Source organism: Paenibacillus pectinilyticus, from assembly GCF_001700435.1.
GTDB classification, from domain to species: domain Bacteria; phylum Bacillota; class Bacilli; order Paenibacillales; family NBRC-103111; genus Paenibacillus_E; species Paenibacillus_E pectinilyticus.
Genome location: NZ_LYPC01000027.1, coordinates 674,433 through 789,775, shown reverse-complemented (window position 1 = coordinate 789,775; position 115,343 = coordinate 674,433). Strand labels below are relative to the sequence as shown.

At 45.2% G+C, this 115,343-nt stretch carries 83 protein-coding genes and 1 pseudogene (1 of these 84 only partly in view); 14 read left to right on the top strand and 70 right to left on the bottom strand.

The features are described 5' to 3' along the window. From A8709_RS25120 to A8709_RS25020, 21 genes are all read right to left on the bottom strand, one after another. On the bottom strand, positions 1 to 516 hold the start of the coding sequence (locus A8709_RS25120; RefSeq protein WP_065857352.1) for an exosporium glycoprotein BclB-related protein. 1,923 nt of this gene lie to the left of the window's left edge; only the first 516 of its 2,439 coding nucleotides appear in the window; the start codon lies at positions 514 to 516; its stop codon lies beyond the left edge, outside the window. Between the two features lie 423 nt (positions 517 to 939). Further along, a complete protein-coding gene (locus tag A8709_RS25115) occupies positions 940 to 3,165 on the bottom strand; it encodes an alpha-galactosidase (protein WP_065856296.1) in 2,226 nt (741 codons plus the stop codon). A gap of 28 nt (positions 3,166 to 3,193) precedes the next feature. Beyond that, on the bottom strand, positions 3,194 to 4,477 hold the full coding sequence (gene hisD / locus A8709_RS25110) for a histidinol dehydrogenase (RefSeq protein ID WP_065856295.1): 1,284 nt from the start codon (positions 4,475 to 4,477) through the stop codon (positions 3,194 to 3,196). Between the two features lie 42 nt (positions 4,478 to 4,519). Next, positions 4,520 to 5,428: an aldo/keto reductase gene (locus A8709_RS25105; RefSeq protein WP_065856293.1), complete on the bottom strand. Its 909-nt coding sequence runs from the start codon at positions 5,426 to 5,428 to the stop codon at positions 4,520 to 4,522. 85 nt (positions 5,429 to 5,513) lie between these two features. After that, complete coding sequence (locus A8709_RS25100) at positions 5,514 to 6,305, bottom strand: phytanoyl-CoA dioxygenase family protein (protein ID WP_065856291.1); 792 nt, start codon at positions 6,303 to 6,305, stop codon at positions 5,514 to 5,516. 43 nt (positions 6,306 to 6,348) lie between these two features. Next, positions 6,349 to 7,383 (bottom strand): Gfo/Idh/MocA family protein, encoded by a 1,035-nt coding sequence (locus tag A8709_RS25095; protein WP_065856289.1) that lies wholly within the window; start codon positions 7,381 to 7,383, stop codon positions 6,349 to 6,351. A 38-nt stretch (positions 7,384 to 7,421) separates the two neighbouring features. Next, positions 7,422 to 8,252 carry a carbohydrate ABC transporter permease gene (locus A8709_RS25090; RefSeq protein ID WP_065856286.1) on the bottom strand — a complete coding sequence of 277 codons (831 nt, stop codon included), beginning with the start codon at positions 8,250 to 8,252 and terminating at the stop codon, positions 7,422 to 7,424. Positions 8,253 to 8,269: 17 nt separating this feature from the next. Next, positions 8,270 to 9,157, bottom strand: a complete 888-nt coding sequence (locus tag A8709_RS25085; protein WP_065856285.1) for a carbohydrate ABC transporter permease — start codon at positions 9,155 to 9,157, stop codon at positions 8,270 to 8,272. An 80-nt stretch (positions 9,158 to 9,237) separates the two neighbouring features. Beyond that, complete coding sequence (locus A8709_RS25080; RefSeq protein WP_065856283.1) at positions 9,238 to 10,674, bottom strand: extracellular solute-binding protein; 1,437 nt, start codon at positions 10,672 to 10,674, stop codon at positions 9,238 to 9,240. Positions 10,675 to 10,890: 216 nt separating this feature from the next. Then, positions 10,891 to 13,134, bottom strand: coding sequence for a helix-turn-helix domain-containing protein (locus A8709_RS25075; protein WP_065856281.1), 2,244 nt, complete (start codon positions 13,132 to 13,134; stop codon positions 10,891 to 10,893). Positions 13,135 to 13,289: 155 nt separating this feature from the next. Further along, positions 13,290 to 14,078 (bottom strand): SDR family NAD(P)-dependent oxidoreductase, encoded by a 789-nt coding sequence (locus A8709_RS25070; protein WP_208607741.1) that lies wholly within the window; start codon positions 14,076 to 14,078, stop codon positions 13,290 to 13,292. 37 nt (positions 14,079 to 14,115) lie between these two features. Continuing rightward, entirely contained in the window at positions 14,116 to 14,907 is a 792-nt protein-coding gene (locus tag A8709_RS25065; protein ID WP_065856279.1) for an SDR family oxidoreductase, read from the bottom strand. Positions 14,908 to 14,919: 12 nt separating this feature from the next. Further along, positions 14,920 to 15,747 carry an HpcH/HpaI aldolase family protein gene (locus tag A8709_RS25060; protein ID WP_084225403.1) on the bottom strand — a complete coding sequence of 276 codons (828 nt, stop codon included), beginning with the start codon at positions 15,745 to 15,747 and terminating at the stop codon, positions 14,920 to 14,922. Positions 15,748 to 15,837: 90 nt separating this feature from the next. Further along, a complete protein-coding gene (locus tag A8709_RS25055) occupies positions 15,838 to 16,779 on the bottom strand; it encodes a Gfo/Idh/MocA family oxidoreductase (RefSeq protein WP_065856277.1) in 942 nt (313 codons plus the stop codon). A gap of 14 nt (positions 16,780 to 16,793) precedes the next feature. After that, entirely contained in the window at positions 16,794 to 17,585 is a 792-nt protein-coding gene (locus A8709_RS25050) for an IclR family transcriptional regulator (protein WP_065856276.1), read from the bottom strand. Between the two features lie 21 nt (positions 17,586 to 17,606). After that, positions 17,607 to 18,365: an SDR family NAD(P)-dependent oxidoreductase gene (locus A8709_RS25045; RefSeq protein WP_065856274.1), complete on the bottom strand. Its 759-nt coding sequence runs from the start codon at positions 18,363 to 18,365 to the stop codon at positions 17,607 to 17,609. Between the two features lie 12 nt (positions 18,366 to 18,377). Beyond that, positions 18,378 to 19,697 carry an aspartate aminotransferase family protein gene (locus A8709_RS25040; RefSeq protein WP_065856272.1) on the bottom strand — a complete coding sequence of 440 codons (1,320 nt, stop codon included), beginning with the start codon at positions 19,695 to 19,697 and terminating at the stop codon, positions 18,378 to 18,380. 61 nt (positions 19,698 to 19,758) lie between these two features. After that, positions 19,759 to 21,273 carry a M81 family metallopeptidase gene (locus tag A8709_RS25035; RefSeq protein ID WP_244163310.1) on the bottom strand — a complete coding sequence of 505 codons (1,515 nt, stop codon included), beginning with the start codon at positions 21,271 to 21,273 and terminating at the stop codon, positions 19,759 to 19,761. Next, positions 21,257 to 21,652 carry a RidA family protein gene (locus A8709_RS25030; RefSeq protein ID WP_065856268.1) on the bottom strand — a complete coding sequence of 132 codons (396 nt, stop codon included), beginning with the start codon at positions 21,650 to 21,652 and terminating at the stop codon, positions 21,257 to 21,259. Before A8709_RS25030 ends, A8709_RS25035 begins: the two co-directional genes overlap by 17 nt. A 48-nt stretch (positions 21,653 to 21,700) precedes the next feature. Continuing rightward, on the bottom strand, positions 21,701 to 22,810 hold the full coding sequence (locus tag A8709_RS25025) for an alanine racemase (RefSeq protein ID WP_167357163.1): 1,110 nt from the start codon (positions 22,808 to 22,810) through the stop codon (positions 21,701 to 21,703). 129 nt (positions 22,811 to 22,939) lie between these two features. Next, on the bottom strand, positions 22,940 to 24,094 hold the full coding sequence (locus tag A8709_RS25020; protein ID WP_065856264.1) for an N-acetylglucosamine-6-phosphate deacetylase: 1,155 nt from the start codon (positions 24,092 to 24,094) through the stop codon (positions 22,940 to 22,942). 257 nt (positions 24,095 to 24,351) lie between these two features. On the opposite strand from A8709_RS25020, the gene A8709_RS25015 reads away from it, so the two are divergent. Then, positions 24,352 to 24,564 carry a hypothetical protein gene (locus A8709_RS25015; protein ID WP_141692646.1) on the top strand — a complete coding sequence of 71 codons (213 nt, stop codon included), beginning with the start codon at positions 24,352 to 24,354 and terminating at the stop codon, positions 24,562 to 24,564. Further along, the gene (locus A8709_RS25010) at positions 24,539 to 27,430 is read left to right on the top strand and encodes a carbohydrate binding domain-containing protein (RefSeq protein ID WP_065856260.1); all 2,892 of its coding nucleotides are present in this window, start codon (positions 24,539 to 24,541) and stop codon (positions 27,428 to 27,430) included. Before A8709_RS25015 ends, A8709_RS25010 begins: the two co-directional genes overlap by 26 nt. A 63-nt stretch (positions 27,431 to 27,493) precedes the next feature. On the opposite strand, the gene A8709_RS25005 is transcribed toward A8709_RS25010, so the two are convergent. Next, a complete protein-coding gene (locus tag A8709_RS25005; protein ID WP_065856257.1) occupies positions 27,494 to 28,198 on the bottom strand; it encodes a GDSL-type esterase/lipase family protein in 705 nt (234 codons plus the stop codon). Between the two features lie 46 nt (positions 28,199 to 28,244). After that, positions 28,245 to 28,934, bottom strand: coding sequence for a glycoside hydrolase family 88 protein (locus A8709_RS25000; protein ID WP_084225401.1), 690 nt, complete (start codon positions 28,932 to 28,934; stop codon positions 28,245 to 28,247). A 78-nt stretch (positions 28,935 to 29,012) separates the two neighbouring features. Between A8709_RS25000 and A8709_RS24995 the strand changes: the two genes are divergently transcribed. Continuing rightward, positions 29,013 to 29,678: an AraC family transcriptional regulator gene (locus tag A8709_RS24995; protein WP_065856254.1), complete on the top strand. Its 666-nt coding sequence runs from the start codon at positions 29,013 to 29,015 to the stop codon at positions 29,676 to 29,678. Positions 29,679 to 29,757: 79 nt separating this feature from the next. Here A8709_RS24995 and hutG read toward each other — a convergent pair whose 3' ends face one another. The 5 genes from hutG to A8709_RS24970 form a co-directional block, all read right to left on the bottom strand. Further along, positions 29,758 to 30,720 (bottom strand): formimidoylglutamase, encoded by a 963-nt coding sequence (hutG, locus tag A8709_RS24990; protein ID WP_065856252.1) that lies wholly within the window; start codon positions 30,718 to 30,720, stop codon positions 29,758 to 29,760. Continuing rightward, entirely contained in the window at positions 30,717 to 32,024 is a 1,308-nt protein-coding gene (hutI, locus tag A8709_RS24985) for an imidazolonepropionase (protein ID WP_065856249.1), read from the bottom strand. The genes hutG and hutI overlap by 4 nt, the downstream gene beginning before the upstream one ends. A 15-nt stretch (positions 32,025 to 32,039) precedes the next feature. Continuing rightward, the gene (gene hutU / locus A8709_RS24980) at positions 32,040 to 33,716 is read right to left on the bottom strand and encodes a urocanate hydratase (RefSeq protein ID WP_141692645.1); all 1,677 of its coding nucleotides are present in this window, start codon (positions 33,714 to 33,716) and stop codon (positions 32,040 to 32,042) included. Between the two features lie 34 nt (positions 33,717 to 33,750). Continuing rightward, the gene (gene hutH, locus A8709_RS24975) at positions 33,751 to 35,316 is read right to left on the bottom strand and encodes a histidine ammonia-lyase (RefSeq protein WP_065857346.1); all 1,566 of its coding nucleotides are present in this window, start codon (positions 35,314 to 35,316) and stop codon (positions 33,751 to 33,753) included. A 248-nt stretch (positions 35,317 to 35,564) separates the two neighbouring features. Then, the gene (locus A8709_RS24970; RefSeq protein ID WP_065856245.1) at positions 35,565 to 36,728 is read right to left on the bottom strand and encodes a DUF4317 domain-containing protein; all 1,164 of its coding nucleotides are present in this window, start codon (positions 36,726 to 36,728) and stop codon (positions 35,565 to 35,567) included. Positions 36,729 to 36,983: 255 nt separating this feature from the next. Between A8709_RS24970 and A8709_RS24965 the strand changes: the two genes are divergently transcribed. After that, the gene (locus tag A8709_RS24965) at positions 36,984 to 38,636 is read left to right on the top strand and encodes an ATP-binding protein (protein ID WP_244163308.1); all 1,653 of its coding nucleotides are present in this window, start codon (positions 36,984 to 36,986) and stop codon (positions 38,634 to 38,636) included. 140 nt (positions 38,637 to 38,776) lie between these two features. Here A8709_RS24965 and A8709_RS24960 read toward each other — a convergent pair whose 3' ends face one another. From A8709_RS24960 to A8709_RS24915, 10 genes are all read right to left on the bottom strand, one after another. Then, positions 38,777 to 43,708 carry a sugar-binding protein gene (locus tag A8709_RS24960; RefSeq protein WP_065856241.1) on the bottom strand — a complete coding sequence of 1,644 codons (4,932 nt, stop codon included), beginning with the start codon at positions 43,706 to 43,708 and terminating at the stop codon, positions 38,777 to 38,779. A gap of 145 nt (positions 43,709 to 43,853) precedes the next feature. Further along, on the bottom strand, positions 43,854 to 45,392 hold the full coding sequence (locus tag A8709_RS24955) for an extracellular solute-binding protein (RefSeq protein ID WP_065856239.1): 1,539 nt from the start codon (positions 45,390 to 45,392) through the stop codon (positions 43,854 to 43,856). 75 nt (positions 45,393 to 45,467) lie between these two features. Then, positions 45,468 to 46,349 carry a carbohydrate ABC transporter permease gene (locus A8709_RS24950; RefSeq protein ID WP_141692643.1) on the bottom strand — a complete coding sequence of 294 codons (882 nt, stop codon included), beginning with the start codon at positions 46,347 to 46,349 and terminating at the stop codon, positions 45,468 to 45,470. An 11-nt stretch (positions 46,350 to 46,360) separates the two neighbouring features. After that, positions 46,361 to 47,326, bottom strand: a complete 966-nt coding sequence (locus A8709_RS24945; protein WP_065856235.1) for an ABC transporter permease — start codon at positions 47,324 to 47,326, stop codon at positions 46,361 to 46,363. A gap of 91 nt (positions 47,327 to 47,417) precedes the next feature. Then, positions 47,418 to 49,208 (bottom strand): sensor histidine kinase, encoded by a 1,791-nt coding sequence (locus A8709_RS24940; protein ID WP_141692642.1) that lies wholly within the window; start codon positions 49,206 to 49,208, stop codon positions 47,418 to 47,420. 49 nt (positions 49,209 to 49,257) lie between these two features. Next, complete coding sequence (locus A8709_RS24935) at positions 49,258 to 50,874, bottom strand: response regulator (RefSeq protein WP_065856231.1); 1,617 nt, start codon at positions 50,872 to 50,874, stop codon at positions 49,258 to 49,260. A 303-nt stretch (positions 50,875 to 51,177) separates the two neighbouring features. Next, positions 51,178 to 53,064 carry an FtsX-like permease family protein gene (locus tag A8709_RS24930; protein WP_065856229.1) on the bottom strand — a complete coding sequence of 629 codons (1,887 nt, stop codon included), beginning with the start codon at positions 53,062 to 53,064 and terminating at the stop codon, positions 51,178 to 51,180. A 64-nt stretch (positions 53,065 to 53,128) separates the two neighbouring features. After that, the gene (locus A8709_RS24925; RefSeq protein ID WP_065856226.1) at positions 53,129 to 53,902 is read right to left on the bottom strand and encodes an ABC transporter ATP-binding protein; all 774 of its coding nucleotides are present in this window, start codon (positions 53,900 to 53,902) and stop codon (positions 53,129 to 53,131) included. Between the two features lie 135 nt (positions 53,903 to 54,037). After that, positions 54,038 to 55,033 (bottom strand): sensor histidine kinase, encoded by a 996-nt coding sequence (locus tag A8709_RS24920; RefSeq protein ID WP_065856225.1) that lies wholly within the window; start codon positions 55,031 to 55,033, stop codon positions 54,038 to 54,040. Continuing rightward, entirely contained in the window at positions 55,030 to 55,731 is a 702-nt protein-coding gene (locus A8709_RS24915) for a response regulator transcription factor (RefSeq protein ID WP_065856223.1), read from the bottom strand. The genes A8709_RS24920 and A8709_RS24915 overlap by 4 nt, the downstream gene beginning before the upstream one ends. Positions 55,732 to 56,042: 311 nt before the next feature. Between A8709_RS24915 and A8709_RS24910 the strand changes: the two genes are divergently transcribed. Next, a complete protein-coding gene (locus A8709_RS24910) occupies positions 56,043 to 57,545 on the top strand; it encodes an alpha/beta hydrolase family protein (RefSeq protein WP_065856220.1) in 1,503 nt (500 codons plus the stop codon). Positions 57,546 to 57,757: 212 nt separating this feature from the next. Here A8709_RS24910 and A8709_RS24905 read toward each other — a convergent pair whose 3' ends face one another. The 7 genes from A8709_RS24905 to A8709_RS24875 form a co-directional block, all read right to left on the bottom strand. After that, positions 57,758 to 64,369 carry an immunoglobulin-like domain-containing protein gene (locus A8709_RS24905; protein WP_065856218.1) on the bottom strand — a complete coding sequence of 2,204 codons (6,612 nt, stop codon included), beginning with the start codon at positions 64,367 to 64,369 and terminating at the stop codon, positions 57,758 to 57,760. A 211-nt stretch (positions 64,370 to 64,580) separates the two neighbouring features. After that, a complete protein-coding gene (locus tag A8709_RS24900) occupies positions 64,581 to 67,715 on the bottom strand; it encodes a heparinase II/III domain-containing protein (protein WP_065856216.1) in 3,135 nt (1,044 codons plus the stop codon). 43 nt (positions 67,716 to 67,758) lie between these two features. Beyond that, positions 67,759 to 71,166, bottom strand: a complete 3,408-nt coding sequence (locus tag A8709_RS24895) for a COG1470 family protein (RefSeq protein WP_065856214.1) — start codon at positions 71,164 to 71,166, stop codon at positions 67,759 to 67,761. Between the two features lie 83 nt (positions 71,167 to 71,249). After that, entirely contained in the window at positions 71,250 to 72,872 is a 1,623-nt protein-coding gene (locus A8709_RS24890) for an ABC transporter substrate-binding protein (protein ID WP_065856213.1), read from the bottom strand. Between the two features lie 52 nt (positions 72,873 to 72,924). After that, positions 72,925 to 73,806, bottom strand: coding sequence for a carbohydrate ABC transporter permease (locus A8709_RS24885; protein ID WP_065856211.1), 882 nt, complete (start codon positions 73,804 to 73,806; stop codon positions 72,925 to 72,927). Between the two features lie 17 nt (positions 73,807 to 73,823). Beyond that, complete coding sequence (locus tag A8709_RS24880; RefSeq protein WP_065856209.1) at positions 73,824 to 74,807, bottom strand: ABC transporter permease; 984 nt, start codon at positions 74,805 to 74,807, stop codon at positions 73,824 to 73,826. A gap of 237 nt (positions 74,808 to 75,044) precedes the next feature. After that, the gene (locus A8709_RS24875) at positions 75,045 to 77,375 is read right to left on the bottom strand and encodes a helix-turn-helix domain-containing protein (protein WP_065856207.1); all 2,331 of its coding nucleotides are present in this window, start codon (positions 77,373 to 77,375) and stop codon (positions 75,045 to 75,047) included. A 247-nt stretch (positions 77,376 to 77,622) separates the two neighbouring features. Between A8709_RS24875 and A8709_RS24870 the strand changes: the two genes are divergently transcribed. Together A8709_RS24870 and A8709_RS24865 are read left to right on the top strand one after the other, a co-directional pair. Continuing rightward, a complete protein-coding gene (locus A8709_RS24870) occupies positions 77,623 to 78,009 on the top strand; it encodes a MerR family transcriptional regulator (RefSeq protein WP_065856205.1) in 387 nt (128 codons plus the stop codon). Positions 78,010 to 78,080: 71 nt separating this feature from the next. Continuing rightward, positions 78,081 to 78,926: an oxidoreductase gene (locus A8709_RS24865; RefSeq protein WP_065857344.1), complete on the top strand. Its 846-nt coding sequence runs from the start codon at positions 78,081 to 78,083 to the stop codon at positions 78,924 to 78,926. An 80-nt stretch (positions 78,927 to 79,006) separates the two neighbouring features. Here the strand turns inward: A8709_RS24865 and A8709_RS24860 are convergent, their stop codons facing one another. The 11 genes and pseudogenes from A8709_RS24860 to A8709_RS24810 all read right to left on the bottom strand — a co-directional run bounded on the left by A8709_RS24860 (position 79,007) and on the right by A8709_RS24810 (position 90,071). Next, positions 79,007 to 79,870: an SDR family oxidoreductase gene (locus A8709_RS24860; protein WP_065856204.1), complete on the bottom strand. Its 864-nt coding sequence runs from the start codon at positions 79,868 to 79,870 to the stop codon at positions 79,007 to 79,009. 11 nt (positions 79,871 to 79,881) lie between these two features. After that, complete coding sequence (locus tag A8709_RS24855; RefSeq protein WP_065856202.1) at positions 79,882 to 80,934, bottom strand: LLM class flavin-dependent oxidoreductase; 1,053 nt, start codon at positions 80,932 to 80,934, stop codon at positions 79,882 to 79,884. After that, positions 80,934 to 81,308 carry a DoxX family protein gene (locus tag A8709_RS24850; RefSeq protein WP_065856199.1) on the bottom strand — a complete coding sequence of 125 codons (375 nt, stop codon included), beginning with the start codon at positions 81,306 to 81,308 and terminating at the stop codon, positions 80,934 to 80,936. The genes A8709_RS24855 and A8709_RS24850 overlap by 1 nt, the downstream gene beginning before the upstream one ends. Positions 81,309 to 81,323: 15 nt before the next feature. Then, entirely contained in the window at positions 81,324 to 81,971 is a 648-nt protein-coding gene (locus tag A8709_RS24845) for an NAD(P)-dependent oxidoreductase (RefSeq protein WP_065857342.1), read from the bottom strand. Between the two features lie 96 nt (positions 81,972 to 82,067). Continuing rightward, positions 82,068 to 82,508 carry an RrF2 family transcriptional regulator gene (locus A8709_RS24840; protein ID WP_065856197.1) on the bottom strand — a complete coding sequence of 147 codons (441 nt, stop codon included), beginning with the start codon at positions 82,506 to 82,508 and terminating at the stop codon, positions 82,068 to 82,070. A gap of 160 nt (positions 82,509 to 82,668) precedes the next feature. Beyond that, positions 82,669 to 84,245, bottom strand: a pseudogene (locus A8709_RS24835) (glycoside hydrolase family 43 protein). A 16-nt stretch (positions 84,246 to 84,261) separates the two neighbouring features. After that, complete coding sequence (locus tag A8709_RS24830; RefSeq protein WP_065856195.1) at positions 84,262 to 85,416, bottom strand: glycoside hydrolase family protein; 1,155 nt, start codon at positions 85,414 to 85,416, stop codon at positions 84,262 to 84,264. A gap of 113 nt (positions 85,417 to 85,529) precedes the next feature. Next, positions 85,530 to 86,549 carry a dienelactone hydrolase family protein gene (locus tag A8709_RS24825; RefSeq protein ID WP_065856193.1) on the bottom strand — a complete coding sequence of 340 codons (1,020 nt, stop codon included), beginning with the start codon at positions 86,547 to 86,549 and terminating at the stop codon, positions 85,530 to 85,532. A 94-nt stretch (positions 86,550 to 86,643) separates the two neighbouring features. Then, positions 86,644 to 88,185, bottom strand: coding sequence for an extracellular solute-binding protein (locus tag A8709_RS24820; protein WP_065856192.1), 1,542 nt, complete (start codon positions 88,183 to 88,185; stop codon positions 86,644 to 86,646). A 68-nt stretch (positions 88,186 to 88,253) separates the two neighbouring features. After that, positions 88,254 to 89,093 carry a carbohydrate ABC transporter permease gene (locus tag A8709_RS24815; RefSeq protein ID WP_065857340.1) on the bottom strand — a complete coding sequence of 280 codons (840 nt, stop codon included), beginning with the start codon at positions 89,091 to 89,093 and terminating at the stop codon, positions 88,254 to 88,256. 66 nt (positions 89,094 to 89,159) lie between these two features. After that, the gene (locus tag A8709_RS24810; RefSeq protein WP_065856190.1) at positions 89,160 to 90,071 is read right to left on the bottom strand and encodes an ABC transporter permease; all 912 of its coding nucleotides are present in this window, start codon (positions 90,069 to 90,071) and stop codon (positions 89,160 to 89,162) included. Between the two features lie 225 nt (positions 90,072 to 90,296). On the opposite strand from A8709_RS24810, the gene A8709_RS24805 reads away from it, so the two are divergent. Continuing rightward, positions 90,297 to 92,534 (top strand): AraC family transcriptional regulator, encoded by a 2,238-nt coding sequence (locus A8709_RS24805; protein ID WP_065856188.1) that lies wholly within the window; start codon positions 90,297 to 90,299, stop codon positions 92,532 to 92,534. Between the two features lie 91 nt (positions 92,535 to 92,625). Here the strand turns inward: A8709_RS24805 and A8709_RS24800 are convergent, their stop codons facing one another. From A8709_RS24800 to A8709_RS24775, 6 genes are all read right to left on the bottom strand, one after another. Beyond that, on the bottom strand, positions 92,626 to 93,456 hold the full coding sequence (locus tag A8709_RS24800) for a carbohydrate ABC transporter permease (RefSeq protein ID WP_065856186.1): 831 nt from the start codon (positions 93,454 to 93,456) through the stop codon (positions 92,626 to 92,628). Position 93,457: 1 nt separating this feature from the next. Continuing rightward, positions 93,458 to 94,360 (bottom strand): carbohydrate ABC transporter permease, encoded by a 903-nt coding sequence (locus tag A8709_RS24795; RefSeq protein WP_065856184.1) that lies wholly within the window; start codon positions 94,358 to 94,360, stop codon positions 93,458 to 93,460. A gap of 90 nt (positions 94,361 to 94,450) precedes the next feature. Continuing rightward, entirely contained in the window at positions 94,451 to 95,794 is a 1,344-nt protein-coding gene (locus A8709_RS24790; protein WP_065856181.1) for an ABC transporter substrate-binding protein, read from the bottom strand. Between the two features lie 261 nt (positions 95,795 to 96,055). Further along, positions 96,056 to 97,660 carry a response regulator gene (locus A8709_RS24785; protein WP_244163306.1) on the bottom strand — a complete coding sequence of 535 codons (1,605 nt, stop codon included), beginning with the start codon at positions 97,658 to 97,660 and terminating at the stop codon, positions 96,056 to 96,058. Then, a complete protein-coding gene (locus A8709_RS24780) occupies positions 97,632 to 99,425 on the bottom strand; it encodes a cache domain-containing sensor histidine kinase (protein WP_065856178.1) in 1,794 nt (597 codons plus the stop codon). Before A8709_RS24780 ends, A8709_RS24785 begins: the two co-directional genes overlap by 29 nt. 154 nt (positions 99,426 to 99,579) lie before the next feature. Then, positions 99,580 to 101,457 carry a beta-L-arabinofuranosidase domain-containing protein gene (locus A8709_RS24775; RefSeq protein ID WP_065857338.1) on the bottom strand — a complete coding sequence of 626 codons (1,878 nt, stop codon included), beginning with the start codon at positions 101,455 to 101,457 and terminating at the stop codon, positions 99,580 to 99,582. Positions 101,458 to 101,648: 191 nt separating this feature from the next. On the opposite strand from A8709_RS24775, the gene A8709_RS24770 reads away from it, so the two are divergent. Then, entirely contained in the window at positions 101,649 to 102,491 is an 843-nt protein-coding gene (locus tag A8709_RS24770; RefSeq protein ID WP_244163304.1) for a helix-turn-helix domain-containing protein, read from the top strand. Between the two features lie 107 nt (positions 102,492 to 102,598). Here A8709_RS24770 and A8709_RS24765 read toward each other — a convergent pair whose 3' ends face one another. Then, positions 102,599 to 103,198, bottom strand: a complete 600-nt coding sequence (locus tag A8709_RS24765) for an S-layer homology domain-containing protein (RefSeq protein WP_208607740.1) — start codon at positions 103,196 to 103,198, stop codon at positions 102,599 to 102,601. A 380-nt stretch (positions 103,199 to 103,578) separates the two neighbouring features. Here A8709_RS24765 and A8709_RS24760 point away from each other — a divergent pair, with 380 nt between their 5' ends. Beyond that, positions 103,579 to 104,613 carry a right-handed parallel beta-helix repeat-containing protein gene (locus tag A8709_RS24760; RefSeq protein WP_065856172.1) on the top strand — a complete coding sequence of 345 codons (1,035 nt, stop codon included), beginning with the start codon at positions 103,579 to 103,581 and terminating at the stop codon, positions 104,611 to 104,613. A gap of 183 nt (positions 104,614 to 104,796) precedes the next feature. Here A8709_RS24760 and A8709_RS24755 read toward each other — a convergent pair whose 3' ends face one another. Further along, the gene (locus A8709_RS24755) at positions 104,797 to 105,594 is read right to left on the bottom strand and encodes an arsenite methyltransferase (RefSeq protein WP_065856170.1); all 798 of its coding nucleotides are present in this window, start codon (positions 105,592 to 105,594) and stop codon (positions 104,797 to 104,799) included. A gap of 75 nt (positions 105,595 to 105,669) precedes the next feature. Next, the gene (locus A8709_RS24750; protein WP_279615900.1) at positions 105,670 to 106,011 is read right to left on the bottom strand and encodes an ArsR/SmtB family transcription factor; all 342 of its coding nucleotides are present in this window, start codon (positions 106,009 to 106,011) and stop codon (positions 105,670 to 105,672) included. 357 nt (positions 106,012 to 106,368) lie between these two features. On the opposite strand from A8709_RS24750, the gene A8709_RS24745 reads away from it, so the two are divergent. From A8709_RS24745 to arsC, 3 genes are read left to right on the top strand one after another with little or no spacing between them, the layout of a single operon-like run. After that, positions 106,369 to 106,692 (top strand): ArsR/SmtB family transcription factor, encoded by a 324-nt coding sequence (locus A8709_RS24745; protein ID WP_141692641.1) that lies wholly within the window; start codon positions 106,369 to 106,371, stop codon positions 106,690 to 106,692. 8 nt (positions 106,693 to 106,700) lie between these two features. Beyond that, positions 106,701 to 108,116: an arsenic transporter gene (locus A8709_RS24740; RefSeq protein WP_065856168.1), complete on the top strand. Its 1,416-nt coding sequence runs from the start codon at positions 106,701 to 106,703 to the stop codon at positions 108,114 to 108,116. 37 nt (positions 108,117 to 108,153) lie between these two features. Then, entirely contained in the window at positions 108,154 to 108,582 is a 429-nt protein-coding gene (arsC, locus tag A8709_RS24735) for an arsenate reductase (thioredoxin) (protein WP_425262348.1), read from the top strand. Positions 108,583 to 108,879: 297 nt separating this feature from the next. On the opposite strand, the gene A8709_RS24730 is transcribed toward arsC, so the two are convergent. From A8709_RS24730 to A8709_RS24710, 5 genes are all read right to left on the bottom strand, one after another. Beyond that, entirely contained in the window at positions 108,880 to 109,395 is a 516-nt protein-coding gene (locus A8709_RS24730; RefSeq protein ID WP_065856166.1) for a DinB family protein, read from the bottom strand. A 134-nt stretch (positions 109,396 to 109,529) separates the two neighbouring features. Continuing rightward, positions 109,530 to 110,345 carry an SDR family oxidoreductase gene (locus tag A8709_RS24725; RefSeq protein ID WP_065856165.1) on the bottom strand — a complete coding sequence of 272 codons (816 nt, stop codon included), beginning with the start codon at positions 110,343 to 110,345 and terminating at the stop codon, positions 109,530 to 109,532. Positions 110,346 to 110,413: 68 nt separating this feature from the next. Continuing rightward, the gene (locus A8709_RS24720; RefSeq protein WP_065856163.1) at positions 110,414 to 110,935 is read right to left on the bottom strand and encodes a 3-isopropylmalate dehydratase small subunit; all 522 of its coding nucleotides are present in this window, start codon (positions 110,933 to 110,935) and stop codon (positions 110,414 to 110,416) included. 50 nt (positions 110,936 to 110,985) lie between these two features. Beyond that, the gene (locus A8709_RS24715; RefSeq protein WP_065856161.1) at positions 110,986 to 112,254 is read right to left on the bottom strand and encodes an aconitase family protein; all 1,269 of its coding nucleotides are present in this window, start codon (positions 112,252 to 112,254) and stop codon (positions 110,986 to 110,988) included. 27 nt (positions 112,255 to 112,281) lie between these two features. After that, positions 112,282 to 113,517, bottom strand: a complete 1,236-nt coding sequence (locus A8709_RS24710; protein WP_065856159.1) for a LeuA family protein — start codon at positions 113,515 to 113,517, stop codon at positions 112,282 to 112,284. Between the two features lie 274 nt (positions 113,518 to 113,791). Here A8709_RS24710 and A8709_RS35260 point away from each other — a divergent pair, with 274 nt between their 5' ends. Further along, positions 113,792 to 114,916, top strand: coding sequence for a helix-turn-helix transcriptional regulator (locus A8709_RS35260; protein ID WP_065856157.1), 1,125 nt, complete (start codon positions 113,792 to 113,794; stop codon positions 114,914 to 114,916). Positions 114,917 to 115,343: the final 427 nt, after the last annotated feature.

Below are 115,343 nucleotides of genomic sequence, written 5' to 3'. Positions count from 1 at the left end.
ACCTGTCACTCCAGTCGCACCTGTTGCACCTGTTGCACCTGTCACTCCAGTCGCACCTGTCACTCCTGTTACTCCAGTCGCACCTGTCACTCCAGTCGCACCTGTTGCACCTGTTGCACCTGTCACTCCAGTCGCACCTGTCACTCCTGTTACTCCAGTCGCACCTGTCACTCCAGTCGCACCTGTTGCACCTGTTGCACCTGTCACTCCAGTCGCACCTGTCACTCCTGTTACTCCAGTCGCACCTGTCACTCCAGTCGCACCTGTTGCACCTGTTGCACCTGTCACTCCAGTCGCACCTGTTGCACCTGTTGCACCTGTCACTCCAGTCGCACCTGTCACTCCAGTCGCACCTGTTACTCCTGTTGCCCCTGTCGCTCCTGTTGCCCCTGTCGCTCCTGTTGCCCCTGTTGCTCCTGTTGCTCCTGTTGCTCCTGTTGCTCCTGTTGCTCCTGTTGCTCCTGTTGCTCCACCACTACCGCCAAATTCCAGCTCTAGTTCAGCGCCGTTGTTCATTTTAACCTTGAATTCTTTTACAAAAACCCAGTTAATACTGTCGAGCCACTCATTCATCATTTCTTCTCTTTCAGCTTCATTTTGATCTTCATCAAACGATAACTTTTCCTTCTGACCATTGAAGTACTCGATCTTGAGCTTCTCGATATCTTCGATATCAAGTTGATCCAGCAATTTTTCGACTTTAGATCGTTTTGACAATGTCGTTTCCTCCTTGAAAATAGTATTTTGTGATCTATATAATATAAGCAGAAAGTCTCGCTGAAGCTTGTACAGTTACCCTAGTAGAAACGTATATTTTTAGTAGATTGCTAGACTAAACTGACTATTAGATGAACATATGGCGCTAAAACCACGCAAAAAAATCTGCGAAGCTATTGAAATAGCAAAAAAGCCGTCAATTTCTTGACGACTTTACTCAATCTACTCCACTTTATATGATTCAATGGCTGTTAGACGAAACATTAAGCTTTGGTAATCTCCTTTGAGAGCTGGCAGCACATAACCAACTCGCTGGAGATAATCACCGCCATAACTGTCACCCGGTCCGGCTAATGGTTCCCCAGCTATTAATCGATAATCGATTTGTTCATTTAATCCTTTAAGACGCAGCCTCTTTATTGGACCCGCAATAGCGGCCTGAACCTGAAAGTAGAAAACTACGGCTTCTTGACGATCCTCCGTTACAAACATCCATGCCGCTTCTTCTGCCTCAAAAGGGTTTAACAATCGATAGAAATCACCAAATTGCACGATGCGCCTGATTTGTTTATAGCAGGCAACTTGTTCGCCAATAGCAAATTTCTCCTCTTCCGACAGCTTCGTTAAATCGAGCTGATAGCCAAATGAACCTGACATGGCCACATAGCCGCGGGTTTGCAGTGGAGTCGTCCGACCAATTTGATGGTTGGGCACAACGGATACATTCGCCCCCATTGTTACGGGGGGATAGACTAGGCTTGTGCCGTACTGAATTTGAAGCCGGCTAATGGCGTCCGAATTATCGCTTGCCCAGGTTTGCGGCATGTAATAAAGCATGCCTGGATCGAATCGTCCGCCGCCACCCGCACAACTTTCGAATAAAATATGAGGAAACTTGGAAGTGATGCGTTCGAGTGTCTGATACAAACCGAGCATGTACCGATGCGCGGTCTCTCTCTGTCGATCCTTCGGCAGCAGCTGCGAGCCAATCTCTGTGAAATTACGATTGAGATCCCACTTCACATAAGCGATCGGTGCGCTTTCAAGTACCTTACATACGGCATCTACAACGTATTCGACTACGTCGCTACGAGACATATCAAGCACCAGTTGACTCCGGCTTTCTGTACGCCGCCGCTCCGGTACATGCAAGCACCAGTCAGGGTGTTTGCGGTATAGGTCACTATCCGGTGATACCATCTCTGGTTCGAACCAAAGTCCAAACAGCATGCCTTGCCTCGCAATGCGATCAGCAAGATCTTGCAAACCATCCGGTAATTTGCTCTGATCAACAACCCAATCACCCAGTGAAGAATGATCATCGTTGCGTTTGCCGAACCAGCCATCATCTAAAACGAATAGCTCCATGCCAAGCTTTGAGCCTTCTTGGGCGATCTGCTCCAACTTCGCAGCATCGAAATCGAAATAGGTAGCCTCCCAGTTGTTAATCAGAATTGGCCGCTCTAGGTGGCGATAAGTGCCACGGCATAGTCTGTCACGGTAGAGGCGATGATAGATACGAGACATGCCACCCAGCCCCTGATCAGAAAAAACAAGCACCGCCTCTGGCGATTGGAACATCTCTCCTGGCATAAGCAGCCAGCTAAAATCAAAAGGATTAATCCCCATCTGTACCCGTGTAGTAAAGAACTGATCCACTTCCGCGTGGGCTAGAAAGCTGCCACTGTATACAAGATTAAACCCGTATACCTCTCCTTGATCCTCTCCCGCTCCCTTGGACAAAAGGGCAACAAACGGGTTCTGCTGATGCCCACTCACGCCGCGCCTGCTCTCTACCGTATGTCCGCCTGGCGTGAGTGACCTCCGGTAAATGGCCCTTTCACGAAGATGCGCGCCAGATAAATGCAGAAAGTCGAATTCCGCATGTGGCAAATCAACGCTCATCGTCAGCACCCGCTGGAGTCTTAGCGGCTCATTGCCATTATGAACAAAACGAACCGAGCGCGTGATCGCATCATAGGTTGGAAATACACTGTAAGTAAGGAACACGGACAATCCAATCAGTGCATCGTAAAGCTCAATCTCCAGCGTCTGTGCTTCCTCATCCGATTCCACATAGGTCGCCGGCAAGCCCGCTAAAGTAGGCTTGCCACTTGTAATTCGATGTGAACGATACGTCAAATCGGTTACCGAAGTACCATTCTCAAGCAGCACTTCAAACATTGGCGGTCGGAAATCACCCGCGCCGTAAGCCGGAAATTCCTGTGGAAGCGTATCTGGTGAATACGCCGGCTCAGCCGGGTCGGGTCGAGGGGAGACCGTGCTTCTGGCGCGAAGAGCCAAATTTCGGTGAAGGTGGTCTGAACGCACACTTTTGCCCCAGTATAGGTGAGCAAGCAATCCCCATTTCGTAACTTGAAAAGCATAACTGGTCTGTGCGGTTTGGAGATGGAACAACTGATGGGTTTCATCGTACAGAATTGGCATACTGACACCTCATAATGATTTATCCACCCTAACCTATTTGGCCAAAACGACGTACACGCAGATCGGCTTGCTCTTTATGGCCCATGAAATTCTCTATTTCACAAAGCCGTGAAACATAGGCTCCGACCAACGAACTTGCCTCCTGTGTACAGCGCTGATATGTGCAAGTTTTCAAAAATTTACCCACCCAGAGACCGCCCGTATACCTAGCAGCACCTTTGGTCGGAAGTGTATGGTTCGTGCCGATGGCTTTATCCCCATAAGCGACATTGGTTTCGGGACCGAGAAATAACGCACCGTAGTTGGTCATATTTTCCAAGAAGTAATTCGGATCTTCCGTCAGTACCTCTACATGCTCGTAAGCAAGTTTATCCGCCTCGATAATCGCTTCATCTATACTATCTACAACCAGAACGGTGCCGTAATCCCGCCATGCCACACCCGCGATATCGGCAGTCGGCAGCACTTGAAGCTGCTTCTCAATTTCTAGCAATGTTTCTCTGGCCAACTTCTCCGATGTTGTGATCAAAGCTGCAGGTGACGTAGGTCCATGTTCCGCCTGACCCAGCAAATCAACAGCCACCATCTCCGCATCAGCCGTGTGGTCGGCAATCACCAACACTTCGGTCGGACCGGCGATCAGGTCGATCCCTACTTTTCCGAACAGCTGACGTTTAGCTTCAGCAACGTAGGCATTCCCTGGCCCGACGAGCATATCGACGGAAGCGATCGTTTCCGTCCCGAGCGCCATAGCGGCCATAGCCTGAATACCCCCGAGCAGATAAATTTCATCTGCACCCGCGAAGGCCATCGCACAAATCGTTGCGGCAGGTATCTCCCCTTTGATCGGCGGCGTGCAAGCGATCACTCTTGGAACACCGGCAACCTTGGCCGTTAAGATACTCATATGTGCGGAGGCAACCATGGGATAACGACCGCCGGGGATATAACAGCCAACACTGCTGACAGGAATATGCTTATGTCCAAGAATGACGCCTGGCAAAGTCTCGACCTCCAGGTCCTGGATGGTCTCCAACTGTTTTTCCGCAAAATTGCGAATTTGCCGCTGCGCGAAACGAATGTCCTCTTTTACAGCATCAGGCACGCGAGCTATAATTTCTTGAATCTCTTCCTGGCTTAATAGGAAGCTCGCAGGTGACCATTGGTCAAATTTTTCGGATATACGGCGAACCGCTGCATCCTTATTCGTGGCGATTTCTCGGATCACTTCCTTGACCGTATGGTATACCGATTCCTCATTAGACACATTTGCTGCTAACTGAGCATTCCCTTGTTTTAGATAGGTAATCATGCGTAGCTCCTCATCTAATCATAGTTTTTTTCAACATAACCCTCATTTAACTTCCCACATAGAAGGAGTTATCACTTGGTCAGGCACTTTTGAAAACGCTTTCCCTAGCAAATCTAAGGTCTTTTCACTTATGGCGGGCGTTTGCAGTAACGCTATATTCGCTTCGACCTGTTCCGGTGTTTCAGCCCCAAACACAATGCTGGCGATCCCTGGCATGTGGTGGATATAGGAAAATGCCAATTCAGGCACCGACATGCCTTCTTGCTCGGCGTATGTGTGCAGCAGGGTCAGCCATGGCGCTGCTTGTTCCAACCGTTCACTCAATTGAGACGGTGAAAGAAAGAACAGTCCTTGCAGATATATGCTTCTTGCAAATAACAGCTTTTTTGCCGCCTGCAGTTGATGGAATGTCCCATTTGCAAACATCCGACGATCCATCACATTAATTGGTAGCTGGACGATTTCATAGAAGTCATTCTGCAGCTCCTGCCAATTGTCTGCGAAATCACGTGCTTCGAATGAGAGAAGTGACGCTCCCACTTTGCCGATATGGCCTCGTTTCACTTGCTTCTGCAGTAATTCGGTAATTTTACCCCCGAATTGGCCGAGTACATTCGGGCGATGCAGCAGCATTGCCGGGACACAATCGGTCTGCAAGCGTTCCATCGAATTGCTGATTGTAGCTTCAATCTGAGTTTCCAAATCTGTGAGTGTCGTCGTGGTATCCACGTGCAAAATAAGCTTCGAAATGATCGTAGCTGAGCGGGACTGCTGTCTGAAATAATTGCCAAGCACCTGTTCCGAGTTTCCATAAGCACTTGCCGTGTCTAGACAGGTAATGCCCCCATCTATAGCCGCATTTAGAATACGTCCTGCCATTTCTTCATTCGGCTGCCCTTGTTGATTCGCAATCCCATAGGACATACCCAGCTGCACAGTCCCCAGCGTCAAAGGTGAGATCCTGGATGTCCACAGTTGGTTCTCGGTTACAATAAGTCCTCATCTCGCTTTCTTTATGGCGTCATAACACGAAAGCTTATTCCCTCTTGCGAATACGTTTGGCATAGGCAGGACGGCCAAAAGACGCCGTAGGCACCTCGCCTTGCGGATGATATTGATATTCGTCTTTTCCACGCATCATATAGAGCTGATAGTTTGGGTACACATTCGGATCCCACTTCACCATCGTTTTGGAGTAGCGGATGACAAAGCCAATTCGCCAGCGATCGGAACTGTTCACTCCCGAACCATGGATGAGTGAATCGACATGCATGGATATTCCACCTGCAGGAATCACCATAGATACCGCATCTTTTTCGCTGAACGTTCCCTGCTCCAGCTCAAACGATAGAATAGCATCATCCCCAGCAATCTTATGTTGAATAATGCCCGCTTTATGTGTACCAGGTATCACCTTCATAGCTCCATTAGCTTCATCCACATCGGTAAAAGCCAGCCACACGGTGACCGTATTATTCAGCGCAGTCGACCAATAATACGAATCTTGATGCCAGGGAACCGTTTTGTCCGAATGCGGCGATTTGGTAATAAATTCACTAGCCGCCAAATAAAAATCTTCACCCAATACACCTTCGACATAGGTAAGGATTTGCGGGTGCGCGCAAATGTCATACAGCCAACGGCTCGTTTTATGCCATCCCATGATGTCTGAAGGGTTCTCATCATCCTGCAATAACGAGACAATTTGCGCATAGCCTTCTTGTAACTGCTTCATTTCTTCTCCGACAAAAATCACAGGAAGACCCAGTAGATAGCCTTGATCCTCGTAAAATTGCTGCTGCTCTGCGGTTAGTTTGTTCAGCTCCATCACGCAAACTCCTTTATTCATCGTTTTGAACACATTCGAATGACTAGGCGATTCCTGGCGAAGGCTCGCGCACCTTTTCGGATGTCCCACCATTGGCATACGACTGATTCAACGCTTCTGCCACATAAAGCGGGTAAATGCCGTCTTCCAAGCTGCACATAGGCTCGGCCCCGGAATGGAGAATATCGACAAGATGATTAATCGCATTCTCCATGTTACTGGATTTACCGAGAACACCTCTCTCACTATGTTCGAGCACGAGGCTTTTCATGCTAGCTTGCAGTGGATGCGGTTCGGTCATATAGGAACGGATCTCATCCCCACCCTGCACCATTTCGATCACGCCACCATCAAAATACAACACGATTTCAAACAGATTATAATTTCGGTCGTCGAATGCCTCTGCGTATCCTGAAATGCTGCCGTTTGCTGCTGTAAACAAGAAGGAATACGTCCAATCCTCCACGAGATCTAGATTCGTGGGAACACGTTCAACCACTTTGACTTGCTCGATAGACCCCGCCATATAACGAACCATATCAAACAGATGTGATCCCGTATTGTAAATACCACGGCTGTAACGCAAGTGAATCTTCTTCAGCTTCCCGTACGTCTCGTTTCTAACCGCCGACCGAACCTGCATCGCGCCTTCGCTCCATCTCCTGGACAAGTTGACGACGACCGTTCGCTCGGGATACTGCTGAAGCAGGGATACGATACGCTCCGCTTCACCAATGCTGGTCGCGACGGGCTTTTCCAGAAAGATGAGCCGTGCGCTAGACTGTTCCAGCACAGATCGAAGCAACTCATAACGGACAGTTGGCGGTGTACAAATACTAATCATATCCAACTCATGGTTCCTTAGCATGGAGGGCAAGGCCCCATCCGGATAATACTTTGTCTCCGGTGCGATCATCGCCAGAAGATCCGCCTGCTCCTGTCGCCTGCCGACACCTGCCGCCAACTCCACCTGCGGATGCAATTGGTACGCCATAACATGGCTGCTAGCTCTTCCTTTAAAGGGAATATCGAAGGTTAAGCCGATCTTGCCAAGTCCTATTACAGCAGCACGATACATCGAGAGGCCCCTCTTTCTTCATCAAGTTCAGATGCAGATCAACCCTTCAAAGCGCCTCCGGTAATGCCTTCCGTAAAATATTTCTGGAAATATAGAAAGATGAGCAGCACGGGAAGTGTGGCGAACATCGCCCCAGCCATGGCAACGCCATAGTTCGTTTCCAGTTCCGATATTTTTTGGGCAACTTTGATACCAACCGGCAACGTGAACATCTTTTCACCGTTCAGCACGATCACTTGCCAGACATAGTCATTCCAGGTATTGACGAAGGTGAAGATGGCTAACACGCCAATCCCAGGTTTAGCCAGCGGCAGCATAATGCGCCTGAAGGTTTGCCACTCACTGCAGCCATCCATTTTCGCTGCTTCAATCAATTCACTTGGAAGCGATGACATGAACTGCTTCAATAAGAAAACCCCGAACGGCCAGCCTACAACTGGGAGCAGTACGCCCCATTTTGTATTAATGAGACCTAAATCATTTAGAAGCTGAAACAGCGGGATGAACAGCACGGTATGTGGGATTGTCATGGCGGCAACCATCACGGTGAACAGCCATTTGGAACCATTGAATGGAATTTTCGCTAATGCATAGGCGGACAACGAGCTAACCGCGATGACGAGGACGGTGGCAACCAAGGAGATAAACATGCTGTTATAGAACCAAGTGAATATCGGATTACTCGTTACCAAAGACGTATAATTATGAAATGTCGGGTGAACCGGTACCCATTCTGGCGGGATTTGCAACGCAACCTTGAGGTTCTTTAGCGATCCGCTAACCATCCAATAGAAGGGCCAGAGAAAGAACAAGGTTAATATCCACAGGAAGAGATGTCCTCCCCAGAGCGGTGACTTTTTATTCGGCATCCTCGTTCCCCCCTCCCTTAATATTCAATATCCGATTTGAGAAATTTGAACTGAACATAAGCGATCAGACTGATGATGACACATAAGACTAGCCCCATCGCATTTGCGACGCCAAAGTTCATATTCACGAACGCCTGCTGATAAATGAGCATCATGATCGTCGTTGTCCGGTAAGCCGGCCCGCCACCTGTCATGATGAGAATAATGGCAAACACTTGAAAGGCACCGATTGTGCCCGTCACAACGACATAGAGTAACGTTGGCTTTAACATGGGAAGCGTGATCCGATAGAACATTTTTCCAGGTTTTGCTCCGTCCAGTGAGGCAGATTCGTAGAAATCCTTCGGGATCCCTCCAAGCGCCGCTGAAAATACAACAACTGCTGAACCAACGGAAATGGTTAAGACAATTAAGGATAAGGCAAGTGTGGCCGAATTCACCCCCAGCCAATTGACCGATTGGAGACCCAATTTCTCAAGGACGTAATTACCCAACCCAAATTGGCCGTTATAAATGTATTGCCAAACTAAGGTCAAAGAGACTATCGACGTCACACCTGGAATATAGAAGGCAGCTTTGAAAAACGATTGCATCTTCTTGGGATACGTATGAATGGTAACCGCAATCATTAAGGCAATAACAGTGATGGATGGCACCAAATATAAGACAAACTCCAATGTGTTGCGAATCGACTTCCAGAACAATGCGTCCGAAAAAATGGTGCGATAATTGTCCAATCCCGACCAATAGTAATGGGTATAATCAAACCCATAAAAGCTGCTCTTGATTGCTTTGAGAATGGGGTACACAACAAAAAGCAGGAAAAACAACAGCATAGGAAGGACGAAAAGCCAGCCACTGATTTCTCTGCGCATACGGATGCTGCTGATCTTACCCTGTTTCATTGGTTTCTCCCTTCCTTCTACCACTAGGTCTATATGAAATTGCGGCAGGAGACTACGGCCATCCTGCCGCCTAGTGACGACTACTTATTGTATTTGGTTATAGTGTCATTAAACTTTTTCGAAATGGTATCAATCGTTTGTTTTGGCGTGGACATACCGATAAACAATTTCTGAATTTCTGGGAACATGGCCGCTCTCATTTCCGGATAGCCCTTAATACCCCAGCCTGGATCAATAACTGGCCATTCCTTTGTTTTCGTCGCGAGTTTAGCTAAGAACTGTAATTCAGGGTCACTTTCCGTCCATGCAGGTGCTTTGCCAAGCGGATCGAACGATTTCATCGCCGTTTGGAAAATGACATTATCTTTCATCGTCCAGTAAAGGAATTTCTTCGCCCATTCTTCTTTAACCGCATCCGAGTTCTTGAATACAACACCGAACCCGACTTCCGATTTTAACGCCGCTTGACCAGGTGTCGTCGATGGGAAGTTGACATACATGTACTCATTCGGTCCACTCACACTTCCGTCTTTCAAGCCGTTCTTAATGATATCGGAGTGAGCCGCAGAGGCAACAACCATGCCATTCTTGCGCTGTTTCCAATAATCAAGCGCGTTCGTAGATGTCAACGTTTCAGGATGCGGTGTGACTAAGCCTTCATCGACGAGCGATTTGAAGAAGGCTAACGCTTTTTCCGTTTCCGGGCTGTCGCCTGCCGTATATTTCGTGTAATCGGCGTTGAACAGTTTGGCCCCATAGCCCGAAATGATATTGTTATAAATTTGATCCCCTTGTTCGTTCAATGCGAAAAGCGTCAGTCCATATACGCCTTTATCTTTATTAGCCACAGCCTTCAAAGCTGCTTTGAATTGGTCTGGCGTCCATGTGCGGAATTCATCTTGCGGCAGCAGGTTTTCAGCTCCAGCCTCTTTCCACAAGGACTTGTTGAGAATCAAGCCGAGCTGCGTTGAATAATAGGGCAGCGTCACAACCGTGCCGCCTACCGATACCATTTTCATCATATCCGCACTCTTCTTAACTTGAGCTAAATCGGCTGGCGGAATGATATCCTCGAGGGAAGCCAGTGCCCCCATTTGCCCATAAGCCAATGTGCGTCCTGGGTAATCCAGAAACACGTTAGGTGCCGACTTGGAAGCGATAGCTGTTGTCACCTTTTCATTAATGCCATCGAACGGAATGAGTTCAAGGTTTACTTTGACATTCGGATGGAGTTTGTTCCATTCAGGCAGCAAATCTTCTTTAAACCAGTCACCGGCCTTTTGACCTGGTTTGTACGTGCCGTTCGGAGCCGCCCATACCGTCAGTTCGATTTTAGGATCTTCTTTCGAAGCTTGTGTAGCAGTAGCCGTGCTTGTACTGGTGGTCGGAGCAGCGCTAGTCGTCGGCTTGCTGGAAGCGCTGGAACCATCATTGGAACTGCATCCTAGTGTAGTCCCCACCAAAAGCGATACGCTTGCTGCAACAAACAGTGATTTAAACTTCATGTTATGAATCATACGCGTCTTCCTCCCTTTTCTTTTTATCAACTGCATCCTCGCTAAACCACTTGCATCCCCTTGTGTTAAGAAATTGTAAGTATGGCCTACCCACAAATTAGCATGCGACAACGACGTCTGAGTAGGTGAAATTAGTTAGAAAGACGTGGAATTCGTTAGTCTTACACACGAATATAAAGAAAATGACCTATATCTATAAAAAACCAAGTTCTATTTTCAGCCAATCTGGCCTAAAAGTTGCTTGCGATACTGCGAAGGAGACAACCCTGTATTCTCCTTGAACCAAATACTGAAATAATGCGGATCTGTAAAGCCGACCTGGATCGCTACTGTTTTGATTTTGTTGCCTGGCTCCATTAACATGCGTTTGGCGTGCTCCATGCGCACTTGGCCCACATAGTCTGTAAAACCGACGCCAACTTCTTTCTTGAACAATTGGCTGAAATAATTCGCATTCAATCCGATCTGCTCGACGACAGAGTCGATGCCAAGTCCGACATCACTGTATTGCTCATGAATGATCTGCAAAGATTTGATAATATTCCTGCTTTGCTTCTTCTCTTGCTGCTCATTCATGCCTAAATGCTCTCTGAGCAGCGCGATAAACTGCCGTCCATTCTTCTCTAAAGGCTGAGATAGCAGCTTCTCTTGTACATCGCCGAACCAATTTTTGTTCAGTACCGCCGACTGACCTGATTTAATCAACAGCTTATACAGGTGATTGTAGAGCGCTGCCATTAAGGCATAGAGGACATGTGGAACGAGATGACTGGCTCTAGCATAAACAATCAGCTCTTCCATGACGGCCGCACAGTTGTCGATATCACGTTCCTCCATATAATAGAGGAGCTTATTTTCAAACGCTTCTGGATATTGCGATTTCCATGAATCACCAACGAAGTAGATGCTGGTCTGCTCATCCATTTGTTCCCCTACCAAGTAATTCAGCAATGTCTTGGCCTCTTCGAAGGAAGTCTTGATTAAGTTAAAATGTTCATATTCGTTTCCGACAAAAGCATAAATCTGTACATCAAGCCGCTCTTTCAGCACAGCAATCAGCAACTTAATTTTATCTAAAGCCTTTTCATATGCGCCATTGAAAATCAAACAATACTGCTCATCGGATAAGGAAATGCTGATCATTTCTTGCCCGTCTTCTAATTCATGAATAATTGATTCCAGCCGATCTAAGTCCTCTTTCTCATACCGGTCATGCAAATGCAGAAGCACGACCCGAAAAGAGGCGGAATTAAGGTGAAACCCCAGTCTTTCTTCGAATCGCTGCGCTTCAGGTTCCGTCATACTTCCTTCCAGCATGGAGCGGACCAGCTTCTCCCGCATGAGCGGCTCACCTTCACGGACTTTATCGATCATATGATTGAATGCCCGCCCAAGATCCCCAAGCTCATCCTTATATAAAGGTTGAAATTTCAAAGTCAGATTGCCCTGCTCGACATTTCGAAGCATTCGAATCATTTTCCGCAGCGGCATGGAAATACTCCTTGAGATAAAAACCGATACAATCACCATCAGCGCGAGGGATCCCCCGAGAAACGCCACCCATAAATTGTTAATATTCTTAAGATCCTTGAGCAGCAAGCTCTGAGGAATCGTATGAACAAACGTCCAATTGGTCAAAACGTGCTTCGAATACGCCACGACATAGTTGTCAGGCTCTTGCGTATAATGCCCTTTGGTTCCAGTTAGCTGAGAAATATCAATAGGAGGAATGCTTTCTCTGCCCCCTGCGGAAAAGATAAAGCCATTTGAATCGACGATACTGTTCGTGCCTTCGTCTAGATTGGATGAAGCCAAGTAATTATCGAGAATCGTTGGAGAGATCGAAATGATGAGATAACCGAGGATTTGTAAATTATTTTTATCATAAATCGTTTTGAACATCACAATGGACGTTTGCTTATCACGCCACCGAATGAACGACCAGAGCGAGTTGCTGCTCTTATTGTTCGCCATTTTGTCATACCAGCCTTGGTTGATGAACTCATCACTGACCAAATAACTGGGGGTAAAATTCATTCCAACACCACTGTCATAGACATTTTTGTACTTATCCACCAGATAAATCGCTTCAATGCCATAAAATCGGTCGGATAACTGTCTTAATTGATCATAAATATAATTGTAAGCCTGAATGCGAGGGAGGCCGTTCAAACTCTCCGCATTGCCGCTTAAGGGGTCTTGAATATTGTCATTGTAAACCAGCAATTGTGACGACTTCTCAATACTTTGGAAGTAACTGTCCATGCTGCCTGTAAAATACTCAATTTTTTGCAGCATCGCATTGCCTTCCCGGTCTGTCATGAATCGTTTGATATACGTCGAAGACAATAACGCAAAGATGCTAAGCGCGATGAGAGTGACAAGAGAGAACGATAACCATAGCTTCTTCACCAATTTTAAATCGTGAAATATCCGGAAACCAGTTGAAGACCTTCCCATACGGTTTACACCACCCCATCTATATGTATCTTCTATTATACAAAATAAATGATAGGCTATAACATTCATTTTGCTAAAATTATGCACGCAGACAGGGTTCTTAGCTGGTATGCCAAAAACGGCACCCAACGTCGATGCCGTTTGTATTAGTGCTCTTACTTCGCTGTATATCCGCCGTCCACCGGAATGTTAGTGCCTGTTACATAGAGAGAGGCATCCGAAGCGAGAAACACGATCGGCCCCCAAATGTCGTTGGACTTGGCCATTCGTCCCAGCATCGTTCTCTCGTTGTAACGTTCCACGAATTCAGGCATGTTCTTCTCCGTTTGAAAGCCACCTGGAGATAGGCAATTGCACCTGACCTGGCGCGATCCATAGTAACTTGCGATAAACCGGGTGAAATTGATCATGCCGCCCTTGTGAAAGAAATAATCCGGGATAAAGCCGTTTAACGGTAATCCCTGATACAATGTGTGATCCGGTCCTACCATTCCTTGAATGGAGCCGATATTCACAATCGAGCCGGACTCACGCTCAGCCATCCAATCGCCAATCACCCGTGTAATTTCAAACAAGCCTGTTGCGTTAACAGCCATACTGCGGGCGAACCTTTCAAGCGGATCGTTGTAATGCGACATCGTACGGGCAACAGCATTGTTGATAAGCACATCGCATTTGCCTTCTCGATCTTCCAGCTTGTTACGAATAGCAGCGATTGAGTCTAGATCTTCCTGATCGAACTGGATCGCATGCACCGTGTGCCCCTCTTTCTCGAAGCTTTCCTCAATGTCGGCAAGGCGATCTTTATCACGCGACGTTACGTAAACATTCCCTCCTGCTTGCGCGCAGGCAATCGCAATTTGCGTCCCGTACAGCCCCGCTCCACCCGTAATTAACACCGTCTTACCAGTCAGCGAAAAGCTATTCATCACATTCGTATTCACATGGATTTCCTCCTGTCAGTTCGCTTGATTATGAACGTTACCAAGCCGTCCATCCTCCGTCTACCATGAGATTCGTACCCGTCATATAGCTGGAGGCGCTAGATGCAAGCAAGACGACCGCCCCTATCATCTCTTCGGGTTTCCCTACGCGGCCCAGCATGGTTTTGGCGTTTAGATTGGCAAGGAACGATTCATTTTGACCCGTAATCATGTTCGGAAAAGGCCCCGGCGAAACGCTGTTGCACCGAATCCCATACTTCGCTAAATGAGCTGCGCAGTATCGGGTCAGCTGGACGACGCCAGCCTTACCCGCGCCATAATTCGGCGGATTGTTTGCGCCACTTTCGCCATAAATCGAAGGATCCGGAGATACGACTCCGTACATCGATGCAAAATTGATAATCGATCCGCCGCCGCTTTCTCGCATGTACGGAATGGCTTCTCGTGTGCAGCGGAACGTCGTGCCTGACGCGCCATCCACACCTTTCTGCCAGACTTCGTCCGTCATGAATTCAAGCTCCGCCCCTTTGCCGTAGCCCGCTCCATAATTGGCACAATTGACCAAGACGTCGAGGCGGCCGCTGGCTTCATGATGATGCTGAAACATATTCTTGATAGAATCAGTATTGGCAACATCACACACGACGTTTCGCAATCGGCCTTCTTCAATCGCAGCATCCAATATCGGATTCGCGCGAAAGGTCAGATCCGCCAGTGTAACATCAGCACCAAAGGCTAATAGCGCCTCCGTCAAGACGGAGCCCAGATAGCCAGAGCCTCCCGTTATAATGACGCTTTTATTCTGTAAAGAGAACATCTCCGTGTACATATGTCGGCCTCCTTAGCTTTTGGTCGAACCGTAGACGGACTCGGTTCCCGCTCCGGAGCTTCGGTTTAGGCTCGACGCAATTCCGCTTAAATATTGCCCAAAGCCGACGACATCGGCTCCTACGCTAACAAAGTTATAGCCCATCGCCGTCAAATCAGCTAGATTGCTCGTACTGCCTACGGTCCCAGCATATTTCCCATGCTTCTGTGCCAGACGGGCCACACTTTGGCGCGTTTCCACAAGAAGCGGATGATCCCATTTGCCTGGAGCCCCGATTCCTTGGCTGAAATCCCCAGGACCGAAGAAAATCATATCCAGTCCAGGTAAAGCAATGATTTCCTCCAAATCAGCAAGCGGCTCAGGATCTTCGATCTGCAAGACATTGAAGCGCTGCTCATTCGCTTGCGCCATGTAAGCGTCCAGCTCCAAATTACAGAAGGCGCCATCGGCATTACCGCCATCAAGCGGACGACGACCGATCGGGTAAAACTTCGTTTGATGAATAATCTGCTTGGCATCCGCCAGGCTCATCACGTGAGGAATCATAATGCCGGTTGCATCCATCTCAAGCGGGCGAATCATATCACTGTAGCTCCCTCTAGCCACACGCACAAGTACATCCACATCATACGCTTTCGCTGCCCATATTTGCCGTTCTATGACCGCAAAATCATTCGGAACATGCTCCATGTCCGTCCATAGGCAGTCCACGCCAGAAATTCTGGCGGCCATTTCTGTAATGCGCGGATCGGCAAGATTCAACTTCAGTGCAATCGCTGTTTCCCCAGCGCGGAGCTTGCGCAAAACGCGACTAGGTCGCATATTAAAATTCGTAGACATCCATTCGTCCTCCTTAATGTGGTATGCAGGAAGTAGCTAGGTAATCTCGGTCAGCTGTCTATGATGTGTCTTACGATGTGAACCGCCACGTTAGTTTGCAGCGATATCCTCCAGCAATACGACTCTTCCGCCTTCTTCTCGGCTTCGAATGCCAGCAATCACCATGCGCATCAATTCTTCTGTTTCCTGAAAAGGGAAAGGACGCTCCCCCGTGCGAAGGTAGGAGTTAAATGCTTCAAGCTGTGCCTTGAAGGAATAGAAGGTATCTTGCGCTGTAACCGCAGCGCTAGCACTCGTGCCACACAGCTGCAGCATGCCATGCGATCCATACATATCATCGATCGCAATAACAGCGACATCGCCATGTGTCCGATGTTTGAATAGAACAATGTTTCGCTCTTTGGTGCCTGTGTTTTGCGCAGAGATAAAGCCTGGTCCGAGAATGGGGTAAATGGACTCCAGGGCATGAATGCCATACCTCTCCCAGCTTTTGCAAGTCGTGATACTTGTAAAGCGAAGCTGTCCTAACGAATGAATCGACGTGCGGTAGGGCATGAATTCTTTGCAATACCGCATGCAGCTGGAAGACATGATGCGAGCGCCATCTCGCACCCAACGCTGAAATTGCTTCAGATCTGGCTCATTGTCGACTAGTGGTTTATCGACAAAGATAGGCAGTCCCGCCTCGACAAAAGGCCGGCAGCGTTCCACATGCTCATGGCCTTTGTCTGTTGTGATCATCACGGCGTCTACATGCCCAATCACATCCTCCGGTTTGCTCACGATCGTTGGAATTTGTGAAGCCTTCGCCACATGACTGGCGTCAGCCGGGTTATCCGTCCAAATATGTGTGACGGACGCTCCAGGAATGTGCAGATTTTCAACCGGTTCTTTCGCTAAATAGCTTGGAATGGCAGGATACGGGCACTCGGCCATCGTTTCCTTGTCATAATTGTTGAACATGGCGCTCCAGGAGTAAGGATGCCCGTTCCCGTCCACCATACCTAGCACAGCTATGCGTAATGGTTGCATATCAATTCTCCTTTTTAATCCACACAGGGATATCCCAGTTTGCGAGAAATGCGATTTGCAGCTGCTTTCATACTTGCTGCCATTTCAGGAATGACCTCATCTGCAAATCGATGCATAGCCACTGACATACTAATGGCCCCTTCCACGTTCCCATACATGTTGTATATTGGAGCAGCCAAGCAGCGTGCGCCTTCTACAATCTCTTGATCATCTATTGCATAACCTTGCTCACGAACCCGCTTCAGCTCCACTAGAAACTGCGCATTTGTCACGATTGTATTTTTGGTCATTGCAGCAAGTCCGTGAAGAGCGATAAGTTCTTCCACCTTCACCTCGGGTAAAAAAGCGGTCATCGCTTTTCCCATAGCTGTCGCATGAAAAGGGGATCGAGAACCCACCGTATCCGTCATTCGAAGCGGTTGCGTGCTTTCCAGTATTTCGACGTACAGCACTTCTCCATCGATGAGAACACCCAAATTAATCGTGTCGCCATAGATCTCTGACAACTTTTTCATTTCATGAAGAGCTGCTGATCTTAGCGTATTGCGTTCCAGCATGCCTCGCGTCAGCATCAATTGTTTATAGCCAAGACAGTATTTACCGTTCTCATCGTCTCTGCTGATAAAGCCTCGGTTTTCCAACGTTAGCACGATTCGATAGGTCGATGATTTGGGCTGATCCAGCAAATCTGTTAGCTCCAATAAATTAAGCGACCCATGTTCGGCCAACAGTACTAGTAAATCCAACGCTTTGTCGATCGATTGAATGGTATAGCGTTCCTGTTTCTCTCCTGTTTCCTTGCTCATGATTGTATGTGATCTCCTTTGTTAAGATAACTTGATAAGTTGCCCGCCATCGACGACGAGACAGTGGCCCGTCATATAGCGAGAATCGCTTGTCGCCATAAATAGAGCAGCATCTGCAATTTCCTCCGGTACACCGGCTCGGCCCATTGGAATCGTTTGTAAATACGGCTCAAATGCTGTTGGATTATCAATTAGAGGCTTCGTCAGCCTTGTTTCGATAAATCCTGGACACAGAGCGTTGACGCGTATCCCCAGTGGCGCTAGCTCCAGCGCCATCGACATCGTAAGCAGATTGATGCCGCCTTTGGTTGCATTATAGTGGGCTTGATCCCTTTCGGCAGCTAAACCGTTCACACTGGACATATTGATGATAGAGCCGCCTTTTCCCTGCGCAACCAGCACTCCAGCCACCGCTTGCCCGACCAGAAAGGTTCCTTTCAAATTAATCGCCATGTGTCGGTCCCACTCCGATTCCTCGATGTCGAGGAAAGAAGCCGGGCTGCAAATACCAGCATTATTGACCAATACATCTATCGTGCCCCACTGACTCAGCACGGTGTCGACCATTCGATTGACGTCCGATTTCAGCTGCACATCGCCGTCAATCCAGATGACCTCGCCATTATGGGCCGCTATTTCCTCAGCAGCCACTTGCAGCGCTGCTTGATCCCGACCCATAATGGCGACTTTGGCGCCTTCTGCGGCGAACCGGACTGCTGTTGCTTTGCCAATTCCCGTTGAGCCGCCAGTTATGAGAGCAATCGAATCCTTCATCCTCATCGGATTTCCCCCTTATAGGTTAGCTAACGCCCGATCGACCGCCGCCAATGTCTCTTCAATCTCGCGCTCTTCATGAACGGCGGATAAGTACCACAGTCCATTGGAGCGAACGAGTACGCCTTCCTCCAGCATTTTCCCAGCAAATTCGGCATACTTCGCTGCATCCCGCTTCATAAAGGAAGCGAAATCTTCCACCTGCGTCTCCAGCGTAAACATCATATGAAAAACAGGTCCAATATGGTTGAGAATACCGGGGATACTGTGTTTGACTAGCAGGCTGCGAATCCCTTCAACCAGCTGGGCTGCGTTATTTTCCATTTTCGCATAAACCGCTCCCTCATTCTTGGACAGTTCTGCAATGGTAGCCAAAGCAGCTGATGTCGCAACGCCGTTCCCATTCAGTGTGCCAAGGTGGCTAACCGTTCCGTTCTCAATTAGCGCCATAATGGCTTGAGAACCAGCAACTGCGCTTACGGCGATACCTCCGCCTAATGCTTTACCAATCGTCACCAGATCAGGCTTTAATCCAAATTTACCATGTGCTCCGCTCAAACCAAGCCGAAAACCGGTGATGACTTCATCTAGAATCATGACAATGCCTAATTCTTCCGTCAGTTCGCGCATCTGTTCGAGATAGCCTGGTTTGGGGAGTACACAGCCGGAGTTGCACATCACTGGCTCTGAAATCACAGCTGCGATGTCATGACCATGTTCGCGTAAGGCCGCATCCAGCACAGCGGAGTCGTTCCACGGAAGCAAGATGATGTCTTCAAGGGCCAGTTCACTCTGACCGCTTGTGCCTGGTACTATGTGTTGTTCCTGTGCGTCGCCAGCCCCGCCGCTGCTAGATTGACGCATATCCGAGCTTGGAAAAGCGGTGAAGATCGTGTCTGACCACCCGTGATAGTGACCATGAAAGCGCACAATCTTGCGCTTGCCTGTATAGGCGCGTGCTAATCGAAGCGCCAGCATGACAGCTTCCGTGCCAGAGCCGCTTAGAGCCACCTTATCCGCACACGGTAAAACCTCTGTTAACTGCCGAGCTAGTTCGATTTCCCCTTCATGTTGAAGGCCATAGGTGATACCTCGCTTCATCGCTTCAAAGACGCTCACCAATGTAGCTTCGTGTGCGTGGCCCAAGATTAAGGGACCGTAGCCCAGCAAATAATCAATATAAGCATTGCCGTCGACATCCCAGATGCGTGGACCCGATCCAGCTGACGCGAACAGAGGCGTTGGCTTCATAGCACTTCTTAAAGAGCTCGCCACCCCGCCGGCCAAATAGTTTTGGGATTCGGTATATTTTTGCCTCGACTTCTCAACATTCTTCATGGGTACATCCTCCCTAATTCATACGTCTTCGGAGAGTCGTTTCGTCAAGAAAATCTGGGTGTCATGGGTACAATCCGAATCTCGGTTGTGCCACCTCATCCAACGGATACAGGGGCCGAAGTACATGGTTATATTGAAAATGCACAAGATTAGCGTTGCAGCAGCCCGGTGAGTCCACATTGATTACATGCTTCGCGAACGACCCGAAGGCCGTCTGCCAGGCGAGCGCTGATTTGGCAACGATGATTTGGAAGTCCCCCGGCCATAAGCCGACGGAGCGCACATGACCAACATCCCACGGAGCTACCCGTTTCTCAGTCAAAATAATAGTCAGCTGTCCGCATTCAAGGACGGCTGTCTTGCCCATCTCGGCTTGTTGGCCGGTCATATAAGGACCGACGTGTCGGTAATGACCGTCAAACAGCAGCCGAACCCTTCCTTGTAGGGCTACAGGCTTGCCATGCAAGGTATCGCTTTTGCCGCCGACATCCCCTTCGAATGTACCGCCTACGCCAATCCGCCATGCGGCTTCCACCGCTGCCGGATCGCGGATCACGATTAACGCTTTTTGTGGCAAAGCAATCAGTTCAGCCAGGATATGCGTCGCATCTGCGGGGGCACCTCCCCCAACATTATCGGAGCCTTCCGATAGGATAACGGGACCTTCCGGCTGCGCCAAAGCCTCCGCCACCGCTTCGCGTGGCGTGACGTACGACACATTGAACGACGCCCTGTGGTCGATGGCCATTTGAGCAAGCTCCAAGGCGCATCGTTCGGCTAGCTCCCCATCGCCGTCCGTCGTCACAACAAACGACATTCCCGCATCCGGCACATCACTGTACGGAAATCCGCCAGCCACGGTTACGTTCAACACACGAGGCAATAGCTCCATACGGAATGCCCGCTCCATCAAAATCTTCATACTTCCTTCGTCTGTCATCATCCCCTGCGGAACAACAAGCATCCCGGTATGTGCGAGTGCTCGAACGGGGCGAATCTCTCCACGGATTTGTCGGACAAGCAAACCGAAGGCCTCTACAGCCCGCTCGTACATATCGATGTGCGGATACGTATCGTAGCCAACAAGCAGATTCGCTTGCCGAACCATTTCTTGGCTAATGTTGCCATGCAGATCCAACGTCATCGCGATGGGAAAATGATTCCCCAGTCTAGCACGAAGCTGTCGCAGACATTCACCTTCAAAGTCGTCATACTGTTCGGACACCATCGCGCCGTGCATGATCAAGACTAGACCGTCGGTTGTATCGTCTATTGAAGCGACAAGCGCTTCGATCAAGGAATCACCCGTTGCCGCCTCCACCATGCCGCTAGGTGTCGCAGCAGCGTATAAGCCTGGAGCTAACTCGATGCCTTCCTCCGCAGCAGCAGCAATTACACCACCCATAGAAGTGCGTGTTCCTGCATAGCGTGCCGTAAATGAATCCATCCCGACCGCCCATTGATCTCGAAAGTGCGAGATGTCGGTACATCCAGGAGCAAACGTATTCGTCTCATGCAAGATACCAGCCACCGAAATTCGAAGTTGATGGCTGCCCATATTAGTTGCTTTCCCCACGGATGGAACCCGCATAAGCAATCGCATCGATTTCAACTAAATAACTTCCAATCGAACAGCCGATCGAAGTTCTTGTAGGGAATGGCCGCTTCATGATGGATTCATATACTTTATTGTAACCAGGAAAATCCTCTTGTCTGGAGATAAAGGCGTTGATTTTGACAACATGATCGAGGGAGAGATCCGCCGCAGCGAGGATGGTCTCAATATTGCGCAAGCATTGCATCGTTTGTTCTTCTATGGTTTCTCCGATGACTTCACGCGTGGCAGGATCCACACCCACTTGGCCCGAAACATAGACGAAATCGCCCGCACGGAGCGCTTGGGAAAAAGGGAGCGGAAATTCAGGTGCTAGATGAGTATGAATGTGCTGTGACATACGTATCGATCTCCTTTATATGTACATGTTGATATTCATTAGAATCTACTACGTTACTTTGCCTCTTGCATCCACTGTAAGCATACGCTCTAGCTGACCATTCCGCATACCATACAACCGATCATGCAGATTGGTTACGGCGCAGCAATGATTAGGGATAATGGCAACTTGATCACCGACTTGAAGATGAACCCCATCTGGGACGGACAGAATGCCATGCTCCTCGCTTAGCCGCTCGACATAAATGTCAGGGAGCTCTGGTATAATTCCGAAGCCTTTACGATGAGCGCTGCTGTCGTTCGATAACGTCTTCGAGCCTGCATCGATGATCGCTGTTCCTGGCCGAGGTGTGCTCACGACTGTGGCATAGATGCGCATCGCACATTCGTCTTCCCCGATTAGGCCCGTATAGAGCTGGGAGCCGTCTCCGAAAACGTACGCTCCTGGTCGCATCTCCGTTACGCCAATGCCCGCAAGCGCCCCGATAAATTTCGAAGTCGGCGTCGAGCCTACACTAATGTCCGGCACTTCCACGCCCAAGCGCCGAAGTACACGCTGCGATTCCAAGAGAGCCTCCGCCTCAGCAAGCGCTACCTCCAAGCAATCGTCGGCACGACGCTTGCTATAGGCTTGCCCTGCATGAGTCATCAAGGCGGCAAGCCGAATGCCTGGCAGTTTCGCAATCGCTAGCGCGAGCTCCGCCGTCTCTATTCCTGGCTCTTTCCCGCAGCGGTTCAAGCCGCTGTTCACATCCACATAGAGCGGCACGCGCAGCTTCATATGCTCACCGAGATCCGATAAGCCTTTGGCCACTTCATAGCTGTCCACGCTCACAGACACTTGGATGCGCTCGAGCAGCCTTCCAAGCCGCTCCAGCTTTAATCGCCCGACGATCGGGTACGCGATCAAAATATCATCCATGCCACCGTCTGCCATAACCTCGGCTTCGCCAAGCTTTGCAACGGTAATGCCGGAAGCCCCGTGTCGCAGCTGCTCTTGGGCAATCCAAATGCTCTTATGCGTTTTGGTATGGGGCCTTAATCGGACGCCTGCTTGGGCAGCTAAGGCAGCTGTCCGCTCCAAATTGGCATCCAATAGATCCAGATCAATGATAATCGCTGGTGTATCAAGGGTTTCCTTCCATGCATCCAATCCCACAGCTTCACCGCCCCTAAGTCTCATTGAGTAAAACAATGGTTTCATTTTTAATTTATATCAGTTACAACGCGTAAATAGTTCCATTATTTCTCATTTATTTATAAACATATGTAAGATCAGGCTCTCTTCTTAGAAGCTCACGATTTGCCCCTGCAAAATCACTCCCTGAATGTTTATTTCCTCGTCGATAATAAGGAGGTTTGCCAGCTTCCCTTGCGCTATGCTCCCCATTCGATCCTCCATATGAATGACCTTCGCTGGATTCAGTGAAGCCATACGGAACGCATCCACAAGCCCTACCTCAGCATGTCTCATCATATTGTGAACAGCCCTGTCCATGGTCAATCGACTACCGGCCAAATGGCCGAGATGGTTCCAATTCAAGTCCGAACCCTGTCCGTTGTTCACGCCAGCCTCAGGCATTGCATCGGTAATAATGATCACACGGTCTGTCCCTTTGGTTTTGTGAATCAGCTTCAACATCAAGGGACGAACATGAACACCTTCGGAATCAGGAATGACTTCGGCATAAATATCGTCATGAACGAGAACGGCTTCATCAACACCCACCTCGCGAGTCCCGCCATACCTAGACGGCGATGGTGTTGTGCCCGATGCGTTCGTGCAATGGCAGCCAATTCGCAGTCCTTGTGGAACGAATCGAAAGATCTCCTCCGCAGTCGCCTCCGAATGACCGACAGACAATGAAATCTGATATTTCGCTGCCGCATTCACAAAAGCTTCCTGACCTTCCAGCTCTGGCGCCAGCGTCCATACCCTGATACGATCACCAGCCACGCGCAATATTTCCTCGTATTCGGTCGGATCAACCGGACGGATGGGTGAAGTAATGGCGCCGTATTTTTTATTAATATACGGACCTTCCATGTGGATACCAACAATGGCCTCGACGAATGGCTTGCCTGAATCCATTTCCTCCACAATCGTCTTGAGTCCGTCTCGGACCTGCTCTCGACTCTCATTGTAGGTAAACGTCGGGAGAATGGCTGTCGTCCCGTGTTTCAAATGAGCAAGCGCGAACGTGTGCGGATGCTCCCAGGACCACACGCCACCGCCGCCATGACAGTGAATATCGACGAAACCTGGGGCGATGTAAGCGCCCTTCGCATCCACTACCGTACTGCCAGATGGAATCTGGACCTCTCCCGCTTCCCCGACATGGGTGATGAAGCCGTTCTCAATGACAACGACCCCGCCAGGGATTAATCTGTTTGCTGTAATGATCGTGCCGTTGTGAACAACCAAACTAAGATTCGCTTGCATCCATTCACCATCTCCCGTAGAGTGAAACTATGGTTTCATTTTTAGCATAGCACGTCATTAACGACTCTTAAAGCTAAATTTATTTCACGCCACTTTCCTTTCCGCATGGGTATAAACTAGGCCTTTGCGGTACCTGCATCGGACTCCCCATAAATAATCTTGTATCACCTCAGGTTAACAAAGTCTATAAAATACAAGGAAATTACACTAGAACCCAATGAATTCGACCTTTTTCTGTGGCTCTTTTTCCACCTATTATGAGATTACAAAGTAGTGAGGAGGTGTATGAAGGTACGCTAAAACGAACGCGCTCCTTAGATCCGACATCAACCGGCGCAAGAGCAGCTGATCGTAAAGATCTTAATTGGATCTCTACGATGCACTCTTTTTTGCGGCCGAACTACGGACAGCGTAATCGCTGCGAATCGATGGAGGGAACCAAGGATGAATGGAATCATTATGCTTCGTAAACCAGCAGCACTACTGCGCATCTTAGCAGCCCTCTCCTTATTCATCGGGCTATTGCCCATCCTAGCTGCGCCAAAAGCGGAGGCTGCAACGGTTAGCGTAGCTAACGCTGGCTTCGAAACGTTGTCGGGTTCACTCCCGGCGAACTGGACATTACCTTATTCCAGTGGCTATGAAAGCAGTTCAACGACTCAAAAACACGGCGGGACCCGCAGTGTTAAAATCAATGACACCAGCGCTTCGCAACCCGGAGGCATCAGTTCACAGCCGATTTCCGTCATCCCGGGGCGTACCTATACCGCCAAAATTTGGGCTTTTATCCAGAGTGGCGGGCCTGTCAGCCTGTATATTGAAATGAGGAATGACCAAGGGCTTCGCATTGTAGCGAATCAAGCTGATTCTTCGACAACGACTGGTGTTTGGCAGCAATTAAGCACAAGCTTTACAGCCCCATTCGGTGCTTCCAACCTGACCCTATTGGCATACAGCCCGCAGGGGAATATAGGGATCTCGTATTTCGACGACGCCTCCTTAACGGTGAACGATACGAATTTTACTGATTCCGGCGGTGTCATCGCTGCGAACGGCAGCTTCGAAAACGTTGACAGTGGCGGTTTTCCGCTGCAATGGTCGAAACCTTACGCCAACGGATTTGAGAGCGGCAGTACGACCCGTGCTTTCGAAGGCACACACAGCGTAAAGATCAATGATACAAGTACAACGCTGAACGGCGGCGTGCAATCCCAGCAGTTCCCCGTACTGAGCGGGAAATCCTACACCGCCAAAGTGAAATATTACGTTGAGAGCGGCGGCCCGTTCGATCTGTACATTCAGTACTATGACAGTAAAGGCACCCTCGTTACTTCCAAGAAAACTTCCACGACGACTACTGGCTCCTGGCAGACTTTAACCTTCACCGACATCGCGCCATTCGCTGGCTATAATCCTGTTGTTCGCTCGGCCAATATCCTGTTATACAGCAACCTTGGCAATACCGGCGTCGCTTATTTTGACTCCGCGGTCGTCTCGACGACTTCGACTTCCTTATCCAATGCCAGCTTTGAAAACCTTGACTTGGAAGGCTTTCCGTATCAATGGGCCTCATCCGTTGGAACCGGAGTGACAGCAAGCTCAAGCTCATTCAGAGCGACCGACAGGACTACGAGTCTGAAAATCGTCGACACCAATGCCGCGTCTGGGGGTGGTGTTCGTTCTGCTCGCCTGACTGGCATTACGGTAGGCAAAACGTATGAAGCCTCCGCCAGCTATTATTTGGAGAGCGGTAACGCTGACTTGTACTTGGAATTCTGGGATGCTTCCGATACTCGAATTGGCGCGACCAGTCAAAATGTAACGACCACTGGCTCCTGGCAAAAGGTTAGTGTAACTGGTACCGCACCTGCAGGCACTACGTATGCAACTGTCATGCCTTATAGCAATTATGCCAATACTGGCACTTCATATTGGGATGATATCGACTTTGCGCCTACTGTGATCAGTGTCGCCTCTGCCAAGCAGTTGTTCATTGATGACTATGACATCGCCTCCATGAGCAATGTAACGAGGACATTGAATCAAGCAACGAAAACTGCGTCCCCCGTCGTTCCATTAGATAAAGCCTGGGAAGGGGTCGGTACCTCCAACCAAGCCGTCTATATTTATGGCTCGACCATTTATGACGATGAAGCCAGTATGTATAAAATGTGGTACACCTGCCTGGACGGCTCAGGCCCATCTTTCACCTGCTATGCCACTTCCACGGATGGTACGAACTGGACCAAGCCGAATCTCGGCATTTATACGTATGGGGGCAACAAGAACAACAATATTATTGGCGAGTACGGGCTAGCCAATATCGTGAAAGATCCGAATGACCCTGACCCCAGCAAGCGGTACAAAATGATGTATTATGCCGGCAATGTCGGCGGCGAATATTACTATAGTGTTGCCTTCTCCAGTGACGGTACCCATTTTGGCACATCCCAAAATCTCATTCTCGGCTGGGATGTCGTAACGGTCGCCTATGACAAAGCGAATAGTCGATTTATTGCATCCGTTAAATACGGTGAGTATGCATCGAAAGATATCACGTACGACATCTTCCACCGTATTCATCGCATGTCGACCAGCACCGACTTCATCCACTGGACAACGCCGATCGATATGGAGTCGCTAGCTGACGAAACGGATACTCAAGCCGCTGGTGCTCTCGTGACGGACAGCTACGGTGTGGGGCTTTACCCGTATGAAGGTGCTTACATCGGCTTCGATTGGGTATTCCCGATCAATGATCACACCGGCTGGGATGGCGGGCCGATCTTCCCTGAGCTCGTATTCTCTCGCGATTTGACTGAAGATTGGCAGCGTCCGAGCCGTACACCGATCATCCCACTGGGTGCCAGCGGTACTTGGGACGATGGCATGATCTTCACTGCCAGCTATCCCATTCAGGTGGGCAATGAGATCTGGATGTACTACGGCGGCTTCACCGAAGGCCATGAGAATGTGACGAAGACGTCGCGGATCGGGCTTGCCAAATGGCGCCTCGACGGGTTCATGTCCTTGAATACCGGTGCTACCGAGGGCACGGTTGTTACCAAACCAATGACATTCACGGGCAATGAGTTGCATTTGAACCTCAACGCATCCGGCACTGGCAATTATGTGCAGGTGGAGCTGCTCGATGCGAGCGGTGCCGTCATTCCTGGCTTTTCCAAAACGGACTCTGCCACACTAAATACAGACAGCGTCGATCAAACGGTCACATGGGGCGGCAGCAGCAGCTTGTCCAGTCTGGCTGGGCAGACGATATCCGTGAAGTACTATATGAAAAACGCCAAGCTGTACGCCATGCAGTTCAAGAATTAGTTTTTCAACTGGGATGCGAAAAACCTCCGAAGCATGATGGCTTCGGAGGTCTACTCTTTCGTGCTAGATGTGAATCCCAGTATGTTCCAACGTTTCACGCAAAGCATTGGCCATAATGTCGTAGCCAAGCACATGCGGGTGAAGGCCATCGTCTGCGAGCTCATCGCGAAGCTGGATACCGTCTACTGTGATCATTCGCGAATGATAATCGACATAAATAGCACCATAATCATTAGCTATTTGTTGTAGACTCTCGTTCACACTGATTATGCTTGTATTGCGTAGATAATTATGTCCAGATTGCGGTAAATTCGTAGGAAGTATGGAACAGATGATGGGTATAATATCGTTTTCTTTCGCTTTTTTAACCATTTCCTGAATATCAGATACGAGTGCTGAAATGATCTGTTCCCCTGTTTTCCGATGCTCGATTGTCGCGCCATCAAATGCCCAAAAATTGTTTACGCCAATTTTTATCACCACATGCTTCGGCTTTAATTGGCTAACATCCCCATCAAATCTTCGCAATACATGGCTGCTTACGTCTCCGCCAATCCCACGATTCACAATAAAACGTTCGCCGCGGCCAAAATAAGCATTCAATTCCCACATATGCGTAATCGAGTCGCCAATAAATACAAAATCCACCGGTACTTCGTGCGCAATCAACACCTCGTTGCCAAAATCAAATTCTCCTCTTCGGCTATCCGCTGCAGCCGCTGTTCCAAAATATCCTGGTTTCACTAAGTTCACACGATTTGTTGTCATTTTCTATTCCCTTCCTTGTCTGATTTTGAGTGAAATATAAACCCCTTCACCATGGCTTTGTCTCATTATTCTTAAGCTTCAACAACGCTTCAGCATAATAATAATCTCCGAAAATGAGCGGCGCATCTACATAAATATCTGCAGCGAAATATCCGGTCGCATGTAACAGCAGCCCTTCTTCATCCTCGTTCCAAGCACCGTAGTTTTCGTACAAGGAACGAAGGATGCTTTCGGCCGATTGCTTATACGCTTTCCCATCCTCTTCGGATAACAATGATGCCAGTTCAAGAAGCCCTGAAGCGGCGATCGCTGCCGCGGAGGAATCTCTAGGCATGCCTTCCGCTTCAGCAGGCAGTCTAAAATCCCAATAGGGTACAAAGTCTGCTGGCAAATGATCCAGAAAAAAATGTGCCACCTTCTTTGCAGCGATAAGGTACTTCTCCTTACCCGTGTATGTAAAGCTTAGCGCAAATCCATACAATGCCCATGCCGCTCCTCTTGACCATGCCGAATCCGCGGCATACCCTTGACCAGCAAGCGCTTCGATTCGCTCCCCTGTTTCCGGATCGAAGCAGACGATATGGTGAACGGATCCATCCGCAAGTACAAACTCCCGAAGGACAGTATCCGCATGAATTTCAGCAATAAGCCGATAGCGTGGGTCAGCTATTTCCCTCGAAGCCCAGTATAGGAGTGGCAGATTCATCATACAGTCGATAATACCTACGCTTTTCATGGCAGCGGTACAGAAATTATTAATGGGATCGAACGGCCCATCGGGCCTGGCACCTTTACCCTCTTACTTCCGCATCAAGTGCATCAAATCAAAATACCGCGAGGACAAGAACTGCATTTATATGTTGGAGCTATTGGGCCGCAAGCTATTTATGGATCCGATGACTCATCTGCTTTTAGCGAAATACTGCTTCGTGCTGGTACTGAAGGCGAGCCTTCCTACCAGTTGGAGGATGAACTTACTAATCAACTACTTCCAATATTTCAGAGAATGCATCAGGAAATCCTTAGCAATCAACCGTTCTGTCAGCAGATGTTCATAACGAAATTTACCGAAGCCTTGATCTTATTGGAACGGGGCTGCTTTGCCAAGAATGACAACGAAACACATAGAAACCCTAAACATAAAAAAGGGAAAATGTGGGAGATCATTCTCTATGTCTATCAACACTTCCGCGATGACATGAAATTGGAATCGTTAGCAGAGCGCTTTTATGTAAGCGTTCCTCATATCAGCACTTCATTTAAACCGATTATTGGAGATAATTTCCATGATTTTTTAGAGAAAATTAGAATATCGCATGCTTGCAGCTTGCTGATCTCCAGCCATGCATCCGTGATCACCGTCGGCTTTGAAGTCGGATTTACATCCTATTCCACATTTTCGCGCGTGTTTAAAGAGCGGCTTAACATGTCTCCGTCAGCTTATAGGAAGCTGAATCAAGGTTCGAACTTTAAGTATTAAAATACCATTTCATAAAAAGAAGCAGACAACAGATGTAGTCATCCGCTGTCTGCTTCTTTATACGTCGATTCAGGAAAAATTATCGTGCAGCAACCCCTGCCAAGAAGCTGAGCATCAACTGTACGGCTAGCCGTGAGGTCACGTTACGCACATCGATGGTCGGATCGATGCAGACGAAGTCCAGCCCCTGCACGGTTGACAGGGAACCCAGACGATAAAGGGCATCCAGCGCATCCCACGGATTCATCCCGCCCGTACCAATCGCCGGACATCCCGGTGCAAAGGCCTGATCGATAACGTCAACGTCAAAACTCACGTAAAGCGCTTCGGTTCCATCCCCTGCATGCAGAAGCGCCTGATCGAGTACTGCATCCATTCCCAGCCGCCGTACATCACGTGAAGTATATACCTGTACGCCTTTACTCTTCACGTAGTCATGATAGGGCTTAGCATTCATGAAGCCTCGAATCCCGATTTGAACGATGTTATGTCCATCGACCACACCTGATTCGAGAATACCGCGGAACGGTGTACCGTTCGTAACGCCGCCATCTTCAAAATTACGCACATCATGGTGAGCGTCAAAATGAAGAATGCCAACTTTTTGCCCAGGGTACCGATCGACGAAGGCTTTAAGCGATGGGCAGCTCGTCGAATGATCACCGCCAAAAATAATCGGAATCATTCCCGGCTGCTCTTTGTACAGCGCTCTTAGACTCTCCTCGATGCGGCGGTGGCATTCCGCAATATCGGTCACGTGCATGTGGATATCGCCAAGGTCGCGAACAGCTAAATCTTGCAGGTCAACACCATACTCCATGGAGTAGGTAGTAAACGACTTGAATGCCGCACGTATCGCGGCTGGTGTCGCCGATGCACCCGAAAGCGAGATCGAAGATTTGGATAACGGGATGCCAATGATGCCTGCAAGCAATCGTTCTTGACCATCCCACTGGCGAATCCAGTGGGCAACCTTGGTTTCCAGGTGATCTCTGAATACCGCTTGATCAGGTGCTTTCAGAAAAGGAATCTCGTGGCTCATAGCTCAGCCCCTTCCTTACTAGCTTCCGTATACACGATAGCACGGTTCCACACGATCACATGCCCATTTTTGATGACACCGAACGTGTGGTTAGTTCCGAAATGATATGGCAAATATGCGATATTTGGCGCATCGAATATCGTTAAATCCGCCAGCTTCCCTACCTCAATGGAGCCGATGTCTTCACCGCGTCCGAGTGCGTTCGCTGCGTTAATCGTGCATGCAGTCAGAATCTCCTCAGGTGTCATCTTCAAGTTCAGTGACGCTAACATCATGATGAGCTGGATCGATTCAGTCGGACAGGAACCTGGGTTATAGTCGGTTGAAAGGGCCACTGGCAGTTCGAATCTGTCGATCATGTCGCGTGCCCGGGCATGCTTAGCCAGACCCAAATTGAACGAAGTACCTGGCAAGAGCACAGGAATCACACCATGTTTGGCCATTGCAGCCAAGCCTTTATCGGTCGCAGCCAGCAAATGTTCGGCGGAGATCGCACCAACTTCACCCGCTAACTCGGCTCCGCCCAACGGCTCAATTTCATCCGCATGTATTTTCGGGATCAGACCGCCGTGTTTACCTGCAAGTAGGATACGGCGAGACTGCTCAACGGAAAATATACCCTGCTCACAAAACACGTCGCAAAACACCGCTAGCTTTTCTTCAGCCACCTTAGGAAGCATCTCATTGACGATGTGGTCTACAAACGCCTCCGTATGTCCTTTAAACTCCGGCGGCACAGCATGCGCCCCCATAAACGTTGAGACGATATCAACCGGGTGAGTATCGTTCAAGCGTTTCGCCACACGCAATTGTTTCAATTCATCCTCCACTGTGAGACCGTAACCGCTTTTCGCCTCAACCGTCGTGACACCATTCAAAAGCATTTCATTCAAGCTTCGAAGCGCCTTTACATACAGGTCCTGCTCACATGCAGCCCGTGTACACCTTACCGTGCTAAGAATGCCGCCGCCCTGCGCCAAAATTTCTAAATACGGGACACCGGATCGCTTCAGCGCCAACTCATGTTCACGGGAACCGCCATGTACGAGATGGGTGTGCGGATCGACCAGGCCTGGGGTGACCATTCGTCCGCCAACGTCGATGGTTTCTGAAATTTCCACGGCTGCAAGACCGTCTAGAATTTCTTGAGCTGGGCCAAACAAGACGATTCTTCCCGCTAGGATAGCAATCGCTGCATCCGTGATCTCACAGAGTTCCTTCATTTGTTGCCCGCAGCGCGGTGCATTTCCCTGAGGGGTAACCAATCGGCCAATCCCCGTAACGAGCAAATCAATCCGTTCCATCTATACACGCCTCCTTCACGATTCCTGCTCACGCATCGGGATGCGAATACCGTGCTTCTCCGCTGTTTCAATCGCGTCGTCGTAGCCTGCATCTACATGACGGATAACGCCCATACCAGGATCTGAGGTCAGTACACAGCGAAGGCGCTCTGCTGCTTCATCCGTCCCGTCCGCTACCACAACCATCCCTGCGTGCAGCGAGTAGCCCATGCCTACGCCACCGCCATGATGGACAGAAACCCAAGATGCGCCTGCTGAAGTATTGATCAACGCATTCAAAATGGCCCAGTCGCCAACAGCGTCGGAACCGTCTTTCATCGCTTCCGTTTCACGGTTAGGCGACGCCACAGAACCACAATCCAAATGATCGCGACCGATAACAATCGGTGCTTTCAACTCACCGTTTCGCACCATTTCGTTCAGTGCGAGGCCGAATTTTTCGCGCTCCCCATAGCCGAGCCAGCAAATACGAGCTGGCAGACCTTGGAACGCGACACGCTCACTTGCCATTTCAATCCAGCGGCGTAGACGATCATTTTCCGGGAAGAACTGAAGAACGAGTTGGTCTGTTTTGCGAATGTCCTCCGGATCACCGGAGAGAGCTGCCCAGCGGAACGGTCCCTTGCCTTCGCAGAAAAGTGGTCGGATATAGGCTGGGACGAAGCCCGGGAAATTGAATGCGTTTGTTACGCCTTCATCGAATGCGACTTGGCGAATATTGTTGCCATAATCGAATACGACGGAACCCATTTGCTGCAAGTCGAGCATCGCTTGCACATGCGCCGCTATGCTGCTTTTGGAAAGCTTCACGTATTGTTCAGGATCCTTCTCACGCATTGCGGCTGCTGTGTCCAACGTAAAGCCAACCGGGATATAGCCGATCAGCGGGTCATGAGCCGACGTTTGGTCCGTAACGAAATGTGGCTTAATGCCTCGTCGCACAAATTCTGGATAAATTTCAGCTGCGTTACCCAGCAGGCCAATGGCTAGCGGTCTTTTCTCTTCCATAGCTTTCCCCGCAAGCAGCAGTGCCTCATCTAGCGTTTCCGCTAACACATCACAGTAACGCGTGTGGATCCTGCGCTCAATCCGACTACGGTCAACTTCGACTGCGATGACAACCCCCTCATTCATCGTGACCGCTAATGGCTGAGCGCCACCCATGCCGCCAAGTCCTGCGGTCAACGTCAAAGTACCTTGAAGTGAACCGTCATCTGTATGTTGGCGGGCTGCTTCAGCAAATGTTTCGTAGGTACCTTGCAGAATACCCTGTGTTCCAATGTAAATCCAGCTTCCTGCGGTCATTTGGCCGTACATCATCAGCCCCTTCTGCTCCAGCTCGCGGAAATGCTCCCAATTCGCCCATTTAGGCACGAGAACAGAGTTAGACAGCAACACGCGCGGTGCGCGTTCATGGGTTCTGAAAACGCCAACCGGCTTGCCAGATTGAATCAGCAGCGTTTCATCCTTTTCCAGTCGCTGCAATTCGCGGATGATGGCCTCGTAGGAAGGCCAGTTGCGAGCCGCTTTCCCAATGCCGCCGTAGACGACAAGATCTTCTGGCCGTTCCGCGACGTCAGGATCCAGGTTATTCATCAGCATGCGCATCGCCGCTTCCTGTACCCAGCCTTTGCAGGACAGTTCAGTACCGCGAGGGGCGCGGATCACTCTTTTGGGATGATTAGCATTCATCATAGGTGGCCTCCTACATAGTTACTCTCTATGGTTAAAATAACGTTCCTGTTACATCCTCAACCGCTTGCAGCCACTTGCCTTCCAGTAAAGCTTTCGCCACGTTTTCGATATCATGGGTAGTTGAACGATCCTTCACTACTGGCGGGACGAGAGCTCGCAGCTTGCTGTACAGTACCCGAGTTGCTGGAGCCAGACCCTCTACCCCAATAAATTCAGCAGCTTCAGCCGCACAAATCAATTCGATAGCTAGCACCTTCGACACATTGTCGATGACCTGCGCTGCATGACGTGCAGCTGTTGTTCCCATGGACACATGATCCTCTTGATTCGCAGATGACGGTATCGAGTCCACGCTGGATGGATGTGCCAGCACTTTATTTTCCGAAACGAGTGATGCACTGACATACTGTGTGATCATCAGGCCAGAGCCTACACCAGGGTTATGGCTCAAAAACGCGGGCAATCCTCCAGAAAGCGCCGGATTGACGAGGCGCTCTGTGCGGCGCTCCGAAATATTCGCGAGCTCACTCATGCCAATTTTCAGAAAATCCATCGCAAATGCGATCGGCTGCCCATGGAAGTTACCACCGGAAATAACGAGACCCTTATCGACGAATAGCAATGGATTGTCGGTCGCTGCGTTGATCTCAATGGCAATCTTATCTTGCGCATAGGCAAGAACTTGGCGCGTCGCGCCATGTACTTGCGGCAGGCAGCGCAGCGAGTAAGCGTCCTGAACGCGATGCTCGCCTTGGCGCGTTGTCAGCTTGCTGCCTTGCAGCAAGCTGCGCAAGTTCTTAGCCACCCCGATTTGCTCGGGATAAGGGCGTACTTGATGCACCTCTTCAGCAAAAGCATCCGGAATGCCTCGCAAGCATTCAACCGTCAGTGATGCGATCACATCGGCGATTTTCGCGAGACGTTGTGAGTGGACAAGTGCCAAAGTACCGATGGACGTCATGATCTGTGTGCCATTAATCAGGGCAAGCCCCTCTTTCGCCTGTAATGTGATCGGCTTGAGACCGGCTCTTGCAAGTGCTTTCCCCCCTGGCAGGCGCTCGCCTTGGTACAATGCCTCGCCCTCGCCCATTAGGACGAGCGCCAAATGTGACAGCGGCGCCAGGTCTCCGCTCGCGCCTAGAGAGCCCTGCTCCGGCACAACCGGGTGAACGCCACAGTTGATGCAATCGATCAATAACTGCAGCGTTTCCGGCCGGATGCCGGAATGTCCTTTTGCCAGTGCATTTGCACGCAGCAGCATCAGAGCACGAACCGTCGGTTCCGGCAGCGGTCTGCCTACAGCGCAGGCATGGCTGCGGATCAGGTTCACTTGCAGCTGCGCAGCATCTTGCGGTGAAATATGCACATCACTGAATTTTCCGAAGCCTGTTGTGACGCCGTAGACCACTTGGCCTGTAGTGACAAGTTCTTCTACCATATTGCGACACGCGATCACACGCCTGAGTGCCTGTTCATCTAGTTCGACTGACACATTATCATAAGCAACTGCCGCGACTAACGCTGGTATTAATTGCTCCCCATCTAATACAACCGGCGGAGTCGCTTCTAGGCTATTATCCTGTTGTTTGTATACCATCGCCATGTCTACTCAGACTCCTTTCTCGCTTTACCAAAAGAAAGGGACCGTACGGAAGTTATTACCTTCCATACGGTCCCTTTTTTAAAAAAGAGGGTTCTATGCGATTGTCCGGTATCCTGCTCCAGCCGATCCTTCATCGCCATCACTCACTTTATAGTTATGTTGTTTTTTGCCTAATCTCATTGTCACACGCGGCCTCTCAAGCTGTCAAGATGGCTTATTGCCTAGTACTAAAATTCTCTACGCTACAACGTCTCCGTATTAATATTAAATCCTTCAATCACGACGTCTTCATCAACTTCAATTAAAATACATCGTTTCCCTTGATGATTCACCTGTCTCACATACTTCAAATCTTGCGGGCTGACTGTAATCGTGGCAACCTTCGTTTCAATCTTAATCGATTTCGACGTGAACTTTGGCATGACGCTACTTGCTTTCATTTCAAAGTTTTTGTCATCGACGACGTTCTGGAACGCTCGTTCCACCCTTTCTGTCGTCACATTTTCCACACCACTAGCCGACAGCATCCGTTCAACATCTTTATAATCCAGCTTTGGCGGCTCTTCCGCTTCGTTCGTCTCAATGACTCGATGAATTTCCTCATACACATGAGCAATCATTGCGGTATCGAGTTGATCTCCCGCTACTTCTTTCACGATTTCCTCAAAAATGCTTCTCTCTTCTAATGCCGTCACGGTCTTCTCAGCATTTAAGACTCCCTCGATGAAATGCCAATTCGGTTCATGCGCTCTCCCCGAGCAATACAGAATGCGATTCACGTCCGAATAGTTGTCCGTCACACTAGGGTATAAAAAACCTTGTTCCGGCGTATTCAATTTGATAATTGGGTCTACGAAAACATTATATTTATATTCCCTCTCGACATAGTCAAACATGAGCGTTTTCTTTTGTTGTTCTGTGGAATTCACGCTGCAAAGAATAAATAGATTCGCGAACATTTCGTTCTTTTCGCTCTCCATGGCATCTTCGTTCCTACTCTTCGTCGGCTTGGAATATTGCCCGCGGACGAAAGTAATCACCGTATCCTGTTCGTAGTTGGTATCCACCAACATTTTCTCCACTAACAAAAGCATTAGATCTTGCCATTCTTCCGCATTTCCGGTCACCAGCCCTTGATGGAGAAGCACCTGCGAAGGCTGCTCCGCTTCATCCTGAAACTTTAACTCGTACATCTTCTGATCTAATTCGCCGGTCAGCAGTTTTTTGAAATTAAGCATATATAGTTCCTGCTTCTCCCTATCCACGAAGGCGAACGGTTGGCGCTCATAATGGTAAATCTCGTTGGTTTCCTTCATAATATACACGTTTAAAATATCGTGAAGTTTAAGCATTTCGTTATCCAATTTAAAATGCTTGCGAATATGTGCGATTTCTTTCTTTATCATGGTCCTTCAGACGCTCCTATGAAGTGAATTAGACGTACAAAGTAAAACCCTTCATGAGAAGGGCTTTCACCGTTATGAACACTTCCTGTATGTTAATCCATATTTAGAGATTTCTCAACAATTTCGAGAAAAAAATATGAGGATGTTTCCTAATTAATTATAAAACCGAAGCACACCAAGCCGCGGCACTCCTTTTTCTCTTAAGAAATATATGGAATTCATAGGCACTCTTGTTTATGATAGATAGGTATAGGAATGATAAAAATAGATACGGGTGAAAATATAGTGATTATATTTGACTACATTGTTAATCTTTCCATTTATTCACTCTTGGTTAGTACGCCCTTAGTTATTCGTTCTTATATTAACCATCAGCCGCTTAAAAAGCTGCACCTTTGGGTAGCCGTTTATGCTGGTTTTGTTTCCGTTATCCTCGTCATGTTGTCGGTCAAACAACAAGGATTTTCTTACGACATACGGTATGCCCCTATCATTCTAGTTTTTACCTATCTTGGACCGGTGGCAGGATTAATTACTGGTGCGATCTCCTTACTCTACAGGCTCTATTCAAACGGACATTGGCCAGCGGCAATAGCTGGTTGGGCACTCATCATGACTGTTTTCTCTATCTTGCATGTATATCTCTCTCTTTTTCCACCACTTAAGAGAAGTGCGACCTTATTTGGAGCCTATATTATTCTCTATATATGTACCGTATTTTCTTTTCATATTTTACAAGATCAGCCCATCTTTCACATTCAGTATTTATTATTTGTGATGTTGGGAGTACTCCTAGGTGGCTTACTGATTGAATCCAATGAGAAACTTCGGAGAATCATCACGGAAAAAAAAGTCATAGAGAAGACACTCGAAGCAAGTGAATCCAAATATAGGCTCATTGCTGAAAATACATCTGACCTCATTATGGTTATGGATAAAGATCATTCGATTAGTTATTTTTCGCCTTCCCATGAATTCATTTTGGGGTATCAGAGCTTAAAATTTGAAGGCACTACATTATGTGAGTTCGTACATCCAGACGATTTGGCAATGTTTAAGGATACCATACAGAGGATGCTTGACAATATGGAAGCCCACTCCATGGAATTCCGTTTGAAGCATAAAGAAGGCCATTGGATCGAATTTGAGTCCCGTTGTCGGCCTGTTAAAGGTGATAGTGGTCTTATCGAGCATATTGTTATTATCAGTCGAGATATCTCCGAACGCAAAAAAGCCGAAGAATTCCTTTTGCAATCTGAGAAGCTATCCATTGTTGGGGAGATGGCGGCAGGTGTGGCTCATGAAATTCGCAATCCCCTCACAACCATCAAAGGATTTCTTCAGATTCAAAAAAAGGAGAAGCATCCGATTAAGTATAGTGATCTGCTCCTAAGCGAGCTCGAACGTATTGAAACCATTACGAGTGAGCTTCTTTCTTTGGGAAAACCCCAAGCTGTTCAACTTACCCGTACGGATGTAAAAGAACTGATTGCGTATACGGTCGAGTTCCTATCTCCTCAAGTCCTTTTACGAAATATTGAATTTAAGGTCAGTTATGAAGAATCCGCTTTCCCTATCACATGCGAAAAAAACCAATTAAAGCAGGTGTTTCTTAATATTTTAAAGAACGCTATAGAGTCCATGCCTAATGGTGGTATGATTCAGATTAGTTTGCGAAAAGAAGCTGAAGATGAGTGTGTGATACTTGTTGAAGATCAGGGGTGTGGGATACCAGAGGATCACATTCATCGTTTAGGACAACCTTTTTATAGCTTGAAAGAAAAGGGAACTGGACTTGGTCTTATGATCAGCCACAAAATTATTAAACAACATCATGGCCGTATTTCGTATCGAAGTAAGGTAAATGAAGGAACCTTGATTGAGGTTAGAATTCCGCTGATAAAATGATGAGATTACTTATATGCAAAAATTCAATTAGAAAACGGAGCCTGCAAGATGCAGGCTCCGTTTTTGTTATTCCTCATTCTGATTCCGCCATTTGCAGAAGCTCACTCGCCGTGGCAAGTTGATAAAGTGCAGTTAACCCCTTAGGGTAATACTAGTTTCAACTCTCCAAAAGATAAGGTGCTCGACCAGTTATTCGATGTACCTGCCCAGACCGTCTGGCTTAGTCGACCGTTCCCATCGTCCTCATCATTATTCGCGATGTCAAAGCCGATCATCATCCCCGCGGATGGTGTAAGGCCAAGTGAACTCCAAGAAATGGCCATCTCCACGCTGTATCCATTCGGCACAGCTGCCCATGCATGCTGGACACCATTCGTGAGACTTCGTGCCTCAAACAAAGAAGTGTCGTTCCAACCTTTGATAAACTGCCGGTCAAAACTGTCATAAGTCGCGCCTTGGTTATGATTGCCGTCGATATAAATCTCGACGGAATCATCGGAATAAGGCTCTGGTGAGTTGTTGTACAAATCGCTATCAAGAATCGTAACGCCGACATACAAATACGTTTCATCCCATAATACCCCAAATTGTGCCGAGTTGTTACTTGTTCCGACCACGTTTTTGTTCGCTTGATTCGTGATGGACCAAGCCGTTTCGCCCAGTGATCCATCTACGACAATGCCGGCATTCGTTTTGGTAACAGGGATCAGCGTGTAGGACGCATCCATCGTGACGTTGACTGTGTTGCTCGCTGCGGACATATTATTTTCCGCGTCTTTCGCTTTTACAGTAAAGGTATAGCTCGTTCCCGGCGTTAAACCCATAACCGTATAGGTCGTCGAAGTGACTGTTGCAACGAGATTGCTACCGTTGTATATCGCATACCCGGTAACGCCCACATTGTCCGAAGAAGCCGTCCAAGACAAATCCGCGGTCCGATCCGTGTGTGAAGGCGATATCACATTCATTGGAAGTGTCGGCGGCTGCGTATCCCCAGTCGTGACAGAGGAAAGTTGCAGGCTTCCGAAAGATGCTGTATTCGTCCAGTTGTCGTTCGTTCCAGCCCACATCATTTGACTATCCCGACCCGTACCGGTATCGGTGTCATTATTCGCCACGTCAAAACCAATCGTCATACCAGCCGATGGTGTAAGGCTAAGCGTGCTCCATGGAATCGCCAGTTCCACACTGTATCCGCCTGGAATCGGCGCCCATCCATGCAGCACTCCGCTCGGCATCACTCTCTGCAGCCATAGTGTGCTGTCGTTCCAACCCTTGATATACTGCTGATCATAGCTGTCATACGTCGTACCCTTATTGTTGTTGCTATCGATATAGATTTCGATGGAGTCATCATAATAAGGTTCCACAGCAGTATTGTAGAGATGACCGTCGATGACCTTGACCCCTACATACAAATACGTATTGTCCCAGAGCGTGCTGAATTCCGCCGTATTGTTCGGTGTCCCTATAATCGGTTTCTTTATTGACTTGAACGAGGACCATACTTGTTCGTCCAGAACACCGTTGACGCTAATAGCAGCGATCGTTTTCTTCGCTTGAAACAGATACGGATCTGTCGTTACACTAAGCGAAGCGCTTGCTGCCGATACATTGCCTGCTGCATCCTTTGCCTTAACACTAAACGTGTAATTCGTATTCGCTGTTAAGTTCGTTGCGGAATACGTGTTAGACGTTACGGTTCCGATCAGAGTTGAACCTTGATACACGTCATATTGGGTGATACCAACGTTGTCCGTGGATGCATCCCAAGACACATCCGCCGTGGTCTCGCTTTTGGATACTAAGCGCAAATTACTTGGAGCCGTTGGTGACGCGAAGTCACGATCACGTATGACTTTCACATTGTCAAACTCAACACTCGTTTTGAAGGCATATAGACCAATTTTTCCCGAAGTAAGACTTGTATCTGTCACAGATAATTCCATAAACCCATTCACATATAAATCGAGTGTGCTATTGTTTAAAACCGCTGTGAACGCGTACACTTCATTCGTCGTCATGGTATAATTTTTCGCAGTCAGGATCGTGACGACTCCGTTCACGGATTTACCAATCTGTAGTTTGCCAGCTTTAATTCGGAAATAGTAGAAATTGTTTGGATCGGTATAGCGGGCTGTAATACCAGCAGCCAAGTCGATATCATTTTGGGTAAGTTTGATGTTCGTTTCCACGCTGTAATTAGAATATGCGCTGCTATCGACCGTACTGAATGCATTTGTCGCCAGCCAGGAAGCTTGCTTATACACCTTCGATCCGCCTGATGTAACGACAGACCATGTACCGTTTGCAGGCGTCCAACCATCCGCTACCCCATCCTGAAAATCGTCACTGAAGGCAAGCGTTCCTGGGCCTGTCGCCGTTGTTGCAGCAAGCGTATTGCTAGCTACTGATGTGCTGCCTGCACCATCTATAGAACGAACGGTAACCGAGTATGTTTGGCTGGGCAGTAGTCCCGTAAGTGTATACGCTGTGCCAGAGGTAGTTGCCACCTGTTTGGATCCCACGTAGAGGTTATAGCCAACTACACCAGAGAGATTAGATGGCGGACTCCAACTTAGGCTTAGGCTCGTGAGCGTCGCCGATGTCGTAATCAGATTCGTCGGCGGTGCCGGAGGAGGCGCTGTTGTAACACTCAGGGCGTTGCTCGAAGTCGAGAGATTGCCCGCTCCATCTTTGGCTTTTACAGTAAATGAATAAGTGGTGCTAGGCGTTAAGCCGTTGACCGTATAGGTTGTACTTGAAAGTGTTGTCGTGGCACCCACATATGTGCCTCCATTGTAAATGTTGTACCCCGCTACCCCCGTGTTATCAGTTGAAGCTGTCCAGGACAAGTTCACGCTCGTGGATGTATGTGAGGGAGATGTCAAATTCGAAGGCGCTGTCGGAGCTTCCGTATCCGTTCCTTCGCTCATCAAGGTATCACCGTAAAATACACCGGTTCCGTTCGTTCCGATATAAACACGTCCCCATGTCTGACGATCGCCTTCCATCGAGTTGGCTTCAGCACCAATCGCCGGATCTGCTACGTCAATCTTGACCCTGGTCGTACCGAAATCATCAGAGCGGAAAATACCTACGCTATTATCCACCTTGCCATATACGAAGACAGTGGGATCCGTGGAGCCTAGCTTATTTTTACCAAAAGCAAACAAAGTCGCCTGCTGTACATTCGATACCTGCGTCCAAGAATCACCGGAGTTACTGGAACGCCAGAGGCCGCTCCCATCCAAGCTGACCCACACTTCCCCTGCCTTACCCGGCGCAGCCTTGACGCTGAAATACGCGGGAATTTTCGTTGGTATGGTTGGCATTGTTGACGCAAGCGACCAAGATGCGCCTCCATCCGTGCTGCGGAAGAACTTCCATGTCCCCCGTTCTAACAAATAAAAGGTATTATTATTGACACGGTCAGAAGTTAATGGTTGGTACCAAACCCAGAAATCGTGAACAGTTCCGGATGGTGCGCCTGTGCTAGGATTCCACGTGAGTCCCCGATTCGTTGAATAGATCGGACTTCCGCTCTGTGGGACCCAGACCATCGTCTCGCTTCCGGCGGATACGGCGATGCGACCCGCCACGCCTGGTGGATTGGGGAACGCCGTCCAGTTCGCCCCGTTGTTGGTACTGTAGCCACCGCCGCCTGTACCCGCATAACGAGTGGAACCTACCCGGGCAATGAAATTCGGATTACTCTCTTGAAAGTCGATGGACACCGTATCGCCCAGAGATGGACTGCCGAATTTACCGCTTGGAAATGACGTAAGCGATGTATGGCGCATGCCATCAACATCCGCGTGCCCGCTCAACAGCGGTGCACCGATCGGCGTACTGCGCAAAGCAAACGTCACCACTTCCTCGTGGCCTTCTTCGTGCGTATACCAATGGGACGGACTAACGGTTATATCATCTGTCCGCCATGTGCCGTAAAAATCAGTTAACCATACCCGATTTGGAAAATGGGGATCAATTGTCAGTGTCGAGGTATTGGCTGAAAACCAATTACTCGTCCACCAGGGAACATCTGGATGTTTGACAAAGTTGACCTGTGTCCAGTTTAAGCCACCGTTCGTCGACCGATAGATCGGCGCCGGTGTGACTGAACCGTCTTCAATCGCCGTCATCACGATGTTCGGGTTTGTAGGATCTACCGTAATTCCATTGTATCTTCCCGATGACGGAGGCGTAATGTCCGTCCATACGCCGCCAGCAAACTTCGAGACGCCAGATTCATATGTGACATATAAAGTGCCACTATCGGCAAGAACTGCCCGACGAGGTGTTAGCGGGCTTCCACTCATCAGCGTCCATGTCGTCCCGCCATTTACACTTTGATAAATGCCAGTGCCTTTGACCCCTACATAAATCGTTTGTGTGGAAACGCCTGGAGATCCTGTACTTTTATCAAATAAAACGAAATTAAGTCCAGTCGGATTGGCTCCGAGGGTAGGAAAATTCGTCACCTGCTCCCATGACCCCGTGCTGGCACCGGAGGTGCTCCTCCACAATCCGTCATAGCGCGTGCCCATGTAAATGGTCTGACTATTGTTCGGGTCTACGGCAAGCCGTTCGCCTAGATCACGTCCGGACCCATTGCCATAATGCCGAGGGGTAAATCCGGTTGACGTCCAAGAGAGTCCCCGGTCTGTTGATTTCAGAATATCCGAGGGCGCTCCTACATAGTCGTATTTGCCTACCGCAATGTAAACCACATTCGGATTCGAAGGATCAAGTGCGATACTATCGACGCCGTACTCATTGTATTTTTCTCTGGGAATCATATTCAATAAAGGGATCCACTTCTGATTCACTTCGTCCCAGCACAAGGCTCCGCCAACGTCGGTACGAATATAGACAAGATTCGGCTCAGTCGGATGAATCGCGATCCCGGTTACAAATCCGCCACCGCCGATACGCACATTTTGCCAATTGTACGGTTCTTGCTGAGCTGCCTTGACGGAAGTTGCAGACCATAGCCACATACTACTTAAAAAGAAGAGCATCATGAAACCGTAAAATTTCCACCTTTTCGAAAATGCCAAAGATATCATCCCAATTCCCTCCCATAATGGATATTACCAACTTACTCGACTTACAGCATGCATTCCCCCTTTCCATACTTATCCTTATCTAAAATGGCACAGCAGAAGCGGCAATCTGCGTCGCATGAGCGTTATGACAGACTGCCGCACTGTGTTATTTACGAGTGGTCACGTACCAAGCATTAATTTCGTCGTAGCTCGTTTGTCCACCGGCTTTTTTGTATTTATCCGTAAAGGCATCGAAGCCTGTAAGCTGTTCGCCGCCAACAATGATCTTGACCGCATAGTCGTTGACCATTTGGTTAAGCTGTGCATTTTCCTTGGAGTAATTCGGGAAGTAAGGTGCTAATCCCAGCGGGTTCTGCTTGAACACTTCTGGCTTTTGTAATTTGTTCAGAAACTCCCAGCCCTTGTAGAGTCGATCATCTTTGCGTACGCGAGCCTGCCAGTAGATCGGATATTTGGCTTCGTCGATACCGGTCAAATAGTTGCTGGCCGTTCCTCGCTCGTCATTGAAGATAGGCAAAATCGGGTAATAATTTCCGTCTTTCACGGTATGGTGCGTGCCCTCTACGCCGATCGCCATGTTTTTGAACGTAGCTGGGTCCAACTTGGCGTCCATCCACTTGATCGCATCTTCCGGATGTTTAGACGCTTTCGGTATGAATGTCAACCGATCGAATCCCGATGATTGTGCCAGACCTGCCTGGCCGTTCTTGCCAATCAATGCCGGAATGTAGGCATAGGTGGCATTCGGGAAGTTTTTCTTCAGTGCATCATCAATCGTTGGGATGTCAGCCCAATGCAACACGATCGCACCCGCTTTGCCGTTTGTAAACTTCTCTTTCACCGTTGCATCCTTGTTAATCGCAAACTCTTGATCCAGCAAGCCTTGCTTATAAAGATCAGTCATATAAGTCAAATATTCCTTAAGCGCAGGATTCATCGCACGGGGGACCAGCTTACCGTTCACATCGTTCCAATCGTTGACCATGCCGAAGGCACCTACAAGGTTGTCAACCAATGGATTGTCACCCTTGATAGACATCGGAATATTTTTAGCTCCGTTACCACCAGGATCCTTCTCTTTAAACGCCTTGAGGACAACCGTCAGCTCGTCAAGTGTCGTTGGTACTTTCAGCCCCAACTTATCCAACCAATCCTTTCGGATCATCAGGCTCGTGCCAACGGATTCAAGGGTTCGCGTCGGAATCGCATAGATTTTCCCGTCGACTTTGGCCATTTCCAGTGTCTCTTTGGACAACGAGGCTTTGATGTTTTTACCGTACTTTTCAATGAGCGGAGTGAGATCGACCAACGCACCTTTTTTGGCATAATCGGCATAGATCGCTTTGGAACTGCTGTCCCCAGCTGTCGAGACAATATCATAAGGTTCCGAAGAAGCAATGAGCAGATTGAGTTTGTCCTCCGGTTTATCGACCGGGAGGGCTTCGTAATTGACTTTGTACCCGGTCTTCTCTTCCAGCATTGCGGCGATTGGATCTTTAGCGAAGTTAGGAGCCAAACGCATAAGCGCTTTCAGTTCAGGCTTTGGTCCAGCTGTCGCTGGCTGTGTGGATGGGGCTGGCGTTGGGGAGCTGCTAGTCTCTCCTCCGCTACTTGTACCACAAGCGGTAAGCAGCATCAGACTGACTGCGACAGGGAGTGCAGCCCATTTCATTGTTTTCTTCATTTTTTTAAACCCTCCTATATATGATGTGAAATATATCATTAAGCAGCGGTGGATTCCGCCGGCGTTAATGCAGCATTAGCCTTTGACGGAACCAATCAATACACCCTTAATAAAATATTTCTGAAGGAACGGATAGACGAGAAGGATAGGCACGGTAGAGGCCACTACGGTAGCGGCGCGAATACTTTCTGGTGACATATTCATCAGATCGTCTGCCGACTTGTTGAGCGCGTTCGCCGTATCGTTCTCCATTACGATATCGCGCAGATGCAGTTGAAGCGTTTTCAATAAGGGATCACTAATGTACAGCATCGGACTGAAGTAATCGTTCCAAAAGCCTACAGCATAGAACAAGGCGATCGCAGCGAGTACAGGCATACTAAGCGGTAAAATGATACGGAACAAAATCACATACGTTTTGGCTCCATCCATTCGCGCCGATTCTTCAAGTGCTTCGGGAAGTCCTTCATAATAGCTCTTGATGACCAGCATGTTGAACACACTAATCATGGCAGGTAAAATGAGCGACCATAAATTGTTTAACAAATGCAGATCGCGAATTAGCAGGTAATTCGGAATAAGTCCTCCGTTAAATAGCATCGTGAAAACGAACAAGACCATAATTCCCGAGATACCGGGCAAATGCCTCTTAGATAGCGGATAGGCTGTAATGGCGGTCACCACTATGCTCAATAGGGTCCCAACGACGGTCACGATGACCGAAATAGCGAATGCCCGGCCAAATGCATAAGAGGTTGCGACTTTTAGGAGCGTATCCAGCTGAAAGCCTACCGGCAGCAGATTCACACGTCCCGATACAAGCGCCCAGTCCGAGCTGACGGATTTGGAGAATACGTGGATCATCGGCAATAACGTAATTAGGCCTAACACGATCATGAAGCCGTAGACGAAACTATCTAATACCCAGTCGCTGAATGTTCTTTTACGAATTTGCATGTCAGGCCTCCCTACCATATTCCGCGGTTCAGCGTTTTTTTGCTGAGCCAGTTGCCGGAGATGATGAGAATAAAGCCAACGACCGAATTGAAAAGGCCGACTGCTGTGCTGAAGCTGTAATCCATCTTTCCGAGACCTATTCGGTAAACAAACGTACCGATCACATCACCGGATGCGTAGACAGTAGGGTTATACATGGTCAGGATCTGCTCTGTGCCTGCATCCAGCACCATACCAAGGCGGAGAATGAGCATCAGGATAATCGTTGGCACTATGCCGGGAAGCGAGATATGCCACATCTGCTGCAAGCGATTCGCACCGTCGATGGAAGCCGCCTCATACTGCTCCTGCTCGACACTCGCTAAGGCAGCGATGAAGATGATCGCGTTCCAGCCGATCTCCTTCCAGCCTGCCGTGAACACGACGACGCTTCTAAATACGTGGTTGTCCATAAAAAAACGTATGGATTCGCCGCCGAACCAATGGATGACTGTATTAACAAGTCCGTCAGAAGGGGACAAGATCGTCATGAACAAGCCAGAGATTATGACCCAGGATAAGAAGTGAGGCATGTAGATAATCGTCTGGATGGTTCGTTTGAACGCTGGGAACCGAATTTCGTTTAGCAGCAGCGCGATCAGGATCGGTATCGGAAACAGCAACACAATTTTGTAAATACTGATGAGCAATGTATTCGTGAACACTTGCATAAATTCTGCCGATTGCATGAGCTTTCGGAACTGCTCCAATCCGACCCATTGGCTGCCTCTGATCCCCTCAAAAATGTTGAAGTCTTGAAAAGCGATTAAGACTCCGTACATCGGTGTGTATTTGAACAACAGCAATAGGATCAGCCCGGGCACCAAAAGTACATACGTATCGAGGTTCCGCCATACCCTTCGCCATCTGCCTTCTCGCTTGCGAGAAAGCCTGGTCTGCTCTGCCTTCCCATTCAAATGTGTGATGATTTCGCTCATATTGTGGTTGCACCTCCTGCACTTATGCCTTAATTGTACCTACAGGAGAATGCGTCATGTAGAGGGTAATCCGACACTTTCTAGTCCTATCCTACTTACTTTGTTCCTCTTGCATCGCCTTGAGACGAACGCTCACCTCAGTGCCTTCCCCTAGACGTGAACGGACTGTCAGTCCATAATCGGAACCAGCCATAAGCTTGATTCTCTCGTTCACATTGTATAGACCATACGAGCTGCCGCTTCCTTCCGTTTGCAGCAAAGAGCGCGAAGACGACAATAGACTGGAAGCAAGTTGCTCGTCCATGCCAATCCCATTATCTTGGATGGTAATTTCGAGCACGTCTCCACACCGCTTCGCGTGAATGTGAATGATTCCGATTTTCCCTTTATTTTTGCGTATGCCGTGGAGCAGCGCATTCTCAACGATGGGTTGCAGCGTCAGCTTCGGAATGACACAACGACTCGCCTCCGAATCCGCTTTAATGACGAACTCAAATGTGGAAGGGAAGCGGTTCTGTTGAATTTCTAAATAGACTCTCGCGAGCTCAAGCTCATCCACTACGAAGACATGATCCTTCCCTTTATTCAGGCTAAGCCGAAAATAATCAGACAGACTCTCAATCAGGTGGCTAATATCATCGGCTTCGCGAGAAATCGCCAACCAATTAATGGTATCCAGCGTATTATAGAGGAAATGCGGATTGATCTGCGCTTGCAGCGCACGTAGTTCAGCCTCTCGCTCCAGCATTTTCGAACGGTAGGCCTCCTCCATCAAATCCTTCACGCGATGCACCAAATGATCGACAACTCGCTCAAGTAACCGAAAGTCGCCTCCCGGCTCCTCCAGCCCTTCAACACCTTCCGTGCGGATCGTCTTGACGACCGATTTGATTCGACGGTTCATCCCATTAATAACAAACGCCAATAACATGAACACAAGGATCAAAAACATGATCGTCATGCCAACGACCGTCGCGATGCCAGACCACTGACTTAATGTGGTTGTGCGATGGGTCAGGTCAGTCTTGGGCACCTCCAGCACGAGACGCCAATCCGCAGCTCGGATGGGTGCACGCACTTCAAACACGTCTACACCGTTTTCAGACCGTTTGATGATTCCTTCATCAGATTCACTCGCAAGGGTAGTCTTGGTGCCGATGACCGATTGCTCCGCGCTGTAAATGATAGTCCCACTGCGATCCACGATATATACACGACTTTGTGCTGGAAAATTAAGCTCGGAAATTATGTCAGAGAGCATCTTCTCAGGAACGTCAAGCATAAGCACACCCAGACTCTGAGCAAAATTTCGCGGATGTCTCAGCAATCGCGCACAGGAAAGAATCCGTGCTGATCCCGAGTCCAGATAGTTTTCTTCGTAGATGCCCGTCCACACGATACTGCCGCTAGCGTTCATGACCTCATTGGTCCATGGGCGATCTTTTAAGCTATCTAGCGGAAAAAGATTCAATAAATCGAATCCGTATAAATTCCCCGGATCGGTAAAAACTCGCGCCCTGACAATGTCTGGTGCCGATTGCACCGATTCTAGCAAATTGCGCAGCTCCTTTGACTGCGCGATGCGCTCGATAATTGGAGAAGCGGGATCCAAATTTTCATACAGTTTATTGTTCATAAAGATAGAATTGGAGGAATTCACTACATAGTTGAGCCGCGAGCTTAAATTAATACCTGCCTGTTTCAACGTCTGCTGCATGGTCTGGGTCACCTCCTCCTGCAAAATCCGGGAGGATTGTTCATAATACACGAACAACATCACACATACGGGCAGGAAAATCATCAGACCGTAGGCAAGCATCCACCTTCTGGCCGCTACAACGCCTTCCCACAAATTAGAGGGACGAATCCTTCTTTTTTGCAAAACCCCACTCACTGGATCAACCCCTTTTGAATGCTAAACACTTTATCTCCTATTGTTGATCCCGATAAGCGCTTGGCGTAAGCCCGGTCATCTTCTTGAACAGCTTGCTGAAATAGCTTGGATCCGTATAGCCGACCAGCTCGCACACTTCGTAGAATTTGATGCGAGGATCTGCCAGCAATTCCTTTGCTTTCGCAATACGGACTTTCATCAAATATTCGTAAATCGTCTCGCCAGTCTCCTGCTTGAACAATAAACTGACGTAAGTCTGACTGAGGTAAACGTAAGCAGCGATCTCAGCGATGGCCAAATTCTTGGCGTAATTCTCGGAAATAAACTTCTGAATCTGTTCAATCACATTACTCGATCGTCCGCTCCGCTTCTCCTGAATCCAGCAGCATATGCGATATAGGTAATCGCTTACAAAGGTTTTTAACTCATCCATCGTTTCCAGTTTCAGGAGTCGATCTAGCGCCAACGCTTCCTCCTCTTCTTTCTCGTGGGTAAGCAAATTAAGGTCAAGCAGCAACCTGCCGGCGAGAGCGATCATTTGCAGTCCAACCTGCCTGCCATATTTAAAGCCATCCTTGCGAAATTGCGCCAGTGGCTCGAGAATGCTTTCCATTTCCAACTCCAATGGTTGCTTTTCCCCCGATTTCAGCACGGATATCAGTCGCTCAATCTGACTGCTATCGAACCGAATCGGACTGGCAGCGCCAACTTCTAAACTGTCCATCGTGATCACTTGATTCTTGCCCATGTACCACTTTTGGTCCGCCGCATCGCGTGCATGCCGGAAAGATGCTGGAAGCATCCGAATCGAATCGGCACGTTCGCCTACTCCAATCGTAACGCTAATATTCAGCCAGCGCTTCAGATTGTCGCGAATTTCCTCTGCCAGCAAGAGCAGCGTTGCTTCCGGGTCTTTCATCGGATCATCAAGCACTAACAGTCCAACGAACTCAGCCGCTCTGTTCTCAAAAGCATACCCATGCAGGTACTGATCAATCAGTTCTTGAACCACGTTCAAGAGTGAGTACGACAACAACTGCTTGTCCCTCTCCGAACGATTACCTAGAACTTCCCTTGCATCGTCAATGGTTATAACGAGTACGAGATATGGTGTTTCAAGCGGCAGTTCCAGATTGAGAAACGAAGCTCTTTCCCGCAGCACCTCTGGCTTTGCCTCCCCATCTTGGATCAACGCCATCAAAAATTTCTCCCTAAGCAGTGGCATACTCTGGGTCAATTTGACCTCCATGTCTTTCAGGCGCTGCCGCTCCTTCTCTTCCGCACGCAAGTCTCGTACGACACCTTCAATCACCTTTTGGAGCTCCGTTCGTTTGACTGGTTTGAAAATATAATCGGCAGCATGAACCTGCAAGGCCGAACGCAACAGGTTGGCTTCATTGTGGCCACTGATAAATACGATTTTCGTCTCAGGAAGCCGCTCTCGAATCTCCCTCGACATTCGTATACCGTCCATGACCGGCATCATCACATCCGTCAGCACGATATCTGGTTTCACTCGCTCGATCAATTCTAATCCCGTATCTCCATCATCTGCAGTTCCGGCAAGAAAAATCCCATAGTTACTCCACTCCACGAATTTGCTGAGCCCTCCCCGGACTGCAGGCTCATCATCGACGATGACCAATTTATACATAATGCAAGTCTCCTTGTTAGAAATTGAAGGAATATATCGAATAGACATACAGAAATAACCTTCTATCGTTGCACATACCTTCTTCTATTATAAGAGTTTTTGGGAAAATGCTGCAGGGGGGATCCTACTATTTCTGGTCTGATATGACTGTTGTGATATTTCAAAAATTAGAAAACGGAGCCTGCAAATCTGCATCTGCGGCGCTCCGTTTAAGTTGTTTCAGAATGGATTAGAATGTAAAGAAATCCACGATAGAAATGGCTAAACTAATTATTCATTGCTTCTTATCAGCAATAGGAGCCATCAGTTAAAGCCCGCTGATTGTTTCAAATGCTTTATATAACGGTAACGGATCAGTAAAAAGTACAGGAATTGCGCGGCAAGGAAAACGACGCAGACCGTAATGGCCGAATGTATCACCGGCGAGTGAAGCAGGTTATGCAGCGCGTAAAGAGCTACCGAGCTGTGAATGAGCGCGACCGCAAGCGGTACGAAAAACAACAGCGCCATCTGTAGATTCGCCACCTTCTCCAGCTCCTTGTCCGTCAACCCGATCTTCGTTATGGAACGGTACTTCATCTTGTCATCGTTCAGGTCGGTAAACAGCCGGAAATATAGAAAGCTTCCCGATGCAATAAAAAATACGCAACTGACGAACAATCCTACGAAAAGCATCAGATTATAGGTCCGCTTCATCTGTTCCTCCAGATAGGCAGCAGATACGAACCAAAAACCGGAGGTTTGTGCATTTCCGAGCTCATGAGCGATGGCCTCCCCCGTGTCCGCCGTTGAATCGGCGCTGTCCGTATCGTACGCGGTTAACAGCTGATCTTTTCTCGGATTGCCAAACGAATCAAGTATCCGATCCGGAACGATCAACAGCGGTTCATCGACAATGGGAGGCGTGACGGCTTTTCCGATGGTTTGTTTCATGCTGAGTGTAAGCGATGTTCCCTTTACTGACCACTCCTGTTCCGGAAACGGCCGGTTTTTCATGGTCCAAATGGCCGCAGCTTCATTTCCTTGCAGCGACAGGATCGGGTAATCCAAGGCATTGGCAAGTTGGGTATATTCGGACAAGCGGATAAAGTTCAATGATTGTCCATCTATCGAATCGAAATTCGCAATATGGATGGACCATGTATCATAACGAATTCCACGTTCTTTGAGCACTTGCTCGATTATTCTCGTTTGAGAAGCTGCTTGCTTAGCCTCGCCGGTGGTTTGAATGTAAGTATAGGCGAACGGGTACGCATCCGAGATTTGTTTGTGGATGGTTTCCAGAAATCCCATCAAGCCGCCCATGGCGCAGATGGCAACTGTCGAAACGATCGTCACGAGAAAGAACATGCGGGCGTTGTCCTTCATGCGGTAAGCCATGTCAGAAAAAACGAGCACATTCGTTTTGTGCAAAAAGACAGAGCGGTTGCTTCTTAAAGTGCGCATCACAAACACGCTCAACTGTGTGTACAACAAGTAAATACCGATGATGACGATGACCGTGACCGGCAAAAGAGCGAAAACGACCGTGACGCCTTTGGCCATGAACGATATGATGTATCCGGTAAGAAGAAGGCAGAACGCTGTAATTGAAAGAAAAACGGATGATTTAGGTTCCGGCTTCGGTTTGGCACCGCCTTTCAGCAGATCGATCGGCTTGCTGGCCCGTACGAATGCGGCAGTGAACGCGGAGATGAAGAGAAACAACAGCACGAATGCGGTCAGTGTGAGCAAAATTGCTTTGCTTGGCATGTAGTATGGCAGCGGGCTCATCTGCATCACATCCGCTCCGATCATCATGAATAGCCTGGCGAACAGCATACCGGCGGCAAGACCTGCCACAATGGAAGCGAAACCGATCAGCATGTTTTCGATAAAGACGATTCCTCGCAGTTGATTGTAGGTCATGCCGTGCATGATGAGGACGCCGAATTCCCGTTTGCGGGATTTCAAGAAGGCACTGACGGAGTAGAATACGAAAAAGATGGAGAACACATAGACGATATATTCCGCAACCCTCATTGCCTGAACCGCCGACCAATTAAATCCGGAATTTCGAATGGCAGGGTGAAAAATAAAAACAGCGTACATGAAAAAGATCATCACCGAAAACGTGCTGCTCAGAAAAAAAGCAGCATACGTCCGTTTGTTCCTGCTAACATTGCGGAAGGCAAATTGTCGCAACGTCATTTATTGGCCCTCCCGACCTATTACCGTAATGGTCATCATGGACGGGATAATGCGGGAACTCCCCTTAATTGACACGATGCGGTGAAAGCTCATGTGCATTCCCTCCCATTAGTGAAAGCATATTAATAATCTGTTGGAAGAAGGCCTGCCGGTTGTCCCCCCGGTAAAATTCATTGTAGAGCCGACCATCCTTGATGAATACGACCCGGTGACAGTAGCTAGCCGCGAGAGCGTCATGGGTAACCAGCAGTATGGTCGTATGATCGGTATGGTTGATGGCCTCCATCGTTTCCATGACATCACGTGAGGATTTGGAATCGAGATTCCCCGTCGGCTCATCGGCCAACAGCAGCGAAGGGGAATGAATGATAGCCCTTGCAATGGCGGCTCTCTGCCGTTGCCCTCCCGACACTTCATAGGTTCGTTTATTCAGAATTTGGGTGATCCCCAATTTTTCGGCCACCCTATGAAGCTTGGCGTCCATCTCCTTCACGCTTTTCCCATCCAGCGTAAGAGGGAGAATGATATTTTCTCCGATGGTCAGCGTATCAAGCAAATTAAAATCCTGAAAGACAAAGCCCAGCTTCCGTCTGCGGAACAGGGCCAGATCGTGTTTGGATAATAAATGGGGGTTTTCTCCATTAATCAACACTTCCCCGGAGGTAGGCGTGTCGATTGTGGATACTACGTTTAGCAGGGTTGTTTTGCCGCTGCCTGAAGGACCCATAATGCCGACAAACTCGCCTTTCTCGACAACCAGGTTCATGTCGCTCATCGCCTTATACGCGATGCTGCCATCATACACTTTTCCCAGATTGCGCACGATTAACATATCCATATCAAGCACTCTTCCTTTCATACGGTTGGAATTTCGAATTTCCAAGGCTCTCGCATAATCATAACCGATCCTGGGTTCGCTATCCCATCGATTATCCTTAAACAAATCTTACAATGCTGTAAGAAAAAAGCATGTTCATGGAGCTTGAACATGCACGATCCCCATCCATATACGAACTGTCGTTCCTTTTCCCTGCTCGGATTCCAGCTCGACGTGATGATCAAGCCGCGAAGCGATCTCCCGAACCAGGTAGAGGCCCATGCCGGTGGATTCGCCGAAACGTCTTCCGTTTTCCCCTGTAAAATAAGCGTCGAAAACTCGCTTGATATCCTGTTTCGGGATTCCAACGCCGTTATCCCGAATCTCAAGAGCGACTCGCTGTCCTTGCACCTCAGAGGTAATCATGACCCGGCTGCTTGCGCCGGCCGAATACCGTACCGCATTGGAAATTAATTGGCCTAGGGCGAATGCAAGCCACTTGTCATCGGACATAACCATCAATCGGTCATCTAGGTGGATTTCCGGGAAGACCTTGTTGCGGATAAATAAATTTTTGTGTTCCGCCGCCACTTTCCCGACCAACTGACGAAGATGCACCGGCTCCGCCACGAAATCCTGTTCGAACGCATCCAATCGTGAGGTATACAGCACCGTGTCGAGCCCCTTCTTCAGCTTGTCTATTTCCTCTCGCATGCTGTCAAAGAAGGGGTCGGTTTCTTGCTGAACCGCAAGGTGCATAACAGATAGCGGTGTTTTCATCTGGTGCACCCACTGATTAATAAAAGTGATATGATCGTTTAGTTTCTTTCGGTATCGCCCCATATCGTTCTGATGAAGTCGATACTTCCCCTGCAGCAGATGCCCAAGTGCATCCGCAAGCGGTGCGTTCCCGATAAATTCGGCCGATTCGTCAATTGAAGGAAGAGGACGAGTCAGTCTCTGATAAAATCGATAATGGCGGATATAACGGTACATTAAATAAAAAGCGAACAAGGCCGTATTTAACATGCAGATGTACACAAGGTCGAAGGTATTTCGGAAACCGGATAAGCGGCACATATAAACAGTCAGCAGAAGCTGTGCGACATACATGAACATTAACGGAACATGCTCTCTCCAAAACAGCCTCATGGCTCCTCCCTCCAGAAAGGCCGCAGTTTATACCCGGCACCCCGTACGGTTTCCAACGCTCCTTCAATGCCGAGCTCGGCTAATTTTTTACGGATGCGCGTGATATTGACATTAAGCGTATTGTCATCAACTACCTGTTGACCGTCCCACATCTTGTCTAGAAGCCAATCGCGGCTGACTACCTTCGCGCTGCTTTCCATCAGCGTTTCCATTAGCAAGGATTCTTTATGACTGAGATCTACGGTTTTGCCGGATAAGGTCAGCTCAAACCTTTCGGGATACAACACGAGTCCTTTGCATTCCACGATCCGTTCCCTCTTGCCCAGGGCGTATGAGCCGTAAGCGCGACGAAGCTGGCTCTTGATCTTGGCCATTACCACATCATAATCGAAAGGCTTGGCGATATAATCGTCCGCCCCGTTCTCCAGTGCCATGACCTGCTCCATCTTGCCGTCGCGGGCGGAGATAAACAGAATCGGGCAGGTGGAGACCGTTCGGATTTGTCTGCACCAGTAATAGCCGTCATAACGGGGCAGATTGACGTCCAACAGCACGAGATCCGGACGAATGCCCTGGAAAACCTCCATAACTCGGTCGAACTCTTGTACCGCTTCAGCTTGATATCCGTATTTTTCCATATATGATTGAAGCAAATGCGCTAGCTTAAGATCGTCTTCTACAATCAGGATACTAAACATAGGACTTGACTCCTTTTCTGATTTCCATTGCAATCTATTATAACCTTAAGAGATACTCTTTCAAGCCAAAATAAACGGCTACGCCGTCCTTCAAGGACGGGAGCGTTTATCTAGAAATATAAGAAAATTTAGTACGTGAAACTTATAAAGTCTTATATTTTGAAAAGAATCCGTCTTACGAGTCCTCCAATACCGCAAGATCGAATTACAAAGTTGTAAGGTAGATGTAAGGCAAATCGATAGCTTAGGCCAGCCTGGCAGGATAAGATTGGAACAAACGAACATAGTATTTTTTTAAAAGGAGAATCGAGATGAGGCTGTTTGAACTGTTGCTTTTTTTGTCAAATATCGGGTTGTTTGCATTAACAGTCCTATTAAAAAAAGGACGGCGTAGAATTCCAGTATTTGTTGCAAGCGGGATCGCCACACTTTTATTGGTCATTCATTGGACGGTGGAAGGATACAGAGTTCAGCTATTGCTTCCATATGGCATAACGATCATTTTTTTAGCCATTTCAGGTTATAACTTTTTAAAAAAAACCGACCCTAAAAAAATCCCGCGATTCATATTGGCTTCAGCTTATACCGCTATAGCGATAATGCTGGTCGTAACAGCGTGTCTCATGTATGCTTTTCCAGTATTTAAACTACCTCAACCAACAGGCGAATTTAAGGTGGGAACGCAAGCTTTTCATTTCGTGGATACAAATAGAGAAGAGATTTTCGACGAGACCAGAGATGGTAAGAGAGAATTGATGGTTCAGGTCTGGTATCCGGCTCAAGCTAGCACCGGTAAATACGCTCCCTTTATTCCCGATACCCAGATTTTACGTTATATGGCCGCGAACTATGGCCTTCCCGGGTTTACTTTACAACACCTGAAGTACGTATCTAGTCATGCTTATCCGGGGGCCGAAATCTCTTCGGCACAAACCTCATACCCGCTGATCCTTGCGAATCCCGGCTTCGGCTCTTCCAGGTTCCTCCACACATCGCAAGCCGAAAATCTCGCAAGTCACGGATATATCGTGGCCGTGATTGACCACACCTACAATACATTTGCAACCAAGTTTCCAGACGGTCGAATCACGACAATCCAAACCAATGACTTATTCTCACCCGACCATGATTACCGGACAGAAAGTGGAAATCGCGACAAGTTGGGAAAAGTGTTAACCGACGATGTGGCGTATATACTGGACCAATTCGAACTCATCCAATCGGGGCAGATGCCAAGTCAGCTAAAAGGGAGAATTGATCTCGGTCATGTCGGGGTGTTTGGTCATTCCATCGGCGGAGCGACGGCCTATGACGCTTCTTACGATCCGCGAATCGCTGTTGGAATAGACCTGGACGGAGGGCTTTATCGTCTGCGTGACAGAGATGGTTTGCGAAAGCCGTTTTTGTTTATGAACTCGGAAAGTGAATTCAAAAGATTAAAGATGGTGATGGATAACCACGTCTACACGGAGGCAGAGCTTAAACGGATGGGCAACACGAGAGAATGGATGGATCAAGTAACGGAAGACAAAAAGGTAGAACTTGAACGAATGCGCCAATCGGTCGATTCTGGGGGACAATTCCTCTATATCGGAAATTCGGAGCATTTGAATTTCACCGACGTACAGTTCATTTCTCCGATTTTCAAAATGCTAGGCATCACAGGAAAGATCGCACCCGAAAGAGCGAACTCCGTTATCAATGCCTATATGCTGGATTTCTTCGATAGGTATCTGAAAAATCAAGGCGGAATCTTAATGAAAGGACCGGATAGCCGCTATCCGGAGGTGAAGTTCGGAACCTCGCTATTATAAATTACGGAATTGTAAACTACGAAACAGGATACTGATTTTATATTCCAGAATTTGTTAAAAAATAACTCACAAGCGGCGAAAATGATAGTTTTTGCAGCATTCGTTAGAAAAAATATTTATATTTCCGACTTTTACGCTGTTTTCTGACAAATAAAAAGCCCCCTTAAGAATAAGGGGACCTCTCACTTCAATCAGTTCGCAACTTGTGTAACCTACTCAAATAATCTAAAAATAACAACGGCAGCTTGTGCTCTTGTCGTTAAAGAACTAGGTGCGAAATTGCCATTGTCCATTCCTTCAATGATGCCGGCTTGCTGCATACTAGCAACTGCTTCCAAAGCATAGCTGCTAATGGATGCATGATCCGCAAAAGTGATCGCAGTGCTCTTCGTCGATGAATGAGCATTCATGGCCTGCATCGTCCTATAAACCATGACGGCCATATCCTGACGACTAATTTTGTCATTAACACCAAATAAAGTAGCTGTTTGACCATTTACGATTCCTAGTTTCTGCGCGCTAGCAATTGAGCTGTAATACCAGGAATTGGGTTGGACATCTGCCAGAGTTGTAGCCGCAGTAGGATCGTTCAGATCGAAGGCATTAACCAACATCATAATAAACTCCGCCCTGGTCACTTGACTCTCCGGATTAAACTGGGAATTCCCAATACCCTGTACAATGCCTCTTGCAGATAATGCTTCAATTGCGTCGCTCGCCCAGTTTACACTTGCAAGATCATGGAAATTCACTTCTTTATAAGCTGCCAGATATCTACTGAAATGCTTGGCTTTAAATGCCACCATCCCTGTTGCAGGATCATATTTACCGTCCTTGATGACCTCAAGCTTGCCATCGTCTGTCAAATAATAAATGACAACTTTGTTCGGATTCTCACCTGGCGCTAGGTTATATGGTAATTCCACTTTAACCTCATTGCCGTTAAAATCCGTTACTTTCTTGCCATTCACCATTAAGCTAAAATCATAAATCGCTGCAGAGGAACCAATCTGTTGCCGCGTCTCCGCAGATAAGGAGGAGGTATCAACCTGTGCAACTTGAAGCTGAATGTGCGTAGCTTCTTCTTTGCCGAGAAGCTTCGAAGACAACGAAACTTGAGCGAATCCGGTATCGATCTTAAGCATATCAACTTGTTTCTTTCCAGCAGCAAGGAAGTCTTGCACAGGGATATCAACCTTTATTTCCTTCGCATCTCCAGTCGCTTTCGTGGAAATGATAATTGTGCTATCAGATGCGTTTTGGATGGCTTTGGCTACATCTTCAGCAGCGATTACGGCTGAAGCCGTCCCATGATCATCCAGTTTAACCTCAACTGTTACCTTATTTCGGTCAACCTGTGAAGATGGTTGCTTCGTAGGAGGAACTGTACTACCTCCATTCGACGGTGGAGTTTCAGATGTTTCCGTTGTAATCGTCACAGTCGAACTTGCCGTAAATCCTCCGTCATCTGTGGTAGCCGTAATCGTAGCTGTTCCAACCGCAATACCAGTAACCTTACCTGTTTGATCCACCGATGCTACCGCAGTGTTATTGGAAGACCAGCTTACATCCTTATTCGTCGCATTCGAAGGCGTCACGATCGCCGAGAATTGGTGACTCGCACCAATGTTAAAACTGCTAGAGCTGCTATCCAGCGCAATACCCGTTACTGAAATTGGAATCGAAGGTTCATCGATCGTCTTACTTTTCAGAACAACCATGTCACCAGCTCCAACTTGAATCACGGTATTTCCATCTACAACCGGATAAACCGTTTCCGACTTCAAGTCCATCAAGTCTGAATCAGCTGGAACAGAAACACTCGCATCCGTAGCTCCGTTGTTTAGTGCAATATAAGCCCAATTATTATCCGCTGTTTGCAAGCGATATACATCAACTTGAACAGTGCTGACGGGCACTTGCTCCGTAACAAGTCCTTGTACTCCTTTGCCTTTCGGATAGAGAACTGTTAAGTAATTCTGATTTGGCTGATTCGTAATCCGAATGTAATTCAGCTTATTATCGCCGTCTATTTTCGGAACCATGTTAGTTGAACGTCCCCACTCCTGGGTGATGTTTGGATTTGTCGGCTGAAGCACCGTTGTTTCCAAGTCCATATTGTAATGGCCTGTGGAGGTAACTTTATTTCCTTGAATATCAGATAATTGCGAAGCAGCTACTGGCAAATTCCAAATGGTACTGGAGCTGGAACCCTTAATTTGATCCCAAATGACAAAAGCCTCCATACCGTCTTTCACATAGGCAATCTTCCGCGTCTGTGAACCCGTTGAACTGGCATTCGGATCAGCAACGCGCAATGATGTCGTATCTACGTGTGTATTCGTCGAAAAGCTATGATTATCACTGATCGCTGGCGTGTTCAAGTAAGACGTGTTATCCGTTTTCTTAAATTGAACAGTGGCATGGGATGATGAACCTGTATACCAAGCTTTGGTTCCGGCAAAATAACTTTCAACTCCGGAATCCAGTACTAATGGCGTTCCGCCCGCATACAGGACAAAGGATCCCTGATCAAAATGTCCGTGCCCAAGTGCTTTTGTATTCGCCATGATCGACATGAACGTCTCGTTGGGATTACCGAAACGGTTGCGGAACATGACAAGTCCGACTCCCTGATATTTATCTGTCGATTTTAATTCCAACGGTGTATAAGCCGGCGTGTAATGAAGTGGTTTGAAGAAGCTTTCAAGCAGAATTGTTTCAAGGCCATTTGCTGGCAATCTGCTTCCCGCCTTCACCCAAGTCTGATACATATTGGACGCAAGAGCTTCATTGGTACGACCAACTTCATCATAATAAACGCCTAGTAAGGAGAACTCATTACCGCTCGTCATAATATCGTCACCGAAAATGGGTGAGTTGATCATGTTATCTGTATACACATAAGGAGGCGTCTGAACCTCCAGATTATATTGAAACATTTTGACCAACTTCGGATTGGCGAACCAATCTTCCCCTGTTTCGTTTCGAAGCGATTTCGCATAGGCTGCCAGACGCTGGAGCACGGCAAAATGGTAACGAACGGATTCCGGCCATTCCCCTTCTGCACCGATCTGATAAGTCAATTGAGCTTTGAGAAGCTTATTCGCATTCGCGATCAGCTGTTTGCTAGCTGGAAGCTCTGGAAAGACCATAGCAAGCATGCTGGCTCCCGCCACTGCATCTGACTCCCAGTTGCTAGCTCCAAGCTGAACAGCGTAATCCTCCAACTCATTCCGATCACGTCTGTCGTTCAAGAAGAGATTGAAATAGGTAAGCTTATCGATCAGATCACGATGTTCTTCTTCCGTATATATACCAGCATCCTTGATAAACGTATACGCAGAAGCAATGACTGACGCAACCCTTCCACCCTGTACCTTGCCGTAGGCATCAATACCATCAGGTCTTGCATTGGTAAGCTGCCAATATTCCGCTCCTTGAAGAAAATCATTCAGATTGTAAAATATTCGTTCTTTTGCTTTTTTGGCATAAGTAATATCACCAGTAACCGCATATACAAGTGCGTCTGCTTGAATGCTCAAATTCGAATTCGGCCCCATGGTCGATTTCTTGTTGTTGACTAGTTCAATAGAGCCGATTGCGACACCAGCTTGGTTTTTATAGGTAATAATCGCTTTGACACCGTTAATTAACTTCCCATCGATTTTAGCCGCAAACGTAAGCGTGTGATTCAAGCCTGGCGTTACAGGGATATTTTGCTGCGATGTCCACATCCCTTGATCATTGGCCGTTGGATTTTCGATATAGATGGAACGAGTTCCATCATTCGTGAAGTTGGTTCTATTTTCCCACCTCATAATTGGGCTTCCTTTGACAGCGCTTGGCTGCCAATAATCTGGACTAGTCGTTCCTGCATCAAATCCAGGGTTTAAAATGTCCAAATCAGCCGAGTCTGGCGGGGAAATCTTGACACTATCGATCCATGCGTGGCCTAGTCCAGCTACTTCATTGTCAGCTGAATCTAAGGTGAACTGCAGCGTTGCTGTTGCTGTTCCCGCGGGTGGATTGAAATTAAGTGTTGCAGAGTTACTCCACAGCTTATATTGCGAGTTCATCACATTGTAGTCCACTTGATCATTCAGGAAAAGTCGATAGTTTTCTAGATCTGCAAGTGTTTGTTGATCGGATATTTGTTTCGCTTCTTCATATTTTGCTTTCAGTGCAGGATCTTGATTGATCTTGTCTCGCAGCTCTTGCAAACCTGCTTCCGAGAAATAGAGGTTCGAATTTGGCTCGACTTCCGTTCTCAGTACTTGCGCAGCTCGCATGACGGTCATTGCATTATAAACACGAACAAGTGCAGCACCTATCGCTTCGGTATTACCATTTTGTTTTGCTTGAAAAGCCGCTGTCACAGTTGAGTTCACGCCATCTACGACACTTTGCGGATACTGCCATGCGCCAGAGCCGATAACAGCTTGTTGAACAAGAGCATTAGCATCTGCGATGATTCGGTCGTATTTTTGCTGTAGCTTCGCATCCACGATTTGGTTCAAAGAGAGCTCCAAATATGGACGTTTAGCCGGGTCGGCGGTGTTGTTTGAATATATTTCAGAAGCGTATGTCGTCCCCGGTGTATTATCAAAGCTAAGGGTTAGCTTCTTGTCACCCAGCATTTCAACTTTCACTGAGCTCGTCAAGTCAACAGTTCCAGCACCAACCGCATCTTTCGTTCCTAGAATAAAGGTATTAACGATTGGCCCGAGAACCGGATCGCCGGATGTTGGATATACAAGCGTGTCTTCTTGCCAAGAATCGTTGCTTTCGACATGTACTTGCGTGTTATTCCGATCCGTTTTGAAGTTCGATACATGTAAATCTGCTTTCATCACGTTGGCTGTAATGGCAGACAAATCGAACTTCATGTAAGCAGTGCGGCCTTCACTATAAATAAGCGTGTTTCCATTATGCGGCTTCGTTTTCTCCGTTACCCAGACGAAGGCATCATCTGTTGGAGCTAACTGAATCGTATTATAGGTGCCTGCCAAAATATGATTGCTCGCATACCACGAAATCAATTCCTTAAGACCATATTTCTCTGAAAATGGTTGGGAGGCCTTGGAATAGTGATCGATAGCGAACTGAATGTCTTCATCCGGTCTTGGTTTATTAAATTCTCTATTACGTACAAAAGGTACTTTGTAAGTGCCGTTCAATACAGCTTCTGCATGATCGATTTGTTCCTGAACGGCATCTTTGGAAGCTTGCGTGTACATGTCTGGATCAATTTGCAACATTCCCTTTGCTTCCCATACGAGCTTAGTCAAGTCTTGACGGTACGTAGAGTAAGCCAGCTTATTTTCTTTTACGTCAATGACAGTATTGGAAATAACCGCAGTGCTAATGAAGGTCTTTCCTGCCGTCCTTAGACGATCCATCCCGAGCTCGAGATCACCAGCTGGATCATTTACCACAGTTTGGGCATACGTAATCACGGTTGCAAATTCATCTTTAGCTGCCTGTGTAACTTGCCCAGCAGCTGTTCCGACGCTGAATTGATCCTTCAACTTCCCTGCTTCTACAATCATATTCTGTAGGGCTTGCACCTTAGTTGCGGTACGTATGGTCAATTTCGGTACGAGAAAATTAACATAGGTAACTTCAGTAACCGTTCCGGAATGAATATTAACTTCCATTTTCACTTTAGCGTCCGTTTGATCAGCAAGTGGTCGTTGCACAACTCCCGCATCCGAAACGATTGCCGGTTGATCAGACTTCCAGGACAATGTTGAAAATCCATATGTACCAATTGGTTGCAGGTCTACATTGCCGTAAACCGTCATGTTATTATACTTCGCTATGAGAAGCTCTTTGTCTTTCGCAACCCGCTCAGCATCAGTCGGAGTTGGCATGCGAAGAACTGTGACGTTCATCGTAGCCGTATCCGTTATACCACCATATGTGAGGGTCGCAGTTAAGGTAATAGGAACGTCCGATTGTGTGTATTCGGGGCGCGTAACTACCCCCGCATTTGAAAGAACCGTCGGTTGACTTGAAGACCACGTGATCGCGGTATTGGTCGCCCCTTCCAATGGTAAAACCAGATTGGCCGACACGGACTTGTTGTTGAACTGTTCAAGGAGCTTAGCCTTATCATTGGCGATGCGATCAGCTGCAGTCAAAGCCTTGAGTGTTGAAATTTCGAGTACTGGTCTGTAACCATTTGATGATTTAATATTCTCCTTAGAAGCAATATCGGCTGAAGTCAATGCAATGCTGTCGACTCCACTAGCGTCCGTTCGTTTAAAAACAAGTGAGAGTTTCTTATCTCCCAGCATTTCTTGAATAACAGTATCTGTCAAATTAATAGAAACTAACGTTCCAGCTGCACCGCTAGCCGCACAGGGATAGGTTGTACAAGCCGTACTAATCAAGGATTCACCTGCTTGAGTCAGATCGGGGACGCCACCCACTTTAGGGTACCATTTGTCCCAAGTAATTGTGCTCTCTGACCAACTATCATAAACACTTCGATAAACCGTAAAATTTGTTGCATTTGTGTTGTCTTTATAAAGCTTTAATGTTGCACTTTGAATCGGATCGGTGATATCGGATAAATCGAATTTCATTAAACTGGATCTACTGCTCCCTATAACTAGTGACGTAGCAGTTCCATAGTTGGTAGTGGTACTCCCTGAGTGAATCGTAGCATCGTCCGTCGGGTTCTTCTTCACCACAACAACGCTCATCTCAGAATCATCTGCCGCCAGTGCAGGTGAAACCGTTCCAAAAAACAAACTAAAAAACATACAGAATGCCAACATACTTGAAATTCTTGTCTTCCAAAATTTCACTAACATTAGGAGTACCTCCAAAATAATCTGTTATTGTTTATCATGTAATCGGTTGCAGGTATAGCGAACAATCCCCCCTAACTACGCTCGCAATGATTTTGTGTGACTGCTTAACGAAAGATTAGCATACATAGGCATGAACTTATTTAAGGTATTCCTGCTGTTTTTTAAGACCGTTATTAATTGAAGAAACTATGAAATAAACACACCTATGTTTTTAAAAAGATACAAGCTCACGCTGCACATCAATTTCTAATTTTATATCTCCTATTGAGATGAGAAGCTTATCTTCATCTACTTTCATTACATGCAAACTCTTCTGTCCTTTCACTTTGGGATGTAAAATCGTTAGGAAGCCTTCTCGGGCATCAGAAGTGGCTCGAACATAATCCATTAAACATACCTGTTCTTGCTCAGTTTCAAAAAATGTGGTGGATCGCCCCTTTTCTAACTCAATTCGCTTCACGTTACTGACGAAGAATGTCTCCAAATCTACATCATATATCCCTTCGGAATAAACACGATTGTCTTCCAAATAAGAATGCTTTGCCGCCACTGGTAAATTAAACAACAACTCACCTTCAAAATCCTGAACGGTATCACGAATGATATAGAGATCATATTCCTTTACATAGAGAACCTTTCTAGTGTGTATGCCTTTACCTTCAGGATTCGAAATTTGTATAGTAATCGTATCTAGATGACTGCCAAGGCTACTGCTCACAACCTTACTTGTTCTTGGAACATCAACCCACCCACGCTCCAAACTATACGTCCCTGCAGACAGATTAATCGTTCCGTTACCGGACTTCTCCTGTATAGTCTTCTGGGTAGCAAACTGCATGCAAGCATGCGAATACGAACTGATATGCCAACTGGTGCTGCTGTCGAAATACCCTTCAATACCAGAGTCCATTACTAACGGAATACTGTTTTTATATAAAATAAACGAGCCTTGATCCAGATGTCCGTGAGCAATTGGCTCAGGACTGGACATAATCGCAAAATAACTTTGATTGGTGCTTCCAAAATTTTTCCTAAACACATAAATTCCCGCATTCTTATAATGCAGGGTTGAATCTAAGGAAATAGATCCGGTGGCCTTGTACGAATCACCTTTACCGAGAATATTATCGAGGGCAATGCCTTCCCCCCAGAACTTCTTGAACGGTTTACCCGCCATGTGCCATGTATGATACATGCGATCCGCTAATGCTTTATCCACCTTTTCGACATCACCTAAATAAGTTCCGTAGCTCCCGAATTCGGCTCCCCCGCTTAAGGCATGATCTCCGAACGGTGGTGTTCCGATGCGTCCATCAAAAAACGAGTACCCCGGTGTCTGCACATCGATACTGAAATCAAACATGCGGGCGAGCAGTGTCGTCTCGAACCAGTTTTCTCCGATGGCATGATCCAGCACTCTCGCAAAGCCAGCAAAGCGCTCCAATGCCGCATGATGGTAACGGATTGACTCCGGCCAGGAAGAATCCGGATTAACATTTAGCTCCAATTGAGCTTTCAACACCATATAGGCATTATAGAACCATGCTTTTCGATTCGGGAAATCGTCTAGCACAATCATCATATAGGCGGTACCTGCACACATATCCGTTTGCCAATTGCCGCTGCCATGTTGGGCATCTAGCGGAGAAAGCTCAGTACGATCCCTTAAATCCAGCATATAAGGCAGCAAATATTCAATCATCGAATAAAAGCGCTCCTTCTCCTCGCGGGTAAACACATCCGCTTCTTTAATGAAGGAATATGTTACTGCCACGCTGCATAGGACTCTTCCACCTTGAACGGCACCGTAAGAATCACTGCCATCAGGACGTGAATTACAAGCTAACCAATGCTCAGCCCCCTGACAGAAATCATTTAACGTATACAAGATTTCATTCTTTGCTTTGAAAGCGTACGTCACGTCTTGTGTAAATGCATACTGAATAGCATCGCACTGCATCGTTAATAGGAAGCAGGAGTTGGGCAACGATGATTTTCGATTAAAATCATAATCAAACACGTCGATTACATGATCCATCTCGTCTTTAAACGTAATAACCGTTTTTAACCCCTGTTTCAGCTTCCCATCAATCTTAGCTGCGAATGTCAACGTGTACGCTAGCCCGCCAGTTATTGGAATATCCTTGTCGTACGACCATCCCCCCTCATCCTGAGGTGTAGGATTACAAATATATATGGAATGCTTGGCCGTATCCGCTTTATAGGAGAATTGCGTTTGCGAAGATGGATTAGCTGTAATTACTTCCCCTTTGGCTCCACCACCGCAGAATGGATATTGGCCCTCCCATTTGAGTATCGGGGTTCCACGATGTATATCGTTCTGCCAGTGAAACGGCATATCATCGCCTTCATCGAATCCGCCATTTTCAATCGTTAAGCTGCCGCCTTGCGCGGAAAGGATGTTCACATTGTCGATCCAGACATGGCCTAGCCCCTCCTGTTCATTCTCTTGAGCAGGAAGAATGAAGGATAGCGCCGCTTTCACCGCTCCCTCCGGCGCCCGGAAATTAACAATTTTATCTGTAGAGCTCCATACATAAAAGTGCTTATTTATTTCCTCATAATCGGTTTCTTCCTTCATGAATAAATTAAGTGCTTTTTCAATGTAATCCAAACTGTATGTGTTTGCGATGTTAACGATTTGCTCATATTCTTTTTGAATCAGTGCATCGGATTGGGCTAACTCTTTTACTTTCTGCAACCCCTCAGGCGTCAGGTAAAGGGTGGAAGCCATATCAACATCCGTTCGTAGTACTCGCGAGAAACGAACATCTCTATTCATATTGATAACATGTACAACGGCCTTAGCTAAGTGCTCAACTGAGCTAGAGTTTTCCTCTTTGACTGCGTTCAATACCTGGATTGCACCTTGTAATTGAGCTACTGAAACGGTATCGAATTGCCCAATTGCTGTCCCAGTCTTCGAAGCGGCTAACAATTCCTCAGCTTTGCTAATAGCTAAATTAGCCAAGTTCTGCAGCGTTGCAAGATCTTTGTTCAACATATCTTGCTCATTAAACCAGGTTAGAGCAGGCTCCAAGCCATATTCATGATAAACGTTCCCATCCATATTGTAGGTAGGTGCCATCGTATAACGTTTTGTTGCGAATAAAACAGCTTCTTCCTCTCTAGGTTTGTAGAACTCACGATTTCTGATAAAAGGAATGTGGTATTCCCCATGTAAAGCTAGAACTGCATCTTTTACCATTGTGGTTAACGCCAGTTTAGCCCCCTCCGTAAAATATTCACCCTTTGTTTTCAATAGGGTTTGAGCGTTATCGACAAGCGATTGTAAGCGAGCCTTATGTTCTGTTTTTTCTCCCATTGTCCATCATCTCCTGCCTTAACATGATAAGTATAATCCTCAGCTATCTGCCTGAAGCGAGTTCCTCACAAATGATTCGACCTTCTTTGGATTCCACGATACGGACGGATAAATCTTCAGCCTCAATATGGTCAACTGTGACTACCTGTGTTCTACCGTCCTTCAGCTGCACTTCCACTGTACTGTCATTAATAGCCTTCACAGATATAACCATCGCTTGTGACTCAAATGGCTCAACAACCGTAATAAACCGGCCAATCTGCCCTTCTGTCCGGACTGCATACGTGATTCGACGTTGCGCTTCGTCGCCAGGAAACGCATCAGCGCCAATGAGCCCTACAAAACGCTTAGCTCCCGTCCCAGTCAAATCCAAACTTATAGTTCCATCTCTGTCATGATCAATTGGACTGGTCGGAATCGCATTCGCATATTCATTGCCAACAATCGTTACCCGTCCGCCTTCGTAATCTTTACCAATACCGAAGCCGAGATCGATATTCTCATACATCAAGGCTAACTCAGATAACAGTTTTGTACTCCCGTCTGCTAGGACTAGATAAGCATCTCCCCAGAAAAGTCCTTGTTTGGTTCGCTGGGGATACTTCTGCTCGTTATAGATAGGGTGGTTCTTTACTTTTAGCTTTATCGTTTTTGCTCCTTGCAAATCGATATCGCATTTCCCCTCACCCAGCAACCATGCCCCAAACTCACCATGTGCTTGAACTTCACCATCAACCTCTACCTGGTAGGAGAATGGAATTGTAATACCATGATGCTCCGCTGCCCGACCAGTAATTTGAACTGACTGAGGTGGCCATGCCGTATGTACATCCATTTTCAATACACCAGGGATATTATGTGCCGTGCGATTTCCACGCATATCTTCCCCTTCGCCAAACACTGTCTCGAAGTTGGCGACACTTGAGCCAGAGACATCATACCAATGGCAATCGGTAATAAACTGAGCATCCGACAATGGATTATCCGTCCATTGACTCGTATGCTTGGTATATCTTACCTCCTGCCCTTGGATCCCTTTAAACCCTTTAATTTGGAATAAGCTGTCGTACTGATGCTCCATTTCTCCTTTCACATAATCAAACAAAACCAAATAGTCATCCGTAACGGCCATCACTCTTCGCTGTAAGATCGGTTCCGTGAAATCCGATAAAGCGCCATAAGGCGGTGCATCCTTCACTTCTGGCAGCCAGCTTGCGTTCAATTGGCATCGATCTGCTAAAGTTTCATTGTCGCTATAAATCATGCCGCCATACGGTGGATAGGACCAACGTGACACGGTTTCGATTGCTGTAGCCTGAATCGCTTGGCCGCCGTAAAACATCAAGCGTTTGGAGTCGCTTGGCACCTGCATTTTCCCATCGACAACCACCATGTTTTTGGTCATCGAATTTTGCACATAAAACTTATACATAAAATGCCCATAACTCCACCAGACATGCTCAGGATTAAAGAAACTGCGTCCGTGGCGCATAATGGACAGTACTTCCGTACGGTCAAAATGCCCGTGTGCATAACCATGTGAACCATAACGTAGGACCGCTTGGATTTGATCTTTTTGCTCGCGGTTCGCCGTCTGACTTCTTAACATGGCGATTCCTACGTTATCTGAAAATGCGTTTTTCTTCGTATAGGTGGAAACGTACTCCGGTAGATCAGCATGGCCGAATATAGGGTCAGCTTGTTCAAACCGATGGATAACCGCGATGTATTCCGGATCCTGATAATAGTGATAAGCCAAATCAAATGTAGAGCCGAAATGGACACCACCCAGCTTTTTCTCATCGGAGTCGCTGATGCCGAACAACACACCACGATCATTCAGAAATGGAATGACAGCATCAAACAAATCTTTGATACAGACATAGCTTTTACGATTACCGCCCCACTTCTTGTTGTACATGGCGAATCTAACTTCCGCTTCTTGGCCATCGAATGTACTGTTAACTTCATCATTAAATGGAATCCTGAAATGCGTGTGCAGCAAGTTGTATCCGAACGGAAGTAATGCATGTGCAGTATGAATGTACATAGATGAAACCCACGTGTTGTACCCAACGGAGCATTCATGCCACCATCCATCGTTAAACAAACCGTATTTCAATTGATCAATCGAGCCTCCAGCACCGTACATAAAGCGAAGCGCTCTATCCATATCTTGAATTGCTAATGCGCAATACAAGGCACCTGTAATTTCAGACAGGAGCCAATTGGAGATATGACCTCTTTGAAGATGATGATCCAGGATGTCCATGTAGATTCGGAACGATTTTTCAATGCCTCGATGATCTTCGACGGTTAGCACACCCGCATCATGGATGATGTCGTAAGGAATCGCAAGATGCTGGAAGAAATGACCCTCCTGCACATAGCTTTGGCTGCAGCCCTTCTTCTTTTTAGGATATCCGTTATCTTCATTAATAAAATAACGCAAGAATTTCGCTACTTTCTCTGCATACTTCAATTCCTTGGTCAATGCGTAGGCATATGCGGCCGACATGATCCCATATTCCTCACTTGTGTTATAACAGTAATCTCTCTCATCAACCGGCAGCGGCGGAGTCACCTCCCACCGATCTGCTACTGCAATGATATCGTCATACCCTGCTTTAAATGTGGCATGGGTATCTATCTTCGTCTTGACCGCTCTCCACTGTTCTTCATTATGATAAATGTAGGGATGTTGCAAACTACGCATCGTTTTAAAGGCTACTTGTACGGCACTTGTACTATCTCCTCCTGCGATAAAACGGAGTACCGTCGTCTCATGTCCCCCAGCCACCATGCGCTCATGTATGTTAACTGTTGCTGTAACTTCCTGTTTCGCATTAGGCTCTAATGTGAATCGTGAAGGTGTGATGACCGGTAGCAGAGACTCCCAACCTTCAAACATCTGTTTGACGATCACACTTTGCTTAACCTCTGTGCAATTATGAATCGTCATTGTATAGACAACTGCATCACCAATCTCACCGGATTTACCCCGTATATCACTTTCCAGATAGATCTTCTGCTCTCTTCGAAGTTCCGCCCGAATGAGTTCAGTTTCTCCGCGCAGCTCGAAACTCTTGAGAAAGCGCCATATATTCCCTTTACTTGCTTCAATATCAAAATCAGACAACTTCAAGCTGACTCTATGCTCTCCTGCACCAGCCAACCAGACTGACGCTGAAACAGATCGATCGTCTAGAAACCTAGCAATAACGGTTACTTGTGTTTCTTCATCTGCTGTATAAATAACAAGCTCCAAGCCATGCCAGCCCATGACATCCAGCGCCGCATCATTCCCTCTTTCGAAACCGATCGGATACCAACCAACCGCTCCATCTGGGATTGGGAATTCCAAATTCAATCCTTGCTCCAGCTGATACCCATAATTTCCTTTGGTGCCCGCATGATGCCACTCTTCTAATAAATCTATTCGATTTGCCATTTAATTCACTCCTTTCTACTTCTAAAAGCATGATAAAGAAAGCGACAATTGAGCACAATCCTACTCAACTGTCGCCCTTATTATTATTTGCCGCCTTTATCCAAATAAGCTTGGATTTGCTTTTGCAGCTCAGCGCGGACTTTGTCCATACCAAGTGCTTTTAATTCGCCGCTCAACTTGGCAGTTTGAGCTTCCCAGTCTTTGATCTGACCAGCTTTCAACAATTGAATAAATGGATCAGTTTTGGAAGTGATGCTTGCAACCTCCGCTTTTACATTCGTGTTGTCAAAGGTAAACATCGCAAGCGGGGCTGAATAATACGTGTCCGTTTTCGCCGAGTACTCAAAATATTTGCGTGAAGTATCATCCAAATCTTGACTGAGTCGGATCATGTTTGGATTCCAAGTCATTTCAAATCCATTAAAAATATAGTTTTTGGACTCATCGAGTAATTTGATCTGATTGCTGCCAACCGCTTCCCAATGCTTCCCAGGGATGCCGTATTCAAATAAATCATGGTTTTCTTGACTGCTGAACAACCAATCGAAATATTTCATTGTTCTATCAATATTTTTGGAAGTCGCTGGAATTGCAATCGAATTGTTCGATCTGTAACTCGTGCTGATCGCATGCGGTTTCATGTCGCGAATATCTTTTCTAAGTACGAAAAACTCCAGATCTGCTGTGGAAATCGCGTCCTTCAGCTTCTTTCTGTCTGCAGCAAAAGAACTAATTGTGCCATAATACGATGCCGCTTTTCCCGACATGAAATATGCTTTACTATCCTTTTGGCTAATTACGTCTTTCTCTAAATATTTGCTCCATTCCGCCCATTTATCGTACTGAGGGAATGCTGTTTTCGCCGTGTTGAAGGGAGCTGGCAGCTTCGCAAATGCGCTAGCTTCATCACCCAGCGCAGCCATATTCTGAACTTTTTTCCCGTCATCGGATAATTGAACAAGGAAAGGAATACCCGAAATGCCAACAGTGCCCATGTTTGGAACGTTAATACTCGGTTCACCTGTCCAGATTTCTTGGAAACCGCCATTTCCACTAACCGCAAGAGGGGTAACAGTCTTGTCGTTTTCTTGAACCTTCTTATAATAGTTTTCGAGATCCTCATAGCTGTTAATCTTGCCAAAACCGTATTTCTCACGTAAATCTTTACGAATATAAACGACAGGCAAATCATAAAAATACTGCGTGAATGGGATCGTGTACAGATGATTGTCAAAACGCTTATTCGCTGCTACAAATTCAGGTGTAAACGCTTTCTTTAAGCCGGGATAGGCATCATTATTAAAATATTTATCGAGCTGTGCATAAGCACCTTGTGGAACTAGTTCCTTCAGATTCATAAAGTCGGCATCAAACACGAAATCGATATCCTCGCCTGCAGTCATCATAAGCTTCACTTTTTGCTTATGATCAGCAGCTGGATTCCATTGAATATTTAACTTCGTATTCAGAGTGTCTTTGGTGCGCTTTTCAAATTCATCCATGACGAGCTGCATATCTTTCGGCGGATCGCCGAAAAGCATTCCCTTCAGTGTAACAGGTGCCAATTTTGCAGGAGCTGTAGAAGAGACTGCAGTAGTACCAGTGGCAGCAGTACTTGCTTCAGGTTGTTTGGAATCGCTACAAGCTGTAGCGGTGCTTAATACCGCTAACGCCACTAACGAAGTAGAAATGGTTCTTGTTTTCATTTTTATATCCTCCCTATATGTGATGATCTATACTAAACCGCAGACAGCGGATCTAGCCTTTCACTGCCCCAACCATTAAACCTTTAACGAAATATTTTTGCAGAAATGGATATAAGAAGATGATCGGACCAATCGTTACGATCGTCGTAGCCAACCGTACTGTAATCGCTGGTGGGATAAAGTTCGGAATATGTACATCGGCTGAAACCTGATTAACATAGTCCAAATTGTTCATAATACGTTGAATCAAATATTGCAGCGGAAACTTATGCGGATCGTTGATATATAACAGCGCGCTGAACCAATTGTTCCAATAACCCAAAGCGTAGAACAACCCAATCGTAGCAAGCGCAGGCAACGAAACTGGGAGAATGATTCGAAATAAAATATAAGCATCATTCGCCCCATCCATCTTTGCAGATTCTGCAAGCGATTCATCAATTGTTGCAAAGAAATTCCGCAGCAGAAACATGTTCCAAGCGCTAATCATGCTCGGGATGATAAGTACCCAAATGGAGTCTTTCATACCTAAGTATTTGGAAATCAACAAATAGGAAGCAACCAAACCACCATGGAATAACATCGTAAAATAAACGAAAAAGGCGATTTTATTGCGATATTTTACGGATTTAACGGAAATGGCATAAGCCATAGCACTGGTGAAAATCATCGATAACGTCGTGCCGACAAGGGTAACAAAAGTAGTTACGCCATATGCACGAAAGATCGTATTATTTTCAAAAATCAATTTATATGCCTGTAGCGAGAATTCTTTGGGAAAGAATGTATAGCCTTTCTTCAATATCTCTCCTTCTGTAGCAAACGAGCTCGCTAGAACCGAAATAAATGGAATTAAACAGTAAATCGAGAACACAGCAAGAATGAGATAAAACACAAGTTTTAACAGCTTATCTGATAAACTTTCTTGAATCATATGTAGCCCTCCATTTCTTAGAAGATAGCCGAATCTGGCGATGTTTTCTTAGCCACATAGTTTACGGTAATCACTAAAATGAATCCGATAATTGATTGTAAGAAGCCAACAGCGGCTGACATCCCCATATCCCCAAGATCCATCAATGCGCGGAAAACGTAGGTGTCAATAACATCAGTTGATGGGTAAAGAAGCGGGTTTCTGCCAATAATCGCATAAATCATACCGAAATCGCCGTTAAAGATGCCCCCTACAGCAAGTATGGTCAATAGGATGACTGTCGGTTTCAAGAGCGGTAACGTGATGTAGCGAATTTTTTGTAGTCGGCTCGCGCCATCCATCGCAGCAGATTCGTAGATCTCCGGATTTATACCCGAAATCGTGGCCATGTATACGATCGATCCGAATCCGGCACCATGCCAAATTTTCAACATAACGAGAATCGCTGGCCAGTAGTGCGGAGAAGACAAGTATTGTATGGGTCCGATCCCGAACATACCTATGAATTGGTTTAAAAATCCTCCATCTGTCGCCACGAAAGCGGTCATGAACATGGCAACAACCGTCCACGAGAGAAAATGCGGAAAAATCATAACGGATTGGGAAATTTTCTTAAACGCTTTGCCCCCAATCTCCGTCACCATAATCGCAATCGCTACAGCAGCAATCGTTCCAAATGTAATAAACAGTACATTCAGAAATACCGTATTGCTCACGATTTTAATCCAATCACTGGAGTTGAAGAAGAATTGGAAGTTTTTTAATCCGACGAATTTACTGCCCGTTATGCCCTTCACCGCTTTAAAGTCTTGGAAGGCGACAACGATCCCTCCCATTGGTAGATAAGCAAAAACTAAGAACCAGATAATACCGGGAAGCGCCAAAAAGTACATGAATTTATTTACTTTCAGTTCATGAATAAAAGCACCGATCACACCGCGTTGTTTCTTAGCTTCCGATGCTTTCATCGTTGTTTTTGTGGATATTATTGTGTTGCTCATCTTGTTTCCTCCTTTCACCAGGTCGATGACTCCACTTTACGTTGGTTCATCACTTCTTAAAAGTTTAAGATCTAGCCAAAATCACTGATTTCCACCGAAATCCATGTGTGAAATTACACTACTTTCAATTATTTATGCTTTTATCAACTAAAAAGGCGAACATATGAACTTATCTTGCCAAAGTTCATATGCTCGCCATTGGAATTTAAACATGCTCATTTGCTGGAATACTTACGATCACGCTTCTTGTATGCTGCTGAACTTATGATGCTTCCTATAATGATCCGGCGTCTTGCCACAATGCTTTTTGAAAGAAACATAAAAGTAATTCGTATTTTCCATCCCTACCATCTCACCAATTTTATTTGCCGGAAGATCAGTTTTAACTAGCAGTTCTTTGGCTTTGGTAAAACGGTAGTCGCTCAGATAAGACGTAATCGATTGTCCTGCAATCTCTTTGAATACTTTGCGCATGTAATTCATGGAGAGACCTCCGACTTCCACCAATGACTCCACGGTTAAGTTCGGGTCTGCATACTGCTCATGAATATGCTGAATTATTTTGTCTACAATCCACTTGTTCTTCTGTTGCGATTGCAAGTCTCTAGAGCCTATCGCTTGCTCACATACATCTAAATACCAAGCCTCGATTTCCTCTAGCGTCTCCAACTCATTAAGCGCAAACATGAGGCTGCTGATATCCATGATTGACCCATTGCTACTCTGCATGGTCATTGCTTTAGCCGTTCGGGCAGTAGAAATGAGCAATTGAGTCAAGCTGAGCATCATCTCATCTGGCGTAGCTTGGCGGGTATAGGCAAGGAAGGAAGCAAAGGCTTCTCTGATACCCGCCATATCACCGAGCTTCAGCTGATCGGTGATCTGTTTCTCCATGGCAGACACTAGGTTGTCTTGCAGAGACTCTCTTGACTTTTCAATGCCTGAATGAATAATAGCTCCGTTCCCTGAGATAATGCGATAAGCGAAAGCAAGCTTGGCTGCCTCCCTTGAGCATTCGATTTCCGATAAACGTAAGCTCTCCGATCCCACTGCAATCGAGAGGGATAAATGTAAAAATCGAACCACATTGTCTTGTATATCCTGCAGCATCTCCGTGAGATGGGGCTCGAGCTCAGCATTCTCATGCACGTTCACAATCATTGCAATACCATCATCACCAGAGTCAAAACAAACTGCTGGCATTCGGTTAGAGCTAACCTCAACGGCTATATTTGATATCGCATATCTCAACAAGGCAATATCAGATTGCTTATAAGTGGCTAGCAGCTGACGGTAGGCATCGAGTCGAAGCAAGCATACGACATATCTCGGATAAGTAAATTCAATTCCCACGCGGGCCAGTTTTCTAGCCATCTCCTCTTCGTTCGACCAACCTCCGGATGTCAGTAAGCGAAGCACTTCATGCCTTTTGGCCGAACGATAATCCTGCACACTTAACTGCAAATCCTGAATCTGATGATCTAAGTAAAAAAAAGTTCTCCCTAGTACATCTAATTCGGATTCTCCTTGTAGCTTATTGTTCCCTCCGGTGGAGTGATTCACTTTCGCTAGAAGACGATGAATAGGACCGTAAATCCACTTCGTAAAGAATCCGCCTACAAGTAAAACAATTATGAGTAAACAACCTGTCACCATTAAAATAAACCTTTGTGTTTCCCTGACTTCACTCAGAAGATTCTCATAATCAATTAAACCAATGAACGTCCATCCTAAGCTTTCAGATTTAATATAGGAAACCCGGTAATTTCGACCTTCTTTTTTGAATTCAAAGGAACCTTTCGACTTAGGAGAGTTGTTAATCGACTGAACATACGACTCTTCTGTTAAATTCTTGTTAATCATCTCGTTCGTGGAATGGGTAATTACGGTGCCTTGTTTATTCAATATCATGGATTCGAACAAACTGCTTTGGGCCCCGTTCATGACCATACTTTGAAGTGTACGCTGGTCCAAATTAAGCACCATCGCGCCATTCGAAACCTTGCCAACCGCATTTAGAAATAGGAGAGAAATCACATTCATCTCATATTTCCTATCATAGATGGCATAATTGATATGACGGGGATAAAAGATGTTCGAGCGATTCGGCAGAATATTTGCCAATAGATTAAGCACATCTGGGTCATAGAAGTCGTCAAACGATTTAACGGTGCTAAGTGATGAGAACGCCAGCTTCTTCTGATCATTCAGTAAGTAGATCGAGTGGATCAAGGGATTCGTACTTGTTAATTCATAGAGTTTGTTGCCAATTCTACCGAATTCACTCGTATTGAAATCCATATTATAAAAACTCATCTGAATTTCAGGACCGTTAAATGCACTTCCGAAATTAGTGAATGTAGATGTCAATAAGATGTTCGCTGTATTGAAAGACTGTTCAATGGCCGTATCGGTTGAACGATCAATTTGTTCAGTTAAACTTCGTGAAACTTTGGACGCGATGACAAATGTCAGTACACCAATGACTAAAAGTCCTACCAAAAGATAGGACAAAATAATTCGAATCAACATATTTCTATTTTTCAGGAAGGCTTGCAAGCTTCTCATCACGTTCCTCCTCTGGTTTATGGCAAAAGAAAAAAGAGACAGCCGATATAGATAGGTCGCCTCTTTTTACTGTATCAAATGGTTAATGGAACTTGGATGCAGTTTTTTAACACATGTATGCGCTTTTTTAACTATTTAAATAAAAATCAATGCCGATTTCATCGTTGGACAGCAGGTAGCTTGAATGGGCGATCCTATTGTATAATTTAATTAAAGTCAACTTAAATGAAAAAGGGGATTATCCACGATGTATAGCATCAGTGAGATCGAAAAAATTATCGGAATACCCGCCTCTACTCTCCGTTATTATGAGCAAGAAGGAATTCTGCCTAATGTGAATCGGAATGCTCGCGGGAGAAGAGAATATACAGAAGAAGTATTGAATTGGCTCGAATTAATCGTTGCATTGAAAGATACTGGCATGTCGATTGAGGAGATCAAATCCTATACAGCGCTTATTCGTCAGGGAGATGAGACACTGAACGCAAGGAGAGATTTTCTGTCCGAGCACAAAATGAAAGTGGAGAAAACAGTAGCTCAAACCCAATTTCATCTAGAAAAAATCATTCGCAAAATCGCGATTTATGATATCTTGATGCATAAGAAGATGACGAGTACAGAAACTTTAATTTAAATCCCCTATTGACTTCAAGTTAACTTTAAGTAGTAGACTACGAAATAGATAAACTTGAAGGAGTGATTATGTTGTCTCAACTAGAAAAAGTATGGTTTATTACAGGATGCTCAACTGGATTTGGCCGTCAAATCGCGGAGCATGCGATTGATGCAGGATATAAAGTTGTCGTGACAGCCCGCAATGTGGAGCAGATTCAGGATATTACTGCTAAATCTGAAGCAAACACACTGGCTCTGTCATTAGACGTGACCAATCAAGATCAAATCGATCGTGCTGTTGCCAAAACAATTGAGAAGTTTGGCCGTATTGATGTTCTCATAAACAATGCCGGTATTGGTTATTTCGGTTCCGTTGAGGAAAGTGTCGAAGAAGAAACCCGCAAAATGTTTGAAATTAACTTTTGGGGACTCATGCATGTGACAAACTCCGTACTCCCACATATGAGAAGCCAGAAATCAGGCCACATTATTAACTTCTCATCTATCGGTGGCTTGACCTCTTTCCCGACACTTGGCTATTATCACGCAACCAAATATGCCGTAGAGGGAATTTCCGAAAGTCTTGCACAAGAAGTAGCCCCTTTCAACATTCATGTGACACTGATCGAACCAAGCGGCTTCCGTACGGACTGGGGCGGTCGTTCTTCTGTTAAAACTGAAACAGCCATATCTGAATTAAAGGAATCATTTGTGGGCCAAATGCTGAATGCTGTCCAGCGGGGGGCAGGGCAAGAAGCTGGCGACCCAACTAAAGCTGCCCAAGCGGTTATTAAAGTCGTTGAAGCAGATAAACCACCTCTTCGTCTACTACTTGGAGAAGCGGCTTATAAAGCAGCCACATATAAATTCACAAACTTACTTGCAAGTATCGAAGAATGGAAAGAAACAACGATTAACGCCGACTTCAAAAAATAAGAATATTTATTTAATTAAAGGGTTGTCTGACTTTCATAGTCGGACAACCCTTCAGAGCAATACTGAAGATCTCTCCACTTTTATTGCTGAATGTTGCTTACAATATGTTGAATGACTTCTTTAAGAGACGTTGGTTTTCTGCCAAGTAATTTCGGAAGATCTGTACTCTCCACATCCATCCCGCCGTCACGTAGCCCGCTTTGGATCATAACAAGAAAAGGAATCATCGTTTCCGGCATACCGACATTACTCATTACACTAGCATAGGTTCCGTCATTCACCTGTTGAACATCGACTTGTTTTCCGATAACATCTGCGACAATTGCCACAAACTCCTCTTGCGTTGAAGGTTTACCTGCTAATTCATACACCGTATTATCGTGTCCTTCTCCTGCAAGTACGATTGCAGCAGCTTCTGCAAAATCTCTCCGACTTGCCCAACCGATCTTGCCAGATCCGATTGCCGTTACCCAAGGTGCTCCATTCAATACCGCTTGAATAGAACCGGTCTCATTCTCTATATACCAGTTATTGCGCAACATTGAAAAAGGAATCCCAGTTTCCCGAATGGCTTCCTCTGTGATCCGGTGATCATTTGCAAGAATAAACTTGCTTTCAGTTGCATTCGAAGCGCTTGTATAGGCGATAAAACCTACATTTGCTTGTTGTGCTGCCTTCACAGCAGTGAGTTGCTGTTGCAAACGATTTTCCAAATCTCCCGTTGAAATAATAAGAAGTCGATCAATTCCCGTGAAAGCAGGAACCAGTGACTCAGGTTGATTGAAATCCCCAAATCGAACGTCCACACCGCGTTCGCTCAAAGCAATAGCTTTTTGCGGATCCCGTACGCTGACTGCCAGGTTCTCAGCCGGTATTGATTTCAATAAAGATTCTACGACCAAAGATCCCAGTTGCCCAGTCGCACCTGTTACCATGATTTTCATTGTTTTACCCCCTATTTTTGTTTAAGCGCTTTGCGTACAGCAGGTGCGACTTCCGTCGCTAAAAGTTCAATAGCCTTTGCTACTTTCGAGAGTGACTGTCCGCCCATATCGAATTGGCCCATAAACCGGCTATGCCCAAATAATTCATGCTGGTACAATATTTTTTCTACAAGTTGCTGTGGACTGCCGACTGCAAGTACATTGTCTGGAGCAGTCATTACATCTAATTCTGAACGCGATACCGAGAATCGTTGTCCACGCTCTTTTAGAAAATAGCCAAAATAATTGTTGTAATGCGGGTGGAATTCATCGAGTGCTTGTATTGAGGTTTCGGCAATGTAAGAGTGACCCGTGACGGAAACCCTTAGCTGAGATGGGTCATGACCTGCTGCTTTACCTGCAGCTCGGTAGATATCGACAAGCGGTTTAACCCTCCTGGGGTCTCCGCCTAAAATACCAAGCGCCATGTTGACACCCAATCTGCCTGCTCTAGCTGCACTTTCTGGTGTCCCACCAACGCCAATCCAGAGTGGAATTGATGGTTGAAACGGCCGCGGAGCAATTGCTGCATTGTGCAACGCTGGACGGAATTGCCCTTGCCACGATACTCGCTCTTTCTTAATCAATTGCATCATTAACTCTAATTTATTTTCAAACAACTCATCGTATTTCCTTAAATCCGCCCCAAAGAGCTCAAATGATTCCAAGAAAGCTCCACGACCAGCAATGAGTTCAGCACGTCCGCCTGAAATCAGATCTAGCGTTGCAAAATCCTCATATACTCGCACTGGATCAGCCGTGCTGATAACGGATAATGTACTTGTCAGTCGGATGTTTTTCGTCGCTTGAGCGATGGCCGCCAGAATCATTGCATAGGAAGAAGTGACAAAATCCAATCGATGATGTTCGCCGATCCCAAAAAGATCAAGACCCGCTTCATCAGCCAGCTTTGCCATTGCAATAATATCATCTATCCTGCTTTTCGCACTTTGCGTCTGTCCCGATGGTCCCGGAATTAATTCACCTAACGAATATATACCAAATTCAAATTCATTGTTCTTCATTAGTTAAACCCCGGAAAATCAGCAAGATCAGAAGCATTAATTGCAAATAACACAATGCCGATAATGGCAAGAAGAAGAATCATGAACGTTTCTTTGAAGGAGTCCTTCACCCGCATATGTGTAATAATACCACCGATCGCTGTAATACCAAGTATTAATGCTCCTAAAGCCACCCAGCTTGAGTCCCAATAACCTACAATTAATACAGCCGCGCCGACAAATTCAATGATCCCCGTAACAACTCGGAACCATTGCGGCAGCCTCCAATGCTTAAAGCCCTCAACATGCATCTTGGAACCAGAGATTTTCCCTAAACCAGCCATTAAAAACATGAGTTCCAACAAACTTTGCAAAACGATAGAAAAAATAGTCATCTCCATTCATCTCCTTTAATTATTAAAAATAATGGGCATTCTATGCCTATATAAATGTTCTGAGGCTATTCGATACATGAAAGCCCCTACATTTTCGCGTGAAACTGCCATTTTGGCAGGCTTATCACCAAACGAAAAATCGTACGCGTTATTCTTGTGCTTCACATTTGGATTAATAATGCGAACAACAGTCCAATCCAACGATGACTTCTTAATCAACTGCTCGACTTTTTTCATCTCATGATAACCATTCGGGAAAAGCAGCTTCGCCATGATCCCTGGAACAATTGTGGTAAACTGTTTCTTATCTTCATTTGATTTCACTGTAGGTGTGGCTAACGTGATGAATCTTTTTTTATTCAGTTGTTCCATGACCTGGATGATCATTTCATGACCGTCTGCAATCGGTGTTCCTTTCAATTTGCGCGATGTATCTAATGCTGGACCGAGTGTGCTAATCACGACATCCGCCTGCTCAATCGCTTTTTTAATCAAATTCTGATCCGTTAACTCTCCCACAATTAAGTTCAAATTGGGAGATGTCACTTTCAGACTATCAGGTCTTCTTACAAAAGCCGTGACCACATTTCCTTTATTTCTTAAGGCATGTTCAAGTACGATTTTGCCTATAGCGCCACTGGCACCAAAAATGGTTATATGCATTTGCATACTCCGCTCCTTTTCCGTGCTTAAAAAAAGCACATTTTAATTCAAAGAAAAAGTTGCATTGGAGTGCAACTTTGATAATTCGACTACATTTCACTCTTCCTTAAAGAATTCAACGCGATCCATCAATTGAGCAATTGTATAATTTCGCAAAAACTCGATGGTAATTAATTCGGCTTCATGGAGAATTTTTTCAAGCTCAACATCTAGTTGTTCTCCCGCTTCTCCGCAATCCACTTCTTCTTCGGCTTCATGCGAGAAACTACTTATGGCTTCATAAATATCGCCTAAAGTAATCTCTGAGGAAGATTTCCGCAAAAAATAACCACCTTCACGCCCCCCCTTAGAATCAACGATTCCTGCCTGGGTCAACGATTGCATCACTCTGCGCATAAACGTAGCATGTGAATCGACTTGACTGGCAATCATCGCACTGGTTAGCATACTACCGCTTTTAGCTAACCAAACAACCGCATGAATCGCTATTTTGAGACGAGGGGGACCAATGTGAACGCCACGAGATGCGGTACTCATCTATTCACCCTCCAATCCATCATTTAAATGTTACTTTTATAAGCACAGTATAATCAATATAAATGATCTATGCAAGTCATTTGTTTTTATACATACAAAGAGCCAGAAACCTAATGGTTTACTGGCTCTTCACGATACAATATTCTTTTAGCAACTAAACCTAGGCATCCAGTTCCTCATAATTAAAAAAGTCGAAGTCCGCATGCAAGCGAGTTCCTCGCAAATCCTGTACACAAAGCCCCACGAAAGCGCCAGTAAAAGATAATTTATGCTGGTAACTGTCCGCAAGATTACCAGCGTACAGAGTCGGACCGATAGGTTCCCACGAATGACCGTCTGAGCTATACGAGAATTGAATCTTATCGAAATCCATTGTAGCTTTCAGATAGATGCGCTCCCCTTCAGGAATCGGTACATAAACCTCTAGTTCATCATATTGACCCTGGTCACTCACGATGATCGCTAGATGCTTACCAAGTTCTTCATCATGGGAAATACGCAGATAGTAATGATCGGATTCATCATAATAGAGAACCAGACCCGCCATTTGAGTAAAAGTTTCCGGCTCAAACTCCACACATGTCACCATCTCACACTGGAAGCTTTGAATGCGTCTTGCTACGAGGCTTTGGTTGTGCAAAGAGGTCAGCGATTCTCTTCCCTGCAATCGCAAGAAACCAGGACGCTCGGTTAAACTTAACCATGACTCGTCAGCCGGAACTCGAAGCGTATGCCAATGCACGCTGAGACTCGTTGCGTCGAAATCATCCCGAACCGGGTCCGGTGTAAACGGATGCGGAATTAGTTCCGTTTCCGGAATATACAGCTGCGGCTGCTTACCGCCAGTTGCTAATCGTAGCCAACCGTCCAATGTCCATGTTACTTTTTGCAGTGAAGTTTCTCGTCCCAATGGACTGAGCTTGTTGCCATCAGAAAGAGGACGAGAACAAATGAACACCATGTACCAGTCCCCCAGCTGTGTTTCCACTAAGGAGCCGTGGCCTGCATTTTGCAAAGGATGATCTGGCGTATTTCTTGTCGTGATAATTGGGTAATCCGGGTCAACTTCATAAGGACCGTCGATGGAAGTCGCTCGCATGAGTGTTGCAGCATGCATCGGCCCTGTTCCACCTTCGGCTACCAGCAAATAGTAGAAGCCATCCTTTTTATACACCATCGGGCCTTCCGTCACACCCAAATCTGTCCCTTTCGTAATCAGTTTGATTTCGCCGATCAGCTTGCTTTCCAGCGAGCAAAACTCCTGCATAATGATACCAGCGAATCTACTTTTGTTTTTACGAAAATCCCACTGCATTTAAACAAATACTTCCGGCCATCCGTATCGTGGAACAAAAAGTGATCGAAACCGCTGGAATTCAGATAAATGGGTTCTGACCAAGGCCCTTCAATTGAAGGCGCCGTCACAATATAGTTGTGCAGATCTTTATACACGCCTTTTCGACCAACCACATTCGTAAAACACAAATAAAAAGTACCATCCGAGTAGCTTAAAGATGGTGCCCAAATACCGCCTGAACTTGGCACACCACGCAAATCAAGCTGACTCACGCGATCTAATGGACGAACCAACGGTCTCCAGTTCATTAAATCTTTGGAATGATGGATGAGCACGCCTGGGAACCATTCAAAGGTAGATGTTGCGATATAATAATCATCTTCAACCCGTATGATCGATGCATCCGGATTGAAGCCACGCAGAATTGGATTTTGAATCATGCTTTCGTACTCCTCACTACCACAGATACAAATCGTTTCCTTTTAGCTTGAAAATCGCTTCCATGAAGTAATAGTCACCATAAATAATCGGGTGATGATGGTTTGCCGAATGATAAGCAGCTGTACCATATTGAACTAAACTATCACTCTCTGTTGTCCAATTGATGCGTGAGCTATCCAAGGCTTGGAGCATCTTCAACGCAGCGCCCAAGTACAGATCCTTTTCATGCTCGCCTACGACTTTCGCAATCTCAATTAAACCGCATGCTGCAATTGCTGCAGCCGTATCATCCTCGCGCTTCGGTTCTTTCGGCTGCCGGAAATCAACTGGAATCACGCCATCCGCAGGTATGTTCGCAATAAAATAGTTGGCTATTCGTTTCGCGGTTTGCAGATACTCATCCTTTTGCGTATGAATATAGCTCATCATGTACCCATATAGCGCCCAAGTCTGTCCTCTCGTCCAGGAAGAGCCTTCTTCATATCCTTGGCCACCATATGTTTTAACTACTCCGCCTTCAAATGGATCAAATTCTACAATGTGATTAACAGATCCATCTGGGCGAACAAAAGCTGTCATGCACGTATCGGCATGCTTCATCGCGATTTGCTTGAATCGTGGGTCGCCGGTTTCTTCTGAAGCCCAGTACAGGAGCGGAATATTGAACATGCAATCAATGATCGCCCAGCCTCTTGTATCGGAGCCCTCTAAATCGTTCCATGCACGGATAAATCCACCTGCCAGATTAAAGCGACCTGCGAGTAGAACAGCGGCATGTAATGCTCTTTTGCGAGATTCCGGATTTTGCGTCACTTTATAGTTCGCCACACTTGTTGGCAACCACATAAAACCAACATCATGATGCAAGCCATAAAATTCATCAAAACAGCGATCTAATTCTTTTTCGGAAATTTGTGCGATTTCTTTATATTTGTCGTTACCGGTTTCGTGATGCATAAGCCACATCATGCCGCCCCAGAAACCATTGGTCCACCAATTAATTTCGTCTGTTTCTGTACCTGTGGGATTGTCCACGATGCGATTATCATGTGTGCCGTTAATGGTCGTATACGGAATTTTATGTTTGGACTTTTCGCTAACCCAGTCCATTTTCGTTTTTATTTTGCCAATCACATTCTCCAGCCAAATTTGATCTTGTGCCCCAAGCATGCTCATTTCTCCTACCCCTTAAGTTTATTTATTTTGATATGATTTCATCATACCACTAGGTCATGTACAGTTTTTTATGTTAAATATGCGGTTTTTTTAGCAATATCCTAAACTTATTCTGTTAGTTTGTCATACATCCAATCGTACGACAGTCTTCCGCTAATCTCATGAGCACCAGGGAAAAGATCTGTTGCCAAATGATCCGGCTTACCAATAATCGTATATGCAGCTTGAATCTCTTCGATCGCTTTTATAAATCCTTCTTTTGGAAAAATGGGATCATCCGCCCCTGACTCCAGAAACAGCGGTCTAGGCGCAATTAAGCTAATAAGCTCCGGTAATTCAGCATGATTTAGAATACCTGGGGTATAGTTACATAGACAATGGTGAACCGCAAGAATACTTTCCTTGAATGTATTCGGGAAGCCTGCTAACACAGTTGCTCGTAACCGTTCGTCTAGGACGGAGGCAATGAAAGCAATCAAACTGCCTCCTGAGAAACCCATAATTCCAATATGCTCTGGGTCTACTTCATCTAGACCACTAAAATATTCTAATGTACATATAGCCTCTTGAACTCGGAGTCCCGTCAATGTCTTACCAACCATTAACAACTGAGCAGCCATCGTATAACAAGAGCTGGGAGCATTAGGGTCTTCCTTTAAGTCCGATTGTAGCCTTCTCTCTCCAAATCCGACGACATCTGGTGCAATCACGACCATCCCACGATGAACTAATTCGATGGCAAAGTTACCATAAATGCCAGGCTGTCCCTCATCCCATGAGCCGTCTGGATGCATACCTAGAATTTGTCTACTCCCGTATCCATGACCGTGAACGGCTATTACGCCTGGCAATTTTCTCTTCTCAAATCCTTTTGGGACTAAGATATAAGCAGGGAAAGTTAATCCTGGCGTAGCAGATAGTTCCACTCGCTTTCGTATATAGGTGCCACAATCTATTTCTTCTAAAAGAACGGGTGTATGATTTTCCTGCATCTCAAAAGTACCGATGGACTGTGCTAAAACTTCTCTTAAATATACTTTCCGATCGTCCGCTTGCCTAAGAGGATCTTGCCCTTGGTTTCTTGATTTTTCATATTCGGATGCAAGAAAATTGTCTGCATACCACATAAGTACATCCTCCTCACAAAACTACATTCATTTGTCATGTGTTCCATATGAAAACTGTCGTAAGTGGATTACCCTTACGACAGTTGGACATTTTTTATTTTTTAGTAGCTAAGAAAGCATCGATTTGCTTTTGCATTTCAGTTTGAATTTTCTTAACAGCGGAACTCGCTTCGGATTTATATTTATCCCAGTACGTTTGCGGGTCAACTACCCCATTAAAGATAGGATCCATGTACTTGTCCCGAAGTGTGTTCAGTTGTGCAACTTCATTAGCCACAGAAGCAGAATCGAAAGTAAATCCAGCTAATTTACTCGGTGTGAAGTTTTCACCAACTGCTGTGTATTTGTTAAGTGCGATCGTCTCCGCGCCTAGACTTTGATCATAACGATCCAAAATTGGATTCCAAAGCCATGCATACGGGAACCAAGCATAGTCATTATCAAGCTTTTTGTACTGATCGTCGCCTACAGGCTCCCAGTTTTTACCCTTAATTCCGTAAGCAAGCAAATCATAATTATCTTTTTGCTGGGTCCAGTTTAAGAATTGAATCGCACGTTCTTTGTTTTTGCTGACATGTGTCAGAGCAAGAAAATTCCAAGCTTGGTAGGTAGACACATTCGCCCCCTTCTCTTGTTTAAACAATGTTACAGCTTCAATTTCGCCATTTACGCTCTTCTTCACAGCAGCTGCATCGTCTGCATTCACACCGAAATCATTGGTGTTAATAATGGCTGCTTTACCCGCTTTATACTCTGCCTTGGCATCCTTAACGGATAGCACATCTTGATACATCAATTTATCGGTATATAGTTTCCTAACATCGGTAATCCAGTTCCAAACCGTTGGATCCATTTGATCAAACATATTGTAGACCTTACCGTCGTTATTTTTTAAGAAGAGAACGCCATTCGTACCAATTTGTGTATCATCAATGTGGCTGTCATAATCGAATACTTTTCGGAAGTTCGCCCAATCCATCGGACCTTTGTTCGAGATTATCGGTGCAATGTTGGTTTCTTTTTCTTTGATAACTTTGGCAAAATTGATCAAATCATCGTACGTCTTAATTGGGGCTATACCATATTTATCTCGCAAGTCTTTACGCACGTAGAAAATACGGCCTTGATAATAGGAATTGGTAAGCGGGATCGCCATAATTTTGCCGTTATATTTATTAGAATTCCATAATTGGTCAGATCTCGTTTTTAATATGTCTGGACCATATTGTTTAAGTAAATCATCTAAGGGTTCATAATAGTTACCTGCTACCATTTGGCTCAAGTGAACCCAGGGTGCATCAAATACTAAATCCACATCTTCACCTGATGCAAGCGTAACTTGTGTTTTCTGAGCAATATCTGAGAACGGTACGAAAACAACGTTCAGCTTCACGTTAAGTGTACCTGACATACGTTTTTCGGCTTCTGCAATCACGGTATCGAAATCTTTCGGGCGATCACCTGGAATCATGATTTTAAGTGTAACGGGGTCATTCTTCTTCACAGCTGGAGATTGTTGTGCGCTTGTTGCAGCTGGGGAAGTTGTAGATTCCGCAGCCTTTTCTCCATTACTACATCCTGCTAACACTGCCATAACGGTAACTGCTGTCATCCCTAAGCTAAACCATTTTTTCATTTTTGTGTGCCTCCCTTTATATCATCCATCTTCCTATATGCTCAACCGGCTTCATCCGGGGAACAACATTACCCTTTAATTGCACCAACAGTCAATCCGCTGACAAAATATTTCTGAACGAAAGGATATACCAGTACGATAGGACCGATCGTTAAGCACACAGTAGCCATTTGAACAACATTCGTAGGTGCTGATACCGTGTAGGCAGTGCTGCTGCCTGAAACATATGAGGAAACATTTAAGTTCGAAATAAGCTGACGAATCATCATTTGAAGCGGATGCAGCTTGTAATTATCGATAAATAGGAGTGATAACCACCAGTCGTTCCAATATTGCAGCGCATAAAATAGCGTGATCGTAGCAATGGCTGGAGCCGTGATGGGCAAAATAATTTTGAAGAAAATCCGAATTTCTCTAGCTCCATCTATGGTCGCTGATTCATTAATTTCATATGGCAATGTCCGATAAAAGGATACAAGTATAAATGCATAAAATGGATTTAACAGATACGGTAAAATGAGTGCCCAAACGGAATCCTTCAGATGCAGCCAGTTAGCGATTAAGATGTAGAATCCGACCAATCCGGCGCCAAAAACCATCGTAAAATACGTAAGGAATGAAAGAATATTGCGATATTTAACTTTACGGTTTGCAATTACATAGGCATACATCGCTGTAATGATGACAGAGAGTGCAGTTCCTATAACTGTGACGAGAATAGACACCCGGTAACTTCGGAAGATTTGATCGCCTTGTAAAATGAATTTATACGCATCTAGCGTCAAAGAGCTCGGTAGCAATTGATACCCATGTTTCATAAAGCTGGCTTCTGAAGCAAAAGAACCAATGAAGACGAGCCAGAATGGCAAGAAACAAAACAAAGCAAATAACAAAACAATTAAGTTCATACTCAGTCCAAATGTTTTTTCACCCAACGACCGGTTTTTCAGTTTAGCATTCAAACGGTTAACCCCCTAGAACAAACTTGAATCTTTATCGATTTTGCGGACTAATCCGTTAAACACAAGGATACAAATCAATCCCATCATAGATTGATAAAAAACAACGGCTGCCGACATACTGAAATTTCCTAGCTGACGCAGAGCACGGAACGAATACGTATCAATAACATCCGTTGTCGAGAAGAGGACTCCATTGTCACCAACGATGCCATAAATCATGCCAAAGTCACCATAGAAAATCCGACCGACACCCAGTAAGGCAAGCATGATGATAATGGGTCTGAGCAAAGGAACCGTGATATGAATGATTTGTTGTAACCGTGATGCTCCATCGATCTCAGCAGCTTCATAATAATCGGATGAGATTCCTGTAATAGAAGCAAGGAAAATAACTGAGTAGTAGCCTGCAAATTTCCATACATAGATAATAGTTAAAATAGCTGGCCAGGCACCGGACTTCTGGAACCAAGCTACTTCGGGAAGTCCGACGGCGATCAGGAGTTTGTTCAGCAAGCCGTCACCTGTATTTAAGATGGCAAACACCATTAAACTAACCACTAACCATGAGATAAAATAGGGCAGGAATATGATGGATTGTGCTAGTTTTTTAAACAACTTCACACGAATCTCATTTAAGAGGATCGCCATGCTTGCAGAGATGAGCAGACTGAAGATAATGAATAATCCATTAAGGAACAATGTGTTGAAGGTTACCTGAATCCAATCATGCCCTTGAAAGAAGAATTTGAAATTATCAAATCCAACCCAGGGACTTCCCCAAATGCCATTCGTAAGTTGATACTTCTTAAACGCGAGTAAATGACCCGACATAGGGACGTATGCGAAAATAAGTAGAAACAAAAGACCAGGCAATGCCAATATGTAGAGATCGACATTTTTTCTGATTTCTCTGAAGAAACCCATCTGTTAATCACCTCAAACCTTTTCTGTTGTAATGTTAGCTCTTGTCGATGTGCTCATCATAATTCGCTGGGCTAGGACCGGTAAAGTCAGAAGATTGGCGATTTAGTCCTTCAAATGGCTGTAGAGATGCGAATAGCCACATTGAATACAACGAAGCAGAATAAGTACTTTCGTGAAGCAACGACCTTTCCTATAATAGAAGTTAGCTATTAGAGGGGGATACTCATGAAAATCATAACTCGGATCAAAATGCCTCTGCTGTTTCCCATGCTCAGCTTGTTATTCATGATCTTACTTACCTTTACCTTATTCATGTCTTACGAATATTCCAAACAAGCAACGGCTGACGTTAACACCTTCTCTTTAGCTAAGATGAGGCATTCTTATCAAAACACCTTATTTACTTTTGATAATATCCGTTCCTTTGGTGTAAGTACCTCTCAGGACACGGCAATTAGCTATTGGCTTATCACGGATCAGCGAGATCCACTCAGTGATGCAGATGCTTTCAATGCAGCTAGCCGCTTCGCATCCCTACAGCCTTTCATTCATTCCATCTATTTGGTAAATACGAAAACGCGTAAAGTCATAGATACATCAACAAGTCTGCAGGATTTCAATACTTTTCAAGATCAAGGTATCATTCGAAAGATTCTGGAGGAACGTCCATCCTACATTTCCTATTTCAATCATACAGTCGGCAATGAGTCCTATATTGGAATGATCATGCCGAACACACAATCAACGAATTCTGGCTACTTAGTCATTTTGCTAAATAAAGATCAACTTCAGAAGTTTCTGCTGCAGAACGAAGATACCATTGGTTTACAAATCAATATTACGGATAAAAACAAACAGATCATGCTCGGTGAGCACATTTCGAATGTTTCGCTGACCGACACCTACTATCAGGTTCCGGATAAGCCGTTTCAACCGATTACCTACTCGTTTGGTAAGGATCAAAGAAAGATTTCATCTGCCGAGCTGCCGATTGAACAATGGATCATGCATTTTGTTGTCGATGAGAGCTACTTGACTCAAAACATTGATTCTTTTAAACAAAAGTTAGCCTTTTGGTGTATTGTACTCATGCTCCTCATGCTGCTATTATTCGCTTGGAGTTCACGTCGAACATTAAGTCCTTTTCGTAAACTATCCGAGGAATTACAAAATATGCTTGGCATTCATTCCATTCAACAATCCGGCGCAGATGCGGACATTATTCGAAGTGGATTTACGTATCTCATGGATTCTCTTCAAGATATGAATCATTCGCTCAAGGATTATCGTCATATTGCGAAAGAAGAATTTCTACGCCAATGGCTGCTACAAGGCACAAAGCTTGCGGGAAATATTCGTAACGAAGTGTCTCCGTTATTGGCATATGAATACCTTCATCTAGCTATCTTGCGGATTGAAACCTACAAATATTTCGTCGATACGTATAATTACAACTCGCGAAAGCTGCTTAAATATGCAATGGGCAATATTGCACAAGAAATCTTCCGAGAAGCAGATTACACATGTGAATCCGTCGATATGGGCAGTGATCATATTGTTTTATTGGTAGGTGCCCGTAATTTCACCGAGAATACAAGTCAATCAGATATCACATTATTCTTAGAAAACGTAGGACTCCAAATCGAAAAATGGCTGCAAATTCGAACTTCCCTCGCTTTGAGCAGTATTTTATCTATCCAGAATAACTTGCGCCAATCCTATCAGGATGTGTATGAACTATCTCTCCTTAAATTTTTTAACGGGGAGAATAAGATTTATTGTGACGCTGACTTAGAAGAGAGCTTCCAACAAGAACAGATCTATCCTGACCAAAGTGCTTTGAACGAACTGATCCAAGCGATTAAACAGAATGATGCGGAACGTTCTACTGTGCTGCTAGACAGGTTACTTATCCAGCTCAAGCATGTTTCCTATACAGAGTGCTTATTCCAATTACAAATGATCGTCTATAGCTTATACAAAGCATTTAATAAGGTCACAACGATGAAGGAATCTGTCTTAGAAGAGTTCCGTGCAGATCGATTCTCTTCACTCACTGAAGCACAAGCTTGGATCGAACAAGAAATATTCAGCATCATGGAGACCCTTATTCAGAATCAAATTGGCGGCCGCAAAGGGGAATTGGTTCAAGAAATCAATGACTATGTAAAGGATCACTTACAGGATCCGCTCTTATCAACGGATGTCATTGCCGACCATCTTGGCTTCTCATCTAGCTATTTAAGACACTTGTTTAAAGAGGCCACAGGGGTCACTTTAGCCGATTTTATCTTGCTTCAACGTATTGAGCAGGTCAAATATTTACTCGTCAACACGGAGGACACGTTAGCTGTCATTGCATCCAAGACAGGATTCCAAACCAGAAGCCACTTCTTTAGCGCTTTTAAAAAGGCTACGGGATGCACGCCAAGTCAATATAGAAATGAATTTGTAAAAGAGTAGTTTCGAGAACGATAAAAAAGCAGTCACAGAGGCATAACCTCTTGACTGCTTTTTAATTATTAGGAGCTAAATAATCTGCATGAGAACACGATTAGCCTTTTGTTGCTCCCGCGGCAATCCCTTTGACAAAGTATTTCTGCAACGCAATGAACGCAATCAACACAGGAATAATTGAAATCGCGGTACCTGCGAATACCATATCCCATTGTGAGGCATATTCGCCGACGAAGCCGAAGATTTCAACAATCATCGTTTTAGGCTTATCCGAAGGCAGTACCAAACTTGGCATCAAGAAGTCGTTCCAAATACCGAGACCATTGAGCACGACCAAGCTCGCTGTGCACGGTCCGAGCAAAGGGAACACAATCCGCCAGAAAATGCCGTATTTAGAGCAGCCATCGATTTCGGCTGCTTCCTCAATTTCACGCGGTACTCCTTTGAGAAAGCTCGTGTAAAGCAGCACGCCGAATCCTACCGAACCGGAGATGTAGATGAGAATCGGCCCACTCAAGCTGCCGTAGAAGCCCATCATTTTCATCTCTTTGAAAAGTGGAATCATATAGACTTGAAATGGAATCATCATACCTGCTAGAAAGTAGATATAGACCATATTCGTCCATCTTTTATTCGTGCGCTCAATCGCGTATGCAGCCATTGGGATGATCGCAATCATCGCGATAATCGAACTCAGTGTTAAAATAATCGAGTTGACCATGGCTCTTGGGAAATCCGTTTTGGTCCACAGGTAGACGAAGCTGTCTACGTACCAGCTGGTCGGGAATGCGATCGCATCCCGCAGAATCGCGCCATTGCTTTTAAAGGCAGAAATTAAACTGAAGTAAATCGGGAAGAAGAAGATAATGGCAAGGACGAGTGTCAGTGCAAAGAGTAGAATCTCAAGTATGCTTTTCTGTTTTCTCATCTTATAACTGCACCTCCCTGCTGCGAAGCAGCTTAATTTGAATGAGTGATACGATTAGGATCAAGATAAAGAGGACAAGCGATAGCGCTGTACCGAAGCCTTGTCGTAACTCGCCAAACCCGACTTTATAAATAATGTAAGTCAATGTTTCTGTAGCAAAACCAGGTCCACCGTCCGTCATAACGGCAATCTGATCGAATATTTTGAGGGAAGCAATCATCGATAACATCATGCACACCGTAAAGGCGCCTGCTAGCAGAGGGAACGTGATGTGGCGGAATTGCTGCCAGCGGTTCGCTCCATCAATACTTGCGGCTTCCGACAATTCTGGAGGAATACCTTGCAGACCAGCCAAATAAATAATCATATAATAGCCGGCACCTTTCCATACAGTTGCAAAAATAATAGCGATCAAAGCGTAATCCGGATTTCCAAGCCAATCAACCTTTAAAAAGGAAAGATGCATTTTATCAAGCAATTGCGTAACTACACCGAAGTTGTAATTCAGAATAATCGTCCATACAAATCCCATAACAATCCCACTGAGAAGCGTTGGGAAGTAAAAAATACTGCGAAACAAGTTGCGGAACCATTTCACCTGATCGACCAGCATCGCTAGTAGCAAGGCAACCGCATTTTCTATTACAACTAAGACAACGGATAAGATTAACGTATTTTTCAACGCATTATGCACACGCTCGCTGTGCCACATCTCTACGAAGTTATCAAAGCCAATAAAGCGAATATCCGGACTAACGCCATCCCAGGAAGTAAAGCTGAGGTAGATACTACTCGCTGTCGGAACCATGACGAATAATGTATAGAGAATCAGCGCAGGAATAAGAAACACGACGGAAAAGGTTAGCCATTTTCTTTTTCTCTTAATAGGCTGTATGGTGTTCATTCTCTTATGCCTCCTATTGGATTTTGAAGGCAGTAGCAGGAAAACCTCCGCAAATGACGCAGAGGTTCTCCGTTTGCAGCCTTTTATTTCTTATTTTTTCATTGCCTTCACTTCAGTGTCCCACTCTGCATCTGCTTTTTTCAGGTAATCAGCACTGAAATCGCCTTTTACTAACCAATCTTGAACAGATTTGTAGAACCAGTTACGGAATTGTGGCGGGATTTGATTAGCTCCCCAGAAGTTGTTGATTTGAAGCGATTTTTTAACGTTTGGATCCGCCATCATCGTCAGAACTTCTTGCAATTGTGGAGAAGCTTCATAGTTCATTTTCTCTTTTGTAGATGGGATTGCGCTTGCTACTTTCAAGTATTTTGGATATTGCTCTTTGCTGAAGAAGAATTTGATAAAATCTGAGATCGCAGCTGTTTTGTCTGCATCTTTCGCTGCAGCAGCCGATAAGGACCAACCAGATGGTTGAGCAACACCGACCACGTTAACAGCACCGTTTTGATCCGGAACAGGGTACCAGCCAAAATCAAATTTCGGATCGGCTTGTGCAATCGTTGGGAACATCCACGGTCCTGAGTACAAGCTCGCTGCTTTACCAGTAACGAGCATGGAAGCCGTTTGGTTGTCCGCCGTACTCATATAACCTTTATCTACGTAGCCTTTCGTAAACAAATCTGTCATCAACTGCATCGCTTTCGCTGGACCAGGATCTGTGAAGCTTACTTTACCTTCGGAACGCTTGGAGTTCCAGTCTGGATCTTTGATGAACACTTCATCGATCAAGAATTTATTGACCCAGAAACCCCAGTGAAAAATATCTTTACCTCCGACAACGATCGGTGAAATACCTTTTGCTTTCAGTTTTTCTTGAGCGGCGATGAAATCTGCATACGTTTTCGGTTCTTCTGTAATACCTGCATCTGCATAAGCTTTCTTGCTGTAAATAATCCCTTGCGGTGCAGGCAGCGAGATTGGTGCATTGTATACTTTACCGTTTACTTGTGGGACGCTTTCAAACAAGCCTTGCAAATCTTTTGGAAGTTCAGCTAGCTTGCCAGCGTCTGCGAACAATTGCGTATCACGCATTTCGACAAGATCCGGAAATTCGCCAACAGCATCTTTCGTTTTCAAAAAGTCTAGGTATGCAGCTGTCGTTGTTTCACTCAAATCTTTGATTTTAACGTTCGGATTCGCTTTCGTGTAAGCAGCAATGGAATCTACAACCGCTTGTTTGGTCGCTGGGTCACCAGTTGCATAAATGACGCTAAATGTTACGTCTTTCTTCGGAGCTGCAGTTGCAGTAGATGTACCTGCCGGAGCAGCGCTTGAAGTGGATGATGCGGAATCACTGTTGTTACCGCAGCCTGCCAAAATAAGTGCTAAAGCTGTAGACCCTACGAGTACTTTGGAAAAAGTTTTAACCATGGTTGAAAGTAACCTCCCTTTAATATCTAGCTTCATGTGAACAACTCAAGTTGTGTGCTTTCGACTCATCAGGTGCTGTTCTGTTCCTTGATTTAAGACTAACATACGACAAATTTGTTTAGAATGAAGTTTTTTAAGGTCGATATGCATGAATTTAAGAAGGTGAAAACGGATGCATACAACTTTGATCACAATGAAAACAGCTCCCGCCATGCTTCGATTCGAAGCTAAAGCAGAAGCTGTCTTCAGAATTTCGACTACTTACCCCTTGATTTGACTCTTATATTCTTGCGGGAGCTTCCCATAACTTTTCTTGAACATATCGCTGAATTGCCTTGGATTATGATAGCCCACCTGCTCTGCAATTTCATAAACGAGCAGATCCGTTTGCAGGAGTAGTCGCACTGCATTTTTCATCCGAATATTCGTGACGTACTGCTTAAAATTCTCATGCGTGTGTTTCTTAAAGAAGCTGCTAAAATAGTACGGATTCATAAACACTTGGGAAGCCATGCTTTCTAGAGTGATATTTTCACTATAGTGCTCCTCAATGTATTCCTTAATAATCCTCATCTGCTGCGCTTCGCGGCTACCGCCTGCTGTGCTTACTTGTTCCAGTATGTCCAACATGCGATCCGATATGAAATCTGTAAGATCACTATAACGGTAAAATTGATGCATCCGCTGCTGCCAGTCTTTGCGCTGTTCTGGCGACACCTGAAGATCAATTCCCACAACTGACATTTCCTCCATTAAGTCCGTTAACATCGCATAAACGAGTAATACTGCCGTTTCTTTACGGCCATTGGCATTGATTGCTGCGTGCTCAAAGAAGCTTCCCAGAAGCTCCTGTAATTGCTGTTTTTCCTTAGTGATGACCGCTTTAATAACAGCTTGTTTGGCATCAGCCAAGAGCTGCTCTGAGCCCCCATGCTGCTCATTCTGTGACCAGGACAGAATTGTCCCGTCATTCTCAAAATAGCTATAATTCATCGTCTCAATGGCGGAAATATAGGATTTCCTTATGTCTTGCAGGTTTAGAGCTGGCCTACCTATACAGATCGTCACATGTATTTTAAGATAATATAAAATTTTATCCCGCATTTCGCTCGCGAGTCGCTCCAAATCATCCTCTATGCGAAAGTGGTTCACGATAACACATAAATTTTCGCCTTTTCGAATGACGAGACCGCTCCCATAAAATTGGATCAACTCATCTACCAGATTGGATACAGCAAACCCTAATAGACGCTTCTCATGCTCCCCCCATCTGCCATCCTGTAACTGTACATGAGCCAGCTCCACATATAGCACACTGAAACACGGGCCCACGAACTGCGTGTTCAAGGCCTCTAGCTTACGTCCTGCTTCCTCCCACCGTATATCCCCTTGAGTGAGCCTGTCAAACAACTCCTCGAGCTGTGTCTTCCTATCTTTTTGTTCATATACGGCTAACTTACCTTTAGAGGATTGATCCTCATTTGCTTCCCTCAGCTGTGTCATCGCTTTGCCTACCGCCTCGAGCAGCAGACTCTTCTCGATCGGCTTTACCAAATAATCGACCGCACCGAAGGCAAGTGCATCCTTAGCATAGGAAAATTCCTGATAAGCGCTGATAAAAATAATTTTCGTATGCAACTGCCGCCGTTGTACTTCCTTAATCACATCGATGCCCGAACCGTCCGGCATGCTAATATCCGTGATGACAAGATCAGGCAACTTATCTTCGATTTGCTCCATCAAACTTCTGCCAGTCATCGCCTCACCCACGATTGCAATGCCGAGCTCTTCCCAGGGTATTAGCTTTTTTAACCCTTTGATAATGATCGGTTCATCATCAGCTAGAATGGCGTTCAACACGGACATTCACCTCTTTCGTTAACGGAATGACTATACGGACAGTAGTACCAATATGTTGACTGCTGTTGATCTCAACGCCAAATCCATGCCCATAAAGTCCCACAATACGTTCATGGACATTAATAAGCCCAATACTACTGCTCGTATCCAGCGAGCTGCCACTAGCCAACTTTTCTCGAACATGTTCAAGCGTATTCTCACTCATGCCTACGCCATCGTCGTCCACCGTGACACTAAGCAGGTTGTCGGGCAGCTTTTCAATTGAAATGCGAATTGTGCCTTTCCCCGTCTTCGGCATAATACCATGATAAATCGCGTTTTCGACGATCGGCTGCAGGGATAGCTTCGGAATCGCACAGTCCATTAAGTCCGCATCGAAACGGAAGTCTAAACCCAGCCTATGCTCACCGTATCTGATAACCATTAATTGGAAGTATTGCTCCACATTAGTCTTCTCTGACTTAATTGTAACTGTTTCTTCTCCGTAATCGAGCACATACTTGAGCTGATGGGACAATGACAAAATCATATCGCCCACCTCATTTGCATCTTCAGCAACAGCGCTCATCCGAATCACTTCGAGTGTATTGTACAAATAATGCGGTCTGATCTGGCTTTTCAATGCGTTCAATTCTGCTTGCTTCTGCTTAATCTGCGCAACATACACAACGTCAATGTATTCTTTCAGCCGCCCCACCATTTTATTAAAGCCATGGGAAAGAAGTCCCATTTCATCCGCTGTCTTCACAGTCACCTTCGTATCGAAATTACCTGACTCTACTTTCGCCATTTCTCGCGTAATACTTCGAATCGGGTTGGAGAAACGATTGGAGAACCAAACTGCTACTACAATTAATGAAACGATACACAAGCCAATGACGATCGTAATCGTTCGAATGAGTTGCTCGACTTTGAGAAACAGTTCTTTTTTATAAAACTCGCCGACAATTTGGATGTTATTCTCTGCTGTTGCCTGTTGTAAATGCAAGTAATCATCCGACGTATTGGCGTGGAAAACGGTACCAATCAGCTTCAGTTGATTGCTATACAGGATAATCCCCTGATCATCTACCACATAGACGGTATCTTGTTTATTCAAAACCATTTGCTTAAAAATCTCCGTAAACACGCCAAGTCCCACATCCATGTAAAAGGTACCGACAATATCACCCTCAACCTTGAATGAGCCCAATACATCCGTAAGGTTACGGCTAAACGTCATCACAGGATCCGTCGCCCCAAGAAAGTAATCTTGCTTGTGCGTCGGGAAAAAGCTTAGGCCGTTCCGATTGAGTTTCGTCTGTTCTTTCCATTCGACCTTTGGATAAGGATATTGGTAATCTAGTGCAACAGTGTTCTTCGATAAGCTTTGATATGTCCCATTCGGCAGAACAAAAAAGACACTCTGCAGGTTACGTTCCGTGTATAACACCGTTTGCAAGAAATCGTTAATCGTCATTGTCAAACGAATGTCTTGCTCCTTGGATTGCGCTGCAATCGCCTGGCCTAATTGGCCATAAAGCCCGCCTACTCCGTAAGAGTACATCAGCTTGGAAATATTGTTGTACTTAACGAACATATCATCCACATTGCGACTGGCAAATAGCAGCATTTGCTCATAGTTATTCGTCGCATATCGCTCCATAAAGCCGCTGAACGTCTGCAGAGAAATATAACTAAGTATTAGCAGCGGGATGAGGCCTACTGAAATGAAGGAAAGTGTAAACTTGGCAAAAATGCTTTTGTGCAGCCGAAAAGGGTTCGATGCCATCTGTGAGCCGCCTCGTTCTTTAGATTTAGAGTAAGTCTATTTTAACAGATTTCACAGATGATACTACCGTTGAAATTTAATCTGGATGTGCGCTTTTTTAAGATGTAAGAAACAACGCCACCCTTACAGATGTCGTTGTCAGAAGAAATCGTACTTATTGGGGGACCTGATCAACAGGAAAATACACTGTATACGTCTCATCCTTGATTTCATAGAGAGGAATAAAGCGAATTCCTTTGTCTTGCCCCTTCGTTCGATAATAGCCCACATTCCACCAACTGTGGTTTCGCTCACGGTCTGCTACGAGCATAGTTTCTGGCAATGATGGGTTGCCAACCAATCGATGTTCACAATCAATCAACCCTGCTAATACAATCGGGCCATCCATAAAAGATACCATGTCTTCTGCACCAGGAAGAGGCTCCGTTGTCAAAGACTTAGGAAACTCAATCTGCACGATATCCCCGTTGCTCCAAGCTTTTCGAATCGCAATGAATGATTTTGATCTTACTAGATCAGTCAGATGAACACCATTCACGTAGATAATGGGCTCATCTTTCACCCATTTTGGTACTCTAAGCTTTAATGTAAATTCAGTATCCGTGTCACAAGTAATCGTCAAACTATACGTAAATCGATCAGGTCGATGTACAGGGATTGGCGGCATATCAATTTTCGTTATAGCTGTCATTCCCGTAACATTCCAATTGTTTAAAGGATATATGCCATATTGCCCGTCCTGCTTTAGACTTATGGTAATTGAGGTCTCATCTAGCTTCAGATTAACTTTAGCTGGAAGCCACTGGCACACGGCAACTCCCTCTTTATCTTTCATGAAAATTTGCTGATCGTAAGAGGCATTTGCTTGCACAAGCGTACCATGGCAGCACCAGAAGTGCTGAGTAGCGGATCCCCACTTTTTATGACTCCCTGCACCAATCCCCAGAAAATACGAGATCATGCCTGTATCGCCATGCTGTTGTGCAAGAACTCCATTATAGAATCTTCTCTCCCAATAGTCCGCATATTCTGGCTCTCCGGTCCATCTAAGCAGTACATGAGCAAGCCGCATCATATTGTAGTTAACGCAGTGCTCCTGACCTACGCCCATCCTTTCCGCCATTTGACCCATAGGCACCCATAATTCACCATCATCTCCAGCGCCCGTGCAATAGTATCCTCTATGCGTAACCGCGCATCTCCAGAACGCCTCCACGACCTCTCGGAACCGCACTTCTCCTGTTACTTCCCATGCTCTTGCAGCACCTAAAATTTCAGGAATTTGCGTATTCGCATGTTTATTCGTCAATACATCTTGTCCCGTTATTAAAGCGTCAAAAAACCGACGGCGATCGTATCGATGGATTAATTCAAGATGTGTTTCATCACGAGTTAATCCATATAGATCTGCCCATACCTCCAACATGCCGCCAGTTTCTAAATCGAGGAGATCATCCATTTGCTCGCGGCTAAACTGCCCCGTCCAGCGGTAAAACCAAGAAGCTAAACCATGCATTAATTCGAGCGCTTGTTTATTTTGACCAATTGCATACATGTCGTGTAGTCCCATCAAAAGCTTGTGAATCGTATAATGCGGAGCCCACACATACTTTCCTTTGGCAATTCTGTTCATGTAAGACTCTGGGAAAGCGGCAAGCCACTCCCCTCCATTCGCCTCCTGACACCGGGCCAATTCCTGGACGATACAATCCGCTTTTGCTTTAACCAGCAAATCTTCAGTTTGCGCATAGATGCGTGCTGCCGCAGATAACCAGTGACCCATCATATGTCCTCTCAACTCGCATGTCGGAGACTCCCATCCCCAATGCCAATGTTCGGGTCCGTCCATGCTCGTAGTAGTTGCGCTCGTGGTTCCGCCATTTCCACTGTAAGACCACAAGCCCGCTTCCAAATAGAAATTACGAAGTAAATTTTCATTGGTTAAGCTTAAGATATACTTTTTATTCAGCTCGAAGCGAGCTTTTAATGGTCCCGCGGACAATCGAATCTGTCCTGAGGGAAATTCTTTCATTTTAGTTGAGTTCAAAGATATACCTCCATTTTTTTATATGTTAATAACATTTTAAACTCAATAATCATTGAGAAGAATGCACAAAACAATAGTTTACATATACTTTCTTTGGGTATACGCTAGAATTAATTTCTGTAGAGGAGGAATGAAAAATAGATTCGTTCGTTTATCTAACTGGTGACCGTTTTCCTATGGTAAGAGATATCGGTTGGAATCAGGTTAACGATATATATACCCATCACGATCGCATATTGGATTTCGATGTTTTTGTTTTTGTGACCAAAGGCAGCATGCAAGTTGTTGAGGGAACTACAGAATATATCATTAATGAGAAGGAACATTTATTTTTGAAAAAAGGACTTCATCATTGGGGACGTCCTGAAACGTTACCAGGAACTTCATGGTTTTGGGTACACTTTAATTCACCTACAAACGACTACTCTACCTATAAAGAACAATCTCCTTTACCCGAAATTGATTTCTTTTATCCCGATCACTATGCCTACCGATTCCCAATGCCGAAGTATGGAACGTCCCCTTTTCATCGGACATTAGAAAACAGATTACAATTGTTAGTCGAGGACTTTGGCAAACCAACGGAACATGGTATGGTCCAGCTAAGCCTCCAAGTCTATCAGTTGTTTTTGGAACTTCATAAAGCGACAACAAAAGCATGGAGCAAATCTACAGAAAACGTAGGCAAAGGGGAAGCTGTTGCTGGCCGCGTTATGACTTATCTTAAACAGCATACGAACGAGGATTTTGATTCTGAACAACTAAGCAGCCACTTGAAGTTAAATTATAGTTACGTATCCGCGACTTTTAAATCTCAAGCAGGCCTTAGCATCATTGAAGCTCATACAAAGTTAAGAATTAACCAAGCGATCGATTGGATGCGAAACACTTCTCTTAATGTATCTGAGATTAGCGAGAGATTAGGTTATAAAAATCCTTACTATTTCAGCAGAGTCTTTAAGAAAGTAATAGGTCAATCTCCTTCTGCTTATATGAGTCATTTCTACAAATCAAAGTAACGCCGATATATTTCTTTGCCATTTGGGAGTATGACTGTTCTGCGTAATATAAATTAAAAAGAACCCCTCGTAAGGGGTTCTAGATGATTAGATCCAAGCTCTTAGAATCAAGATTTGATTACACTCAGCGCTCTAATAAATCTGGCGAATACCACAGCTACCTCAGCGCGAGTAGCATTCGTTTTTGGGTCAAAGTATCCACCCGTCTTGCCGATCAGGATACCTGCCTCCGCTATAGCGTCTACAGCCTCTTTAGCCCATGGGCTCACGCTTTTGCCATCGGTAAATACTGTTGCTGATAAATTACTTAGCTTATAACCCTTACTTACCAAATAGTTGTACAGCATGATAGCCATCTGCTCGCGAGTAATGCTGTCGTTAGGGCTGAACCAATCATGACTCGTTCCGTTGATAATGCCGTTTTTGGCCGCCCAGGTATCGTCCACTTTTGCTGTCGTTAGATGTATACTGATTACTTTTCTTCCATTACTCAATGCAGATCGGAAGATTGTGGACAGATCGACAGAAAGGTTTTCTTCACCAGTTGATGTCACAATTTTGGTTACAATTGGAGATCCGACCACTTCGTTAAGACGATTATTATATGTGACATTGGTTACCGTCCATTGTGTGCTATCACTACGCAAAGTCGATTCGGCTTCGGTAAACACTAACTCATTTGGCGCATGCGATTTTCTAAAGCTCAAAACCATGTTCATATCGTCTATATCAAATCTATTACCCCGACTTTTATATATTCAATTTCTAACATCCCCCTTATTACATTTAAAATTAACCTTCATTTATTAATGCGCTTTCAAATAGTACCATAAACAAATCACGTTACCTATGTGGTTTTTTAAGCATGAACCGCTGTATTTTAAGAAAATATTCATTAATGCGAAAGCTTATTTCACCACTGCTAATTCCTCTTGATCAATAGTCAAAAAACATGGTTTTCGTTAAATATTAATGATGCTCCTCCGATGAAGCTAGTTATATGATTAAATCGGGAGGTGAACTTTTAGTTCTGTTTTAATATTCATTGTTCAGAATAAAAAAATAAAAATTTGGAGGTAATTTTGTTATGAGTAAAGTTAAAAGTAAGCTTTCAGCATTATCCCTTTCTTTAGTCATTGCGAGTAGTGTAGGAATCCTGCCTAATATTGCTGATGCAACGGCAACACTCCCAACACTTCCAACGCAAAAACATAACCTTGATGTTTCAGTGCCTGCCGGTGCAACAACTAGTACAATTCAAAATGCAATTAACAGCGCTTCCAGTGCGGGAGGCGGAACCGTTACCCTAGCTTCAGGTGAATATAATATTACTGCAGCAATTGTTTTAAAAAGTAATGTTACACTCGATGGGGCTGGGAAAAATTTAACTGTTCTTAAACGAAATGCTAGTAATAATCTAGGTGCAAATGGCGTATTAACAACCTCCACATCAGGAGGGGTTAGTAACATCATCGTTAAAGAGCTAGGAATAGATGGTAATAGTTTTATCGACCCTGATACGAATCCTGATCATGACAGCATTACAAATTATGGTGCATTAATTCAAGGACCGGACAATTCCAACGATAAGATTTTATTTGATAATTTTAAAATTAAAAATGCTACAATGGGTTTGCACATTAAAGGAAGCACGAATGTAACAATCCAGAACAGCGACTTCAATAACAATGGAGGGTCCTATCAATATTGGCATAACATGTATTTAAGAAGGGTTTCTAAAGTATTGGTAAAAAACAATGTAATGAGCTTTTCTACATCGGGCAATGGTCTAAATATTTCATATTCGGATAATATTACGATTGATTCAAACAATGTGTACAATAACTATTTCCGGGGAATACGTGTTGCAGATAGCAGCTACATTGATACCATTAACAATAACGTACACGATAATCTAACAGGCGATGGAATTATATACAACAGTGAAGTTACAGGTGTAACGAACTTTAAAATCAATTCTAATACTGTCACAAATAATGGCGGATATGGAATTTTAGTAAATAGTAGCAGTTCAAACGGTGAAGTGAAGAGTAATATAAATGGGGGCGGAAATGTAAGCGGATTCACAAAGATCGATGGATCCAATGTTGTTGTACAATAAGGCTTCTAGCAATGGATTCGGAGGGGGCGGCTTGCCCCCTCACACGTACAGGTAATGAAAAGCCAACTGACACAAGAAGCGGTACAAAAAGAGGACATACTTCAACTATTGGATGAATCCTCAGTGCTCATTGGAGACGAAGAAAAGCCGCTATCATAAAATGATCGCGGCTTTTCTTTACTTTTATTTTATTGCTTTGATTATTGCCGATTGAATATAATTATCTACATTGGCGCCAGGCACCCAATCCTTAATAAATTCCCGAGAATCGTCTTTCGGTTCAACAACAATGTTTTGAAATCCGCTTCTTTGCAGGAATACCATGACTTCATCAATTGTTGATGCCCCCGATACGCAACTTGCGATTGAATTAAAGTCACTTTTTAACTCTGTTGGAAGTTCGGAAGTCATTACTACATCGGAAATCGCTAAACGTCCGCCTGGTTTTAATACCCGAAAAGCTTCATTAAACACTTGCTGTTTATCAGGTGACAAATTAATAACGCAATTTGAAATAATTACATCAATCGAATCGTTCAATATCGGCAAATGCTCAATTTCTCCGAGACGAAACTCTACATTTTCATATCCATGTTTATAAGTATTTTGACGTGCACGACTAATCATCTCTGGTGTCATATCAACTCCATAAACTTTACCCGTTTCTCCAACTTGTTTAGATGCCAAAAACACATCAAAACCGGCGCCACTCCCTAAATCTAGAACAACTTCACCCAATGTTAGTGAGGCGATTGCTTGAGGATTTCCGCAACCTAACCCGAGATTCGCTCCACTTGGAACAACATTAAGCTCTTCATTTGAGTAGCCTAATTTTGAAGATACCTCATCGGGAGTGCTACAGCAGCTAGTTGCTGGTGTAGCGGAGGAGCAACAACTTGCACTAGGAATGCTCTCGATTGCAATCTGTTTATAACGATTGCGAACATGTTGACGTACCTCATCATTTTGAACCTGACTCATGGATCATCTCTCCTTTGTTATATCAAGAAATATTGATTAATACTTCATTTAAAAACCCACCTATGTGGGTTACGATCAACAACCGCTTGATTGATTTTCGCTTTTTCGGAAGATACAGCATAATTCTGATGAAAGCAACCGGTTAACCTCTACGTGATTTAATTCATAATAACTCCAAGTCCCTTTGGTCTCTTTCGTGATCAGATTAGCATCAAGCAATATCTTCAAATGGTACGATAATTTTGACTGCGGCATATTTACAATGTCAACCAAATCACAAACGCAGACACTTCCTTTTTGAGTAAGCTCATACATGATTTGCAACCGTTTCTGATCTGCTAAAGCTTTAAACTGGAGTTCGTATTTTGAAAAGTCAACTTGACTCTCAACACTCGAAAAAACAGGAATCTCTTTAATCACTTTTAATTCCCCCTTTAGCAACAAGCTGGACAGCAGGCCAATTGCTCTATGGAACAATCCTAGGAAATTGCAGCTTATCTGGCAACTTTATTTGATATTTGCCCATATTCATGAGCCGCTATATTAAATCAACTTTATTTGATTAACTTATCTTAACATATTTTAATTGGAAAATCCAAGTATTAAATCAATTTATTTTGATTTAATTTATTTACCTTATGATTCACAGAAAATATATAATCAAATAATTATATAATCATTTACAAATCAATATGAAGCTGAGATAATGATGAACAAACCTGTTCGTCATTAACATGCATAACTGAATATGCCACTTTAAAGGAGCGTGTAATTTTGCCCGATATTGAACAATTATCTGACGTATGTAAGCTGCTTGGAGACAAAATGAGATTGACGATTCTCTCTCTGCTCAAAGAACGTGAGCTATGTGTATATGAGCTTGTTGAACTCTTACAAACCAGTCAGCCCAATGTGAGTCAGCATATGCGAAAATTGAAAGCCGGCGGTTTAGTTAAAGAAGCTAAAAAGGGTCAATGGGTATTCTATTCATTGCATATTGAAGATAAACCCTTTCTGAACGAGTTTTTTCAGCACCTGCCATCTCAAAAAGTAAAAGTGGATGCCGTATCTTGCGTAGATCTAAATTGTTGTGATTAGGGGGAGCCATGACTTACATTGCGGTACTTATTTTTCTTATTACGTTAACTTTTGTTATTTGGCAGCCTAAGGGCCTCAATATCGGATGGTCATCATCCGCTGGCGCTATCCTAGCTCTTATCTTCCAAGTCGTGTCTTTCCACGATGTACTGACGGTTACATCCATTGTTTGGAACGCTACGCTCGCTTTTGTCGCAATTATTCTCATTTCCTTAATCTTAGACAATATCGGATTTTTTGAATGGGCTGCCTTGCATATGGCGAAGATTGCAAAAGGAAATGGACGGCTCATGTTTGTGTACGTCATTTTATTAGGCGCGGCTGTGGCTGCATTTTTCGCAAATGATGGTGCAGCGTTAATTCTAACGCCAATTGTATTAGCAATGGTCCGAGCATTGAAGCTGCCAGATAAAATGATTTTGCCTTTCATCATGGCAAGTGGTTTCATTGCAGATACAACTTCTTTGCCTTTGATTGTCAGTAACTTAGTGAACATTGTATCGGCGGACTTCTTCGGCATCGACTTTGTCACTTATGCAAGCCGCATGATTGTTACGAGCCTATTTTCATTAGCTGCAAGCCTGGTGGTCTTGTATGTTTTCTTCAAAAAGGACATTCCTACGAGTTACGATATAAAGCAATTAAAACAACCTTCAAATGCCATCAAAGATCTTAAGCTTTTCAAAATGTCATGGGTTATCCTTGGCATCCTTCTCGTTGCGTATGTAAGCAGCGGATTTATAAAAATTCCTGTTTCCATCATCGCAGGAGTCGTAGCACTGATCTTCATATTTATGGCTAGATCCAGTAAAGTGATCGAAACAAAACAAGTGATCAAAGATGCTCCTTGGGCTGTCGTCATATTCTCTATCGGCATGTATGTCGTCGTTTATGGCCTTAAAAACGTCGGTCTCACCGATGCCCTCGGAACGATGGTAGAGAACTTAGCAGGGAGAGGATTATTTGTTACAACAGTAGGAATGGGTTTCTTGTCGGCTATTTTATCTTCCATAATGAATAACATGCCGACGGTTATGATTAATGCTCTTGCCATCAAAGGTACAATTACAGACGGTATTATACGAGAAGCACTGATTTACGCCAATGTTGTTGGAAGCGATCTTGGACCTAAGATAACACCTATCGGGTCACTAGCAACCCTTTTATGGCTTCATGTTCTATCTACGAAAGGTGTCAAAATCACATGGGGCAATTATTTTAAGACAGGTGTCATCCTAACTGTTCCAACACTTTTAATTACCCTTACTGGGCTTTATTTATGGCTTCACGTAATTAATACAACAAGCGTAAATATTTGGTTGTTAATCGTTGCGATTGCAGTTGTTGTAGTAATCGCGGCGCTAATTATAAAAGTTACTTTGGGAACAAAACAAAAGAATAAAGGACATCAAGGTGGCATTTAGCCTAAAATGTTCCTCAAAAAAAAGGAGAAATGAAATCGTGGATAACAAAAAACCTTTAGTTTATTTTCTTTGCACAGGAAACTCTTGCCGTAGCCAAATCGCTGACGGCTATTTGAAAGCTTTGGGTGGGGAAAAATATGAAGTAAAAAGTGCCGGCTTGGAAGCCCACGGATTAAACCCACGTGCAGTGGCAACGATGAAAGAAGATGGTGTCGACATCTCCAACCATACCTCTGATGTAATTGATCCTGAAGTTTTGGCTGGGGCTGATTACATCATTACTTTATGTGGTCATGCTAATGACAACTGCCCCGTTGTTCGGAATGACAAAGCCGAAAGATGGCATTGGGGTTTTGACGACCCTGCAAAAGCAACTGGCACAGAAGAAGAAATTACCGCAAAATTCAATGAAGTGCGTGAATCCATTAAGAGACGAATCGAACAATTTGTGAAGGAAGGCAAGTAATATGATCAAAAGAATACTGCCCTTTTAAGGCTACCAACCTACAGGCTAAATAAATAATCCAGTAATATTTTCAACTGAACATTTTCTGCACATAAATTGAGAAGGCAGCCGTCCAATTGGGGCAGCTGCCTTTTCAATTTATTATTTAACTCTCAATATTCGTTAGAATTCACCGTCAGTCGAACATTTGTCCGTCTGACGGTTTTTTCAATAGAACTCTATTAACAGTGGGAACGGGCAAACAGCCTCGTTAATTACTTTTACGTTCTGCTAACACGAGGAGCTCTATTACTTTATTTAATGGTATTGCGTGTAAGCAAACAAATTACGATGCATCTGCTTTATATGCGCCTCTATATGCTCAGGATAGACATGATTTACAAGGAACGAAAGCGTGAACTCATATCCTGGTGGTACTTCCTGCAACGGCGTGATCGGCAAATCCATTTGCTCATCCGTAATGGAGCCTAGCTCTTGTCGAATAAAGGGGATTGACTCTTTGATACGACCTAACATGTCGGAAAGTTCTCTTTCATTCGCTTTATCAACAGCTGCCTTGCGAACGGCCCATTCCTCAAGCGCTCTACCGAATCGACGCGAAGGATTAGCAATCAGTTCTTTAATCTGTGGGAGCCAAAAATAATTCACTTCTTCGACATGGGCGATCATTTGGCGGATGGACCAGTATTCATTAGAGCCAACTGGAGAAAATAATTTCCAATTCAATTGTTCCTCCGTCAAGCTGTCAATGAGAGTTAGCATTTCAGCCAGGTGTTTTTCAAACTCTGATAAAGTCTGTTCAATTTTACTCATTTATAACACCTCCAAATGCATTCGCAAACCTCATCTATAACTTGAGTGTAATTAGAGCAGCAAAGCCCGAAGTCCTGACCTGCTGCGTATGATGATCACCGGCTTTTTACTTTTTCAAGGTCTTTTCTGATCATTTATTGCTTCAACTGTGCAAGCCGCCGCATGCCGGCTGTCGTTCCGCCATCCACGAGAAGGTCCGTACCAGTAATGTAGGAAGCGTTACTGCTACATAAGAACTGGACGGCTGAAGCGATCTCGTCTGCCTCTCCTTCTCGGCCGAGCGGCGTATTGGCTAATAACACCTTCATCGCTTCTTGTTTGGATGCCTCTTGTCTTCCCATAGGCGTGTTGATCGTTCCTGGTGAGAGAGACACGATCCGAGCGCCTTTCTGACCCCATTCCATTGCTTGGTCTTCCACCATCAGCAATACGCCTAGCTTAGAGAACGCGTAAGCAGCTTCAGAACTACCCGCAATCTGCTCCATTTGATTCAGGAACTCAGGTTCAAGTGGATGGGTGAGAATCGAGTTGTACGCTGCATTTCGCGGAACCATGTGACCGCCATTTGACGCGATACATACGGCAACAGTTTCCTGCGTAGCAAGCGGCAGAAATGCTTTCAAGATAAGACCTGTACCTATGGAATTGACTTCAAGAATCCGGCGTGGTTCTCCCATAGTTGGCGACAACCCCGCTGTGTGAATGATGGCTCCCAGTTCTCCGATTTCCCCTGTTATCGTGGCCAGTTCATTCACCTGTTGTTCATCTGTAATATCTACTTTGCGGGTTGTTACGGATGTGATTCCCTCTATAGCTAGTTCATTGACGGTTTGAATCAGACGTTCTTCGTTGACATCAACCAACAATAAATGACCTTGATGGCCGAAACGACGAGCAATTGCTTTTCCCATGCCACCTGTACCGCCAGTAATCACATATACTTTATTCATGTATTTTTGCCTCCAAAGATGATTTTGTGTTGAATAATACTGGAACTGTCCTGCTGGTTAGTTACTGGTTAGTTACTATTTCGTTCTGCCACTTTTTTAGCTAAATGTTTAATATGTCCTCCAGAGTTCATTACATCGATCAGAAAAGGTGAAAACTCTTTACACGCAATTGTCGTACTCTTGGTCTTATTGACAACTACTGAATTATTAATATCAACTTCTATTTCATCTCCCATATCAACGCCATCCAACACACCAGGGCATTCAACTAGATAGGCAACGCCAGTCATAAGTGCAATTTGCAACAATTGTGTCGAGAAACTCTCTGCTACAATACACTTAATTCCTAATACACCTATAGCCACCATAAAAGCGCCGTGCACTTTTCCAAATCCGAAGTTTTTCCCGCCAATCAAGATATCTCCTTGCTTTACTAGTGGGGCAATTTCCTGATTAATACCCGACATAAATTTTGCTGCAATCTCCGTTGGCGGTAGGGCATCCATCCCCAAATACCATCCCATAGCTGTATCTAGATTTAAATTATCTCCCTGAAGAGTAATTGCATTTCCTTTAAATTGAATACTCATCTTATTCCTCCTTATAAAACTACCTTGATAAGCTTTGGAATTCTATTCTGTTAGTAGCCTATTGGATCTGTTATATAGCCTGTTATCGCTGAAGCTGCAATCGTTGCAGCACTTGCAAGATAGATATGAGCCTCTGTACTTCCTGAACGTCCGGGAACATTCAAGGTTTGCTGGGATAAACTTACTTCACCTGCGGCTAATGTACCTTGAACCCCGACGCATACATCACAAGAAGGCGCCATGATCTTTGCTCCTGCCTCAGCTAAAGTAGTTAGTATACCCTCTTTTGACGCTTGAATATAAACTCTCTGAGTAACCGGCGAAACAAGGAATCTGATGTCTCTATGAATCGTTTTACCTTTCAAAATGGTTGCTGCCGTTCTTAGATCATCCAAAGTACCACCTGCACAAGTACCTAGTAAGCATTGATCAATTTTGATATTACTTAATTGTGAGGCAGGTCTTGAAGTGAATATTTCTGGCGGACATGTTACCATCGAGACAAAGTCTGCAGCATGATACGATAATACTTGAGCATAAGAAGCATCATCATCACTTTTGATGGTTTGAACGTCTATATCGAAATTGTCTTTGTACCATAGTTGAGTCTTCTCATCTGATTGCATGATAGCTCCATCAGCACCGCAAAATCCAACACTGCCGCATAACACCATTCTCTGTTCAATATCCATTTGATCAATCGTGCTACCGGAAAACTCAATAATACTGTCAAATGCGCCGGCTGGACCAAGGTCATTTAAGACCTGAAACCAAATATCTCTACTCACAACATTGTGAGGTAGTGTGCCATTGATTTCTATTTTAATCGTGCTAGGTACACATATGGTTAGTTCGCCTAATGCAAACGCCTCCAAAACCATGCCACCTTTACGACCTCCGTTGGTATATAATGCTCCAACCCCTCCGGCAAGTGCTGCTTGCGGATCGGCATTAACGAATGCTCTTCCCGGAACGATATCGCCTTTTTCAATATTTACTACATGCCCAATTCCTTCACGATCGTATACTTTCTTAATACCCAGTTCTTCTGCCTTTGCACGTACAGATTTAAATAGTTCAACGTCCGCCGTCGATTGCGGAGGGGTATTATGATCACCATTGATAATCACATTCTCAGGCTTGGCAATTTTAGCACCTATCTTAGTTAAATGCTCATCGATGGCATGAGGAAAATTTAAACCTGTAAACGAATATCCGATCGGACCAATAAACTCTTTAATTACAATGTATTCACCGGGTACAACTTTTTCTTTACCGGCATGAAATGCAAGTATTTTTTCAGTTAATGTTTGTCCCATTGTTGGACTCTCCTTTCAATTATCAGCCTAGGATTTAATAACATATTTTTCTGCGATGCTTTTGATGCTATTGTCTTTTAACACGGATTTACGTACTTTGGTTTGATATAGGACATCTTGGCAAATTTGCATCGCTACATCGTCTGCAACGTCTTGGAAACCTAAAGAGATTAATTTGGATTTCGTTGAAAATAAACCGCTTGATGAACCAAGAAGAGTCTTTTGGTCATTTCCGAATACTTCCGCTTTGATCCCCTCAAATGCCCAAGGAGCAAAATGATTGATCTGATGATGCCCTTCATCTCCATGAGCAAATGTCCATTCCCCAACAATTGGTTTGTTGCGTTCTAGACGTTGTTTAGCAATATCCCCCACAAAGGATGACAATTCGTACATGTGATCTAGCTTTATCCCCGTATCCCTATCGTAAAGCAGGGCCGCTCCTGCAGCTACTTCAGCCAAGGCCGCGTTCCCAGCTCTTTCTCCCAATCCATTAATGCATACATCTATCATATCTGCTCCACACTCAATTGATGTGTATACGTTTGCCATGGCTTGCCCGAAATCATTATGACAATGAGCACAGATCTTTACATCTTTAAATTCATTTCTAAGAGTTGTCATTAGATATCGCCATGCAGCCATGCCGCTAGTTCCAACCGTATCTAGGAGTCTTATCCTCTCAGCGCCAGCTTCCACTGCTGTTCTATAGGCTTTCAGTAGTATTGGTAAGTCAGTCCTAGGACCGTCCATAGGATCAAAAGATACGCGGCCACCACGAGACACAAGATAAGCAATTTGTTCCCCTATGTGGTCAATCACTTGCTCAGGGGATGCTCCTCGATTTATTACGGCTCCATGAGGGGTCAGCAAAGTTAAAATATCAATGTAAGTAACTCCTAGTTCTAATGCTTCGTCTAATGGCTTTCTCCAATCTTTATCCTGTGTAGCAAGTAACACTTCTGTTTCCACATCGAGGTTTGCATCTTTAATTCCTTTCAAAATCTGCTTCAACTCTGTGATGTCTCTCGTTGTACCGATTTGAAAGAGCTTTGTTCCTGCATTTGCTGATTTTCTAATGATTTCCAACTTTTCTTCCGTAGTGAATCCAATAATGCTTCCCTGTGCCCCTTCACGTATCGTTGCGTCACACAGAACGAGCTCTTTTGCTAAATGTATTTGACTAATAACCTTCTGATCATAGTTATACGGACTTAACCGCATGTTATCATTCTGAAATTTTTCGTTTAATCCATTGCTCATGTTATACCCCTCCAAATGATAGCGTTTTCTTTAAACTCTTTATGAAGCATCTCTACATCTGTATATTATATTTCTTCAACTCTGATTAAAATAATTACTTTTAATTATATTTATTGCTTTGAGAAGCATGATTTCTAGGAATATTGAGAATATCTAATTATAATTAATTATATTCTTGATGTTTTTTAATCCAAATTAACTATTGCTAAATAGTTATAATCATCGTATTATTTTGAACACATTAAGGTTTTGTAGAAATTAAGAGGTGACGATTATGCTTGATTCTGAAGATTATAAAAAAATTAATATATTCAAGGATTTTGTTAATAGATACCACTTTAAAGATTCTGAGTTCACGGGATTCCGTAAAAGAGTATCCATAGCTTTAGGTGAAATCCTTCATTACCATCATGTAATTTTCGGCTATATCGATTTTAAGGAAAGAAAGGAATTAAGCCTGAATATTGCCGTTCACAATATTAAGCTTGATTTGATTCAAAAACTTTTTAACTCCACTTTTCTTCAGGATCAAATACTAAATTCAAAAAATGACATCCTTATATTGAGCGAAACTGAAAACTATAAAAAAAGAATTATTTATAAACAGTTGTTGAATGAGTATAATTATAGCGATTTTATGCTATTCTTCTTGCGTGTTGATCATGTTTATAATGGGTATATCATTCTTTTTAAGGATAAATCCCAAAAAACATTTACAAAAACTGATAAAGATATTATTGCAAATACGAAAGACTACATTAGCATTGAATATTACAACTACTTATCCTATTTAAAACTCAAAAGTTTAAATGATCTTCTTATTAATCAAACGAACTATTTTCCAATTGGCATTATTATAATGAAAGACCGTCTAAGTTTTTCTTATGCGAATGAAACGGCAAGAATATACATGGAGGAAATAGGAATTTCTAGCCAGAAATTTTTCGGGGTATTTTATAACAGTTATATCTTATCCGAGGTTAATTTTGATATGAATAGTTTAGGAAAGAAGCATACGATCAGATATAAAAATTTCATTTTTAGTATCGTTCCTCTGAATCCTTTTACTGATAGTAACAGTATTGATTTAGAAAAATTCAAGCATAGTCTAGATCACACCAAATTATTTAACAAAGCTCCCGATATTACCAGCTACATCTATGTACTTAAGGATGAATTGACCTCCTTGAGGTTAGATAAAGATTCTTATGATGAATACTCCTTTTCGAAAAGAGAAAGAGAAATTATTGATTTGCTTCTATTAGGAAATGATAACAAACAAATTTCCCAACAACTTGGCATCAGCATTAATACGGTTAGAGTTCACATGCAAAAGATATATAGGAAAACAGATGCCACGAATATGGCAGAGTTATTATTTAAGATAAAGAAAGATTAATAATCATTGGGACCCAGCATCCGATTAAGTTGCAATAGGAAATCAAAAAAAACTAAAATATAGTCCTTCAATTACTGTATTGGACGCATTAAAACTATCGACAATATCATTATTATCCTCCCCGTTATTTCAACAGACAAGGTAGCCAATCAGTGCCGGCTGCCTTATTTAGTTATTGAACTAAACATTCCAAAATCTAAAAGATAATTGTCTTGGTGAATCTACGAAAATAGCCTATTCTATTACTAGTGTTTCTGTTTCAATGGATTCAAATGTGCACTTATCACATTTTTGATTAATAAACCATTCCAAATTTCTCCATCATACCTAATCATGTCAAATCCGAGCATAGCATTTTCAAATCTTCTGCTACTGAATTTCGTAGTTGGTTGAACAAAACAAAAAAAACACAAACACAAACACAAAA

What these genes read in the sequence shown, in the direction of transcription:
- A8709_RS24845 (WP_065857342.1), bottom strand. Translation starts at nt 81,971, where the DNA reads ATGCATATAACCATTTTTGGTGCCAGTGGCGCTATAGGCAAAATCGTA.
- A8709_RS25075 (WP_065856281.1), bottom strand. Translation starts at nt 13,134, where the DNA reads ATGGGAAGGTCTTCAACTGGTTTCCGGATATTTCACGATTTAAAATTG.
- A8709_RS24890 (WP_065856213.1), bottom strand. Translation starts at nt 72,872, where the DNA reads ATGAAAACAAGAACCATTTCTACTTCGTTAGTGGCGTTAGCGGTATTA.
- A8709_RS24760 (WP_065856172.1), top strand. Translation starts at nt 103,579, where the DNA reads ATGAGTAAAGTTAAAAGTAAGCTTTCAGCATTATCCCTTTCTTTAGTC.
- A8709_RS35260 (WP_065856157.1), top strand. Translation starts at nt 113,792, where the DNA reads ATGCTTGATTCTGAAGATTATAAAAAAATTAATATATTCAAGGATTTT.
- A8709_RS24800 (WP_065856186.1), bottom strand. Translation starts at nt 93,456, where the DNA reads ATGAGAAAACAGAAAAGCATACTTGAGATTCTACTCTTTGCACTGACA.
- A8709_RS24855 (WP_065856202.1), bottom strand. Translation starts at nt 80,934, where the DNA reads ATGAAGAACAATGAATTTGAATTTGGTATATATTCGTTAGGTGAATTA.
- A8709_RS24915 (WP_065856223.1), bottom strand. Translation starts at nt 55,731, where the DNA reads ATGTTTAGTATCCTGATTGTAGAAGACGATCTTAAGCTAGCGCATTTG.
- A8709_RS24850 (WP_065856199.1), bottom strand. Translation starts at nt 81,308, where the DNA reads ATGACTATTTTTTCTATCGTTTTGCAAAGTTTGTTGGAACTCATGTTT.
- A8709_RS24870 (WP_065856205.1), top strand. Translation starts at nt 77,623, where the DNA reads ATGTATAGCATCAGTGAGATCGAAAAAATTATCGGAATACCCGCCTCT.
- A8709_RS24895 (WP_065856214.1), bottom strand. Translation starts at nt 71,166, where the DNA reads ATGGCAAATCGAATAGATTTATTAGAAGAGTGGCATCATGCGGGCACC.
- A8709_RS24880 (WP_065856209.1), bottom strand. Translation starts at nt 74,807, where the DNA reads ATGAGCAACACAATAATATCCACAAAAACAACGATGAAAGCATCGGAA.
- A8709_RS24790 (WP_065856181.1), bottom strand. Translation starts at nt 95,794, where the DNA reads ATGGTTAAAACTTTTTCCAAAGTACTCGTAGGGTCTACAGCTTTAGCA.
- hutH (WP_065857346.1), bottom strand. Translation starts at nt 35,316, where the DNA reads ATGGTATACAAACAACAGGATAATAGCCTAGAAGCGACTCCGCCGGTT.
- A8709_RS24825 (WP_065856193.1), bottom strand. Translation starts at nt 86,549, where the DNA reads ATGTGGTATGCAGACAATTTTCTTGCATCCGAATATGAAAAATCAAGA.
- A8709_RS25000 (WP_084225401.1), bottom strand. Translation starts at nt 28,934, where the DNA reads ATGAAAAGCGTAGGTATTATCGACTGTATGATGAATCTGCCACTCCTA.
- A8709_RS24830 (WP_065856195.1), bottom strand. Translation starts at nt 85,416, where the DNA reads ATGCTTGGGGCACAAGATCAAATTTGGCTGGAGAATGTGATTGGCAAA.
- A8709_RS24775 (WP_065857338.1), bottom strand. Translation starts at nt 101,457, where the DNA reads ATGAAAGAATTTCCCTCAGGACAGATTCGATTGTCCGCGGGACCATTA.
- A8709_RS24810 (WP_065856190.1), bottom strand. Translation starts at nt 90,071, where the DNA reads ATGGGTTTCTTCAGAGAAATCAGAAAAAATGTCGATCTCTACATATTG.
- A8709_RS25030 (WP_065856268.1), bottom strand. Translation starts at nt 21,652, where the DNA reads ATGTCACAGCACATTCATACTCATCTAGCACCTGAATTTCCGCTCCCT.
- A8709_RS24715 (WP_065856161.1), bottom strand. Translation starts at nt 112,254, where the DNA reads ATGGGACAAACATTAACTGAAAAAATACTTGCATTTCATGCCGGTAAA.
- A8709_RS24730 (WP_065856166.1), bottom strand. Translation starts at nt 109,395, where the DNA reads ATGAGTAAAATTGAACAGACTTTATCAGAGTTTGAAAAACACCTGGCT.
- hutG (WP_065856252.1), bottom strand. Translation starts at nt 30,720, where the DNA reads ATGAGCCACGAGATTCCTTTTCTGAAAGCACCTGATCAAGCGGTATTC.
- A8709_RS24970 (WP_065856245.1), bottom strand. Translation starts at nt 36,728, where the DNA reads ATGATAAAGAAAGAAATCGCACATATTCGCAAGCATTTTAAATTGGAT.
- hutU (WP_141692645.1), bottom strand. Translation starts at nt 33,716, where the DNA reads ATGAATGCTAATCATCCCAAAAGAGTGATCCGCGCCCCTCGCGGTACT.
- A8709_RS24945 (WP_065856235.1), bottom strand. Translation starts at nt 47,326, where the DNA reads ATGAGCGAAATCATCACACATTTGAATGGGAAGGCAGAGCAGACCAGG.
- A8709_RS24950 (WP_141692643.1), bottom strand. Translation starts at nt 46,349, where the DNA reads ATGCAAATTCGTAAAAGAACATTCAGCGACTGGGTATTAGATAGTTTC.
- A8709_RS24795 (WP_065856184.1), bottom strand. Translation starts at nt 94,360, where the DNA reads ATGAACACCATACAGCCTATTAAGAGAAAAAGAAAATGGCTAACCTTT.
- A8709_RS24960 (WP_065856241.1), bottom strand. Translation starts at nt 43,708, where the DNA reads ATGATATCTTTGGCATTTTCGAAAAGGTGGAAATTTTACGGTTTCATG.
- A8709_RS24930 (WP_065856229.1), bottom strand. Translation starts at nt 53,064, where the DNA reads ATGACGTTGCGACAATTTGCCTTCCGCAATGTTAGCAGGAACAAACGG.
- A8709_RS25080 (WP_065856283.1), bottom strand. Translation starts at nt 10,674, where the DNA reads ATGATTCATAACATGAAGTTTAAATCACTGTTTGTTGCAGCAAGCGTA.
- A8709_RS25055 (WP_065856277.1), bottom strand. Translation starts at nt 16,779, where the DNA reads ATGCAACCATTACGCATAGCTGTGCTAGGTATGGTGGACGGGAACGGG.
- A8709_RS24920 (WP_065856225.1), bottom strand. Translation starts at nt 55,033, where the DNA reads ATGAGGCTGTTTTGGAGAGAGCATGTTCCGTTAATGTTCATGTATGTC.
- A8709_RS24755 (WP_065856170.1), bottom strand. Translation starts at nt 105,594, where the DNA reads ATGAGTCAGGTTCAAAATGATGAGGTACGTCAACATGTTCGCAATCGT.
- A8709_RS24955 (WP_065856239.1), bottom strand. Translation starts at nt 45,392, where the DNA reads ATGAAGAAAACAATGAAATGGGCTGCACTCCCTGTCGCAGTCAGTCTG.
- A8709_RS24720 (WP_065856163.1), bottom strand. Translation starts at nt 110,935, where the DNA reads ATGAGTATTCAATTTAAAGGAAATGCAATTACTCTTCAGGGAGATAAT.
- A8709_RS24770 (WP_244163304.1), top strand. Translation starts at nt 101,649, where the DNA reads ATGGTAAGAGATATCGGTTGGAATCAGGTTAACGATATATATACCCAT.
- A8709_RS24860 (WP_065856204.1), bottom strand. Translation starts at nt 79,870, where the DNA reads ATGAAAATCATGGTAACAGGTGCGACTGGGCAACTGGGATCTTTGGTC.
- A8709_RS25015 (WP_141692646.1), top strand. Translation starts at nt 24,352, where the DNA reads ATGAGATTACAAAGTAGTGAGGAGGTGTATGAAGGTACGCTAAAACGA.
- A8709_RS25095 (WP_065856289.1), bottom strand. Translation starts at nt 7,383, where the DNA reads ATGTATCGTGCTGCTGTAATAGGACTTGGCAAGATCGGCTTAACCTTC.
- A8709_RS24935 (WP_065856231.1), bottom strand. Translation starts at nt 50,874, where the DNA reads ATGTATAAATTGGTCATCGTCGATGATGAGCCTGCAGTCCGGGGAGGG.
- A8709_RS24710 (WP_065856159.1), bottom strand. Translation starts at nt 113,517, where the DNA reads ATGAGCAATGGATTAAACGAAAAATTTCAGAATGATAACATGCGGTTA.
- A8709_RS24820 (WP_065856192.1), bottom strand. Translation starts at nt 88,185, where the DNA reads ATGAAAAAATGGTTTAGCTTAGGGATGACAGCAGTTACCGTTATGGCA.
- A8709_RS24910 (WP_065856220.1), top strand. Translation starts at nt 56,043, where the DNA reads ATGAGGCTGTTTGAACTGTTGCTTTTTTTGTCAAATATCGGGTTGTTT.
- A8709_RS25020 (WP_065856264.1), bottom strand. Translation starts at nt 24,094, where the DNA reads ATGCAAGCGAATCTTAGTTTGGTTGTTCACAACGGCACGATCATTACA.
- A8709_RS24875 (WP_065856207.1), bottom strand. Translation starts at nt 77,375, where the DNA reads ATGAGAAGCTTGCAAGCCTTCCTGAAAAATAGAAATATGTTGATTCGA.
- A8709_RS24965 (WP_244163308.1), top strand. Translation starts at nt 36,984, where the DNA reads ATGATAAAAATAGATACGGGTGAAAATATAGTGATTATATTTGACTAC.
- hutI (WP_065856249.1), bottom strand. Translation starts at nt 32,024, where the DNA reads ATGGAACGGATTGATTTGCTCGTTACGGGGATTGGCCGATTGGTTACC.
- A8709_RS24725 (WP_065856165.1), bottom strand. Translation starts at nt 110,345, where the DNA reads ATGAATAAAGTATATGTGATTACTGGCGGTACAGGTGGCATGGGAAAA.
- A8709_RS24805 (WP_065856188.1), top strand. Translation starts at nt 90,297, where the DNA reads ATGAAAATCATAACTCGGATCAAAATGCCTCTGCTGTTTCCCATGCTC.
- A8709_RS25045 (WP_065856274.1), bottom strand. Translation starts at nt 18,365, where the DNA reads ATGAGGATGAAGGATTCGATTGCTCTCATAACTGGCGGCTCAACGGGA.
- hisD (WP_065856295.1), bottom strand. Translation starts at nt 4,477, where the DNA reads ATGATTACCTATCTAAAACAAGGGAATGCTCAGTTAGCAGCAAATGTG.
- A8709_RS25065 (WP_065856279.1), bottom strand. Translation starts at nt 14,907, where the DNA reads ATGTACACGGAGATGTTCTCTTTACAGAATAAAAGCGTCATTATAACG.
- A8709_RS25090 (WP_065856286.1), bottom strand. Translation starts at nt 8,252, where the DNA reads ATGCCGAATAAAAAGTCACCGCTCTGGGGAGGACATCTCTTCCTGTGG.
- A8709_RS24925 (WP_065856226.1), bottom strand. Translation starts at nt 53,902, where the DNA reads ATGGATATGTTAATCGTGCGCAATCTGGGAAAAGTGTATGATGGCAGC.
- A8709_RS25115 (WP_065856296.1), bottom strand. Translation starts at nt 3,165, where the DNA reads ATGCCAATTCTGTACGATGAAACCCATCAGTTGTTCCATCTCCAAACC.
- A8709_RS24780 (WP_065856178.1), bottom strand. Translation starts at nt 99,425, where the DNA reads ATGGCATCGAACCCTTTTCGGCTGCACAAAAGCATTTTTGCCAAGTTT.
- A8709_RS25010 (WP_065856260.1), top strand. Translation starts at nt 24,539, where the DNA reads ATGAATGGAATCATTATGCTTCGTAAACCAGCAGCACTACTGCGCATC.
- A8709_RS24815 (WP_065857340.1), bottom strand. Translation starts at nt 89,093, where the DNA reads ATGAACTTAATTGTTTTGTTATTTGCTTTGTTTTGTTTCTTGCCATTC.
- A8709_RS24740 (WP_065856168.1), top strand. Translation starts at nt 106,701, where the DNA reads ATGACTTACATTGCGGTACTTATTTTTCTTATTACGTTAACTTTTGTT.
- A8709_RS24840 (WP_065856197.1), bottom strand. Translation starts at nt 82,508, where the DNA reads ATGAGTACCGCATCTCGTGGCGTTCACATTGGTCCCCCTCGTCTCAAA.
- A8709_RS24905 (WP_065856218.1), bottom strand. Translation starts at nt 64,369, where the DNA reads ATGTTAGTGAAATTTTGGAAGACAAGAATTTCAAGTATGTTGGCATTC.
- A8709_RS25060 (WP_084225403.1), bottom strand. Translation starts at nt 15,747, where the DNA reads ATGTCTACGAATTTTAATATGCGACCTAGTCGCGTTTTGCGCAAGCTC.
- A8709_RS24900 (WP_065856216.1), bottom strand. Translation starts at nt 67,715, where the DNA reads ATGGGAGAAAAAACAGAACATAAGGCTCGCTTACAATCGCTTGTCGAT.
- A8709_RS24885 (WP_065856211.1), bottom strand. Translation starts at nt 73,806, where the DNA reads ATGATTCAAGAAAGTTTATCAGATAAGCTGTTAAAACTTGTGTTTTAT.
- A8709_RS25005 (WP_065856257.1), bottom strand. Translation starts at nt 28,198, where the DNA reads ATGACAACAAATCGTGTGAACTTAGTGAAACCAGGATATTTTGGAACA.
- A8709_RS25085 (WP_065856285.1), bottom strand. Translation starts at nt 9,157, where the DNA reads ATGAAACAGGGTAAGATCAGCAGCATCCGTATGCGCAGAGAAATCAGT.
- A8709_RS24785 (WP_244163306.1), bottom strand. Translation starts at nt 97,660, where the DNA reads ATGTCCGTGTTGAACGCCATTCTAGCTGATGATGAACCGATCATTATC.
- A8709_RS25100 (WP_065856291.1), bottom strand. Translation starts at nt 6,305, where the DNA reads ATGGAGCTGAACAAACTAACCGCAGAGCAGCAGCAATTTTACGAGGAT.
- A8709_RS25050 (WP_065856276.1), bottom strand. Translation starts at nt 17,585, where the DNA reads ATGAGCAAGGAAACAGGAGAGAAACAGGAACGCTATACCATTCAATCG.
- A8709_RS25040 (WP_065856272.1), bottom strand. Translation starts at nt 19,697, where the DNA reads ATGAAGAATGTTGAGAAGTCGAGGCAAAAATATACCGAATCCCAAAAC.